This is a genomic window from Janthinobacterium rivuli, assembly GCF_009208735.1.
GTDB lineage: Bacteria > Pseudomonadota > Gammaproteobacteria > Burkholderiales > Burkholderiaceae_D > Janthinobacterium.
The window spans coordinates 228181-313499 of the sequence record NZ_WFLJ01000004.1 but is presented as its reverse complement, the minus strand read 5'-3'; the positions used below and the strand labels follow the sequence as shown (position 1 = coordinate 313499).

Below are 85319 nucleotides of genomic sequence, written 5' to 3'. Positions count from 1 at the left end.
GCGCATGGCCATGCCGGTGCAGGTGGGGCGAGTGGCAGGCTGGGCAGGCCAAGCGCGAATGCGCCACACCCTCCAGCAGCGCGACGGTCGCGTCGTGTGGCGTGTTGCCACGCAGCAGGGCCATGCCTGCCTGCCGCTGGCGCCGGTTCAACTGCGCAAACTGCGCGATAAAGCGGATCCATTCGGCGGGCTGCATGATTTGCTCCCTGTGTGGTGGGTATGCAGAGTCAGACCGCACAGCCATGGGAAGATTCCGGTATGTCCCCTATTTGACGAGGACAGAGCCATAAAAAACGGCCACCAGAGCGATCTGGTGGCCGTTTTTTTATTGCATGCCTAGAGGCAATGGCAAACCGTGATTAACGGTCGCCGTAGCTACGGCGTGCGCCGTCGGTGCTGCGCGGGTTCGAACCCTTGTAGCCGCCGCCGGTGCTCGGTGCGCCGTCTTTGCGCGGTGCGCCCGGCTTGCTGAACGTGCGTTGGCCTGGCTTCGCGCCGCCACGGTTGTCGCCTGGTTTCCAGCCGCCTGGACGGGCGCTCGAACGTGGTGCCGATGCCGTTTTCTTTGGCTCGAAACCTTCGATGACATTGACCGGGATCAATTGCTTGGTGAAGCGTTCGATGCGCTTGACGTTCATGCCTTCAGCGTGGTTCACCAGCGAGATGGCCAGGCCATTGCGGCCAGCGCGGCCGGTGCGGCCGATGCGGTGGACGTAGTCTTCCGGGAACTTCGGCAGATCGTAGTTGAACACGTGGGTGATCGTTGGCACGTCGATACCGCGGGCGGCAACGTCGGTGGCAACCAGCACTTTGACCTGGCCGCGGCGCATGCCGTCGAGGGTGCGGTTACGCGCGCCCTGGTGCATGTCGCCGTGCAAGGCGGCAGCCGAGAAGCCGGCGATGTTCAGACGGTCGGCGATGGTGTCGGCGTCACGCTTGGTAGCGGTAAACACAACAGCCTGGTCCAGCGTTTCGTCGCGCAGCAGGTGGTCCAGCAGGCGATTCTTGTGCGACAGATCGTCGACGAAGTGCACGCGCTGCGTGATGTTTTCATGCTTGTTGCTCGAGCTTGCCACCTGGATGACCAGCGGGTTTTTCGTGATGCGGCGCGCCATGTTGCCGACCACGCCGTCCAGCGTTGCCGAGAACAGCATGGTTTGACGGCCTTCCGGCGTCGCTTCGACGATTTTTTCGATGTCGTCGATGAAACCCATGTCCAGCATGCGGTCGGCTTCGTCCAGCACCAGGATTTCCAGTTGCGAGAAGTCGATCTTGCCCGAGTCCATGTGGTCGATCAGGCGGCCTGGGGTGGCGACCAGAATCTCAGGATTCTTGGCCAGCAATTGCATCTGTTTCGGGTAAGGCATGCCGCCCAGGATCGACACAGCCTTGATGCGGCGGATGCCGGTGCTGTACTTGTCGGTGTTGGTGGTCACTTGCAGGGCCAGTTCGCGCGTTGGCGTCAGCACCAGCATTTTTGGCTGGGCAGCCTTGAAGCGTGGACGCTCGCCGCGGGCGCGCGATGCTTGCATTTCCTGGTTTGGCGTCTTGCCGGCGGCGCTTTGTTCGGCGCTGGCCAGTTTGTGCAGCGACGGCAGCATGAAAGCCGCGGTCTTGCCCGAACCGGTCTGCGACGAGACCAGCAGGTCACGGCCTTCGATCGCGGCGGGAATCGCTTGCGACTGTACCGCGGTTGGCGCGGTGTAGCCCGATTCGGTCAGAGCGGCGATGATGGACGGATGCAGGCCTAAGGATTCAAATGTCATTCTTTTCTTTCGTAAAAATCAGCGTTCTTGCAAAAAGCAGAACGCAAAATAGCAACGCCAACCAAAACGAAATGACTCAACTAGAAAGAAATTTCGGCACAAAAGCTTTGCGCCGGGACGGTGTCAGGTGCGACACACAAGGCGGGAGGGCTTTATAAGCGGCATCCTGTGGATGCGCTAAGGCTTGCGAAGCTGCTAAGTTTGTAGTGCGGTGACTGCGGTGTTGCCATCGCTTCAAGGGAGCATATTGCAGCGCACAACGACACTATACCGTATTTGACGCCGTTTTGCACGGCCTAAATGGGAAGAAACGACAGTCCTACCACGTTTTGCTGATGTTTCCTATGTGAAATCAGTAGCAATACGTAGATGTTGCCCGCTTAATTGAGCATGGCGACGATGTCGGCGGCCAGCGGCGGCGCCTGTCGCGTTTCCCTGGCCAGGTTGATTTGCCGGGCCGCTTGCGCCACGTCGACCAGGCTGCGTTCCAGCTGGTAGGTGCCCTTGGCTTGCAACCACGCCAGCACGTCGGCCAGGTGCCAGATGGTGGCGCTGCCTTCATGTACGGGCGCGGGGAAGCTGTGGCGGTGTTTGTTCATCAGCTTGTGCAGGTTTTGGCGAGAGAGGCTCAGCACTTGCGCCACGTCGGTCAATCCCACAAAGTCGGGGGCGGCTTCGACCAGCACGGCCCCGGGCACGATGGCTTTCACATCAGCCATGGCGCTGAGCAACGCTTCGCTGGCATTGCTGGCCTCGCGCGTGAATTCCAGCGCCAGGCGTCCCGCCTGCCCGATGCCGGCCAGGGCATCGTCGCAACCGCCGCTGCCCAGGCGCTCGGCCAGCGCATCGAGGTCGGTTTCGTCGTCGGGCAGACGGTACTTGAGAGTAAAGATGTAATCCATGATGGCTACCCCTTGGATTTGCGTTGCATGCAGTCGTGCATCAGCTTGTTGAAAGTGCAATTATCGACCACTCGCCAGATCGCCCGCGCATGGTTGCCTGGATTTTTCGGCGTGCTCCAGATGCAGGCGATGCAAAATTCGCCGCAGCGGCAGCCGGCATCGTTGTAGGGGCAATACATCTTGCCCCAGGCATGGCTGCCGCCTACTTCCACGCGCCAACCTTGACTTTCCGCGTGGCGCAGCGCCGCTTCGATGTCTTTCTTCGGGTGCGGGGAGCGTGCCATGCGAGGCCTCCAAGGTAGGATGAAATTCCTTGGTTGTCAAGTGACAACCAAGGAATTTCGGCCGTCACCGCATTACTCTACTTCGGGATTGACGGCCATCACTTGCGAAAAGCCGCCATCGACGTAGGTGATCTCGCCCGTGATGCCCGAGGCCAGGTCGGACAGCAGGAAGGCGGCCGTGTTGCCCACCTCTTCGATGGTGACGTTGCGCCGCAGCGGGGCGTGCTCGGCGACAAAACCCAGGAGTTTGCTGAAGTCCTTGATGCCGGACGCGGCCAGTGTCTTGATGGGGCCGGCGGAAACGCCGTTGGCGCGGATACCGCGCGGACCCAGCGATTCGGCCAGGTAGCGCACGGACGCTTCCAGCGAGGCCTTGGCCAGGCCCATGGTGTTGTAGTAGGGAACGGCGCGCACGGCGCCCAGGTAGGTCAGGGTCAGCACAGAGGCGCCAGGATGCAGCAGGGACAGGGCGGCCTTGGTCATGGCGGGAAAACTGTAGGCGGAAATGTCGTGCGCGATGCGGAAGCTGTCGCGCGACAGGCCGTCGAGGAAGTCGCCGGCGATCGCCTCGCGTGGCGCGAAGCCGATGGCGTGCACCAGGCCGTCCAATTGCTCCCAGTGGCGCGCCAGGTCGCTGAAGACGGCGCTGATCTGTTCATCGCTGGAGACGTCGCAGTCAAACACCAGTTCGCTGCCGAATTCCGCCGCAAATTCCGTGATGCGCTCCTTGAAGCGTTCGCCCACATAGGTGAAGGCGAGGGTGGCGCCTTCGCGGTGGCACGCCTTGGCGATGCCATATGCGATGGAGCGGTTCGACAGCAAGCCTGTGATGAGGATTTTTTTGCCTTGCAAGAAAGCCATGACGACTCCTGTCTGGGTGGATAGGGCGGATGTACAACCGGCCGCGACAGCAAAGCTGTGGCGGCCGGTGGCGTGTCGCTGGATGGAGCGGGCGATCAGTGGCGCGCTTTTGCGCGGCTATTGCCGCCGCCGCGCTGGATCCGTGGTTTGACCAGCGAAATGGGCGCGGCCTGCACCTTGCCGCCCTTGGTGGCGCGGCGCACGGCCTTGGCGACCCGTTCCGGACGGTCCGCTTCCAGCAGCATGGTGGCGCTGTCGGCGATTTCCTGGGTGATGTCCTTGTTCATCGTGGCCGAGGTTTTCGGCACGAGGATGGTGGAGCCGGCGCGCAAACGCGTGCGCTGGGGAATGTTGTTGGCCTGGCGTAGCACGTCGGCCGTGGTGCCGAATTTCGACGCCAGGGTTTCGATGCGCTCGCGCGCATTGGTGATCTTGTGCGTGGTCCAGCTCGATAAGGCATGGCCCCATTGCGCCAAGTTGGTGGTGAACTTGGCGGCGTTTTCCTGTGGCAACAGAATCTTGGTCTTTTCGCCGCCGATGATGACGGGGCGGTTAAATTGCGGATTCAATGCCTTGAATTCATCCATTGACAGTTCGGCCAACTGGGCGGCGACGGTGATGTCGATGTCGCTGGTCTTGTCGATGGCCGTGAAATACGGCTGGTTGTCGACCACGGGCAGGGTCAGGCCGAACTGGGCCGGGTTGGCGATGATGTTTTTCACCGCTTGCAGTTTCGGCACGTAGTTGCGCGTTTCGGCCGGCATCAGGTCGGCCAGGCTTTCGAAGTCGGTCGGCTTGCCCAGCGCCTGGTTCTTCTTGATGGCGCGCTGCACCGAGCCTTCGCCCCAGTTGTAGGCGGCCAGGGCCAGTTGCCAGTCGCCAAACATGTCATACAGGCGCTGCAGGTAGGTCAGGGCCGCATCGGTCGAGGCCAGCACGCCGCGGCGCTCGTCCTTGAACATGTTTTGCTTGAGGTTGAAGTCGCGCCCGGTGGCGGGCACGAATTGCCACATGCCGGCCGCATTGGCGCTGGAGAACGCTTGCGGGTTGAAGGCCGACTCGATGAACGGCAGCAAGGCCAGTTCCGTCGGCATGCCGCGCTTTTCCAGTTCCTGCACCACGTGGAAGATGTAGCGCGAGGCGCGCGCCGTCGTGCGGGCGATGTAGTCAGGGCGGGTGGCGTACCAGTTGACGTGATTGGCCACCAGCTGGTTGTTGATGTCGGGAATCGCATAACCGCTGCGGATGCGGCCCCAGACGTCGGCTTCGCGCAGCGGATCGGAGTTCTCGCTGAGGTTTTTCAGCAGACGGTCGGTCTTTTGCAGGCGGTTGTCGAGGGTGGGGAGTTTCGCCGTGACCTGGGCGGTCATCGGGATCAGGGCGGGTGCGGCGGCGGCGACTGGCGCGTTATCGCTCTCAACACCGGCTTCGTACGCCTGGCTGAGGGCGGGCGCAAGCGCCAGGGCCAACGCCGCCAGGACGGTAGATTTAAAGGAGTTTTCGTGCATAGTGTTCCATTGTTGTCGTCGGAGAAACATCGGACAGACCCATGATCAAGCTGCGAGTGTACGTATATCCACATGCAGGAGTCAAGAATTATGTCAGCATGATGACAGGAAATAAGCGGCAATAAGAGGGAAACGGCAGGGTTTCCATGCATAAATGCTGTCATTGTTGCAAATTTAATTTGCCCAATGCGTGATTCGGCCGCTGTTATAGCATACATGTCGAGGAGGCTGGCGCAAGGCTGGCAGCCGTCCAGTATGAGACTGCGCAAAGAGTGCGTACAATTTGGCTTTGGCCGGCCATTCGGCTGCCGGTCGCCTTATTGATAGAGAGTCATGCATATGAACACCCCGCCACGTCACGACGACGACAACGCCGTCATCATCGCCAATACCGTTGCCTGGCTGGAAAAGGCCGTGATCGGCCTGAACCTGTGCCCGTTCGCCAAGGCCGTGCACGTCAAGAAGCAGATCCGCTATGTGGTGTGCGAATCGAGCAATCCCGAAGATCTGCTGGCGATGCTGATGGACGAGCTGCAAACCCTGGCCGACACGGATCCCGAGCAGATCGACACGACCCTGCTGATCCACCCGTACACCTTGAACGATTTCCTCGACTACAACGAGTTCCTCGACGTGGCCGACGCGGCCGTGGAAGACATGCACCTGGCGGGCGAATTGCAGGTGGCCAGTTTCCATCCGAACTACCAGTTCGCCGAGACGTTCGAGGACGACATCAGCAACTACACCAACCGCTCGCCGTACCCGACCTTGCACCTGCTGCGCGAAGACAGCATCGAGCGCGCCGTCGAGGCGTTCCCGGAAGCGTCGGAAATTTTCGACAAGAATATCGCCACCCTGGAAGCGCTGGGCACCGAAGGCTGGGCAAAGCTCGGCTTGCCGAAGGTATCCTGATGGCGGACAAGGCATTGCCGCCGCGTCCCGATACGCCCTGCGTGGCCGTGTGCTCGACGACCTTCGATGAAATCTGCCGCGGCTGCGGTCGCAGCGTCGTGGAAGTGGCGCACTGGGTGTCGATGACGGATGAAGAAAAAGAGGTGGTGTGGGTGCGCATTCTGGCGCAGGGGTATCCGCGCAGGAATACATGACGTGTTTGTGTTGCCGAACCCAGCGGCAAATGCTGGGGTCAGACCCGACGGGGGAATGCTTCCCAATGGGAAGCATTCCGATTCCGAAGGAACTGACCCCGGTACTGTTGACGCTAACGATTAGTAACTACCAATAAAATCTTTTTTGCCCACTTCAATGCCATTGTGGCGCAGGATGTCGTACGCCGTCGTCGCGTGGAAGAAGAAGTGCGGCAGCGCGTAGTGGAACAGGTAGGTCTGGCCCGTGAAATGCTTGGTCTTTTCGCCGCTGCCGGTGGTGATGGCGCGCGTTTCGCTGCCGTCGATGTCCGCTTGCGGCAGGCTTTCCAGGAAGGCGATGGTTTTCACGATGCGCGCCTTCAGCTCAGCAAAGCTCTGTTCGCTGTCTTCATACGGTGGCACGGCCACGCCAGCCAGGCGCGCGCCGCAGCCCTTGGCGAAGTCGGTGGCGATCTGGATCTGGCGCACGAACGGCAGCATGTCCGGGAACAGGCGGAACTGCAGCAGGGCGTTCGGGTCGATTTTCTTGTCTTGCGCGTGCGTTTCCGCCTTGTCCAGGATGGCGGCCAGGCTGCCCAGGATCTGTTTGAAGACGGGGATCGAAGCGGAGTAGATGGAGAAGGTCATGGTGGTTCCTCTAGGTAAAGTGGCGCGATGATAGCAAGCTGCGCGTTTTTCTGCTGGCGCCGGCCGGGCGCGCCGGCCTGCGTGTGGTTTTTCAGCCCTGTTTATATGGCATGACGTCGGCGCTGGCGCGTGTTTATTGGTGACTTTTCCCGCTTTTTCCATGCATAATTGCTCCTGAAAAAGTTTCTTCCCGCCTCATCACCCGAATTCCCCTGTAAAGTTCCATGATCGCCCGCCTGATCCCTGTCGCCCTGTTGCCGCATGTTTAATTCACCTTATCAGCGCCTGCGCGCCAGCCTGCGTGTGCTGTTTGGCTCGTCGATCTATGGCGCCCTGCTGCTGGTGGTGTTTGGCGGCCTGGTCGTGCCCGCCCTCTTCGGCAGCTATGTGCTGGTCGGCGTGCATGAGCGCCAGTCCGCGCGCACCAGTCTGAACGAGGCCTTGCAGCGCAATGCCGACATCCTGGCGCTGGGCATGCAGGAATCGCTGTGGAACATGAATGCGGAATCGGCCCATTCGCTGGTCGAGTCGGTGATGCGCGACCGCGCCGTGCTGCTGGTGAAGGTGCTGGGGCAGGGCGACTCGGAATTCATCCGCCTGCAGGCGCCGCAGCGGCCCGTGGGCAATCTGTACCGCGCCGAGCGCGACATCCTCGTGCGCGGCGAACGCATCGGCCACATCGTCGTCGAGATGGACGACGCGCGCAGCCAGCAGGAGCTGCGCGAAAAGCAGATCTCCTATATTTTCGTGCTGGGCGCGCAGCTGGCCGTGTCGATGGCGCTGATCGTGCTGTTCCTGAACCGCCGCCTGCTCAAGCCCCTGCGCCGCCTGACGCGCTTTTCCGACCGCCTGTCGCACGGCGATTTCGACACGCCCCTGGCCTCGCACAGCAATGACGAGCTGGGGCGCCTGACGGCCCAGCTCGAGCAAATGCGCGCCGCCATCGGCCAGCTGTTCGAGGACGTGGGCCAGCGCGAAGAGCGTTTCCGCACCATCGTCACGCAGGTGCCGGGCGCCGTCTTTCGCTACCGGCCCGACGGTCCCATCGATTTCGTCAGCGATGCCATCGAAGACATCGCCGGTTATTCGGCGCGCCAGTTCATGCGCGGCACCACGCATGCCTGGGTCGACCTGATCTGCCCGGAAGACCGCCGCGAGCACCGCCGTGCCGTCAAACAGGCCGTGCTCGAGGTGCAGCCGTATGCGCTCGAATACCGCATTATCGACGCTTTCGGCATCGAGCGCTGGGTGGCCGAGAATGGCCAGCCGCAGGCGGGCGAGCAGGGCGTCATCTGGGTCGACGGCATCATCGCCGACATCAGCCAGCGCAAGCACCATGAAATGCGCATCGAGGCGCTGCTGACGGAGCAGAGCGCGATCCTCGATAATGTGATGTTCGGCGTGATGTTCGTGCGCCACCGGCGCATCATTTCCGTCAATCGCCGCTGTGAGGAACTGTTCGGCTACGACCATGCCGAGATGACGGGCAGTTCCACCGCCATCGTGTTCATGACTTCATATGACTTCGAAGAGGCGGGCGAGCGCCAGTATCCGGCGCTGGCCATGGGCGGCGATTTCAGCGAGGAGCGCCAGTACAAGCGCCGCGACGGCAGCCTGTTCTGGGCGCTGGTGAGCGGCTGCGCGCTCGATCCGCTGCGCCCCAACGAAGGCAGCATCTGGGTGTATGCCGATATCACGGCGCGCAAGGAAGCCGAGGAAAAGCTGCGCCTGTCGGCCACCGTGCTCGAACACATCGCCGACGGCGTGATGGTGGTCGATGCCAGCGGCATCATCGTCGCCGTCAACCCCGCCTTCACGCAGATCACCGGTTATGCCGAGGCGGAGGCGGTGGGCCGCCATTCCTCGCTGACACGCTCGGCGCGCCACGACGCGGCGTTCTACGAGGCCATGTGGAATGAATTGAAGGCCGGTGGTTTCTGGCGCGGCGAAATCTGGCATCAGCGCAAGAACGGCGAGGTCTACCTGGAATGGCTGACCATCAGCGCCGTGCGCGACACGCACGCCGCCACCACGCATTACGTGGGCGTGTTCAGCGACATCACCCTGGTCAGGGAGTCGCAGGAAAAGCTCGACCACATGGCCCACCACGATCCGCTGACGGCGCTGCCGAACCGCCTGCTGTTCCACGACCGCCTGCAGCACGCGCTGCTGCGCGCCGCGCGCGAGCAGGAGCAACTGGCCGTGCTGTTCATCGACCTGGACCGCTTCAAGAACGTCAACGACACCCTGGGCCACCATGTGGGCGACGAACTGCTGCAAAAGGTGGCCGGCCAGCTGGCGTCCCGCCTGCGCGAAGGCGACACCCTGGCGCGTCTGGGCGGCGACGAGTTCATCGTCCTGCTCGAGCGCGTCGACGGCGAATATGGCGCCACGCAGGTGGCGGAAAAGCTGATGACCATGTTCGACCAGCCGTTCACGGTGGCCGACCACGAACTGTTCGTCACCTGCAGTGTGGGCATCAGCCTGTATCCGGACGATGCGCTGGACTTGAACATGTTGATCCGCAATGCCGACGTGGCCATGTACCAGGCCAAGGCGCGCGGGCGCAACGGCTACCGCTTCTATGCGCCGTCGATGACGGGCGAGGGCGTCGAGCGGCTGCGCCTGGAGACCTTCCTGCGCCGCTCGCTGGAAAAGAACGAGATGTTCCTCAATTACCAGCCGCAGGTGGAAATCGACACGGGCCGCCTGGTCGGCGTCGAGGCGCTGGTGCGCTGGAACCACCCGGAACTGGGCCTGGTGCCGCCGGCCCGCTTCATCCCGCTGGCCGAGGACAGCGGTTTCATCAACCAGTTGGGCAAATGGGTGCTCGACGAAGCGTGCCGCCAGATGATGCGCTGGCAGGCGCAGGGCTTGCACGTGCCGAAGATGGCCGTCAACCTGTCGGTGAAGCAGTTCGAACGGGGCAGCATCGCCGGCATGGTGGCCGCCATCCTGAAGGAGACGGGGCTGGCGCCGCAGCGCCTGCAACTGGAAGTGACGGAGTCGGTGATCATGAACACGGGCGACGCGCTCGGCTTCATCAACGACCTGCACGCCATCGGCGTGGGCCTGGCCATCGACGATTTCGGCACCGGTTATTCCTCGCTCGCGTATCTGAAACAGCTGCCCGTGCAGACCCTGAAGATCGACCGCTCCTTCATCAAGGACATCTCGACGGACGTCAACGACGAAGCGATTGCAATCGCCATCATCCAGCTGGGCAAGAGCATGCAATTGTCCGTGATCGCCGAAGGCGTGGAGACGGAAGAGCAGGCTGCCTTCCTGCTGCGCCATGGCTGCAAGCTGGCGCAAGGTTATTTATATAGCCGTCCGGTGCCGGCGCAGGATATGCTGGAGCGCTGGATAGCTCATTCACCACTATAAAGGACAGCCCATGGCCGCACAATCTTCCCCGTCGCGCCGCCGTTTCCTGCTCGGCGGCCTGGGTCTCGGCGTGGCCGGCGTGGGCGCCCTGGTGCTGGGCTGGGGCGTGCTGCCGCCGCGCCAGCGCCTGCACGGCAGCGCGCCGCTGCCGCTGCAGGATGGCGCCGTGGCCTTGAACGGCTGGCTGGCGATTCAAACCGACGGCACGGTGCTGCTGGCCATGCCGCGCAGCGAGATGGGACAGGGCGTGCACACGGCCTTGCCGATGCTGGTGGCCGAGGAACTCGACGTGCCACTGTCCAGCGTCAAACTGATCCAGGCACCCATGGACAAGATCTTCGGCAATGTCGCCATGCTCAAGGACAGCCTGCCGTTCCATCCGGACGACCAGGGGCGCCTGAAGGCGCTGGCCCAATGGACGGTGGCCAAGGCGGCGCGCGAACTGGGCGTGATCGTCACGGGCGGCTCGTCCAGCGTGAAGGATGGCTGGGGCCCCATGCGCGAAGCCGGCGCGTCCGCGCGCGCCATGCTGGTGGGGGCCGCCGCCGCGCAATGGCAGGTGCCGGCCGCGCAGTGCCGCACGCAGGATGGCGCGGTGCTGCATGCGGACGGCCGGCGCGCCAGCTACGCCAGCCTGGCACAGCGCGCCGCCGGCATCGACCCGGGCACGCCCGTGCTGAAACTGCCCCAGGATTTCAAACTGATCGGACAGCCGGCGCCGCGCCGCGACACGCCGTCCAAAGTAAACGGCAGCGCGCGCTTCGGCATCGATGCGCGCCCGCCCGGCATGCTGTATGCGGCCCTGCATCTGCCGCCGCGCCTGGGCGATACCCTGGCCGCGTTCGACGCGGCGCCCGTGCTGGCCATGCCCGGCGTCAAAAAGGTGCTGGACCTGACGCCGCACCTGGCGCAGCGCAGCGTCTCGTGCGCGGCCGTGGTGGCCGACACCTGGTGGCGCGCCAAACAGGCGGCGGCCGTCTTGCCGACGCAGTGGAAGGCGGGCCCGCAGGCGAACTTGTCCAGCGCCGGCGTGTATGCGGAGTTTGCCCGCCTGCTGGATACCGAAGCGGGCCATGCGTACCACGCCAGCGGCGAGGTGGAGGGCAAGGTCGCGCAGGGTTTGCGGCAGGTCAGCGCCGAGTACCGCGCGCCGTTCCTCGCCCACGCCGCCATGGAACCCGTCAACTGCACCGCGCAAGTCAAGGACGGCAAGGTGATGCTGTGGGTCTCGACGCAGGCGCCCGGCATCGCCGTCGACGTGGCGGCGAAAGTGGCCGGCGTCGACGCCAGGGACGTGGCGATCGAAGTGTTGCTGCTCGGTGGCGGTTTCGGCCGCCGCCTGGAAGTGGACATGGTGGCGCAAGCCGTCGCCATCGCGCTGCAGTGCGGCGGCGCGCCCGTGCAGCTGGTGTGGACGCGCGAGCAGGATACGGCCCACGATATGTACCGTCCCGCCGCGCTGGCCCGCTTTACGGCCCGTCTCGACGAGCACGGGCGCATCGCTTCCTGGGACAATAAATCCGTCAGCGGGTCCATCACGCACCAGTTTTTGCAGCGCAATTTCGGCTTGCCCGGCGCGGGGCCGGACAAGACCACGGCCGAAGGCGAATTCGACATGCCGTATGAAATCGCCAACCAGCGCATCGCCCACGTGATCGCCGACAGCCCCGTTCCGATCGGCTATTGGCGCTCGGTGGGGCATTCGCATAATGCATTCTTCAAGGAAAGCTTTATCGACGAACTGGCGCATGCGGCGGGGCAGGACGGCATCGCCTTCCGCCGCGCCATGCTGGTCAAACATCCGCGCCATCTGGCCGTGCTCGATGCGGCAGTGGCCAAGGCGGGCACGCCGCCGCCCGGCCATGCGCATGGCGTGGCCTTGCATCAGTCGTTCGGCAGCATCGTCGCGCAAGTGGCGCAGGTATCGGTGGAAAACGGCGAGATCCGCGTGCAGCGCGTCGTCTGCGCCATCGATTGCGGCATTGCCGTCAATCCGAACATCATCGCCCAACAGATGGAGTCGGCCGTGCTGTTCGGCCTGTCGGCGGCGCTGGGCGGCGAAATCACCTTCAAGGAGGGGAAAGTCGAGCAGGCCAATTTCCACGACTATCCGGTGCTGCGCATGGGGCAAACGCCCGAGGTGGAAACCATCATCATCGCCAGCGCCGAGCATCCGGAAGGCGTGGGAGAGCCCGGTACGCCGCCGATCGCGCCGGCCGTGGCCAACGCCGTGTTCAGTTTGACGGGGAAACGGCTGCGCAGCCTGCCGCTGCGCCTGGCCTGATATTTATTACGCCAGGGTGGCGGCGAGGAGGGTGCGCAGATTGCAGTCGCGCTGCCAGTCGCGCCGCTCCTGCGTGCTGCTGGCCAGCGCCGCCAGTTCCGCGGCGCTGAGCGCTTGCTGCGCCTGCACCATGCGGTGCGCCAGGCCGCCGTCGGGCAGCACGGTGCCGAAGAAGGCCACGTTGTCCTCGTGCTGGATCAGCAGGGTGGGGAAGTTGTCGATATCGAGGTCGCCCACCACGTCGGCCTGGTCTTCGATGTCGATCCAGACGAAATTGGTGTCCGGGTGGCGCGCGGCCAGTTCCTCGAACGTGGCGCGGTAGCTGCCGCAGGTGCCGCACCACAGCGCGCACAGGCAAGCCACCGTCCAGCGCGGGCCGGCCAGGGCGGTTGCGACGTCGGCGCGGTTATCGGTCGTGAGGGTCAGGCTGTGCATGGTCGTATCTGATGAGTGGGCGGATGGGCGCCGGGCGCCCGCAGCGCGTATTCTACCGCGCCCGGCGACGCCAGTCGCGGGAATGCATGGGCTTGTTTAGCCGTGTTTTTTGATGCAATCCACCTTTCTGGTGGATAATGCTGATAATTGCGCGCTGATTACGCTGGTCCATGCTGTTTCCTGGCCCCGCAGCCTGACTCCTCCAGTCTGTTTTCATGCCCTGCCCGGTGTCAGCGCTCCCGCCTTTATTTATTTTTATTATGGAATTAGCCAGCTTATGTTGAGTTACCGCCACGCTTTTCACGCGGGTAATCACGCCGATGTGTTGAAGCATTATGTGCAGATTCAGTTGTTGCAATATCTGAATCAAAAAGATACCGCCTATAGTTATATCGATACCCACTCCGGCGCGGGTGTGTATGCGCTCGACGGCGGTTACGCCTCGAAAAACGCCGAGTACGAAACGGGCATCGCGCCCCTGTGGGACCGCACGGACTTGCCGGCCTCGCTGGCCGAGTACATGAAGCTGATCAAGGAAATGAATCCGAGCGGCAAGATGCGCTACTACCCGGGTTCGCCTTACTGCGCCGACAAGGTCAGCCGCGAGCAAGACCGTCTGCGCCTGTTCGAGCTGCATCCGGCCGATGCCAAGATTCTGGCTGACAACTTCCGCAAGGTCGAGGCGCATGCGCTGGCCCAGGGCGAGCGTCCTACCGTGCGCGGCAAGCGCGTCATCATCACCAAGGCCGACGGCTTCCAGAGCCTGAAGGCCCTGCTGCCGCCGCCATCGCGCCGCGCGCTGGTGCTGATCGACCCGCCGTATGAAGACAAGATGGATTACCGCAAGGTCAAGGACACCCTGGCCGATGCGCTCGTGCGCTTCCCGTCGGGCATCTACGCCGTCTGGTACCCGGTGCTGCAGCGCATGGAGTCGCGCCAGTTCGCCGACAAGCTGAAGCAACTGCCCAGCTCGGACTGGCTGCACGTGACCCTGACGGTGAACACCCCGTCACCGGATGGTTTCGGCTTGCACAGCAGCGGCATGTTCATCCTGAACCCGCCGTACACGCTGGAGCCGATGTTGCGCGAAGTCATGCCGTACCTGGTCAAGGTATTGGGCCGCGACGACGGCGCCAAGTTCGTGCTGGAAACAGGCAAGGGCGGACAGAAGAATACGGGCACCAGAAGAGTCTGAGGACACCTGACCAAACCTACTGCGCGTCGGTATAGGCGGCCTGCGATGCTCACCGGCTCGGCGCCCCCGTACTTAGTACGGTTGCGCTTCTTAGCCACCTCTCCCTTCCGCTCGCTACGGTTTTGTCAGGTGTCGTAACTATCGTAGTTGAACAAAGTAAACGCCACGGCAAATATGTCCGTGGCGTTTGTCGTTTACTGTCCCAATAACAGGAACACGGTCGGTTTCTTGTGGAAGTCCGGCGCCTTGCCGGCGGCCAATTGTTTCTTCCACTGTCCGCCATTCCATGTTTGCACGCTTTCCGTGTCCAGGCTCAGGTCCGTTGCGACGCAGATCAGGGTCGATGGTGCGCATTGCGCGACGAGGGCGTCGAGCATGGCGGCGTTGCGGTAGGGCGTTTCGATGAACAGTTGGGTCTGCTTTTCCGTGCGTGAGCGCACTTCCAGTTCCTTGATGCGCTTGGCGCGCAAGGCCGCATCCGTGGGCAGGTAGCCGTTGAAGGCGAAGCTCTGGCCGTTCAAGCCGCTCGCCATCACGGCCAGCAGGATCGACGAGGGGCCCACCAGCGGGCGGACCTTGATGCCGTGCTGATGCGCCAGGCGCACCAGGTCGGCGCCGGGATCGGCCACGGCGGGCACGCCCGCTTCCGAGACGAGTCCCGCATCGCGGCCCGCCAGCAGGGGCACCAGCAAGCCGGCCAGCGCTTGCGCCGGGGTATTCACGTTGAGTTCGGAAATCGTGATTTCCTGCAGCGGCTTGGCCAGCGGATGCTGGTTGCCGATCAGCTTCAGGAAGGCGCGCGCCGTCTTGGCATTTTCCGCGACGAAGTAATCGAGCTGCGAGGTGATGTGCCGTACTTGCTCGGGAATGATGTGGGCCAGCGGGTCGGCTGCGCCATCGGACAGGCCGAGGTGGTTGGGGATCAGGTACAGGGTGCCGGTCATATTCTTCTTGTCGGTGATTAAAGTGTAAAAAACGTGATGCTCGCCTTGCGCAGCATGCCGGTCAGGGCGATCAGCGGCAAGCCGGTGAGGGCGGTGGGGTCAACGCTGTCGATGCGTTCGAGCAGGGCGATGCCCAGGCCCTCGTTCTTGGCGCTGCCGGCGCAATCATACGGTTGCTCGATGCGCAGGTAGGCGTCCAGTTCCGCATCGGGCAAGTCGCGCACGGTGACGAGGGTCTGGACATCTTCCACTTGCGCCACGGCGGGCGACTGGCGCCCGTCGAGCAGGCACAGGGCCGTATGAAACACGGTCTGGCGCCCGCGCATGGTTTGCAGTTGCAGCAGGGCGTTGGCGTGATTGCCAGGCTTGCCGATCTGTGCGCCATCGAGGATGGCGACCTGGTCGGAGCCGATGACGAGGCTGCCGGGATGGCGGTCGAGCACGGCTTGCGCCTTCGCTTGCGCCAGGCGCAGGGCCGTGGCGCTGGGACTTTCGCCGGGCAGGGGGCTTTCGTCGAGATCGGGCACGGCCACCTCGAAGGGCAGGCGCAGGCGTTCCAGGAGTTCTTTGCGGTAAGTCGAACTCGATGCAAGAATCAAGCGCGATGGGGCGGAAGTTGGTATCATTCGGTAGTCGATGGCGGCCGGCATGGCCGCGCTAGTCGGTGTCAGCGGAATTTCACGGAAATTCCAGGGCGCGAAGCCCATAACTGAGGCTCCATGCGGCATGACGGTGTTGATGAAGTTGTCATGTTTATGGCAATGATTGCGTCAAAAAAGATGCTTAGGCTTTGACTCGGTGCTAAAAACCCTGTTATTATCGCAGGTTTTCCGGGGAAATTTTCTACCAATGAATGCTTTTGTGATCGACGCCTTTGATTTTTGTCGTATCAGCGGGAGCCGCGAGGGTGTAACTCCTGTCGCTGAAATGACCCGGTTGACCAAGGATTGTGCAGATAGTTCCGGCGAGATCGCCTGGAAGATCGTCGGCGGCACCAGCAAGCTGGGCTACCCGCAACTGACCTTGTCGGTCAACGGCACCGTTCAGCTGGTTTGCCAGCGCTGCCTGACTCCGTATGCTTACGCAATTGATTCGACGACCACTCTGATGCTGGGCAAGGATGACGAGCACGCGGACGAGATCGAAGAAATCATCAACGATGAAACGATCGACGTGATCGTCGGCAGTCGCAGCATGGATGCCGCGGCCCTGATCGAAGATGAAGCCTTGCTGGCCCTGCCGCAGGTACCCAAACACGACGTCTGCCCCGATACGGCGCAGCTCGATGCTCTCAAGACTGAAAAGAAGTCGCCGTTCGCGGCACTGAAGGACTTGAAGCCAGAATAAGGTAGTGTAAGAAAGGAAGCTTTAAAAAGCCGTAGCGAGCGGCCCAATATCGTCTTGAGTAGCGCAAGCGTACGGAAGTACGCTGAGCAACGCCGAGGCGATAGTGGGACGCGCAGTAGGTTTTTTATGCTTCCTGTAAAGAACGTGTCAAACGCGTGTAGTAATCGAGTATGGCAAGTGTAGTGAAATGTAATTGTAATAAACGATGTCGGTCCGGGCTATTTTCGGGTAGTCTTTGCCGCTGGGATACTCGATTCGCATGTATTTGCCAATCGATTGTGCTAAAATTTTAGAACTTATGTATTAGGAGTCATCATGGCAGTTCAACAGAACAAGAAAACCCCTTCCAAGCGCGGCATGCACCGTTCGCACGACTTCCTGGTCGCGCCGCAATTGAGCGTCGAGCCAGTTACCGGCGAAACACACATGCGTCACCATATCAGCCCTAACGGCTTCTATCGTGGCCGTAAAGTGTTGAAGACCAAAAACGACGAGTAATCGACGTTTTTGTTGGGTAAGATGAAAGCGGTGTTGCGTGGTTATTCGGCGTGGCGCCGCTTCTTCTTTTTTATCGGCTGCAATTCATCTTGCGCACCCGTCATTTTGAATCAAGCTTTTGCTCAGGCGGTGCATGACATGCTGCGCCCTGCATATGCTCCAGTCCGATTCACATCTTGCCGCACGCCCGCAGCGGTATTGAATCAACACAAATGACAATCAAAATTTCTATCGACTGCATGGGCGGAGATCACGGTCCCTCAGTCACTATCCCCGCAGCAATTTCCTTTGTAAAACATGAGCCTGAAGCCGAACTGATCCTTGTTGGATTGGAAGACGTGATTCGTGCCGAACTGAAAAAACATAAAGCCGACACGCATCCGCGCCTGTCGGTATTGCATGCCTCCGAACAAGTTACCATGGACGATCCCCTGGAAGTGGCCCTGCGCCGCAAGAAGGATTCCTCCATGCGCGTGGCCATTGAACAGGTCAAGAACGGCGTGGCGCAAGCCTCCGTTTCCGCCGGCAATACGGCAGCCCTGATGGCCGTGTCGCGCTATGTATTGAAAACCATGTCCGGCGTCGACCGCCCGGCCATCTGCAGTATCTTGCCGAATCAAAAGAACGGCCCCACCTACATGCTGGACCTGGGCGCCAACGTCGATTGCGAACCGCATCACTTGCACCAGTTCGCCATCATGGGTTCCGTGCTCGTGTCCGCCATGGAAGGCATCGCGCGCCCCACGATCGGCTTGCTGAACGTGGGCACGGAAGATATCAAGGGCAATGAAGTGGTGAAGCTCACCTCGAAACTGCTGCAGGCCGACCACGAGCGTGGCGCGCTGAACTTCTACGGCAACGTGGAAGGCAACGATATCTTCAAGGGCACCACCGATATCGTCGTCTGCGACGGCTTCGTCGGCAACGTGACCCTGAAAGCCATCGAAGGCCTGGCGCGCTTCATGAAAGACGTGCTCACTTCCGAATTCAAGCGCAATCCGATTACCATGCTGGGCGCGCTGATCGCCCGCGGGGCCCTGAAAGCCATCGGCAACCGCTTGAATCCTTCGCGTTACAACGGCGCCAGCCTGCTGGGCTTGCGTGGTCTCGTCTTCAAGAGCCATGGCAGCGCCGATGCCTATTCCTTCGAATGGGCCTTGCGCCGCGCCTTTGATGCGGCAAAAAATGACGTGCAAGCACAGCTGGCCAGCCTGATCGCCGAGCTGATGCCGCGCACGCCAGTACCGGACGAACCTACATCAACAAGCTCTACCATTTAGTGGACGGGTATTTGCATGACTGTTTTTAGCAAAACTTACAGCAAAATTATCGGTACCGGCAGCTACCTGCCGGAGAAGCGCGTCACCAACCAGGATCTGACTGAACAGCTCGCCGCCAAGGGCATCGAGACGTCGGATGAATGGATCGTCTCGCGCAGCGGCATCTCGGCGCGCCATTACGCGGCGCCGACGCAGAACTCCTCGGACCTGGGCGTGGAAGCGGCCAAGAAGGCTCTGGAAATGGCTGGCCTGAACGGCAACGACCTGGACCTGATCATCGTCGCCAGCTCGACCCCCGATTTCTTCGGCAGCTTTCCCAGCACCGCCTGCATCGTGCAAAACAAGCTGGGCATCACGAACAACTGCGCCGCCGTCGACGTGCAAGCCGTCTGCAGCGGCTTCGTGTATGCGGTCGCCACGGCCGACAGTTTTATTCAGTCGGGCATGCACAAGAACGTGCTGGTGATCGGCGCCGAAGTGTTTTCGCGCATCCTCAATTTCGACGACCGCGGCACTTGCGTGCTGTTCGGCGATGGCGCCGGCGCCATCGTCATGACGGCGTCGAAAGAGCCGGGCATTCTGGCCACCAAGCTGCATGCGGACGGCCGCCACTCGAACATCCTCAGCGTGCCGGGCAGCCTGGCTGGCGGCGCGCTCGATGGCAGCGCCTTCCTGTACATGGATGGCCCGGCCGTGTTCAAGCTGGCCGTATCCGTACTGGAAAAAGTCGCGCACGAAGCCCTGGAGCACGCCAACATGACTTCGGACCAGATCGACTGGCTGATCCCGCACCAGGCGAACATCCGCATCATGAACAGCACGGCCAAGAAACTCGGCTTGCCTTTGGCAAAGATGGTCGTCACCGTCGACCAGCATGGCAACACCTCGGCCGCCTCGATCCCGCTGGCGCTCGACATCGCCGTGCGCGACGGCCGCGTCAAGAAGGGCGACAACGTCATGATGGAAGGCGTGGGCGGCGGCTTTACCTGGGGCGCCGTGCTGGCGCGCATGTAATCCCGCAACACTATTAAAAAAACGGAGTCGACATGACACAATTTGCATTTGTTTTCCCAGGCCAAGGCTCGCAAGCGATTGCGATGCTCGACGGTTTCGCCGGCAACCCCGTGGTTGCGCAGACCGTCGCCGAAGCGTCGGACGCCCTGCAATTCGACCTGGGCAAGCTGATCGCCGAAGGTCCGAAGGAAGAACTGGATCTCACCACCAACACGCAACCGGTGATGCTGACGGCGGCCGTGGCCTTCTACCGCGCCTGGCTGGCGGCCGGCGGCCCCGTGCCAACGGTCGTGGCCGGTCACAGCCTCGGTGAATATTCGGCGCTGGTTGCCGCCGGCGTCATTGCGTTCAAGGATGCCGTGCCGCTCGTGCGTTTCCGCGCGCAAGCCATGCAGGAAGCCGTGCCCGTGGGGCAGGGCACGATGGCTGTCGTGCTGGGTCTGTCGGACGACGACGTGCGCGCCGTTTGTGCGGAAGCGGCGGCGGAAAACCCGGCCCTGGTGGTCGAGCCCGTCAATTTCAATGCACCGGCGCAAGTGGTCATCGCCGGCCATACGGCTGCGGTCGAGCGCGCCTGCGAACTGGCCAAGGCCAAGGGCGCCAAGCGCGCCATGAAGCTGCCCGTCTCGGCGCCATTCCACTCGTCGCTGCTGAAGCCGGCCTCGGACCGCTTGCGCGAGTACATGGCCGGCTTGACGTTCGCCGCGCCGCAGATCGCGCTGATCAACAACGTCGACGTGGCCATCGTCAACGACGTGGCCGGCATCAAGGATGCGCTGGTGCGCCAGGCGGCCAGCCCCGTGCGCTGGGTGGAAACCATGCAAAAGGTGGCGGCGGACGGCATCACGCAAGTGATCGAATGCGGTCCGGGCAAGGTCCTGATGGGCCTGGCCAAGCGCATCGACCCGGTGCTGGTGGGCGACGCCATCGTCGACCAGGCTTCGCTGGAACGCATTTTGACGCAGCTCAAATAAACATCAGATCGCGGCAGCCTGCCTGCCGCGCTTGCTTTTAAGGATACTCATGAATTTAGCAAATCAAGTCGTGCTGGTCACGGGCGCCTCGCGCGGCATCGGCCGCGCCATCGCCACCGAACTGGGCAAACAGGGCGCCACCGTGGTCGGCACCGCCACCTCGGAAAGCGGCGCGCAAGCGATCACCGATTACCTGGCCGCCGAAGGCGTAACGGGCAAGGGCCTGGTCCTGAACGTCACCGATGCGGCGCGCTGCGCGGCCGTCGTCGAGGAAGTGCAGAAAACCTACGGCAGCCTGTCGATTCTGGTCAACAATGCGGGCATCACGCAAGACCAGCTGGCCATGCGCATGAAGGATGAAGAGTGGGACAGCGTGATTTCCACCAATCTGTCGGCCGTCGGCCGCCTGTCGCGCGCCGTGTTGCGCGGCATGATGAAAGCCAAGGCAGGGCGTATCATTAACATCACGTCGGTGGTGGCCTCGTCGGGCAATCCCGGGCAAATGAATTACGCGGCGGCCAAGGCCGGCGTGGAAGGCATGAGCCGCGCCCTGGCGCGCGAAATCGGCAGCCGCAACATTACCGTGAACTGCATCGCCCCCGGCTTCATCGATACCGATATGACCAAGGCCCTGAGCGAAGAGCAGCACGCGGCCCTGTTGACGCAAATTCCCCTGTCCCGCCTGGGCAAACCGGAAGACGTGGCAGCCGCGGTGGCCTTTTTGGCCTCGCCGCAAGCGGCGTATATCACGGGCACAACCCTGCACGTGAACGGCGGAATGTACATGAATTGATGTGAAAGGTAGACAGGGCGGGCGGTTGTGGCATGATTCAACGGCCGTTTTTGTCTATAATCGCATCTTTTAGCAGCAGCTTCGGTTGAATTAGCAGCAGACACCGAAATTAGTATTCGGACGCGCAAACCTGATAAAATGCGCGCACTTTCCGTAACACACACTTTGGAGCCATAACATGTCGGATATCGAACAACGCGTTAAGAAAATCGTCGCTGAGCAACTGGGCGTTGCAGAAGCAGACATCAAAATCGAATCCTCCTTCGTCGACGATCTCGGCGCCGATTCCCTGGACACCGTGGAACTGGTCATGGCCCTGGAAGACGAATTCGAAATGGAAATCCCTGACGAACAAGCTGAAAAAATCACCACCGTGCAACAGGCGATCGACTACGCCACCGCACACGTCAAGGCCTAAGCCTGTCTGACCGACTTCAGGAGAATCGCTTGAGCCGTTCTAAAAACCGTCGTGTTGTTGTCACCGGCCTGGGCTGCGTTTCACCTGTCGGCAATACTATTGCCGAGGCGTGGGGCGCAATCATTGAAGGTAAATCCGGCATTGCCACGATTACCAAGTTCGATGCACTGCCATTCACCACGCATTTTGCGGGTGAAGTCAAAGGTTTCAATATCGAAGAGTACATCTCCGGTAAGGAAGCCCGCCACATGGATACCTTTATCCATTACGGCATGGCTGCGGGCATCCAGGCGATGCAGGACTCCGGCCTGGAAGTGACCGAAGAAAACGCCGAGCGCATCGGCGTGATCATCGGTTCCGGTATCGGCGGCTTGCCGCTGATCGAGGAAACCAAGTCCGAGTACGAAAAGCGCGGTCCGCGCCGTATCTCGCCATTTTTCGTGCCTGCCTCGATCATTAACATGATCTCTGGCAACCTTTCGATCAAATATGGTCTGAAGGGCCCGAACCTGGCGATCGTTACAGCGTGTACCACCGGTTTGCACAGCATCGGTGCCGCAGCGCGCATGATCGAGTACGGCGACGCCGACGTCATGATCGCCGGCGGTGCGGAATCGACCGTGTCGCCACTGGGCCTGGGCGGTTTCGCTTCGGCACGTGCCTTGTCGACCCGCAACGACGATCCGGCAACGGCATCGCGTCCGTGGGATACCGACCGCGACGGCTTCGTGCTGGGTGAAGGCGCCGGCGTCATGGTGCTGGAAGAGTACGAGCACGCGGTGGCCCGTGGCGCCAAGATCTATGCCGAAGTGCATGGTTTCGGGATGAGCGCAGATGCTTATCACATGACCTCGCCGCTGGAAGATGGTAGCGGCGGCAGCAAATCGGTGATCGCGGCCCTCGACAACGCAGGCTTGAACGCGGATCAGATTCAATACCTGAACGCGCACGGCACGTCGACGCCGCAAGGCGACGTGGCGGAAGTGATGGGCATCAAGCGCACCTTCGGCGCGCACGCCAAGAACCTGGTCGTCAACTCGACCAAGTCGATGACGGGCCATTTGCTGGGCGGCGCGGGCGGTCTGGAAGCGGTGTTTACGGTCCTGGCATTGCACCATCAGGTGTCGCCACCGACCATCAACATCTTCAACCAGGATCCGGCGTGCGATCTCGATTTCTGTGCCAACACGGCGCGTGACATGAAGATCGATTATGCAGTGAAGAATTCGTTCGGCTTCGGCGGAACGAATGGCACGCTGATTTTCGGTAAAGCGAAATAAGCAGGAACTTTCAAGCGCTCGCTACGGTCAAACCGTAGTGAGCGCTGATTCGGCGCCAACGTTCGTTGGCGCCTGAATTTGCCCGGCATGGTGCCGGCGCGCCTTTTTTTTCCCATGAAGTATGTCGATCGCGGTAGCGGCTGTCATTCGCACGCCTGTCTGTTTGCGCCTGTTGCAAGCGCTGCTGGGGCTGGGCGCGCTGCTGGCCGCCTGGCCCTTGAGCGGCGCGTGGCGCTTGGCGGCCTTGCCTGGGCCCGGTCAGCTGGTGGGCGGCTATGCGCTGGGCGGGAGCGGTGCGCTGCTGAGTGCGGCTGGCGGCGTGTTTTTGCTGGCTTTGCTGCGCCGGCGCAGAAAGCCGCAGGCGCTTGATATTTCGCCGGTTGGGCAGTTGCGGCTGGCGGTATATCTGGAGCATGGCGCGGCGCCGGCGACTGGTGCCGGCGCGGTGGCGGCATCGGGATTGCGCCTGTTGCCAGGCTCGACCTTGTGGCCGTCGCTGCTGGTGCTGTGCCTGGCCGATGCCGCCGGACGGCGTACGCAGGTGCTGGTGCAGCGCGGCGATCGCTGCACCGCCTTCCGCCCGCTGGCCGTGGCTTGCCGGGCTATCGCGGCACGGAACAGGGAAGAATAAAAGTCGGGCGAACACTGAACTTCTTGCAGCGGGCCAACTCTATATCCATACAGGCGCCCACGCTGCATGCCACCAGGGACATTGGGCGTGAGGACAGAGCGCGAGTATGATCAGTTACTGGTCGAGCGGGTGCAGGCTGGCGACAAACGGGCATTCGATGTGCTGGTATCGAAATATCAGCGCCGCTTGATGCGCCTCGTGTCGCGCCTTATACATGACCCGGCGGAGGCCGAAGATGTGGTGCAGGAAACCTTTATCAAGGCATACCGGGCGCTGCGGCATTTTCGCGGCGAAGCCGCCTTTTATACGTGGTTGTATCGCATCGGCATCAATACGGCCAAGAATTATCTCGTCACGCAAGGGCGGCGCGCAGCCACGTCCAGCGATGCCGACGCCGAGCAGGCGGAGTCCTTCGACGATGGCAATAAATTGCGCGACTACAATACACCCGAATCGGTGCTGGCCAGCAAACAGATCGCCGCCACCGTCAATGCGGCCATGGATGTGCTGCCCATCGAGTTGCGCACGGCCATCGTGCTGCGCGAGATCGAGGGCCTGAGCTATGAAGAAATTTCGGAGATCATGGCGTGCCCCATCGGCACCGTGCGCAGCCGGATTTTTCGCGCGCGCGAAGTGATTGCGGAGAAATTGAAACCGTTGTTGGACATGCCGATTGACAAGCGCTGGTAATCTGGAGAATATGAGGTTGGCATGGCTGCGCTCGGTTTTCGCACCGATCTTCTTGAAATGGCAGGACCCATCATGGATACGCACACACGATTGCACGAGATTATTTCCGCGCTGGCCGATGGCGAGCTGGCGGCAAGCGAGCTCGAACTGGCTTTCGCCACCCTCAATACGCCATCGGGACGGCAAGCCTGGGATGCCTATCGGCATATCGGCGAGGTGCTGCGCTCGGAGCAGCATGGCCATGCGTTGAGCGCCCAGTTCGACGCGCGCCTGGCCAGCCGCCTGGCCGCCGAGGCAGCGCCCGAAGCGGCGCCTGCCCATGCGGAGCCGCTGCCGCCGCTGTCCGCCGCCATCGTGCCGCCGGGCGCGGCCGAACCGCTGGAGGCGGGTCCGGCGGCGCCGCGCTAGCGCTGGCACGGCGCCAGCTTATGCCAGGCTTAACTTCCTCGTTGCCCTCTTGACACCGGACTTCGGTACGATTGACACTGTGAACTGGCAATATCTTGCTTTTGCGATATATTGTTGCTGCCATGCGCGCTGCCAGGTGAGTTTGCCCCTGAGATGCCGTCATGACGGCCAATCATGCACGTAGGCAATCGCCTGATCCCCGTTTTGATCCGTTTACATACTCGAAAAGATCCTTTCCATGAAAAAAAACATGTGTGCCGCCAGCAAGTCGTTTTCAGTGAAGACGCTTTCCGCCTTATTGTTCGGTACGGCTGGCGTTTTCCTTGCTCCCACCATGCTGGGCCTGGCGCCACAGGCGCAGGCCGCCGTGCCGGCCGTAAAACTGCCTGATTTCTCGGACCTGGTCGACGCCGTCGGCCCGGCCGTGGTGAATATCCGCACCACCGAGCGCCTGAAAATGAATGTGCCCGGCGCCGGTGGCCAGGATGAGCAGGAAATGCAGGAATTCCTGCGCCGCTTCTTTGGCGGCGCCATGCCCGCGCCGCGCCAGCAGGCCCCACGCGGCGGCCGCCGGGCCGTGCCGCAGGAGCAGGAAGTGCAGCGCGGCGTCGGCTCCGGCTTCATCATTTCGGCCGATGGCTACGTGCTGAGCAATGCTCACGTGGTCGATGGCGCCGACGAGGTGTACGTGACCCTGACGGACAAGCGCGAATTCAAGGCCAAGGTGATCGGCGCCGATGCGCGCACCGACGTGGCCCTGCTGAAAATCGAAGGCGGCAACTTGCCGCGCCTGACCATCGGCGACTCGAACAAGATACGCGTGGGCGAATGGGTGATCGCCATCGGTTCGCCGTTCAACCTGGAAAACACGGTGACGGCCGGCATCATTTCCGCCAAGTCACGCGACACGGGCGACTACCTGCCCCTGATCCAGAGCGACGTGGCCGTCAATCCCGGCAACTCGGGCGGTCCCCTGATCAATATGCGCGGCGAGGTGATCGGCATCAATTCGCAGATCGCCACCCTGTCCGGCGCCTACAACGGCATCTCGTTTGCCGTGCCCATCGATGAAGCCATGCGCGTGGGCGAGCAGCTGAAAAAGACGGGCAAGGTGGTGCGCGGACGCATCGGCGTGCAGATCGGCGAAGTGAGCAAGGACGTGGCGGAATCGCTGGGCTTGCCGAATGCCAAGGGCGCGCAAGTATCGCTGGTGGAGCCGGGTGGGCCGGCTGACAAGGCGGGCATCAAGCCGGGCGACATCATCCTGAAGTTCAACGGCGCCCCGATCGAGCGTTCGTCCGACCTGCCGCGCCTGGTGGGCGGCGCCGCCGTCAATGGCAAGTCCACGGTCACCGTCTGGCGCAAGGGTGCGCAGCAGGACATTCCCGTCACCGTCGTCGAGCTGGAAAGCGAGAAAACGGCGAAGAAGGGCGCCAAGGAGCCGGAAGCGCAAGCCGTCAATGCACTGGGCCTGAAAGTGAGCGACGTGCCGGCCGCGAAGAAACAGGAATTGAAGATCGACGCGGGCGTGCTGGTCGACGATGCCGATGGCGTGGCGGCCCTGGCTGGCCTGCAGCCTGGCGACGTGATCTTGCAGTTGAACAACGTTGCCGTGAAAGATGCCAAGCAGTTCAACGCCCTGGTGGCCAAGCTCGATCCGAAAAAGTCGTCGGCCGTGCTGGTGCGCCGTGGCGACGTGGCGCAATTCGTTTCGCTGCGTCCATCGGCGAAGTAACCATGTGATCATCCCGCATTCCGGCCGCGGCCGGGATGCGGTATCCTGCCCGTCATGCATTTCACTCTCTATTCCCGCAGTTATTGCCACCTTTGCCAGGACATGCTCGACGCCTTGCTCCTGCTGCAGCCGCCTGGGAAACCATTTACGGTGGAAGTGATCGACATCGATGCGTCGCCCGATGCCTCGTTGCTGGCGCGTTTCGATGAGCTGGTGCCCGTGCTGTTTGCGGACCTGGCGCAGCCGGAGCTGTGTCACTATTTCCTCGACGAAGCGGCCGTGCGGCACTGCCTGGCGTAGCTTAAATGACAATATTAACACTGCATTGCACCATTCTGGTGCCAAAAACAGCTGAAAATGTCGGCTTGCCCCGGTGCCGGCCTCATAAGACGGGCTTTCCGCTCTGAAATCCGGTAAAATGGGGAGGTCGAAAAAGCTACTGTCCGAGGCAGCAGCTTCTGTCGCTTCAAAAGCGCTCGCCTGGGCATGCAGATGTCCTGCTCGGAGCGCTTTTTTCATCATGAGTGGGGCGCCGGGTTTGGCCCGAGCATGATCCCCATGATTCCTGTTAAAGCAGTGTCGTCAACTTCGCACTTATATTAGTTAATGAACAACATACGCAACTTCTCCATCATCGCCCATATTGACCACGGTAAATCGACCCTGGCTGACCGCATCATTCAATTGTGCGGCGGCTTGTCCGACCGCGAGATGGAGGCGCAGGTGCTCGATTCGATGGATCTGGAGCGCGAGCGCGGCATTACCATCAAGGCGCAAACGGCGGCCCTGCACTACAAGGCGCGCGATGGCCAGATCTACAACCTGAACCTGATCGATACGCCGGGCCACGTCGACTTCAGCTATGAAGTGTCGCGCTCGCTGTCGGCGTGCGAAGGCGCGCTGCTGGTCGTTGACGCGTCGCAAGGCGTGGAAGCGCAAACGGTGGCCAACTGCTACACGGCGCTGGACCTGGGCGTGGAAGTGGTGCCCGTCCTGAACAAGATCGACTTGCCGAACGCGGATCCGCCGAGCGCGATCGCCGAGATCGAAGACGTGATCGGCATCGACGCGGCCGACGCCGTGCACTGCTCGGCCAAGACGGGCTTCGGCGTGCTGGACGTGCTCGAGCAGCTGATCGTCAAGGTGCCGCCACCGAAGGGCGACCCCGATGCGCCGCTGCAGGCGCTGATCGTCGATTCCTGGTACGACGCCTATGTGGGCGTGGTCATGCTGGTGCGCGTGGTCAACGGCACCCTGAAACCGAAAGACAAGATCCGCCTGATGGCCACCGATTCGGTGCAGCTGGTGGAAGACATCGGCGTGTTCTCGCCACGCTCGCAATCCTTGCCGCAATTGTCGGCAGGCCAGGTGGGCTTCATCATCGCCGGCATCAAGGAATTGAAAGCGGCGAAAGTGGGCGACACCGTCACCCTGGCCAACCGTCCTGCCGCCGCGCCATTGCCTGGTTTCAAGGAAGTGCAGCCGCAAGTGTTCGCCGGCCTGTTCCCTGTCGAGGCGAACCAGTACGACGCACTGCGCGACTCGCTGGAAAAACTGAAATTGAACGACGCGGCCCTGATGTACGAGCCGGAAGTGTCGCAGGCGCTGGGCTTCGGCTTCCGCTGCGGCTTCCTGGGCCTGCTGCACATGGAAATCGTGCAGGAACGCCTCGAGCGCGAATTCGACATGGACCTGATCACCACGGCGCCTACCGTGGTGTACGAAGTGATCCAGCGCGACGGCACCATGATCAACGTCGACAATCCGTCGAAGATGCCCGATCCCTCGCGCATCGAGGAAGTGCGCGAGCCTATCGTCACGGTCAATCTGTACATGCCGCAGGAATACGTCGGTTCCGTGATCACCCTGTGTATCGGCAAGCGCGGCATCCAGATGGACATGAGCTACCACGGCCGCCAGGTCAAGCTCGTGTATGAAATGCCGATGGCCGAGATCGTGCTGGACTTCTTCGACCGCCTGAAATCGACGTCGCGCGGCTATGCCTCGATGGATTACGAGTTCAAGGAATACCGCGCGGCCGACGTGGTCAAGGTCGACATGCTGATCAACAGCGAAAAAGTCGATGCGCTGGCCATCATCGTCCACCGTTCGAACAGCCAGTACCGTGGCCGCCAGGTGGCCGCCAAGATGCGCGAACTGATCCCGCGCCAGATGTTCGACGTGGCCATCCAGGCGACCATTGGCGCGAACATCATTTCGCGCGAGAACGTGAAAGCCTTGCGCAAGAACGTGCTGGCCAAGTGCTATGGCGGCGACATCAGCCGCAAGAAGAAATTGCTGGAAAAACAAAAAGCGGGTAAGAAACGCATGAAGCAAGTGGGTTCCGTGGAGATCCCGCAAGAAGCATTCCTGGCAATTTTACAAGTGGATGGTTAATACATGAACCTGCAAGTAATTTTAGGAAATTTCGCTTTAATCCTGTTCGTGCTGATGGTGTTGACGGGCCTGGTCTGGTGCCTGGATGTGTTTTATCTGTCCAAGCAGCGCCGCAAGGCGGCCGACCGTGCCCTGTTTGAATTCGATGCGCGCCAGTCCAAGCTGGCCGCCGAGGGCATCAAGTCCGATGCGGGCGGCAGCCGCGCCACCATCGAGGCGGCGCTGTTGCGCCAGCCGACCTGGGTCGAGTATTCGGGCAGCTTCTTCCCCGTCATCGCCCTCGTGTTCTGCCTGCGCTCCTTCCTGTACGAACCGTTCAAGATTCCGTCGAGCTCAATGGTGCCCACCTTGCTGGTGGGCGACCTGATCCTGGTCAACAAGTTTACGTATGGTATTCGTTTGCCGATCGTCAACAAGCGCATCATTGAAGTCAACGATCCGCAGCGCGGCGACGTGATGGTGTTCAAGTACCCGAAAGATATGTCGCAAGACTATATCAAGCGCGTGATCGGCGTGCCCGGTGATAAAATCACCTATGAAAACAAGCGCTTGACGGTCAACGGCAAGGAAGTGCAGTACACCCCGCTGGACGACTACCTGGACGATGAAAGCACGGTGTACCACAAGCAGCTGGAAGAAAACCTGACGGGCGTGAGCCACCGCATCCTCAACGACGAGCCCGCTCCAACGTTGAACCTGCGCGAAGTGAAGGATTTCCCGCACAAGGATGCGTGCAACTACAACGAAGACGGTTTCACGTGCGTGGTACCACAAGGCAATTACTTCATGATGGGCGATAACCGCGACAATAGCGCGGACAGCCGTTACTGGGGCTTCGTGCCGAACGAGAACATCGTCGGCAAGGCCTTCCTGGTGTGGATGAACTTCAGCAATCCGAAACGCGTGGGCGGCATACACTAAGCCGCCCGTATGGCTGCCGCGCCGATTCCCCGCGCGGCGGCCAGCCAAATTACTCAGATGATACAGAAACAACAATGAATCTTCAGCTATTGCAAACCCGTTTAGGCTATACGTTCCAGGATGCTGGCCTGTTGCAGCAAGCCTTGACGCACCGTAGCCACAGCAGTTTGCATAACGAGCGGCTGGAATTCCTCGGCGACTCCATTCTCAACTGCGTGGTCGCCTCCATCCTGTACGAACGCTTCAAGTCCATCGACGAGGGCGACCTGTCGCGCCTGCGCGCCAATCTGGTCAAGCAGCAGTCGCTGTATGAAATCGCGCAAAAGCTGGAGTTGTCGCAATTCCTGCGCCTGGGTGAAGGCGAACTGAAGTCGGGCGGTTTCCGCCGTCCATCGATCCTCGCCGACACCCTGGAAGCCTTGCTGGGCGCCATTTTCCTCGACACGGGCTTCGATGCCGCCAGCACGGTGATCCGCGCCTTCTACATCCCCATCCTCGATTCGGTCGATCCGCAAACCCTGGGCAAGGATGCCAAGACCCTGCTGCAGGAGTTTTTGCAAAGCAAGAAAATTTCGCTGCCACAGTACAACGTGGTGGCCACCCACGGCGCCGCCCACAGCCAGGAATTCGAGATCGAATGCCTGGTGCCGAAATTGAACATCCAGGTTTACGGCCGTGGCGGAAGCCGCCGCGCCGGTGAGCAAGCGGCCGCCAAACTGGCGCTGGACGTGGCCGAGCAGGCGCTGTTGAAGTCGCCTGCCGCCAGCCGCAAGCCGAAACCGCGCGCCGCCCAGCTCAAGCTGGCCGGCATTGCCACCATCCAGAGCGACGACGCGCAAGCCCCGGCTGCCCCGGCGATCGCCGCTCACACTAAACAGAATCGACACTAGCATGACCACCACCAAAATGCCCGACAACTTCCGCTGTGGCTATATCGCCATCGTGGGCCGCCCCAACGTGGGCAAATCGACCCTGATGAACGTGCTGATCGGCGCGAAGGTCAGCATCACTTCGCGCAAGGCGCAAACGACGCGCCACCGCATCACTGGCATCCAGACGGTGCCGGACGCGCAGTTCATCTACGTCGACACGCCAGGCTTCCAGACGCGCCACTCGAACGCGCTGAACAAGACGCTCAACAAGACCGTGACGAACACCCTGATTTCCTCGGACGTGATTTTGTACGTGATCGAGGCGGGCACCTTCGGCCCGGCCGACCAGCAAGTGATGGACCTGCTGCCGAAGGAAGTGCCGTGCATCCTCGTCATCAATAAGTCGGACCGCGTGAAGGACAAGGCCGTGCTGCTGCCGTTCGCGCAAAAGATCGCCGCCATGCGCGATTTCGCCGCCATCGTGCCCGTCTCGGCCAAGCTGCATTTCCAGCTGGAAGGTTTGCAGAACGAGATCAAACGCTTCCTGCCGGAAAACCAGCCCATCTTTGGCCCGGACGACATCACGGACCGCAGCGAGAAATTCCTCGCCTCGGAAATCGTGCGTGAAAAACTGTTCCGCTTTGTCGGCGACGAACTGCCATACACGAGCACCGTGCTGATCGAGAAATTCGAGCAGGAAGGCGATTTGCGCCGCGTGTTCGCCGCCATCCTGGTCGAGCGCGATACGCATAAATCCATGATCATCGGCAACAAGGGCGCGCGCCTGAAGGAAGTCTCCACCCAGGCCCGCCTGGATATGGAAAAGCTGTTCGGCGGTCCCGTGTACCTGGAAATCTGGGTCAAGGTCAAGTCGGGCTGGGCCGACAACGAGGCGGGCTTGCGCGCCTACGGCTACGAGTAATCCGCAAACCGGGGGCGACGCTACACGCATGAGCACCACCACGCCAGCGCAGCACGAGCCTGCGCCAGCTTCATCTGCTGTCTCCGCATCGGTCACTGCACCGATCCCCGCGCCGGTGGCCATCGCGCCGCCGGCCGCACCTTCCGCAGCGCCGCCAAGGCGCAGCCGTCCGCCCGGGCGCGACGGCCGCATCACGGGCCAGCCAGCCTTCGTGCTGCACAGCTATCCGCATAAAGAAACCAGCCTCATCGTCGACGTGTTTACGCGCGAGTATGGCCGCATCGCGCTCGTCGCCAAGGGCGCCAAGCGGCCCCATTCGCAGTTGCGCGGCGTGCTGCAGACGTTTCAACCGCTGCAAGCGGGCTGGACGGGGAAATCCGAACTGCGCATCCTCACCGGCGCGGAATGGGTGGGCGGCATGTTGCCGCTGGAAAAGACCGCCTTGCTGTGCGGCTTCTATCTGAACGAATTGCTGGTCAAATTGCTCGCGCGCGACGACCCGCATCCCGTCCTGTTCGACCACTACGTTGCCACCTTGAATCAACTGGCGCACAATGAGCCGCCGCCCATCGTGCTGCGCAAGTTCGAGCGCGCCCTGCTCAAGGAAACGGGCGTGGCGGCCGACCTGACGCGCTGCACGGGCACGCGCCAGGCCGTCGAGGCGGGGCAGGTGTACGTGGTCGACCCGGAGCGGGGGCCGCGCCCGGCGCGCGCGGCCGACGCCTGGCCGAAGATCACGGGCAAGACCCTGCTCGACATGGAGCGCGAAGATTATTGTGACGTGGCCACGCAGGCGCAAAGCAAGCTGCTGATGCGCTTTTTGCTGGCCCATCAACTGGGTGGCGCCACCTTGAATACGCGCCAGATACTGATCGATTTAATGCAGCTGTAGCGGCGGTTTGCCGCGCGACAGCACTTTACGGATACCATCACTATGAGCTTTTTGCAGCCTTCCGGCCCCGTCATCGACCTGGGCGTCAATATCGACCACGTGGCCACCCTGCGCAATGCGCGCGGCACCGCGTATCCGGACCCGGTCCGCGCGGCCCTGCTGGCCGAGCAGGCGGGCGCCGACGCCATCACCCTGCATCTGCGCGAAGACCGCCGCCACATCAAGGATGCGGACGTGATCGCCATCGCACCGCAGCTGCTCACGCGCATGAACCTGGAAGCGGCCGTGACGGCCGAGATGATCGACTTCGCCTGCCGCATCAAGCCTGCCGACGTCTGCCTGGTGCCGGAAAAACGCACGGAAGTGACGACCGAGGGTGGCCTGGACGTGGTGCGCTACTTCAAGGAAGTGCAGGCGGCGGTCAAGCAATTGCAAGGCGAGGGCATCCGCGTGAGCCTGTTCATCGATGCCGACGAGCAGCAGATCGCCGCCGCCGCCGAGCTCGGTGCGCCCGTGATCGAGCTGCACACGGGCCGCTATGCTGACACGGACGGCGCCGAGCAGCTGGCCGAGCTGGAGCGCATCAAGGCGGGCGTGCTGTTCGGCGTGGGACGCGGCTTGAAAGTCAATGCGGGCCACGGTTTGCATTACACCAATGTGCAGGCGATCGCCGCCATTCCCGATATCGCTGAACTGAACATCGGCCACGCCATCGTCGCGCACGCCGTCTTTGTCGGCTGGGAAAACGCCGTGCGCGAAATGAAGGCCATCATGGTGGCCACGCGCCTGGGCCACAGGGCCTGACCAGGGAGCGCGGCATGATCTATGGCATCGGCACCGACATCTGCAAGATTCCCCGCATCGAGGCGGCCCTGGCGCGCCATGGCGAGCGTTTCGCGAAAAAGATACTGGGGCCGCAGGAGCTGGAAAAATTCCGCGCCCGCAGCGCCAAGAACGCCGTGCGCGGCGTGCGCTTCCTGGCCACGCGCTTCGCGGCCAAGGAGGCGTTTTCCAAGGCCATCGGCCTGGGCTTGCGCATGCCGATGACCTGGCCCGCCGCGCAAATGCTGAACCATCCCAGCGGCAAGCCGATGATCGTCTGCAGCGGCGTGCTGGCGGAGTTCATGGAGAAAAACCGCCTGAGCGCGCAAGTGACCATCAGCGATGAAGAAGACTATGCGGTCGCGTTCGTGATCGTGGAACAAGCAGGGTAACTATAAGTGCGCCATACGTGCGCAATGAGCCAGCAATGACCGAAGCAAGCCCAGAACCATCCTTGGCGGAAACGCCGCCCGACCCGCGCGCGCAGGTGCTGGCCACCGTCGCCAAGCTGCCGAACCTGCCCGGCGTGTACCGCTATTTCGACGCCGCCGACAAGGTGCTATACGTCGGCAAGGCGCGCGACTTGAAAAAGCGCGTCTCCAGCTATTTCCAGAAGAACCTGGCCAGCCCCCGCATCGCCATGATGGTCGAGCGCATCGCGCGCCTGGAAACGACGGTCACGCACAGCGAGGCGGAAGCCCTGATCCTGGAGAATAACCTGATCAAGGCGCTGCAGCCGCGCTACAACATCCTGTTCCGCGACGACAAGTCGTATCCGTATCTGAAGATCACGAATGGCGACGCGCCGCGCATGGTGTATTACCGGGGCGCGGTGGACAAGAAAAACCAGTATTTCGGGCCGTTTCCCAGTTCCTGGGCCGTCAAGGAATCGATGCAGATCCTGCAAAAGGTGTTTCTGATCCGCACCTGCGAAGATAGCGTGTATGCCAACCGCACGCGGCCGTGCCTGCTGCACCAGATCGGTCGCTGCAGCGCGCCCTGCGTGGACCTGATCAGCAAGGAAGACTACAAGAACGACGTGGAAAACGCGGCGCGCTTCCTGCGTGGGCGCCAGAGCGAAGTGCTGGCCGACCTGGAAAAGAAGATGCACGCGTTTGCGGCCGAGCTGAAATTTGAGCAAGCCGTGGTGGTACGCAACCAGATCGCTTCGCTGTCGCGCGTGCTGCACCAGCAAAGCATGGAAACGACGGGCGACGCCGACGTCGACATCCTCGCCGTGCTGGTGCAGGGCGGGCGCGCCTGCGTCAACCTGGCCATGGTGCGCGGCGGACGCCATCTGGGCGACCGCGCCTACTTCCCCAGCCAGCTCAGCGATGCGGCGGCGATTGCCGAGGAGCCGATCGAGGTGGAAGTGCTGGCCGCCTTCCTGGCGCAGCACTACACGGAAAAATTCATCCCTGGCACCCTGATCCTGAATATCGAATTCGACCAGCCGGCCCTGATGGTGGCCTTGATGGAGCAGTGCGGCCACCGTATCAACCTGATCTTTCAGCCGCAGGGCCAGCGCCGCCAGTGGCTGGAAATGGCGCAGAAGGGCGCCGAGATTTCGCTGGCGCGCCTGTTGTCCGAGCAGGGTTCGCAGCAGTCGCGCACGCGCGCGCTGGCCGAGGCGCTGCGTCTGGAAACGGAAGACCTCGACAGTCTGCGCGTCGAGTGCTTCGACATCAGCCACACGCAGGGCGAGGCGACGCAGGCTTCGTGTGTCGTGTTCCACCATCACGCCATGCAGAATGGCGAATACCGGCGCTACAACATCAACGACATCACGCCCGGCGACGATTACGCGGCCATGCGCCAGGTGCTGATGCGTCGCTATGAAAAGGTGGCGAATGGCGACGGCGTCATGCCCGACGTGGTGCTGATCGACGGCGGCAAGGGCCAGATCGAAATGGCGCGCCAGGTGTTCGCCGAGCTGGGGCTCGATATCAGCCTGATAGTCGGCGTGGCCAAGGGGGAAGGGCGCAGGGTGGGCCTGGAAACCCTGCTGTTCGTCGATGGCCGTCCGGCGCAGGAATTGGGCAAGGAATCGGCGGCGCTGATGCTGATCGCGCAAATCCGCGACGAGGCGCACCGCTTCGCCATCACGGGCATGCGCGCCAAGCGGGCCAAGACGCGCCAGACCTCGCGCCTGGAGGAGATAGAAGGCATCGGCGCCAAGCGCCGCCAGAAGCTGCTGTCCCGCTTTGGCGGCTTGCGCGGCGTGGTCGACGCCAGCGTCGAAGACCTGATGTCGGTGGAGGGGATTTCCACGCAACTGGCGGAAGAAATTTACAAGCAGCTGCATTAGAACGCCCCACCAAACCTACTGCGCGTCGCGACTTGCGGCCTGCGATGCTCACTGTGCTCAAGCACAGTTGCGCTTCTCGGTCGCAATTCGCTGCCGCTCGCTACGGTTTTGTGAGGGTTCTATGACGGCCTGGTCCGGTGCCGCGGCAACCGGACTAGGCTAACACCCCGGGGCCATGTAGACTAGTGGCGCTTTCTTCACGCTTTCTCATATTCAATTTACCCGTCGGCCGATTGCACCCTTATGCCTTTTAATATTCCCATCCTTCTGACCTGGCTGCGCGTGGCCCTGATACCGCTCGTCGTCGGCGTGTTTTACCTGCCGCCGTCGATGCTGCTGCATGGCGACCAGAACCTGGTCGCCACCCTGGTCTTCATTGTTGCGGCCGTGACCGACTGGTTTGACGGTTTCCTCGCGCGACGCTGGAACCAGACTTCGGCCTTCGGTGCCTTCCTCGACCCGGTCGCCGACAAGCTGATGGTGGCGGGCGCCTTGCTGGTGCTGGTGCAGCTGGACCGCGTTAATGCCGTGCTGGCCTTCATCATCATCGGCCGCGAAATCACGATTTCCGCACTGCGCGAATGGATGGCGCAGATCGGTGCATCGAAATCGGTGGCCGTCAGCTCGATCGGCAAGATCAAGACGGCCGCGCAAATGACGGCCATTCCCTTGCTGCTGTACCACGAAGTGATCTTTGGCGCGATCGATACCCATGTGTGGGGCGAGAAGCTGCTGTGGATCGCCTGCGTGCTGACGGTGTGGTCGATGTTCTATTACTTGCGCCTGGCGTGGCCTCTCATCAAGGAAAAGGCGGGAAATTTGCACTAAGAATAAGCAGGCGGCTGCTTTGTGCGGAATATTTTGCAAAAGACCAGATATTGCCCGTTGACAGCCCCTGTAATCCCTCTATAATGCTGGCCTGTTGTTGATGACGCGGGAGTAGCTCAGTTGGTAGAGCGCAACCTTGCCAAGGTTGAGGTCGAGAGTTCGAGACTCTTCTCCCGCTCCAGTTTTCTGGATTGTGTCATAGGTAAAAACAGCGAATGTAGCAAAAAGTAGTACTGGCGATGTAGTAGAGCTTCTGATACAATGTTGTCCACTGCGGGAGTAGCTCAGTTGGTAGAGCGCAACCTTGCCAAGGTTGAGGTCGAGAGTTCGAGACTCTTCTCCCGCTCCAGTGAAGACTGGATCAGCAGTAAAGCAGCACTGGTAAACGGTAGTAAAAAGCAGTAAAATAGCGGTTCGTATGCGGGAGTAGCTCAGTTGGTAGAGCGCAACCTTGCCAAGGTTGAGGTCGAGAGTTCGAGACTCTTCTCCCGCTCCAGCGAAAGCTGAAGCAGTACAGCACGATGGCAGTAGCAGAAAATAGAAGCTCCAATGCGGGAGTAGCTCAGTTGGTAGAGCGCAACCTTGCCAAGGTTGAGGTCGAGAGTTCGAGACTCTTCTCCCGCTCCAGAATTCTAAAGGGAAGCTAAGCTGGCTTCCTTTTTTTATCCGCCGCAAAGCAATTGGCGCGGCGCGTTTAAGTGGTAAACAAGCTCCAATGCGGGAGTAGCTCAGTTGGTAGAGCGCAACCTTGCCAAGGTTGAGGTCGAGAGTTCGAGACTCTTCTCCCGCTCCAGTTTTCAAGGTGGGCCGCAAGGCGCATCGAAGCAGTTCCTCTGGCGAGGTAGCAAAGAGGTTATGCAGCGGCCTGCAAAGCCGTTTAGACGGGTTCGATTCCCGTCCTCGCCTCCAGATGAAAAAAATAGCCCACCTTCGAGTGGGCTATTTTTTTTGTCTGCGCTTTCGCCAGACTTTTGCCGGCGGCGCATCTTGTATAATGCCGGCAAGCTCAGCCGCGCCGCCTGGCGCCTTGATGAAATTTCCCCTTTCCGCCATACCGATGTCGTCACCGACGCCTTTCCTGTGCCATTCGACCTTGGCGCCGCTTTTCTGTGACACCCGCTGGCATGGCTGCGCCTGATGATTGCCCGTCAGGCCGGCATTTTCCTGTTCCGACTTTGGATTTGACTCAATGATCAACACAACTTTTCGGGAAGAGTGGTTCTCGAATGCGCAAAAAAATATCCTGGCGGGTTTGACCACCTCGTTTGCCCTGGTGCCCGAGTGCATCGCCTTTGCCCTGGTGGCGCAATTGAATCCCTTGATGGGCCTGTATGGCGCTTGCATCATTTGCGCGCTGACGGCCATCTTTGGCGGGCGTCCCGGCATGATTTCCGGCGCGGCCGGCTCCATGGCCGTCGTCATCGTGGCGCTGGTGGCGCAACATGGCGTGCAATACCTGCTGGCCACCGTGGTGCTTGGGGGTGTCTTGATGGCCTTGTTCGGTATCTTGCGCCTGGGTAAGCTGATTCGCATGGTGCCCTACCCGGTGATGCTGGGTTTTGTGAATGGCCTGGCCATCGTCATCGCCATGGCCCAGTTGGAACACTTTCGCCAGGCCACGCCGCAAGGCGAAATCTGGCTGCAAGGCATGCCCTTGTATGTGATGGTGGGACTGGTGCTGCTCACCATGGCCATCGTCTACGTGCTGCCGCGCCTGACAAAAGCCGTGCCGCCGGCGCTGGTGGCCATCCTGGGGGTGGGCGTGCTCAGCCATGTCTTGCACTTGCCGACGCGCACCCTGGGCGACCTCGCGCATATCGCCGGCGGCCTGCCGGTCCTGCATTGGCCCACCGTGCCGCTGGACATGGCCACCTTGCACATCATCTTCCCGTACGCGGCGCTGATGGCCATGGTGGGACTGCTGGAAACCTTGCTTACCTTTAATCTCACCGATGAGATCACGGAAACGCGGGGCCATCCGAACCGCGAATGCATCGCGCTCGGCGCATCGAACATCGTTTCGGGCGTGTTTGGCGGTATGGGCGGCTGCGCCATGATCGGGCAGACGATGATCAATTTGAGTTCCGGCGGCAGTTCGCGCCTGTCGGGCGTGACGGCTGGCGTGATGATCTTGCTGTTCATCCTGTTCCTGTCGCCGCTGATCGAGCGCATCCCGCTGGCCGCGCTGGTGGGCGTGATGTTCGTCGTGGCGCAGCAGACGTTCGCCTGGGGTTCCTTGCGCGTGCTGGGCAAGGTGCCGCTGCAGGATGCGCTGGTGATCGTCGCCGTGACGGTGATCACGGTGTTCACGGACCTGGCGATGGCCGTGCTGTGCGGCATCGTCATCGCCGCCTTGAATTTTGCCTGGCAGCATGCGCGCGAGATGCGTGCCGACATCGATGACAGCAGCCCCGGCATGCGCGTCTACCTGCCGCACGGCACCTTGTTTTTTGCTTCCACCACGCACTTCCAGGAACTGTTCCAGTCAGCGTCGGACCCGGCCCGCGTCATCCTCGACTGCCGCCACCTGCACATGGCCGATCACTCGGCCATCGCCGCCATCGAATCCCTGTATGAACGCTATGACAAGGCCGGCAAGCATCTGCAGGTGACGCAGTTGTCCGCCCGCAATGAAGCCTTGCTGCAGCGGGCCGGGGTGGACGTGAGCGTGGCGTAAAATACGGGATTGCTGAATGTCTGTGGAGTGTGAATGCTGTCGAAGGAACAAGAACAATTATTGCAGCAAAGCCAAGCGGCTTTTGATGCCTACTATGACGCGCTGGGCGCCTCGCTGGTGAATTTTGTCGAGCGACTGGGCATCCAGCCGGCGCACGAAGTGTTGACGAACGCGGCCGAATACCTGCCGTACATCGACGCGGCCATGCGCACCATCGTCATCCGCGACGAGAGCTGGCAATGGGTGAAAACCATGCTCGGCTACTTTATCGGCGAATATTTCGTGCAGGGCCATGCGGGCTGCTGGTATGTGGAAACGCGGGCGGAATCGCCGCATTTCTGCCGCATCATGGTGGGCGGCTTCGAGCATGGTATGCCCGCGGACGCCGCCATTGATCCGGAAGCGCTGGCGCTGGAATTTCTGGGGCAATCCGCGCCGCGCGAGCTGGCGGCACTCATCACCCAGGCGCAAGCCCGCGCGGCGTGATGCCGCACGGCTTGCAGAAGCGGATTTAAAACTCTTCCCACTCGCCTTCGGCCGGGCTTGCTGCCTTGCTGCTGGCGCGCGTCGCGGGCAGGCGCAGGGCAGGGGCCGAAGCCTTGCGAGCCGGTGCGGCTGCGGTTGCCGGCGCTGCCGGCGCGCTGCGCTGCGCCGCCTTGGTGCTGAAACGGTCGGTGGCCGCCGCATTGGCGTCCAGGCGGAAGACGCTGACCACCTGCGCCAGTTCGCTCGCCTGTTCCTGCATCGCTTCGGCCGCCGCCGACGCTTCTTCCACCAGGGCCGCATTTTGCTGGGTCACCTGGTCCATTTCGGAAATGGCCTGGTTGACTTGCTCGATGCCCGCGCTCTGCTCTTCGCTGGCGTTGCTGATCTCGCTCATAATGGAGGTGACGAAGCCGATGCTTTGCACGATTTCTTCCATCGTCTTGCCGGCCTTGTCGACCAGGTCCGTGCCCACGTCGACCTTTTGCACGGAGTCGTCGATCAAGCCCTTGATCTCTTTCGCCGCCGCCGCCGAGCGCTGCGCCAGGTTGCGCACCTCTGTTGCCACCACGGCGAAGCCGCGGCCCTGTTCGCCGGCGCGCGCCGCTTCCACGGCCGCGTTCAGGGCCAGGATGTTGGTCTGGAAGGCGATGCCGTCGATGACGGAAATGATGTCGACGATTTTCTTCGACGAGGTATTGATCTCGCCCATGGTGGCCACCACTTCGGCCACCACGGCGCCGCCGCGGCTGGCGATGCCGGCCGCGTCGCCGGCCAGCTTGTTCGCCTGGCGCGCGTTGTCCGCGTTTTGCTTCACGGTCGAGGTCAGTTCTTCCATCGACGAAGCGGTCTCTTCCAGCGAACTGGCTTGCTGTTCCGTGCGCGACGACAGATCCTGATTGCCGGCGGCGATTTCCGCGGAGGCCGTGGCGATGGTGTCGGTGCCGCTGCGCACCTGGCCGACGATGCCGACGAGACTATCGTTCATGGTTTTCAGGGCATGCATCAGCTGGCCCGTTTCATCGCGGCCCTGGGCCGTGATGGTGCTGGTGAGGTCGCCCGCTGCGACGGTTTCCGCCACTTTCACGGCGTCGCGGATGGGGCCGGTGATCGAGCGCGTGATCCACCACGCGAAACCGATGCCCATCAGCACGGCCAGCACGCCCATGGTGATCAGGAAGATGCGGGTGCCGCTGTAGGCTTCGATGATGCTGGCGCCGACGCCGTCGGCCGCCTTGATCTGCATGCCGGCAAAGCGCTTCACTTCGGCCAGGTAAGCCACGGTGATTGGCGCGACTTCCTTGTCGAACACGATCTTGGCGCCCGCCACGTCGCCGTCGGCCTTCATCTTGAAGGCGCGTGCGCGCGTCGTCACGTAGTCGGTGCGCACCTTGCGCACGACCTTGAATTGTTCGATCACGGCCGGGTTGAGCAAGGACGCGATGATGTCGTCCTGCAGCTTGCTGGAGCGCTCCGCATCGACCTTCAAGTCTTCCTCGATCTTGGCGCGCACGACCGGATCGCTGATCTCGAACGAGGCGACGCCGCGCACGCTGTTCAGTTCAATGATCTTCGACCATTCGGCCACCATGCGCTGGTTCTTGATGCTGGTATTGATGAGACGGTAAGTCAGGTCGCTGGCCGTTTGCATGCGCACGAGGGCGGTGATGGTCAAGGCGGCAAGCAACAGTAATACGACAGCAAAGCCGACGCCAAGGCGGCTGCCGATGTTCAGGTTTTTCATGTATTTCCTAACAGTTTAATAGTCATGATCGCCGCCGCCAGCAGGGGCGGACAGGCGCCGCAAGGCGCAGGGGATCGGGGTCTTCGGGTGCCGCGTGATGGCTGTGCGGCGCGCCACGCTGAGCGTGGCGATGGAGGTGAAGCAAGGGGCATGTCGGTCAGGCTGACCGCTACCCAGCAAGCCGCAAGTATAGCATTGACGCAGGGAAATAGTTTCTCAAAGCAATTTTAATTGTTTTTTGATATCAATTTCCTGTTGTGTTTTTACGTCAAGTACCTAGTCCATAAGTACTATCACTTACATTTCGCCTTACTTTTTGCCGCGTCGGCTGATAAAATACTAATGATAATCATTCGTATTAAACCATCGACCAGGGAATTGTATGCAGCAACAGCGCAAGCCGGGATGTAAACCGATCACCATCGCCGTACTGGGCGCCTTGACCTTGGGCGCCACGCCATTGGCGGCCTGGGCGCAGGAAACATTGCCCGCCGTCACCGTGACGGCGGCCAAGGACCAGGACGGCTATGTCGCCGCCACCTCCGCCAGCGGCACCAAGACGGAAATGGCCCTGCGCGACGTGCCGCAGACGATCAACGTGGTGCCGGCCGCCGTCATCCGCGACCAGAACGCCATGTCGATCCAGGACATCATGAAGAACATCCCCGGCGTGGGCCTGTCCACGGGCGACGGCCAGCGCGACCAGGTGTTCATCCGCGGCTTCACGGCCATCGGCGACCAGTTCGTCGACGGCTTCCGCGATGACGCGCTGTACTTCCGCGACCTGTCGAACGTGGAGCGCCTGGAAGTGATCAAGGGACCGGCCGCCGTGCTGTACGGCCGCGGCTCCTCGGGCGGCCTGGTGAACCGCATCACCAAGAAGCCGGGCATGGACATCACGGACGTGGCCGTGAGCCTGACGAACACAGCAGGGCGTCGCGGTGAAGTCGACGTGGGCCGTGTCGGCGAGACGGTGGACTGGCGCGTCACGGGCGCGCGCGAACTGTCGGACAGCTACCGTGACCAGCAATTCATCAACCGCACGGCGCTGGCGCCATCCGTGGCCATCCGCCTCTCCGGCGCCACCAAGCTGCTGCTGCAGGGCGACTACCTGGAAGACCGCCGCCTGACGGACTTCGGCATCCCGTCCTACCACGGCCGTCCCGTCGCCGTCGATGCGGGCACGTATTACGGTGCCGCCAATGCCCGCGATGCCGACTTCAGCCAGTCGCGCGTGGTGTCCACGGCCGCCACCCTGACGCACAAGTTCAGCGATACCTTGTCGCTGCGCAATGCCTTCCGTTACTACGACTATCACCTGGACCGCAACAACACGAATATTTCCGGCAACGTCAACGAAGTCAAGGGCACGATGAGCCTGGGTCACGCCAAGCTCAACCGCGACGAAAGCGGCTGGTTCAACCAGACGGAACTGACGCAAAAGCTGGTCACGGGCACCATGCGCCACGAAGTGCTGTACGGCGCCGAGTTCGGCAAGCAAAACAAGGATGCGTCGAGCTGGGCCTCGACCGTGGTGGCGACGAATGTGTCGATCTTCCAACCCGTCCTGCCGCAGGTCAACCGCGGCAAGCTGGGCGCGCGCAGTGATACCTTCGGTACCTACGACACGGCCGCCGCCTACGTGCAGGACGCCATCAGCTTCAGCGACGAGTGGAAGGCGCTGGCCGGCTTGCGCTACGACCGCTACAAGCAGCAGTCGCGCCTGGCCAATGCGCTTGGCGTGACGACGGCGGACCTGTCGCGTACGGATTCGGCCTACAGCCCCCGCGCCGGCCTCGTCTGGCAACCGGGCGCGACGCAATCGTACTACGCATCGTGGAGCCGCTCGTTCCAGCCCAGCGGCGAGAACTTCGCCCTGGCCGCGAATAATGCCGACCTGGCGCCGGAAACCACGCGCAACACGGAAGTGGGCGCCAAGTACGACCTGTGGGGCGGCCGCGCCAACGCCACCGTGTCGCTGTTCCGCCTGGAGCGCGACAATATCAAGACCAGCGACCCGATCACGAACCGCATCGTGCCCGTCGGCACGCAGCGCACGGATGGCCTGGAACTGACCTTCAACGCGGACTTGCACGATGGCTGGAAGATGATGGCCGGCTATGCTTACCTGGATGCCACCATCACCGATTCCATCGCCGTCGACAAGAGCGTGAATGCGCCGGGCACGACGACGGCCAGTGCCGTCGCCATCAAGGGCAAGCGCGCCACACTGACGGCGCGCAACACGGCCAACCTGTGGCTGACGAAAGACCTGGGCCATGGCTTCACGGTGGGCGGCGGCGCGAACGCCGTCGGCAGCCGCTTCGCCAATCCGGGCAACACGGTGGTGCTGCCAGGCTACGTGACGGCCGATGCCATGGCGGCGTACCGCACGGGCCGCTATGAAGTGCAGCTGAACGTCAACAATATCGGCGACACGCGCTACATCGTCTCGGGCCACGGTTCCAGCCCGAACCTGAGCTTGCCCGGTGCGCCGCGCAACGTGGCGCTGACCTTGCGCTACAGCCTGTAATTTGGCCTGGCAGTTCGGCCGCATCCCCAAAAACCCGCTCGCGAGCGGGTTTTTTTTTCGTGGGTGGGTAGCGATGTGCAAGCGTGCCGGGCAGGCTGGCATTGTTTAGAGGGAATATTCGGTATCGTCAAATTAATGTTGACTAAAGGCAATTTTTTCCAGCGGACTAAGCCTTGTCGGAGTTTGAGGGGTAAAATACTGTCATACGGCACAGGCATGGTGCTTATATCTTGGTGATATGACACGACCACGACGCCGTATGACTTTTTATTTACTCACATCATAGAGGCCTGAATATGGTTCAGATGTCCAGGCGCCAGTTCCTTCGGGTAACTGGCGCGACCATTGCTGGTTCCAGCCTCGCCCTGCTCGGTTTCGCACCGGGCCAGGCGATGGCGGAAGTGCGGCAATACAAGCTGTCTCGCACGACCGAGACACGCAATACCTGTCCCTACTGTTCGGTAGGATGCGGCGTCCTGCTGTATGGACTGGGCGATGGCGCGAAAAACGCCGTCTCCAGCATCATCCACGTGGAAGGCGATGCCGATCACCCGGTGAACCGCGGCACCTTGTGCCCGAAAGGCGCCAGCCTGGTCGACTTCATCCACAGCCCGAACCGCCTGAAAGTGCCCGAATACCGCGCACCGGGCGGCACGGAATGGCAACCGATCTCCTGGGATGTGGCGCTCGACAAGATCGCGCGCCTGATGAAGGATGACCGCGATGCCAACCTGATCGAAAAGAATGCCGACGGCAAGACCGTCAACCGCTGGCTCTCCACCGGCATGCTTGCCGCGTCCGCCGGCAGTAACGAGGTCGGGTATCTGACCCACAAGACAGTGCGCAGCATGGGGATGCTGACCTTTGATAATCAGGCGCGTGTATGACACGGACCGACGGTGGCAGGTCTTGCCCCGACGTTTGGCCGTGGCGCGATGACGAATCATTGGGTCGATATCAAGAATGCCGATGTGATCCTGGTCATGGGCGGCAATGCAGCAGAAGCACACCCTTGCGGATTCAAATGGGTAACGGAAGCGAAGGCGCATAACAAGGCCAAGCTGATCGTTGTCGATCCGCGCTTTACCCGTACCGCATCCGTGGCAGATTACTACTGCGCCACGCGTACCGGCACGGACATCGTCTTCCTCGGCGCGATCATCAATTATCTGCTGACGAACGACAAGATCCAGCATGAGTACGTGCGCAACTACACGGACATGCCCTTCATCGTGCGCGAAGACTATGCGTTCGAGGACGGTCTGTTTTCGGGTTTCGACAAGGAAAAAGGCAAGTACACCAACAAGGCCACCTGGGATTACGAGATCGGCGAAGATGGCTATGCCAAGGTCGACCCGACGCTGGAACACCCGCGCTGCGTCTACCAGATGATGAAGAAGCACTACGCGCGCTACACGACCGAGATGGTCGAACGTACGTGCGGCGTGTCGGCCGACAAGTTCCACAAGGTGGCGGAAGCCCTGGCTTCGACCGCCGTGCCGGGCCGCGCCGGTACCATCCTGTACGCGCTGGGCTGGACGCACCACTCGACGGGCGCGCAGACCATCCGCACGGGCGCCATGGTGCAGCTGTTGCTGGGCAATATGGGCATCGCCGGCGGCGGCATGAACGCCTTGCGCGGCCACTCGAACATCCAGGGTCTGACCGACCTGGGCCTGATGTCGAACCTGTTGCCGGGTTATATGACCTTGCCGAACGAGGCCGAGCAGGATTTCGACGGCTATATCGCCGCGCGCGCCACCAAGCCGCTGCGGCCTAACCAGCTCAGCTACTGGAGCAATTACCGCAAATTCCACGTCAGCTTCATGAAGACATGGTGGGGCGACTTTGCCACGGCGGAAAATAACTACGCCTTCGACTACCTGCCGAAACTCGACAAGCCGTATGACTTGATGCAAGCCATCGAGAACATGCACCAAGGCAAGATGACGGGCTATATCTGCCAGGGCTTCAATGTGCTGGCGTCCGCGCCGAACAAGCAAAAGGTCACGGAAGCGCTGTCGAAGCTGAAGTTCCTCGTCATCATGGATCCGCTGGCCGTGGAAACGGGCGAATTCTGGAAGGCGCACGGGCAGTACCACGAAGTCGATCCCACCAAGATCATGACGGAAGTGTTCCGCCTGCCGACCAGCTGCTTCGCCGAAGAGCGCGGTTCGCTGGTGAGTTCCTCGCGCGTCTTGCAGTGGCACTGGCAGGCGGCCGAACCGCCGGGCCAGGCGCGCAGCGACCTGGAGATCATGTCGGGCCTGTTCTTGCGCATGCGCGACATGTACAAGAAAGAGGGCGGCAAGTTCCCCGATCCTATCGTCAACCTGACGTGGAATTATGCGCAGCCGCATAACCCGCAGCCGGAAGAAATCGCCCGCGAATTCAACGGCAAGGCGCTGGCCGACTTGTACGATCCGAAGGATCCGACCAAGCTGCTGGTCAAAAAGGGCGAGCAGCTGGCCTCGTTCGCGCAATTGCGCGACGACGGCACGACCACCAGCGGTTGCTGGATCTTCGCCGGCAGCTGGACGCAGGCGGGCAACCAGATGGGACGGCGCGACAATAGCGACCCGACCGGCATCGGCCAGACCCTGGGCTGGGCCTGGGCATGGCCGGCGAACCGCCGCGTGCTGTACAACCGCGCCTCGTGCGACCTGAAGGGCAAGGCTTTCGATCCGACCCGTAAACTGATCGAGTGGAATGGCACGAACTGGAGCGGGGCCGACATTCCCGACTTCAAGGTCGACGAACCGCCGGAAAACGGCATGGGGCCGTTCATCATGCTGGGCGAGGGTGTGGCGCGCTTCTTTGCGCGCGGCGCCATGGCCGAGGGGCCGTTCCCCGAGCATTACGAGCCGTTCGAAAATCCGCTGGGCTACAACCCCATGCATCCGAAAAACCCGCAAGCGACCAGCAATCCGGCCGCGCGCGTGTTCGCCGATGACCGGAAAATGTTCGGCACGCATGAGGAATATCCGCATGTGGCCACCAGCTACCGCCTGACCGAGCATTTCCATTACTGGACCAAGCATGCGCGCCTGAACGCCATCATCCAGCCGCAGCAATTCGTCGAAATCGGCGAAGAGCTGGCCAAGAGCATCGGCGTCGTCGCCGGTGGCGAAGTGCGCGTCAGTTCCAAGCGGGGCCACATCATCGCCAAGGCCGTCGTCACCAAGCGCATCAAGGCCTTGACGATCGAGGGCAAGCAGGTGCATACCGTGGGCCTGCCGCTGCACTGGGGCTTTACGGGCGTGGCCAAGCCGGGGTATCTGATCAATACCCTGACGCCGGGCGTGGGGGATGCGAATTCGCAAACGCCGGAATTCAAGTCCTTCCTCGTGAAGGTGGAAAAAGCATGATGGGAGCTCAATAATGGCACTGCAATCCTTAGATATCCGGCGCCTGTCCGCCACCACGGTCACGCCGCCGCAGGCGCGCAGCCCGGTGACGGGCACCGTGGCCAAGCTGATCGACGTGTCGAAATGCATCGGCTGCAAGGCTTGCCAGACGGCGTGCATGGAATGGAACGACTTGCGCGATGAAGTCGGCGAAAACCATGGCACCTATGACAATCCGACGGACCTGACGCCGCAATCGTGGACGGTGATGCGTTTTGCCGAACACGAAAACAACGACGGCAACCTCGAGTGGCTGATCCGCAAGGACGGCTGCATGCACTGCGAGGACCCGGGCTGTTTGAAAGCCTGTCCGGCGCCGGGCGCCATCGTGCAATACACGAACGGCATCGTCGATTTCCACCAGGAAAACTGCATCGGCTGCGGCTACTGCGTGGCCGGCTGTCCTTTCGACGTGCCCCGCATTTCGAAAAAGGACGACCGCGCCTACAAGTGCACGCTCTGTTCGGACCGTGTCGCCGTAGGCCAGGAACCGGCCTGCGTGAAAACCTGCCCGACGGGCGCCATCGTTTTCGGCACCAAGGAAGACATGAAGGTGCATGCGGAAGAACGCATCGTCGACCTGAAGTCGCGCGGTTTCGAGAATGCGGGCCTGTACGATCCGCTGGGCGTGGGCGGCACGCACGTGATGTACGTGCTGCACCATGCCGACAAGCCGAAGCTGTATTCGAACTTGCCGGAACGCCCGCGCATCAGCCCGATGGTGGGCTTCTGGAAGGGCTGGTCCAAGCCGCTGGCGGTGGCCGGCATGGCTGCCACGGCGCTGGCAGGCTTCTTCCACTACACGCGTGTCGGTCCGAACGAAGTGAGCAAGGACGAAGAGCACGAAGCGCTGGAAGAGGCCAAGCGCATCCGGGAGGAACAGCATGAAGCATAGTGAACTTCACGATGGCAAGCTGCGCGACAAGGATGGCAATCCGCTGATCCAGCGCTACGAGCCGAACGAGCGCACGAATCACTGGGTGACCGCCATCACCTTCGTCATGCTGGCGCTGTCCGGGCTGGCCATGTTCCATCCGTCGATGGCGTGGCTGGCGAACCTGTTCGGCGGCGGGCAATGGACGCGCATTTTGCATCCATTCGCCGGCCTGGTGATGTTCGTCTCGTTCGCGATCCTCGTGGTGCGCTTCTGGCACCACAACAAGTTCGAGGACGGCGACAAGCAGTGGCTGAAACAGATGGACGACGTGCTCAACAACCGCGAAGAAAAGCTGCCGAAGATCGGCAAATACAATGCCGGCCAGAAGATCCTGTTCTTCGTGCTGCTCGCCTGCATGGTCGGGTTGCTGCTGTCGGGCATCGTGATCTGGCGCGCGTATTTCGCGTTCTATTTCCCGATCGACGTGGTGCGCTTTGCCGCCTTGCTGCATGCCGGTTGTGCGTTCGGCATCATCTGCGCCATCATCGTGCACATCTATGCGGCGATCTGGGTCAAGGGCTCGATCGGCGCCATGGTGCGCGGCACCGTCACCTATGGATGGGCGCGCAAGCACCATCCGAAGTGGTTTGAATCGGTGATGCGCAACACGGAAAAGTAAGTGCAGGAGGGTACGCTTTAACCCGAGTGCAAAGCTGGGGTCAGACCCGTCGGGTCTGACCCCGGTTTTCCTTATCGTTTAGAATACTTTGACAGCATGGCCACACCCGCTGGCCGTGCTGTGCTTTTTTTGATGGGAAAACTCCATTGGTACAACGCATACTTCAGCCAGGCGAAATCGAAGGCCTGGACCATAACGCGATTCCGCGCCTGCTGCTGCCACAGCCCGCCAGCCTGTTTACGGCGCGCGCCTTGCGCTTGCGCGAACTGGCGCAGGGCAAGATCAAGGGCATCCCCGTCGATGCGGGCATGCAGGGTTACCTGGTGCTGATGGCCGCGCTGGCCGACGCGCAGGCCGCCGTGGTGGGAAAACTGGCGCCCGGCGCCGTGCCCGCCGCCGACCCCGACGCGCTGCGGCGCGCCATCCAGCACCGCATGCCGGTGCTGCCCGTCAGCGGCGCCCGCCCGCCCGTCTGGCGCGACATCTTCGCCAGCCTGCTCGATGAACTGGCCGCCACGGCGGCAAGCCAGCCGGCCCTGTCCGGCGGCCTGACGCAGGTGCTGGCCCAGTTGCGCGCGCTCGACGCGGCAGCGCTGGACGCCTGCGCCGATGCCGTGCTCGATGAAAACGGCGACAACCTCAATCCCATGCATGCGCCGTTCGTCGCGGCCGCGCTGCAAATTTTATGGTCGGTGTCGGCCAGCGAACTGCGCGCCGCGCGCGTGCCGGACCTGGAAACGGGCACCCTGTGCCCCGTCTGCGGTTCGCACCCCGTCGCCAGCGTGATCCGCATCGGCGGCGGCTCGCAGGGCTATCGCTACCTGCACTGCGGCATTTGCGAAAGCGAATGGCATATGGTGCGCGTGAAGTGCTCGACCTGCGAACAGAATGGCAAGATCGCCTACCAGGGCCTGGACGCGGCCGACGCGGCGCCGTTCGACCCCGTCGCGGCGAAGGACGACAAATCGCCGAACAAGGCGAATGATCCGAAGAAGGTGGCGCGCGCGGAAACCTGCGACGATTGCCATACCTACCGCAAGGTCTTCAACCAGGAACACGATTACAACGTCGAGCCGCTGGCCGACGACCTGGCCAGCCTGATGCTCGACCTGCTGGTGGGCGAGGCGGGCTACCAGCGCGCCAGCGGCAATCCGTTGCTGTGGCTGGGCAAGGGCGACAGCAGCGAGGGCCAGCCAGCATGACGACGGGGCAAACCGTGCGCCTGCCATCGGTGGACCGCATCTTGGGCGACGCGGCTTGCCTGGACCTGATCGCGCACCATGGCCGCGTGCAGACGCTGGCTTGCGCGCGCGCCGTGCTGGCCGAACTGCGCACGGCCATGCTGGCGGGCGCCGTGTGCGAAGTGGGCGCATCGCTTGCCGCCATCGTCGCGCAGATGGCTGAACGGCTGCAAGCGCAATCGCGCTCGCGGCTGCGCGCCGTCTTCAACCTGACGGGCACCGTGCTGCACACGAACCTGGGCCGCGCGCTGCTGCCCGACGACGCCGTGCAAGCCGTCGTCGAAGCGCTGCAGTGGCCGATGAATCTGGAATTCGACCTGGAGACGGGCAAGCGCGGCGACCGCGACGACCTGGTCGAGGAACTGCTGCGCGAGCTGACGGGGGCCGAAGCTGCCACCATCGTCAACAACAATGCGGCCGCCGTGCTGCTGATGTTGAATACCCTGGCGCAGGGCAAGGAGGTGGTGGTGTCGCGCGGGGAACTGGTGGAAATCGGCGGCGCCTTCCGCATCCCGGACGTCATGACGCGCGCCGGCGCCGTGCTGCGCGAAGTGGGCAGCACCAACCGCACGCACCTGGCCGACTACGCCAACGGGGTGAATGCAGACACGGCCCTCCTGATGAAGGTCCATTGCAGCAATTACGCCATCACCGGTTTCACGAAAAGCGTGGAGCTCGACGAACTCGTGCCGCTGGCGGCGCAACGCGGCGTGCCGACGGCCGTGGACCTGGGCAGCGGCACCCTGGTCGACCTGGCCCAGTATGGCTTGCCGCATGAGACGACGGTGCGCGAAACCATAGCAGCGGGCGCCGACCTGGTGACCTTCAGCGGCGATAAATTGCTGGGCGGGCCGCAGTGCGGCGTCATCGTCGGGCGCGCCGATTTGATCGCGAAGATCAAGCGCAACCCCTTGAAACGTGCACTGCGCGTGGGCAAACTGACCTTGGCCGCCTTGGCGCCCGTGCTGCAGCTGTATCGCGCGCCGGACTTGCTGGCCGAACGCCTGACCACCTTGCGCCTGTTGACGCGTCCCGCCGCCGCCATGCGCGCGCAGGCGGACACCCTGCTGCCGCTGCTGCAAGGGGCGCTTGGCAGCGCCTATGTGGTCACCGCCGAAGCGATGAAAAGCCAGATCGGCAGCGGCGCCTTGCCCGTCGACCAGCTGCCCAGCTTTGGCCTGGCCATCCGCAGCGCTTCCGGCTCGCGCGTGAGCAACCCCCTGGGCACGCTGGAACAGCGCCTGCGCGCCTTGCCGTGCCCCGTGATCGGGCGCATCGGACAAGATACCCTGTGGCTCGATTTGCGCTGCCTGGAAGCGGCGTACGAGACGGCCTTCATCGCGCAGCTCGGCGAGTTGTCCGCATGATCGTCGGCACAGCAGGCCATATCGACCATGGCAAGACGACCCTGACGCGCGCGCTGACGGGCGTGCACACGGACCGCCTGAAGGAAGAGCAGGCGCGCGGCATCTCGATTGAACTCGGCTATGCCTATCTGCCACTGGCGGACGGCACGGTGCTGGGCGTGATCGACGTGCCGGGCCACGAAAAATTCATCCGTACCATGGCTTCCGGCGTGACGGGCATCGACTTTGCCCTGCTGGTGGTGGCGGCTGACGACGGCATCATGCCGCAGACGCACGAGCACCTGGCCATCTTGCAGCTGCTGGGCGTGACGCGCGGCGCCGTGGCGCTGACCAAGATCGACCGCGCCGACGGCGCCCGCGTGGCGCAGGTGGAAGCGGACATCGAGGCGCTGCTGGCCGGCACGGCGCTGGCGGGCAGCCCGATCTTTCCCACGGCCGCCAATCGCGACGGCGATGCCGGCGTGGCGGCCTTGCTGGCGCACCTGACGCAGGTGGCGCGCAGCCTGCCGCAACGCGACGAGCGGCGTCTGTTCCGCCTCGGCGTGGACCGCGTGTTCACCTTGTCGGGGCAGGGCACCATCGTCACCGGCACGGCATTGGCGGGCCGCGCGCAGGTGGGCGACATGCTGCAGCTGGCGCCCGGCGACGCGCAGGCGCGCGTGCGCAGCATCCATGCCCAGAACCGCGCGGCCGAAACGGGCATGGCGGGCCAGCGCCTGGCGCTGAACCTGGCCGGCATCGACCGCGAGCGCATCGAGCGGGGCAACTGGATCGTCGCGCCGGCACTGGCGCAGTGCTCCGAGCGCCTCGACGTGGAATTGACCCTGCTGCCCGACGCCGGCGTGCAGCTGAAAGCCTGGTCGCCGCTGCACGTGCACCTGGGCGCGGCGCACCAGCTGGCGCGCGCCGTCATGCTCGATGGCGAGACCCTGTCGCCGGGGCAGACGGGCAGGGTGCAGCTGGTGTTCGACGCACCCATGCACGGCGTGCCGGGCGACCGCTTCGTCGTGCGCAATGCGCAAGCGACGCAGACGGTGGGCGGCGGCATGGTGCTCGACCCGTTCGGCCCCGCGCGCAAGCGCCGCAGCCTGGCCAGGCTGGCGTGGCTCGACGCGCTGGCCGCGTTTGTCGCGCACGGCGACTATGCGGCCCTGCTGGCGCAAAGCCCGCTGGGCTTGCGTGTATCGCTGCTGGTGCGCCTGTCCCTGCTGCCGCCGGACGCCCTGGCGCTGCCGCCCGACACGCGGCGCATCGCTCTGCGCGGCGGCGACGCCTTGCTGCTGGCGCCGGCGGCGCTGGCGGTACTGGAAGAAAGAGTGCTGGCCGCACTGGCAGCCTTCCACGCGCGCGCGCCCGACGAGGCGGGACCGGAACTGTGGCGCCTGAAGCGCATCGTCGACGCGGAGATGGAAGACGCCTTGTGGAGCCACCTGGTCGAAGGCTTGCTGGCGCAGGGCGGCATCCTGGCGCGCGGCGCCAGCCTGCACTTGCCGACGCACAGCGTGGAATTGACGCCGCAAGAGCAGGCGCTGGCCGAGCCCTTGCTGGCGGCCTTGCTGCAGGGGCGTGCCGATCCGCCTTGGACGCGCGACCTGGCGCGCGACTTCGGCCTGGCCGAGGACGACACGCGCCGGCTGTTGCGCAAACTGGCCAAGGCAGGGCAGATCAGCCAGGTCGTGCACGACCTGTTCTATCACCAGGCGGCGCTGGCCGAATTGGCGCAACTGGTGCGCACCCTGGCCGAAAAGGCGGAGCTGGATGATGGCCTGGCGTCCGGTGCCGGCGCCGTCGGTGCGGCCACCTTCCGCGACGCCAGCGGCCTGGGCCGCAAGCGGGCGATCCAGGTCTTGGAATTCTTTGACCGCGTCGGTTATACTCGCCGTGTTGGCAATGGGCATCTATTGCGCCCGCAAGCGCTGTGGTCGTACACAGCGGCCTTGCCCAACAGTTAGCTCAGGCACCGCGGAAAGCACACTCATCCGGTGATGTGGCCGGGCTTCAAACCCGGTGGAGGGCGTCAGACGTTCTCCCGTAGGTTCGACTCCTACTGTTTTCCGCCACTTGTTTTTCTCGCCATCTCCCCCTCGCATGATGATCCCGGCGTTGGCCCTAAGCCACGTTACGGAAAAATAATGGCTTAAATGACAACCTTTGGCCATGGCCGCCGGGGGGGCGATGATACCATCCTGCTGGTGGCAGGGACTGCCCTGTGGTGGAAGAAAGCAAGCATGAAACAAGCAAGCATGGCAGGGCTGCTGGCAGTGGCGCTGCTGATGCCGGCGCGGGCCGCGGCGGTGGACGTGCGTATCGTCGGTGAGCATTTGCCGCCGTCGAGCATGATGGAAGGCAATGTCGTCGTGGGACGTGAAACGCTCAAGGTGCGCGAGATCATGGCGCGCGCCGCTCTTTCCTACAGCATCGAGCTGCTGCCGTGGAAGCGCGCGTACGCGCAAGCGCTGCGCGAGCGTGATACCTGCCTCTTTTCCACCAGCCGCACGCAGGAGCGCGAAGCGCAATTTCGCTGGATCGGTCCCCTCAACGAAGCGGAATGGGTGCTGTACGGCCTGGCCGAGCGGGGCCTGTCGCTGCGCACGCTGGCCGATGCGCGCGGCCTGGCGATCGGCACGGTGCTGGGCGACGCGCGCGACGATTATCTGCGCCAGCAAGGTTTGAGCGTGGCGCCCGTGACGCAGGAGTGGCTCAATCCGCAAAAGCTGCTGCTGGGGCGCATCGACCTGTGGGCCGTCGGCATGGCCGTGGGCAGCAAGCCGTTTGCGGGCAAGGCGTGGGAGCACAAGGTGGTGCCGCTGCTGACGTTCAACCGCGTGCAGACTTACCTCGCCTGCAACCGGCACATTCCCGAGGCGCAGCTGGCGGCCATGCAGCGCGCGGCGGCGGCCATGCGCCGCGACGGCAGCATGGCGCGCGAACAGCTGCGCTAGGGCCCGCTTCCGCTTTCCAGCCACTGGCGCACGCAGTTGCGTCCCTCGCGCTTGGCCTGGTACAGAGCCTGGTCCGCATGGCTGTAGGCCGTCTCGAAGGCCGTGCCGGCGCGGTTCCAGCTCAGGCCCACGCTGACGGTGATGGCACGCGTGATGGGCGCCGCATGACGCTGGCGGCCGACCGTTTCGCAGATGCGCTGCGCCACTTGCGCCGCGTCGTCGCGCGAGGAGGTGGGCCAGACGACGGAAAACTCTTCGCCGCCGACCCGGCCGATGGCTGTCTCCTGTCCCAACAGTGTCTTCAGACAGTCCACCACGGCCTGGATCACGCCGTCGCCGGCCGGGTGGCCGAAGTCGTCGTTGACCTGCTTGAACAGGTCGATATCGAGCACGATCAGCGCCATGTCGCCCTGCGCCAGGCAGCGCGAGGCGTGGTCGATCACGGCACCGCGGTTCAGGGCGCCCGTCAGCGGGTCGTGCGTGGCGCGGTATTCGAGCTGGCCGGCCAGCGTCTGCAACTGGCGGTTCAGCAGATGCATGTCGCGCTCGGCGCGGTCGCTGCGGCCGATCAGGCGCCGCGTCTCGCGCATCAGCCGTTCGTAGTGGAGGATCAGTTCACCGAGCACGCGCCGCTGCGCCTCGCCGCTGGCGTGAGTATCGGCGTGCATGCGGCGCGCGGCGGCCAGCGCCGCCGCTTCCACGGTGAACAGGTCCGGTTCCAGGCCGGACTCGGAGAGGGCGGCGCGCATGCCCTAGTTGCCCTGCACGGGATGGTCGTGGAAATCGAGCGCCGTAAAGTCCTGCTGCAACTCCTGGCCGAATTCCAGGATGGTGTCGTCGTCCTCGTCGTGATACCAGTTCAGGCGCACCTGGTTGCCGTCGATGGCCGCCTGGTTCAGGGTGTCGAACAGGGTAAACAGCATCTTCGTGCTGGAGCTGTTGAAGTAGGCCAGCGAGACGTTGACGGTGATGGCGCTCTCGCGGCAGCCTTCCAGGTAGGCGCGCACGGCGGCGATCAGCGGGCCATAGAAGGCGGCCGCATTTTCCGGATACGACTCGCCCTTGATCGACAGGGTGTGCTGCTCGAAACGGAAGTCGATTTCGGGCGAACTCGGGGTCGCGGCGATGAACAGTGGTGACGGTAATTGCATATGCTTTCCTGAGTCGGCTCTTTCAAATGATGGCTTTGATGCAGAAGATGGTGTGGCCAGGCTCCTGTGGATCCTGGACGAATTCGAATTCCAGCGGCTCGCTGGCGTCGCGCGCCATGGTAAGAAAGCCCAGGCCCGCGCCCTTGCTGTCGGCCGGCGCTTCCTCGCGCAGGGCCTTCTTGTAGGCGAGGCGGATTTCTTCCATCGTCATGGTGTGCAGCGGCTCCAGGCGGGCGCGGATCTGCGCCACGTTGTCCGTCGAGACGGGATTGGCGCACAGCAGAAAAAAGCTGTCGCCGCGCGTGCCGATGCAAAATGAGCCGCGCCGCATCTGCTGGTCCAGCTGCGCATCGGGCGTCAGGCTGTCGGCGGAATAATGCATGATGTTTTGCGACATCTCGATGAACGAGGAAAAGATGCGCCGCCGCGTGGGCCCGGCCGCGCCGGCCGTGTCGAGGCGCGCCTTGATGGTTTCGGAAATGGCGTTCACCACGTGCTGCGAGAAATAGCCCACGTAAAAAAAGATGATGTTGCGCTTGCGGGCCACATCCCAAAACTCGTTGAATTCTTCGTACAGCACGTCCGTGCTCCTGGCTAGCCGGTGACCCGGTTTCTTGTTGATAAGGTGGCTCGATGGCGCTAAAACTACAGGCGGAAACAGAAAAAGGTCAGGTCGTCGCGGCGCGGCTGCTTGCCTTGCCAGGCGGCGCTGTCCTGCAGCAGCGCCGCCGCCACCTCGCCGGCCGGGGCGTCGCGCCGCGCCAGCAGCTGCTCGCGCATGCGCCGCTTGCCGTAGGCGATGTCGCGCGCGCCGCCGATCTGGTCGAGCAAGCCGTCGGTGGTGAGGAACAGCAGGCTGCCGGCGGGTATGGCCAGCGTCTCGTTGTGCCAGCAGTAGGCGGCCGGTGTGTCGACATAGCCCACGCCCATGCGCGCGCCGTCGATGGCGCGCACGCTGTCCTCGCCCGGCGCGACCACGTGCAGCGCCAGTTTCGCGCCCGCGAAACGCAGGCTGGCGCTGGCCGTGTCGTAGCACAGGAAGGCGCAATCCATGCCGTCGTTCGAGCCGGCGTGGCCGGTGGCCGCGCCGTTGCCGGCGCCGTCCTGGCCCAGCAAGGTCTTGATGGCGCGGCTGACGGCGCCGATCAGGGCGGCCGGGTCGTGCGGCCCCAGCGCGCGCAGGGCCTGGCTCAGGGCCGACGAGGCGATCAGGGTCATGAAGGCGCCCGGCACGCCATGGCCGGTGCAGTCGGCGATGGCGGCGAACCAGCCGCCCGCATGGCGCTCAAAGAAGTAGAAGTCGCCGCCGACCACGTCGCGCGGCTGCCATTCCAGGTGCGCGTCGGGCAGGGTGGCGCGCAGCTCCGCATCGGAGGTGCGCAGCAGGGCGCGCTGGATCACGCTGGCGTAATCGATGCTGTGCATGATCTGGCGGTTCTTTTCCGCCTGCATGGTGGCCACCACGTTCATCAGCTGCAAGCCGAAGCCCACGCCGGCCAGCGCGCCATCCTCGGTGATGATGAAGCCGTCGGCCAGCGCCTTCTCGCCCGCTTCCACGGCGCGGAAGGTGAGGTCTTCGATGCTCATGGCGCCGTCGACGATCAGCGGTTCCTTGTCCATGAAGGCGATGCAGCTCTTCTTGCCGTACACCTCGTGATAAAAGGGCTTGGACATCTGCGACATGAAGATGTTGCGGCTGATCAAACCGATGGGCTTCTGCTGCTCCGTGACGGGCAGGCTCATCATGTCGCGTCGTTCCGTGAACAGTTCCAGCACGGCGAAGTTGCTGGCATCGGCCTGCACGGATTCCGTGGGAATGCACAGATCAGACGCCACGGACGTGCGATAACGGGGAAGATGCAATCGAGAAGCGTTGAACTCCACAGCGGCTACCTTTACATGACGATCGGACCCTTGTTGTCGCGAGAGCAAGGCGACTGACAAACAGGCAATATCATCATGGTAGCCGGTGAATATGACGGCTTGATTACCGGCTTGTCAAAACCGTATGCAAGATGGCTGCATGGCAAGCCGTTGCCGGGCTTACAGGCGCCGCGCCAGCGCCTGCGCCTGTTCCAGCCAGCGCGTCCGCTGCGCTTCGGTGGAATGGATCATGGGGCCAAAGCTGGCCACCTTGACGGGCTTGACGCCGCAAAATTCCAGCGTCGTCTTGCGCAGCTGGTGAATGCCCGGCATGCGGTAGACCCAGCGGAAATACCAGGGCGGCGTGTCCATCGCCACCAGGAGCTGCGCCGTGCGGCCCTTCAGCAGCTGCGCGGGGAAAGCCTTGCCTGGGCGATACTTGAAGGCAAAGCCGGGCAGGAAGACGCGGTCGATGAAACCTTTCAGCAGGGCCGGCGCGCCACCCCACCAGATGGGGTAGGCGAACACCAGGTGCTCGGCCCAGGTGATGGCTTCCTGCGCCGCCAGCAAGTCCGCTTCCAGCGGCTGTATCTGGCGGTAGCCTTCATGCAGGTTCTGGTCGAAGTCCAGCTGGCCCAGGCGCAGCTCGCGCACGGTGTGGCCTTCGCTGCGGGCGGTGGCGGCGTAGGCCTCGGCCAAGGCGGCGCAGAAACTGTCGCTGGACGGGTGGCCGAGGATGATCAAGACGCGTTTGGGTGCTATTGTGGGCATGATGCAGGCTTTCCAGTAAAGAACAGCCTGCATGCTAAAGCCTGCCCCTAGTGGCAGAGTCAAGCGGCCGCTTGAAGCTGCTGGCGCGCCAGGCAGTCGTGGATTTCCGTGTCGATGTCGGCCAGTTGCGCGTCGAGCTGGCGCAGGCGGGCGATATCCTGCCGCACCTGCGCGCGCTTGGTGGTGATGTGTTGCGACAGGGCTGCCCAGTCGGTCTCGTCGCCGGCCAGGATGGGCAGCAGTTCGGCCAGCCGGAAGCCCAGCGCCTGCGCCTGGCGTATGAGGTTGACTTGCGCCAGGTCTTGCTGCGTGTAGACGCGGTAGGCGCCCGAACGGCGCACGTCGCCCAGCAAGCCCAGCGCTTCATAGTGGCGCAAGGCCTTGGGCGAGGTGCCCGCCAGGCGGGCGATTTCTCCGATGTACATGGGTGATCCTTTCTCAAGCGTGAGCGAATCTTACCGCAAGGCAGCGGCGCCTTGGCGGCCCAGGCAGCTTCAGGCCCGGCGCGGCGGGATTTTCTTCGCCGTGCACTCGGCGCAGGTGCCGTACAGCGACAGCGCGTGTTCGTGCAGCACGAAGCCGCGCTCGGCGGCGATCTCGTTCTGGCGCAATTCAATGCCTTCGTCGACGAATTCATCGACCTTGCCGCAACCCGTGCAGACCAGGTGATCGTGGTGCTGGCCTTCGTTCAGTTCGAACACGGCGTGGCCCGATTCGAAATGCCGGCGAAACAGAATGCCCGCTTCGGCAAACTGCATCAGCACGCGGTAGATGGTGGCCAGGCCCACGTCGATCTTTTCGGCCAGCAAGAGTTTGTAGACATCGTCCGCACTCAGGTGCTTGATGCCGCCTTCTTGAAACAGCTGCAGAATCCGCAAGCGGGGGATGGTCACTTTCAAGCCCGATTCACGCAGTTCCCTCAATATATCCATGTCTCCCATTCCTTTTTGTAATCGCCGAGCGAGGTCCTTCATTATATCGCAAATGATAATCATTACCATTCTCATGTGCGAACGAAACGTAGTATGCCGCGCGGGCCGGCGGCAATCCAGTGACATCGGCGCAAGTGGCGATTGCGCGGCGCGCAATTTGTCCCAGCATTGCGCGGCCGGCTGGCCGCCGGAATGGGGGCATGCAAGCGCTCACGCTGCAATGCCGCATTTTCTTGACCTGGGCAAAGGAAAAAATCCCTCTAGTGATGCCATCTAGCACTATTTGATGTGGATCAAAGTTTTTGTTGCACTGCACTCTTAGACTTCGCAGCGTTACTTAACGACAAAAAGAGGGAACTAGAATGAAGAAGTCCGCAACTGCAGCAGCAATCGTCCTGGCCGCCATCGGCGCATTCGCCGGCAATGCAATGGCGCAGGAAAGCCCATGGCTGGTGCGCGCGCGCGCCGTGCACATCGATCCTGCCAACAAATCCACGCCGGTCTTGGGCGTCGGCGCATCGGACACGATCCACGTCAGCAGCAAGACGATTCCTGAAATCGATATTTCGTATTTCTTCACGCCGAACATCGCTGCCGAGCTGATCCTGACGTATCCGCAAAAGCATGACGTCACCTTGGGTGGCCAAAATATCGGTACGTTCAAGCATTTGCCGCCGACCTTGTCGCTGCAATACCACTTCATGCCTGAAAAACAGTTCAGCCCATACGTCGGTGCAGGCGTGAACTATACGAACATTTCGAGCGTGAAACTGCTGAATGGCGCTGGCCGCCTGGAGCATGACAGCTGGGGCTTCTCGCTGCAAGCCGGCGTCGACTACAAGCTGGACAAAAACTGGTCGCTGAACTTTGACATCAAAAAAGTACAGATTCGCAGCGACGTCTTCGTCGGCGCCGCCAAGGCCAGCGAAGTCAAGATCGACCCTGTCCTGATCGGTGTAGGCGTCGGCTACCGCTTCTAAATAGCGATGGCGCCCGCGTGGCGCAGACAATAAAAAAGGACGGCCGGGTTTTCACCTGGCCGTCCTTTTTGCATTGCCTGCGCCGCTTTATTTTTTCAGCGTCTTTTCCAGCGCCAGCTGGTAGTCCGTCTTTTCATAGCCGGCCAGGTATTTGTTCGTCGCGTCGAGGAAGGCGCGCGAGCGGTAGGCCGCTTCCAGGTCCTTGACCCATGGCTTGGCCTTGTCGGCCGTGCGGATGGCGACCAGGTTGATGTAGCTGTCCGAGATCTTTTCCACGGCGAGGGCCGAGGTCAGTTTCATGCCGGCGGCCAGGGCGAAGTTGCCGTTCACGAAAGCGTAGTCGGCGTCCGCCAGCGAGCGTGGCAGCTGCGCCGCTTCCAGCGGCACCAGTTTCAGCTTCTTCGGGTTGTCCAGCACGTCGCGCTCGGATGCGCGCAGCGGATCGACGTTCGGTTTGAGCTTGATCCAGCCCATCTTGGCCAGCATCACCAGCGCGCGCGCCTGGTTGGTCGGGTCGTTCGGCATGGTGATGGTGGCGCCGTTTTTCACGTCGGCCAGGGTTTTCTGCTTGCCGCCGTACAGGCCGATCGGCATGGTCGGCACGGTGATCAGGGAACTCAGTGGCAGCTTGTTATCGGTGGCGAACTTGGTCAGGTAGACGATGTGCTGGAACACGTTGGCATCCAGCGAACCTTCGGCCAGCGCGTAGTTCGGCTGCACGTAGTCGTTGAATTCGACGATCTTGACCTTGTAGCCCTGTTTTTCCAGGATGGGCTTGATGCCCAGCTTCAGCTGGTCCGAGTACGGGCCGGAGCTGGTGCCGATGACGAGTTCTTTCGGGTCCTTGGCGTGGGCGGCGGTGGCGAAGGCCAGGCTGGTGGCGGCCAGGAGCAGGGTGCGGCGAAGGTGGTTCATGTAGGTCCTTGTTTCTGAATAGGGATTAACGTTTGTCGAGGCGCTTGGCGATGCGCGTGCCGGCGAACTGGATGGTTTGCACCAGCACGATCAGGATGGCCACGGTGGCGACCATGATGTCCGTCTCGAAGCGGTAGTAGCCGTAGCGGATGGCCAGGTCGCCGATGCCGCCGCCGCCCACCACGCCGGCCACGGCCGAATACGACAGGAAGCTGATCGACAGCACGGTCAGCGCCAGCACCAGTCCGGAACGCGCTTCGACCAGCAGCACGCGGAAGATGATCTGCATTTCCGACGCGCCCATGGCGTGCGCCGCCTCGATCACGCCGCGCGGCACTTCGCGCAGGTTCTGTTCCACCAGGCGCGCCAGGTAGGGAATGGCGGCGAACGACAGCGGCACGCTGGCCGCCAGCGGGCCGATCGAGGTGCCGGCGATGATGCGCGTAAACGGCGTCAGGGCGACCAGCAGGATGATGAAGGGGAAGCTGCGCACGGTGTTCACCAGCCAGCCGAGGATCGTCGACAGCGGCCGGTTTTCCAGCGACTGGCCTTCCGAGACAAGGAACAGCAGGATGCCCAGCGGGCCGCCGATGAGGATGGCGGCGGTGAGACCGATGCCCAGCATGGTCATGGTCTGGCCCAGCGCCACCCAGATTTCCGGCAGCAGCTTGATGACGTTATTGATCGATTCTTCAAACATGTGTTGCATCCTTCCATGCGGTGGCTTCAAACGCCTCGGTGCCGTAATACGCCAGCTCGCGTCCCAGCGCCGTCTTGCGCGGGGTGGCCGTGTCGCTCAAATCGAATTGTTCGGCGATGGCGCCGTTTTCCACGACGGCCACGCGGTTGCAGATGGCGCCCAGCACCGACAGCTCGTGGCTGACGATGACGATGGTCACCCCCAGGCGCGCGTTGATGTCGCGCAGGGTGTCGAGCAGGGCACGCGTCGTTTCCGCGTCCAGCGCGGACGTCGGCTCGTCGCACAGCAGCACGTCGGGGTGGCTGGCCAGGGCGCGGGCAATCGCCACGCGCTGCTTCTGCCCGCCGGACAATTGCGCCGGATAGCTGTGCAGCTTGTCGGACAGGCCCACCAGCGCCAGGCATTCCTCGACGCGGGCGGCGATCTGCTCGCCCTTGGTCGTGCCATGGATTTTCAGGGGGAAGGCGACGTTGTCGAAGACGCTGGCGTTTTGCAGCAGGTTGAACTGCTGAAAAATCATGCCGATATTCTGGCGCGCGTCGCGCAGCTCGCTCTTGCCCAGGCGGGTCAGTTCGCGCCCGGCCACGGTAATGGTGCCGCTGTCGGGACGCTCGAGCAGGTTAATCAGGCGCAGCAAGGTCGATTTGCCGGCGCCGCTCTTGCCGATCAGGCCGAAAATATCACCGGGATAGACTTCCAGCGTGACCGATTTGACCGCGTGGAATTGTTCGCCCTTGGGCAGCGCGAAGGTCTTGTTCGCGCCATCGATGCGAATCACCGGCGTACGGTGTGGTGTGGTCATGCAGTGTTTCCTTTTTTATTGGACCGTGACAGGCTTGCTTGCAGGGGCCAAATCGCCCAGCCTGCTACGTCGGTTGCGTAGTATACCTCCGATCGTGTTATTACTCCTACGACAGAATCTTGCTTTGAATATGCAAATAATGTCTATGTGCCCGTTTGCAAGTGGAAAAAGCGGGAAAGCGGCGTTCTTGCCGAATTTAATCGCGCGCACTGGCGTGGCGGAGCCGTATCTTGGTGAAAAGTTCGACGCGCCCTGCGCAGGCGTCGCGGTGTTTTTATGTGCAGTTCGGCTGACTTGCCGTTTTTTCGACGCGGGGAGGGCGGTTTACAGCCTGCCTTTGTCCTCTTCGCGGGCAGATTCTGCTCCGCTGGCGGCAGGACCTTCGGGACGCCGCAACAGGTAGACGAGGACGGCGATTTCCATGGCGCCCACCATGGCGATGACCCACCACGGCGGATGGCCCAGGCACATGGCGACAAAGCCGATGGCCATGCCCAGGCAAGCCATGGCCTTGCCGCGCCGCGAGACGGCGCGGTGTTCGCGCCACTGGCGCAGCGGCGGACCGAAGCGGGGATGCTGCAGCAGCCAGTGCTCGAGGCGCGGCGAGGCGCGGCTGAAGCAGGCCAGGGCGAGGATGAGGAAAATCGTCGTCGGCATGACGGGCAGCATGGCGCCGATGATCCCCAGCAGCACCATCAGGGCGCCGGCGGCGGTCCAGGCCCAGCGGCGCAGGCGCACGCCATGCGCCTCGCGCAATGGCGCCGGGGCGGGCGTCTCCCGCATCAGGCGAAGGCTCCGGCGCTCACGCTCTGGCTGCGGGGCGGGCAATAGATGGGGTGCGGGTTCAAGGTGTTCGTATCGTGGCGGGTGGCCGTCATGTTTTTCTGCTCGGTGTTCAGCTCTATTATGGAGGAATCAGGGCGGCGGCGCATGCGCGCCAGGACCGCGATGATCGCAGCCTATAGAATAATAACAAGAATCATTCTCATTTGCCGAACTGTATAACGCTGGATATTTTTGACAAGGCAGACAATAATCGGCAACAGAAGACGCTGTCGCGGACATTATCGTCTGTATTATCGATTTTATCGATGCTAACTAGGTATATTTTCCGTTTTACATCGATCTTCATGCCATGCATAATCTGTTGCAACTGAAGCCAGACAATCAGCCGCAGGCGCTATTCGCCCGCAGCTGCTTGCGGTTTTGACATCCTCCACTTTTTGTTAGGAACCAACAATGAAAAAACTGCTCGCTTTTATCGCCGCCGCCGGCTTCTCGCTGTCCGCCGTTGCCGCTCCTGAAGTCTATGTCATCGATGGCAGCCACACCTTCCCCCGTTTCGAGTACAGCCACATGGGCTTCTCGACGCAGCAAAGCCGTTTCAACAACACCACCGGCAAGATCACCCTGGACCGCGCCGCCAAGACGGGCGCCGTCGAAGTGCTGATCGACACCAAGTCCGTCGATACCGGTTCGACCCTGTTCAACTCGCACATCCAGGGTGAAGATTTCCTCGACACGGCCAAGTATCCGGTCGCCACCTACAAATCGACCAAGTTCAATTTCGACGGCGACAAGCTCGCTTCCGTGGATGGCAACCTGACCCTGAAAGGCGTGACCAAGCCAGTGACCCTGACCGTCACCTCGTTCACCTGCGCACCGCACCCGATGCTGAAGAAAGACGCTTGCGGCGCGAACGCTACGGCCAAGATCAAGCGCACGGAATTCAACGCCGGCAAATATGCGCCGGCCGTCAGCGATGATGTGACCCTGACGTTTGCCATCGAAGCTATTAAACAGTAATTGTTGGCTGCATGATGCAAAATGGCGGCGGACTTCGGTCCGCCGCCATTTTTTTTACCTGCCCCCGGTTATCACGCCAGGTGATGCACCTCCTGCTGCCCGTACACGGGGGTGTTCAACCCCTCCATGCGCGCCTTCAGTTGCAGCGACAGGTATTGCGAATAGTGGCGCGACTGGTGCAGGTTCCCGCCGTGGAACCACAGCGCTTGCTGCTGCGTGGGCTTCCACATATTGCGCTGTTCGCCCTCCCACGGGCCCGGGTCCTTCGTCGTGGCGGAGCCCAGGCCCCACACCTTGCCCACCTTGTTGGCCACTTCCGGCGAGATCAGGTCGGCCGCCCAGCCATTCATGGAGCCGTAGCCGGTGGCGTACACCACCAGGTCGGCCGGCAGTTCCGTGCCGTCGGACAGCACGATGGAGCGGGCTTTCAATTCCTGCACGCCGACGCCGCTTTTCAGCTTGATCTTGCCCTCGGCGACCAGCTCGGAGGCGCCCACGTCGATGTAGTAGCCGGAGCCGCGGCGCAGGTATTTCATGAACAGGCCGGAATCGTCGTCGCCGAAATCGAGCATGAAGCCCCGTTCTTCCAGGCGCGCATAAAAGTCCGCGTCGCGCTCGCGGATGGCCTGGAAGACGGGCTTCTGGAAGTCGGCCAGGATTTTATAGGGAATCGAGGCGAACGTCAGGTCGGCCTTGGCCGTCGTCATGCCGGCGGCCAGCGCCCGTTCCGAATACAGGTCGCCCAGCGCCAGGTCCATCAGGGAATCGGACTTGACGATGTGCGTCGACGAGCGCTGCACCATGGTCACGTCCACGCCCGCTTCCCACAGGGCGGCGCAGATGTCGTGCGCGGAATTGTTGGCGCCCACCACCACGACTTTCTTGCCCACGTACGCGTCCGGTCCCGGATGCTGCGACGAGTGCTGCTGTTCGCCCTGGAACACGTCCATGCCCTTGAACTTCGGCATGTTCGCCTTGCCCGACATGCCCGTGGCCAGCACCAGCTGCTTCGGCTTCAGGGTGACGGGCTGGCCGTCGCGCAGCACCTGCACCGTCCACTCGCCGGCGGCTTCGTCGAAGCTGGCCGATTCGCATGACGTCGAACCCCAGTAGTTCAACTCCATCACCTTGGTGTACATTTCCAGCCAGTCGCCGACCTTGTCCTTGGGCGTGAAGACGGGCCAGTTGTCCGGGAAGGGGATGTAGGGCATGTGGTCGTACCAGACGGGGTCGTGCAGGCACAAGGACTTGTAGCGCTTGCGCCAGCTGTCGCCGGGGCGCGCGTTTTTCTCGATGATGATGGTGGGGACGTTCAACTGGCGCAGCCGCGCGCCCAGCGCGATGCCGCCCTGGCCGCCGCCGATGATGACGCAATAGGGCTGGCGCGCGTAGCCCAGTTCCCTGGCCTCCTGCTCGCGGTGCTCCAGCCAGCTGCTGCGATTCGTGCGCGCGCCGTGTTCCGCGCCCATGGGGCGCCGGCCGCCCTTGGCTTCTTCAAAACCCTTCAATTCGCTCATGGTCGTAAGCAGGGTCCAGATCTTGCCGTCGCGGATGCGGATGAAGCCCACGCCGCGCGCCACGTTCGTTTCCACCGTGATCCAGCTTTGCAGCACGCCGCCGGCTTGCACCGCATGTTCGCCGTCGGCGATGCGGATGGACACCGGTTGCACGGCGCCCAGCTGGGCGGCCAGCATGGCGGCGATCTGCTCGCGGCCTTCCAGGGTTTTCAGGTTCCAGGTAAACAGCACCAGGTCGCGCCAGTAGCCGTCTGGTTCGAACAGCTGTGCGGCGCCCGTGCCGTCGCTGGCGCGAAGACTGCCTTCGAGCTGTTCCAGGATGCCGGCCACGGCCAGGTCGTGCGGGTTGATATCGGTTTGCATCGTGTCTCCTCCAAGTCTGCTGACTTTATGATGGGATGCGGCTGTGTTGCCGCTGACGATGTTGTAACACTGGCGTTCCGGCCCCGCATCCCGCAGCGCAGCATGGCGGAATGTGAGACGGAAATCTCAGCTGTCAAAAGGACTACTGCCGGTGCGGCGGCACGATGTGCAGCTGCTTGAGGCGCCGGTACAGGGTGGCGCGCGAGATGCCCAGCATGGCCGCCGCCTGCAGCGGGCGCCATTTGGCGCTGTTCATGGCATGGACGATGCGCGTGCGCTCGGCCTGTTCCTGCGGCGTGCAGGCCGCCACGCCATCCGTCACGTTGGCCGTGTCCTTGACGCGCGTGCGCGTGCGCGCGCCGGCCTGGCGCAGCGGCGCGCGCACGCGGGCGTGCAGCCAGGTGCTGCCGCCTGCCAGGCGCAGGGATAGCAGATTGTGTCCGGCCCGCGCATCGAACAGCCGTTCGGCGCGCACTTCCAGCACCTCGTCGACGGGACGCGGCAGGCTATCGAGACCGCCGATGACGTCGCGCGCGCAGCCGTTGGCGGCGACGACGTCGCCATGTTCGTCGATGGCGAGCAGCATCTCCGGCTGCACTTCCACGAAGTGGCGGTTGCGGTGCGCCAGCAGGATGCAGCAATGGCCGTAGGACTTGAGAAAGAAGCCGTCTTCGATCAGGGTCGCGCCTTGCCGCACCAGCTGCCTGACCAGGCGCTGGCTGTCGCGCGCGTCGGGCGAATTCAGGGCCGATGCATCGAGCACGCCGATCAAGTCGCCGTGCGGCGAAAAGATCGGCGCGGCGCTGCAGGTCAGGCTCGTGAACGCGGCGCGAAAATGGTCGGTCTTGTGCACGGTGATGGCTTCCTGGTCGAGCAGCACGGAGGCGATGCCGCACGTGCCTTCCTCCTCTTCCGACCAGCACGAACCGGGATACAGGCCCGCCTTCTTGAAATCCTTGCGCTGGTCCGTGTCGACCACGTAGTCGATCGTCACGCCGCGCGCGTTGGCGAGGATGACGCAGTAGCCCGCTTCGCGCACCATGGCGTGCAGGCGCGGCAGGCACTGGCCCGTGGAGCGCAGAAAATTTTCCTCGGACTGCTGGATGGCGCGCAGTTCGGCGCCCGTCAGGATGCGTGGCCCCGTGGTGGAGGCGGGGTCGAGCCGGTAGTCGTCCAGCGAGCGCCGGTACGACGAAGCCAGCCTGGCCATATCGGCTCCCGGATGGACGATACGGCCGGCGATCAGGTCGCGCACGCGGTCGATATGGCTGGTCTGGCGGACGTAGGGCATGGCGCTCTCCAGTGTCTCGGTATTTTTTATGGTATGCCCGTTTTTAGCACGAAGCGCAGGCATATGCATGCCGCATTGCAGCATGGGACTGCCGTGAGACGTTCGTCTCACCACAGCCGCGCCGCACAATAGGATGCTTTACAACAATAAAAAAGAGCATCTCTGATAACATCGGCTCAAATTGACGGTCGGTAATCGCAAGGGATATCCATGACAATGCAAGCGATGTTCCTGGCACGCAGAACGATGGTGCTGGCCTTGCTGGGAGTGAGCGCCTCCTGCGGCGCCGCCGGCCAGCTCGATCCCGAGGGCCAGAGCAGCATGGAAAAAGAGGTGGCCCGGCGCGCCGCCGTCGAACCGGCCGTAGTCGCCAGCTGGCAAGTGACGCGTTCCGTGGAAGCGGGCGTGCAGGTGGCCGGCGAAAGCAAGCTGTTCTGGAAGCTGTCGAACACCCCGGCGCGCCAGCCCGACTTCGATTTCAACCCCTATTGGTACGAGTTCTATGTCAAGCCGGCCCTCGGCTTCAAGCGCAACCTGAGCGACGGCAGGCAGCTGTATGCGCGCGTCTCCGCCGTGGGCTCGGGCACCTTGCGCCACGATCCGTTCGGCGCGGGCGACACGGGCCGCATCTCGATCGAGGAATTCGTCGCCGGCATCCGCATGCCGCTCGGCGGCACGCGCGCCATGCTCGACCTGTCGGCCGGCGCGCAGAATTTCACGCTGGGTACCGGCATGCTGGTCGCCAATGGCGGCTCGAACGGCTTTGACCGTGGCGCGCTGAAACTGGGGCCGCGCAAGGCCTTCCAGAATTCCGTGGTGGCGAAAGTCAGCCAGGATGCGTTCAGCGCCCAGGCGTTTTACCTGGACCCGAATGAAAACCCCGACAACGATTCGGGCACGCGGTTGGTGGGCGTGGACGTCAGCTACGCGCCCGCGAACGACCGCAAGGCCGGCATCGCGTATGGCAAGGTACCCCGTTCGCATGCCGCGTATCCGCAGGCGGCGCCTGGCGGCATCGGCGCGCCGCTGGCCGTGCCGGACGGCCGCAAGGATTTGCAGTTCGTGTATGGCTACGCGCGCGTTCCCGTACTGCCCGCCGTGCTGTCGAAAGGCTGGTTCGGCGTCGACGCGGCGCGCGAATGGAATACGCGCGAGCCGATGCGGGCCTGGGGCTGGCGCACGGAAGGGGGCTTTTCCCTGCCCGACGTGGCATGGTCGCCGAAGTTCACGCTTGGCTACCAGAGTTTTTCCGGCGACGATCCGCACACGGCGCGCAACGAGCGCTTCGACCCGCTGTTCTTCGAAGGCACGCCGGGCGCCTGGGCGTCGGGCAGCAAGGCAACCTGGGTCTTCGTCAATGCCAACGTGAATGCGCTGCAAGCCACCATCGAGCTGCACCCGACGCCGAAAGTCACCGTGACCGCCTACCTGGCCCAGGTGCGCGCCAACCGGATGGGCAGCCCGCTGCAGTTCGGTCAGGCCACGCGCCTCGACGTGCCGGGCGATGCGCCCGTGGTGATCGCCGGCGTGCTGCGCCCGATGCTGGCGAACGATGTCTTCATCAAGTATGTGCGCGTGGTGAACCCGAATACCTATCTGACCCTGGGTTTCAGCGGTTCGTTCGCGCAGTCGGGCGTCAACCAGCTGGTGAACGGGCAGGCCAGGACGTGGACGGGCTGGCTGGCCAACGTCGTATGGGTCTATTGAATATTCTGACTATCAAGGAGAGCATCGCATGAACGATTTCCCCAGCATCAAACGTCTGGCCCTGGCCGCAGCCTGCCTGGCGCTGGCCGCCGGCGCCCATGCCGCAGAGCCGACGGCGCCGTTATCGGCCGCCGCCAGCGACCCGGCCGCATTGAAATGGATGGTCGGCGCGCCGCCGCCGCCCGATAAAATCATCCGCTTCGACGATGGCAGCTATTTCACTTTCCCGCAGTTGCGCTGGAGCGTGTCGCACTTCCGCCAGTTGATGCCGACGGTGAATGTGTCGCGCGGCCTGGGGGCGCCGCAGCCCCTGCAGCGCGCGCTGCGCAAGGATATCGACAGCCTGCGCTTCACGCCGCTGGGCAGCAAGGACAGCATGACATGGGAACAGTCGCTGGGCGCCAACTACACGGATGGCATCGTGGTGCTGCACCGCGGCCGCATCGTGTACGAACGTTATTTCGGCGTGCTGAAGGACAGCGGCCAGCATGGCGCCATGTCGGTGACGAAGTCCGTGATGGGCACCCTGGGTGCGGCGCTGGTGGCCGAAGGCAAGCTCGATCCGGACAAGCTGGTGGCCGACTACATCCCGGAACTGGCCAAGTCGGCGTTTGGCGACGCCACCGTGCGCCAGGTGCTCGACATGACCACGGGGCTGAAATTCAGCGAAGACTACGCCGACCCGAAGGCGGAAGTGTGGCAGCACGCGGCGGCCGGCAATCCGCTGCCCAAGCCCAAGGACTACACGGGGCCGCGCAGCTATTTCGAGTACCTGCAGACGGTGCAGCACCAGGGCAGGCATGGCGAGGCGTTCGGCTACCGCACGGTCAATGCCGACGTGCTGGGCTGGCTCATCGCCCGCGTCACGGGACAGAACGTCAACGAGTATCTGTCCGAGCACGTCTGGCGCAAGCTGGGCGCCGAGCAGGATGCGTACATGTCGGACGATTCGACGGGCACGCCGTTTGCCGGCGGCGGCTTGAGCGCGGGCTTGCGCGACCTGGCCCGCTTCGGCGAGATGCTGCGCAACGACGGCCGCTACAACGGCCAGCAGATCATTCCGAAGGCGGCGGTCGCGGACATCCGCCGCGGCGGCGACAAGCAGCTGTTCGCCAAGGGCGGCTACGACCTGCTGAAAGGCTGGAGCTACCGCGACATGTGGTGGGTCACGCATAACGACCATGGCGCCTACATGGCGCGCGGCGTATACGGCCAGCGCATCTATGTCGATCCGAAGGCGGAAATGGTGATCGTGCGTTTCGCCTCGACGCCGACGGCGGCCAATGCGGCGAACGACCCGACCACCACGCCGGCCTTCGAAGCGCTGGGCAAGCTGCTGCTGGCCAAGCCGAAGTAGGGTGCCAGGCTGACCCTTGCCAGCCGTGCGGCGAAACGGACACAACTGCAATATACTGTCCTTTCGTCATCACTTGTTGCCTAGGTGATAATTAATTCGCCGCACGCAAGGAGTACGTCCAGTGGAAACCAGCCAGCCAGACCAACCGCGCCCGCCGCTCTGGCGGCGCCTGCTGTGGCCGGTCGCCCAGCTGGGCGCGGCCTTCAAGCTGACGGGCACGCATCTGCTGCACCACGTGATCGGCGCCAGCCTGATCGCCTCGCTGATGCTGGTGCTGGAAGGTTTTCACGTGCTCGAATGGCTCGATGCGGCCATGCTGCGCGCCAGCGCGGAACAGGGGCAGCTGCTGAACCGGGACAAGGACCCGGGCGCCGCCTACCGGCCCGGCATCATCGAAATCGACCAGCCAGCGTTCGAACAGGTTTTCGACGAGCGCGAACCGCTGGAACGCACGCGCCTGGAACAATTGATCGCCAGCGCCGCCGCGCGCGGCAGCAAGGTGCTGGCCATCGACCTGGACCTGGCGCCGGCCGTGTACGAGCAGCACAAGGCGGGCGAGCGGCCGCTGGACAGCCTGCTCGACCGGCTGGCCGCCGATGGCCGGCAACTGGTGCTGATCCTGCCCGAACAATCGGACCGGAATGCGAACCTGCCGTGGATACGCGCGCGCTGCGCGGCCGGCATTCATTTCGCCAGCCCGCAGATCCGCGAGCGCATGGGCGCCGTCACGCGCATCGAGCTGAAAAGCCCCGTGCTGGCGGCCGTGGCCTTCGAGCTGGCGCATGGCGCCGACGAGCAGGAGCAGAAGCAGCCCATGCCGGCCGTCCTGTCCGAGCAAAAGCAAGGGCTGGCGCTGGCCGGCCGCGTGTGCCAGCTGGCGCGGCGCACGGGCAGTGAAAAGGAATTGGCGCGCTGGGCGTTCGAGCCCGTCATCCACGGCGACGCCAAGGCAGCGGCCGAACAGAACGCCGTCACGGCGCCATTTCACCCGGCCGCCGTGGCGCCCCCATTCCTGAACCCCACGCGCACGCGCGTCAAACTGATCGATGGCCAGGCCGGCGTGGATGCCGAGGCGCTGCGCAAGAACGTCGTGTATATCGGCAGCACGTATGACGTGCGCGACCGCTATACGACGGCCGAAGGCGAGCAGGCCAGCCTGCACCTGCATGCGGCCGCCCACACGTCGCTGGGCATCGGCACGGCCGACGTCAACAAATATGCGGTGTTCGTGGCCGACATCGTCATCGGCGTGCTGCTGGGCTGCCTGTTCGGCGGCCTGTGGACCCTGTATGGCCGCGCCGAGCTGGCCATCGACAAGCGCATGGAAGACCACGATTTCAGCCGCCTGCACCGCATGGGCACCCTGGCCGAATTCTATGGCATCCGCCTGATGCTGGTGCTGGTGTGGGCCTCGCCGTTTGCCATCGGCGCGCTGGCCATCTACGCCTCGCGCGGCTTGCTCGAGCAGGGCTGGTGGGTCAATCCCGGCCCCCTGATCGCCGGCATGTTCCTGCACGCGATGTCGCTGCGCGACGAAGCCCACCATCCGCACGAGGAAGTGGCTGGCCTGTCCGTCTGGGCCCAGCTGCGCCGCACGCATCCCGGCATCGTGCTGGTGCAGGCGCCGCTGGCGGTGCTGTTGTTGATCATCGCCGTGATCTAGCGCAAACCGTGGCGTAGCAGCAGCGCTAAACTGGGCGTCTTCCGCCGCAAAGCCATCGCCGCAAAGCCATCGCCGCAAAGCCATATTTATACGGAGACGCAAGTGGAATGGGTGAAATTGGCCGATGGCTTGCCACGGTATCGTGGCGCGCGTAGCGAGGGGTAATCCGCCTTTTAGCCCAAAGGCAGAATCTGGGGTCGGACCCTCAGGGTCCGACCCCGGCATTTGCGCCGTTGGGTTTGTAAAAAAGATCAGCCGATCAGCTTCAACCCCGGCGGCAGCGCCTCGCCCAGCATGCGTTTCGTGTTCGCTTCGTCCAGTTGCGTCACTTCGCTGACCATCGCCTGCCACAGGGGCGGGGCGCCCACGGCTTTCAGGCGCGCGAGGATGGTGGCGCGCAGCTCGTCGGCGATGTCGCGCGAGCGGTCGCCCGTCATGCGCGCCAGGTGGGCGGCGGCAAACGCCGCCGGTTCGATTTTTTTCCAGTCCAGCGCCAGCAGCACCTGCAGCCAGTCGGCCACGGTGGCGCTGTCGACCACTTCGTGCGCGCTGCCGTGGAAGGGCTGGCGCGCGCCGACCCTGGCCAGCGCCCACAGGGTGGGCGTGTCGGCCGCTTCGCCCTTCTTGGCGGCCTTGTCCAGGCGTTTGATCAGCCAGGCGCCCACTTCGGCCTTGTAGGCGCCGGGGATGCGCTCGAGCGAGGCGCCCAGGCGCAGCATGTCGTCGTCGCTGCCATTGACGAGGGTGACGGGGCGGCTGCCGCGCTGGGCCGCATCGGCTTGCAGGTTGAAGGCGAAGTCGTCCAGCAGGCGCAGTTGCTGCTCCGTGCTCAAACCGCCGGCCACCCGGCGCCACAGGGTCCACCATTCCGCGCACACCTGGCTATCCTTGTGATGCTGGACGCCCGTGTCGAACATCGCCCACAGCTGCTCGATGCGCCATGGGTCGAGCGCGTCGCCATAGCCGGGACGCAAACAGTAGCCGGCCAGGTTCAGCCAGACCCGCTCATGCTCGGCGGAGCGGCGCCGGCCACGCGCGCGCAGCAGGAGGGCGTCGAACAGCTGGCGCAGCAGCGGCGTATCCCAGCTTTCGCGCCCGCCCAGTCCCCGTTCCAGGTGCTGGCGCAGCTGGCGCACTTCTTTCACTTCCACCTTTTGCGCCTTGCCGCCGAAGATGCGCTCGATCTTCTCGATGGCTTCCTTCACGCGCGGCGAGATGGCTTGAGCCTCGCCATCGTCTTGCTCTTCCTTGCCGGCGCGCAGCTGGAATTCCAGCAGCCAGCGCTGACTTGCATCGGCTTCGGCCACGCAATGCACTTCCAGCGTCCCCACTTCCGTCATGACGGTGGCCAGCTGCACGGTGATTTCGCGCTTGTCATTGCCGTCGCTGGCGTGCAGCACGCTGGCCAGCGGCGGCAGGCGCAGATACTCGCCGGCGTCCAGGTCGACGATCTCGCCCAGTCGCGGCGGCGCGTCCGCCTCAAAGAGGGACGTGGCAAGGTGGAAGCGCACGGGCCGGCCCAGGCGCAGCGCGAACAGGCGCTCCGTGAGACGGATTTCCTCGCCGCTGGCGCTGCCACGGGGCAGGATGCAAACGGCGCGCTTGTCCTTGCCCGCCTCGCCCAGCACGAGAAAATAGCTGCGCGGCGAACCGCCGCCGATGCGCGGCGCCTGGCCGCGCCGGGCCAGCGCGTAGGCGACGGCGCCACGCGCCACGGCCACGTCGGGATTGTCGTTATGCAGGATGGTCAGCGGCTGGCCCCGCCAGTGCGCCAGGGTGTCGGCCAGGCGGCGCGCCAGCGCATCGGCGCGAAACACGCCGCCATTGAGCAAGAGGGTGTCGGGCAGTTCACCGGCATGCTGCTGCAGGAAGCTGGCCAGGTGCCGCGTGATGGCCGCGTCCTGCGCGTACGGCAGGCCGAATTCGACGATGCCGGCGCGTCCTTTTTTCGCCGTGTCGCCCAGTTCCACCCTCGGGAAGAAGCCGTCGACCACCATGGCCGCCACTTCCTCGCGCGTGACGTCGACGGAGCGGCTGGCGCCGATCAGGCGCGAGCCCGCACCCAGCAGGGTGACGGTCGCGCTCTCCGGCGCGTCGATCGACAGCAGCAGCTCCTTGGCGGCGCGGCAGCGTTCCATCAGCTGCGACAGGCGCGCGGCCGACAGTTTCATGCCGCCTTCCTGGCCGGCGGCCATGCGCGTTTCCACCAGGTGGGCCAGCGCCAGGTCCATATTGTCGCCGCCGAGGATCAAATGGTTGCCCACGCTGCTGCGCGTGAGCTGCGGTTCGCCATCGTCGTCGAAGGCCACGTCGATCAGGCTGAAATCCGTGGTGCCGCCGCCCACGTCGCACACTAAAATGCGGCGCGTGTTGGCCAGGTCATGGCGCAGGGTGGCGCGCCGGCGCTGCAGGAAATCGTAGAAGGCCGCCTGCGGTTCTTCCACCAGGCGCAAGGTGGGCAAGCCCGCCATGCGGGCCGCTTGCAGGGTGAGTGCGCGCGCACCCTCGTCGAACGAGGCGGGGATGGTCAGCACCAGTTCCTGCTCTTCCAGTGGAGAATCCGGGAAGCGGTGATTCCACGCGGCGCGTACATAGGCCAGGTAGCTTGCGCTGGCCGCCACGGGCGATACCTTGGCCACGTCGGCGTCCGCGCCCCACGGCAGGATGGGCGCCTGGCGGTCCACGTTCGCATGCGACAGCCAGCTCTTCGCGCTGGCCACTAAGCGGCCCGGTACCTGGGCGCCCAGCTGGCGCGCCAGCGCGCCCAGAACGGCATGCTCGACGCCGGCCACGTCCTGCTGCGGCCACGGCAGCGTCAAGTCGCCCGCCGCCAGTGCGCCGGCGGCGGGGTGGTAGCGCAAGGAAGGCAGCAGGGGGCGTGCGCCCACTTCGCCGGGAGCGACCAGCTGCTCGATGGCGAACAGGTTTATTCCTGCCTGCATATCGGCTGCATTGGCCGCATTCGCATAGGCGACCACCGTGTTGGTGGTGCCCAGGTCGATGCCGACCAGGAAGGCCGGCTTGCCCGCAGCGCTGCGCATGCTTATGGCTGCGGCGTGCCGCGCACGTCGAATTCCACCTTCCAGCGCTCGGCGCCGTCAGGGGAAACGGCCAGCAGTTCCAGCGTACCCGCTTCCGTCACACGCGCATGCAGCTTCACCTGCACCACGTCGCCGGCCGACCGGCCTTCGGCGGACAGGGTCGCCTGGATTTCGCTCAGCTCCTGCAGTTCGTCGGGGCCCCAGAAATCGAGCAAGTCGCCGATCTGGTCGTTGCGGCGCGTGGACGAGGCGAAGAAGCGGAAGTGCACGGGTTCACCGACGACCAGGCCAAATTGCTGGCCCGGCAATTCCAGCTCGCTGCCTTCTTCCATGCCGAACGGGGCCACGCACAGGGCCTGGATCGGCGGTTCCATGCCGGGGATGGCCGGCATGGCCGATTCGATGGCGACATAAAAGGAACTGGCCGTGCCGCCGCGAATGCGCACGCCATGGCCGCGCCGCACATAGCTGTAGTAGGCGGCGCCGCGCGCGACGGCCAGGTCCAGATCGGCCCCGGCCAGCATGCGCGCAGGTTCCGCGCCTTCCATGTACAGCCAGTCGTTGACGGTGGCCATGATGCGCTGGACCAGCAGGTCGGACTTGAAGACGCCGCCGTTGAACAGCACGGCCGTCGGGTGCAGGAAGCTGGCGCCGTCCGCCTGGCGGCCCGCGAAGCCTTCCAGCTCGGCGGTCGCCGCCACTTGCCGGCCCAGGAACGCGGCCAGGTGGCGCGTGATGGCCGCGTCCTGCGCATACGGCAAGCCCAGTTGCGTCAGGCCGGCGCGCGTGCGCACGGCGGGGCGGCTCGACGCTTCCACCTGCGGGAAGAAGCCGTCGAGGATGAAGGTGGATACCTCCGCGCGCGTCAGTTCCGTGCGGATGGAGCCGCCGATCAGTTTCGAGCCGCGGCTCGGCACGACGATCGGAGCCACATCGAGGCCGCTGTCGGCCAGCAGGCTTTCCTTGGCGCCGCGGCAGCCATAGGTCAGCGCGCGCATTTGCCAGGCGTCGAGCTGGGTGCCGTTGGCGGCCAGCTTGCGGGCCACCAGGTGGGCCAGCGCCAGGTCCATATTGTCGCCGCCGAGCAGGATGTGTTCACCGACGGCGACGCGGTGCGGTTCCAGCACGCCGTCGCGTTCGAGCACGGCGATCAGCGAAAAGTCGCTGGTGCCGCCGCCCACGTCGACCACCAGAATGATGTCGCCCGGCTTGACTTCCTTGCGCCAGCGGCCTTCGCTGGTCTGGATCCAGCTGTACAGGGCCGCCTGCGGCTCTTCCAGCAGGGTCAGCGAGGTGTAGCCGGCCGCCTGCGCCGCTTCCATCGTCAGCTCGCGCGCGGCCGGGTCGAACGAGGCGGGAATCGTGACGGTGATTTCCTGCTCGGCGAACGGCGCTTGCGGGTGGGCGTTGTCCCAGGCCTGGCGCAAGTGCGTCAGGTAGCGCGTGGCGGCCGTGATCGGCGAGATGCGCGCCACTTCGGCCGGCGCATCGTTCGGCAGGATCGCCGCGCGGCGGTCCACGCCCGGGTGGCACAGCCAGCTTTTCGCGCTCGAGACCAGACGGATCGGCGTGGTGGCGCCGCGGCTGCGGGCCATTTCGCCGACGACGAATGGCGCTTCCGCTTCTTCGGTCACCCAGGGCAGGGCCAGGTCGCCCGCCGCCACTTCATCGGCGTGCGGCAGGTAGACGAACGAGGGCAGCAGCGCAAGGTCTTCGACCGTGCCCGGCGCCGACAGCTGCGGCACTTTCAGCACGCCGTGGCTCGATTGCTCGCCATCGCTCTCGACCAGGTTCACATACGACAGGGCGCTGTGGGTGGTGCCCAGGTCGATGCCGATGGCGTAGCGCGCGGTGGTGTTGGTTTGATCGTTCACAGTTCCACCTCGGCCGGTGCCAGGATGGCGGCGTCGTGCTGCCCGCTCAGTTTCGGCAGGCGCACGCTGGAGGCGCGCCAGCCGCGGTGGCTGAGGGTGCCCGTGAACGGCGCGGAACCGACGACGTTGCCCGTCAGGCGCACTTGTGCAGAATCAAAACCTTCCTGCAGCACGATGCGGCTGCCCTCGGCTTCCTGGCGCACGGCCTCGATGGTGAAGTATTCGCGCATGACCTTGGCGCAGCCTTCATGCACGACGCGGGCGGCCGCGCCGATGTCGGCATCGGCATGGCTGCCCAGGTTTTCCTGGGTAAAGTCGATCAATCGCGCTTCGCGTTGCAGCAGGGCCAGCAATTGCAGGGCTGCGTCCGGCGTCGCTTCTTTCAAGATCACGGGCGCGGCGGCCGGCGTCGGCACGGGAGCCGGCGCAGGAGCAGGCGCCACGGGAGCGATGGGCGCAGCCTCGGGCAAGGACAGTTTTTCCACGCGGGCCGCATAGGCGGCGTCCGACAGGGTGCTGAAGAAGGCGCCGAAAGCCAGCGGGACTCGGCGCCAGAACGATGGGTGGGACGATGGTGTGCTCATAGGAACTCGTTTCTCTGATCTGTAGGGGAGGCGTCGGCGGCGGGGGCCGCTTCGCAAGGTAGTGCCATGTGCAGGGCCAATCAGGCCTGCTGCGTTTGCCCGCATGATACCAGCTACCGGGCCGCCGCCAAAGCCGCCGGCCCCCGCGCAGCGAGCCTGATGCGTGGATTTTCTTTGTTCCTGCGCAAGGAAACGCTCGATTTCGTGCCGCTTCGACTAAAATCGCGCATTATCTTTTCGCATTGCCTTTATGCCATGTCCATCGACTTTTCCCCCTATCTAGCCAGCAGCCCGTATATCGACAGCGACCATCCGGCCGTGCGCGCCAAGGCGGCCGAACTGGCGGCAGGCGCCGTGGGGGATGCCGCCATCGCGGCCCGCTGCTTTGCCTTCGTGCGCGACGAGGTGGCCCACAGCTGGGATTACCGGCGCAATCCCGTCACTTGCCGCGCGTCCGACGTCTTGCAGCATGCCACGGGATACTGTTATGCGAAGAGCCATCTGCTGGCCGCGCTGCTGCGCGCCAACGGCATTCCGGCCGGTCTGTGCTACCAGCGCCTGGCCGTCGGCGAAGTGGGGCCGCCGTTTTGCCTGCATGGCTTGAACGCCGTGTATCTGCAGGACTTTGGCTGGTACCGCATCGATGCGCGCGGCAACAAACCCGGCGTCGCGGCCGCCTTCACGCCGCCGCAGGAGCAGCTGGCCTTTCCCGTGCTGGCGCCCGAGGAGCGTGACTTGCCGGAAATCTGGCCGGCGCCGTTGCCGCAGGTGATCGCGTCCTTGACGGGCCACGCGACCGTGCAGGACGTGGCGGCGCATCTGCCCGATGTCGAGATGCTTGCGCTTGGCAAATAATCCAGAGAAAGAAACCATGAAAAAAATCCATATTGGCCTGATTGGCCTGTTGCTGCTGGCCGGCTGCGGCAGCAAGGGCGAGAGTGGCGGGCAGTCGAGCGCCGCGCGTCTCGAAGGCAAGGAAAAGGGCAGCGAGTTCCTTGCCTATGAACATAACGTCAGCGTCGATACGCGCGAGGCGCAAGTGCGGCCCCTGTATGAAAAAGTGGTCGCCGCCTGCAAGGCCGATACGGAAAACGGCTGCCTGCTGCTCGATTCCAGCATCGACAGCGGCCGCTACGTGCATGCGCGCATCAGCATGCGCGCCAAACCGGCCGGCATCAAGAAGCTCGTCGCGCTGGTCGCGGTCGAAGGCGATGTCACCAGCCAGGGCACCAAGGTGGAAGACCTGGGCCGTCCCGTGCTCGACAGCAAGAAACGCCTGGAGATGCTCAGGCAATATCAGGCCCAGCTGCAAGACCTGGAAAAGCGCTCGGGCACGAACGTCGAGGCGCTGATCAAGGTGAGCAAGGAACTGGCCTCCGTGCAAGTGGAGCTGGAGCAGGCGACGGCGGCCAATGCGCTGTTGATGCAGCGCATCGATACGGACTTGCTGAACGTGGCCATCAGCGCCGAAGGCAAGCAATCGTTCTTGCGGCCCGTCAAGCGCGCGCTGGGCAATTTCACGGAAAACCTGTCGGAAGGCGTGGCCAACGCCATCACGGCCATGGCCTACCTCCTGCCGTGGCTGATCGCGTTCGTGCTGCTGTTCCCGCTGGGACGCAAGGGCTGGCGCCGTTTGCGAGGTGCACCGCGCAAGATGTAAAGCCTGCCGCGCACCGTTTTACGGCAATTTGAAACCTGGCTGCACAGTCCTTGTGCGGCCAGGTTTTTTTTCGTGCGGCGCTGGCGTGCACGCACCATGGCGGACGACGGCTGGCGCTGGCATGCATTCTGCTTTAACAACATCGTAGACCAGCTCGACCCCCACGAACCCATCACAGGAGTCCCCATGTCACGACGCATCATCCTGAAAGCGGCCGCCGCCGGCGCACTGGCCCTGGCCACGTCCATCACCATGCAGGCGGCCTGGGCCGCCGATACTATCAAGGTGGGCATCTTGCACTCCCTGTCGGGCACCATGGCCATTTCCGAAACGTCGCTCAAGGATGTGGCGCTGATGACGATTGCCGAGATCAATGCCAAGGGCGGCGTGCTGGGCAAGAAGCTGGAAGCCGTCGTCGTCGATCCCGCATCGAACTGGCCTTTGTTTGCGGAAAAAGCGCGCCAGCTGGTGGCGCAGGACAAGGTTGCCGTCGTGTTCGGCTGCTGGACGTCCGTGTCGCGCAAGTCGGTTTTACCCGTCTTCAAGGAACTTAACAGCCTGCTGTTTTACCCGGTGCAATACGAGGGCGAGGAGCTGGAAAAGAATGTGTTTTATACGGGCGCCGCGCCGAACCAGCAGGCGATTCCCGCCGTCGAATACCTGATGAGCAAGGATGGCGGCGGCGCCAAGCGTTTCGTGCTGCTGGGCACGGATTACGTGTATCCGCGCACCACCAACAAGATTTTGCGCGCCTTCCTGAAAAGCAAGGGAGTCAAGGATAGCGATATCAGCGAGGTCTACACGCCGTTCGGCCACGCCGATTATCAAACCATCGTCGCCAACATCAAGAAGTTTTCCACGGGCGGCAAGACGGCCGTCATTTCCACCATCAACGGCGACTCGAATGTGCCGTTCTACAAGGAACTGGGCAATGCGGGCTTGAAAGCCACGGACGTGCCCGTCGTCGCGTTTTCCGTGGGCGAGGAAGAGCTGCGCGGCATCGATACCAAGCCCCTGCTGGGGCACTTGGCGGCGTGGAATTATTTTGAATCCGTCAAGAATCCCGTCAACGCGACCTTCATCAAGCAGTGGAAAGCGTATGCCGTGGCGCAAAAGCTGCCGAACGCGGGGTCGGTCGTGACGAACGACCCGATGGAGGCGACCTATGTCGGCATCCACATGTGGGCGCAAGCCGTGGAAAAGGCGAAATCGACGGACACGGACAAGGTGATCGCCGCCATGTCCGGCCAGAGCGTCAAGGCGCCATCGGGCTTCACCCTGACCATGGACGCGACGAATCACCACCTGCACAAGCCTGTGATGATCGGCGAAATCAAAGCCGACGGGCAATTCAATGTTGTGTGGAAAACCAAGGAAGCAATACGCGCCCAGCCGTGGAGCCCGTTTATCAAGGGTAATGAGGGCAAGCAGAAGTTGTAGGAGCTATCGCCCACCAGCAAATGCTGGGGTCGGACCCTGAGGGTCCGACCCCAGTCCTCGCCTTTGGGGTAAGCATAGATCCCTGAGCAGTCATTCTTTGGAACGCAAATGCAGCTCCTCTTCAAACTGCTGGTCCTCGCCTGCCTGTGCCTGTCGTCCATGGCGCAGGCCGCCATCCCTCCCGACCTGCTCAAGCCGCTATCCGGCGACGACCCTGACGCCCGCGTCGCCGCCGTCGCGCAGATCGCCGCGCTGGCCACGCCCGAGGCCGCCCGCGTGTTGCAAGCCTTGCAGGACGACGCCTTGTATGCCGCGCCCGACGGCAAGGTGTATATCGTCGATGGCGAGCAGGCATATGACCCGGTGCTAGACCGGAGCGTGCCGCTGCCCGATGGCATCGATGGCGTGATGGTCAACAACCGCTTGCGCGCGGCCGTGGCGGGCGCCTTGTCGGGTTTGCAGCTGCTGGCGCCCGAGCGCGGCGTCCGGCTGGCCGCCGCGCAAGCCTTGCAGAAGGCCGTCGATCCCGTGCAGCTGCCCCTGATCCGCACCGCCTTGGCGCGGGAAAGCGATGCTGAAATTACGCGGATATTGCAGGTGCTGATCGCCAGCGCCAACCTGCATGCACCCGATGCCGCCACGCGCAAGGCCGCCGTGCAGGCGCTGGCCGGCAGCAGCGATGCGCGCTTGCTGCCGGTGCTGCAAGCGATGCTGGAGAAGGATGGCGAGCCGGACGAGGGTGTGCAGCTGGCCGCCATCGAGACCATGCGCCAGATCAAGGGCAGAGTGTCACGCATGGAGTTCGCCGGCAATGTGTTTTACGGCATTTCGCTGGGCAGCGTGCTGCTGCTGGCGGCCCTGGGCCTGGCCATCACGTTTGGCTTGATGGGCATCATCAACATGGCGCACGGGGAATTGCTGATGATAGGCGCTTACACGACCTATCTGTGCCAGCTGTTTTTCCGCAGCTATCTGCCTGGCCTGCAGGATGCCTACCTGCTGGCCGCCTTGCCGGCCGCCTTTCTCGTCGCGGGACTGGTGGGCGTGGCGCTCGAGCGCACGGTGATCCGCTGGCTGTATGGCCGGCCGCTGGAAACCCTGCTGGCCACCTGGGGCATCAGCCTGATCCTCATGCAGGCCGTGCGCACCATCTTCGGCGCGCAAAACGTGGAAGTGGCCAATCCCGCCTGGATGTCGGGCGGCGTGACGGTCTTGGGCGGTCTCGTGCTGCCGTACAACCGGCTGGCCATCATCGCCTTTGCCATCGTCGTGGTGGTGGCCGTGTGGTTGATCCTCAACAAGACGCGCCTGGGCCTGTTCGTGCGGGCCGTGACGCAAAACCGCCGCATGGCCGATTGCGTGGGCGTGGCCACGGGCAAGGTCGACATGCTGACCTTCGGCCTCGGGTCCGGCATCGCGGGCCTGGGCGGCGTGGCCCTGTCGCAGCTGGGCAACGTGGGGCCGGACCTGGGCCAAAGCTACATCGTCGATTCCTTCATGGTGGTGGTGCTCGGTGGCGTGGGCCAGCTGGCCGGCACCGTGATCGCCGCGCTGGGCCTGGGCGAAGTCAATAAATTCCTCGAACCGGTGGCGGGCGCCGTACTGGCGAAGATCGCCATTCTCGTGTTCATCATCATTTTCATCCAGCGCCGGCCGCAGGGCCTGTTTGCCATGAAGGGACGCAGCGTCGAATGACTACCTCCTATCCATCCCGGCAGGGCCTGTTCACGCGGCCCGTGTGGCTCGCGATTGCCGCATGCACGCTGCTGGCGGCGCTGTTGCCGATTTTTAACCTGGCGTTTGCCGAAGGGCATGTGCTGCACGTGTCGGCCTACACGGTGGCGCTGGTGGGCAAGTTCATGTGCTATGCGCTGGCCGCGCTGGCGCTGGACCTCGTCTGGGGCTACACGGGCATCCTTTCCCTGGGCCATGGCGTGTTCTTTGCCCTGGGCGCGTATGCGCACGGCATGTATCTGATGCGCGCCATCGGCGACCAGGGCCAGTACCGCAGCAGCTTGCCCGATTTCATGGTCTTTCTCGACTGGAAAACCTACCCGTGGTACTGGGCGTTCACGGAGCACTTCTGGTATTGCATGGCCCTCGTCGTGCTGGTGCCGGGCGTGCTGGCCTTCGTGTTCGGTTATTTCGCGTTTCGTTCGCGCATCAAGGGCGTGTATTTTTCCATCATCACGCAAGCGATGACGTATGCCTTCATGCTCTTGTTCTTCCGCAATGACACCGGCTTTGGCGGCAACAACGGTTTCACGGACTTCAAGACGATATTGGGCCACAGCATCACGGCCCCCGCCACCCGGGCCGTGCTGTTCCTGCTGACGCTCACCTTCCTGCTGGCAGCGCTGGTAGGTGCGCGCGCCATCGTCCGCTCGAAACTGGGTCGGGTGCTGCAGGGCGTGCGCGACAGCGAGGCGCGCTTGATGTTCCTCGGTTACAACCCGCTGGGGTTCAAGCTGTTCGTGTGGACCTTGTCGGCCGTGCTGTGCGGCATCGCGGGCGCCCTGTACGTGCCGCAAGTGGGTATCATCAACCCGTCCGAAATGTCGCCGGCCAATTCCATCGAGATGGTCGTGTGGGTGGCGGTCGGTGGGCGCGGCACCTTGCTCGGCCCGATTCTGGGCGCCTTCACCGTCAACGGCTTGAAGAGCTGGTTCACGGCCGCCTTGCCGGAACTGTGGCTGTTCGCGCTGGGCCTGCTGTTCATTGGCGTCACCCTGTTCATGCAGCAAGGCATGCTGGGCGTGTTGAACAAGTTCAAACGCAAGAAGACGGCCGTCGTGGCAGAGGAGGCAGCATGAGCATCCGCATGTTGCCCGGCATGGCCGGCACCGAGGCTGGTCCCACGTATGCGCGCGTGAAAGGCGAGGGTGTCGACACGACGCACGGCGCCATCTTGTATCTGGAAGACATCAGCGTGTCCTTCGACGGCTTCAAGGCCATCAACAAGCTGAGCCTCGATATTTCCGTGGGCGAACTGCGCTGCATCATCGGCCCGAATGGGGCGGGCAAGACGACGATGATGGATGTGATCACGGGCAAGACGCGGCCCACGTCCGGCACGGCCTGGTTCGGCCAGACCATGAATCTGGCGACGATGACGGAAGCGCAGATCGCCCACGCGGGAATCGGCCGCAAGTTCCAGCGCCCCACCGTGTTCGAGCAGCACACGGTGTTCGATAACCTGGAACTGGCGATGAAGATGGACAAGCGCGTGGCGCCCACCCTGTTTGCCCGCTTGAGCTCGGAGCAGGCAGGCAGGATCGAAGCGATCTTGCGCTTGATCCGCCTCGATGGCCATGAGGAGCGGCCGGCCGGCTTGCTGTCGCACGGGCAAAAGCAGTGGCTGGAAATCGGCATGCTCCTGATGCAGGAGCCGCAGCTGATCTTATTGGATGAACCGGTGGCCGGCATGTCGGATGCGGAAACGGCGCGCACGGCGGAATTGCTCAATGAATTGCGCGGCAAGCATTCGATCATGGTGGTCGAGCATGACATGGGTTTCGTCACGGAAATCGCCCAGCAAGGCATCGTCACCGTGCTGCATGAGGGCGCCGTGCTGGCGCAGGGCCGCATGGACGAGGTGCAGGCCGACGAGCGCGTCATCGAAGTCTATTTGGGAAGGTAACCATGCTCGAAGTGCAACAGTTAAATCAATACTATGGCTCCTCGCATACCTTGCGCGGCATCAACCTGTCGGCGCGCAAGGGCGAGTGCCTGGCCTTGCTGGGCAGGAATGGCGTGGGCAAGACGACCTTGCTCAAATGCCTGATGGGCGTGCTGCCCGTGGCGCAGGGCAAGGTGCTGTTCCATGGGCGCGACATCACCAGGCTGGCGCCGCATGCGCGGGCACAGCTGGGCATCGCCTACGTGCCGCAGGGGCGCGACATCTTCGCGCGCCTGACGGTCGAGGAAAACTTGCTGATGGGCATGGCGGTGAAGCGGGGCAGGCAAGCTGCGCGCATCGATCCCCACGTGTATGAACTGTTTCCAGTGCTCAAGGAGATGCTGCAGCGGCGCGGCGGCGATTTGTCTGGCGGGCAACAGCAGCAACTGGCCATCGCCCGCGCCCTGCTGGCCGAGCCGCAATTGATCATCTTCGACGAGCCGACGGAAGGCATCCAGCCGTCCGTCATCAAGGATATCGGCAGGGTCATTTCCTTGCTGAAACAGCGCGGCGACATGGCCATCGTGTTGTGCGAACAGTATTTTGATTTCGCCCGCGAACTCGCCGACGACTTCATCGTGCTGTCGCGGGGGCAGGTGGTGGCCAGCGGCAAGGCGGAACAGATGGATGGCGAGGAGGTGAAGCGGCACCTGGCCGTGTAAGGTCAGACGAGCTGTAACCAGCCCAGCACGGCGCCGGCCGCCAGCAGCCACAACAAATGGATCTTCGTGCGCCAGATGATGAGGCCAGCCACGATGGACAGGCTCCACAGGGGCCAGTCCGTGCGGAGGTCATGGTTGGCGCCGCCCAAAATCATGCCGGTGGAAATCAGGAGGGCGACGACGATGGGCGCCATGCCCTGCTTGAAGGCGCGCACGGGGCGCAGGTCGCGGTTGCGGTGGCCCCACTGGGCCGCCACGTAGGTGAGGGTGGTGCTGGGCAGC

At 63.2% G+C, this 85319-nt stretch carries 77 protein-coding genes, 7 tRNA genes and 1 pseudogene (1 of these 85 running past the window's edge); 56 read left to right on the top strand and 29 right to left on the bottom strand.

What is annotated here, in order from left to right; genetic code table 11:
* The 6 genes and pseudogenes from GCN78_RS07570 to GCN78_RS07545 form a co-directional block, all read right to left on the bottom strand.
* Positions 1 to 196, bottom strand: a pseudogene (locus tag GCN78_RS07570) (IS1595 family transposase); the annotation flags it as partial.
* Between the two features lie 163 nt (positions 197 to 359).
* A complete protein-coding gene (locus tag GCN78_RS07565) occupies positions 360 to 1766 on the bottom strand; it encodes a DEAD/DEAH box helicase (protein WP_077406752.1) in 1407 nt (468 codons plus the stop codon).
* A gap of 380 nt (positions 1767 to 2146) precedes the next feature.
* The gene (locus GCN78_RS07560; RefSeq protein WP_152251135.1) at positions 2147 to 2668 is read right to left on the bottom strand and encodes a helix-turn-helix transcriptional regulator; all 522 of its coding nucleotides are present in this window, start codon (positions 2666 to 2668) and stop codon (positions 2147 to 2149) included.
* A 5-nt stretch (positions 2669 to 2673) separates the two neighbouring features.
* Positions 2674 to 2952 carry a hypothetical protein gene (locus GCN78_RS07555; protein WP_152251134.1) on the bottom strand — a complete coding sequence of 93 codons (279 nt, stop codon included), beginning with the start codon at positions 2950 to 2952 and terminating at the stop codon, positions 2674 to 2676.
* 72 nt (positions 2953 to 3024) lie between these two features.
* On the bottom strand, positions 3025 to 3813 hold the full coding sequence (gene fabI, locus GCN78_RS07550; protein ID WP_152251133.1) for an enoyl-ACP reductase FabI: 789 nt from the start codon (positions 3811 to 3813) through the stop codon (positions 3025 to 3027).
* 95 nt (positions 3814 to 3908) lie between these two features.
* Complete coding sequence (locus tag GCN78_RS07545) at positions 3909 to 5321, bottom strand: transglycosylase SLT domain-containing protein (protein ID WP_152251132.1); 1413 nt, start codon at positions 5319 to 5321, stop codon at positions 3909 to 3911.
* 333 nt (positions 5322 to 5654) lie between these two features.
* On the opposite strand from GCN78_RS07545, the gene GCN78_RS07540 reads away from it, so the two are divergent.
* Entirely contained in the window at positions 5655 to 6233 is a 579-nt protein-coding gene (locus tag GCN78_RS07540; protein ID WP_413465201.1) for a DUF1415 domain-containing protein, read from the top strand.
* A complete protein-coding gene (locus tag GCN78_RS07535; protein ID WP_152251131.1) occupies positions 6233 to 6427 on the top strand; it encodes a DUF1289 domain-containing protein in 195 nt (64 codons plus the stop codon). Before GCN78_RS07540 ends, GCN78_RS07535 begins: the two co-directional genes overlap by 1 nt.
* Positions 6428 to 6547: 120 nt before the next feature.
* Here the strand turns inward: GCN78_RS07535 and GCN78_RS07530 are convergent, their stop codons facing one another.
* Positions 6548 to 7054: a DUF1993 domain-containing protein gene (locus GCN78_RS07530; protein ID WP_034779265.1), complete on the bottom strand. Its 507-nt coding sequence runs from the start codon at positions 7052 to 7054 to the stop codon at positions 6548 to 6550.
* A 261-nt stretch (positions 7055 to 7315) separates the two neighbouring features.
* Here GCN78_RS07530 and GCN78_RS07525 point away from each other — a divergent pair, with 261 nt between their 5' ends.
* Together GCN78_RS07525 and GCN78_RS07520 are read left to right on the top strand one after the other, a co-directional pair.
* Positions 7316 to 10441: an EAL domain-containing protein gene (locus GCN78_RS07525; RefSeq protein ID WP_152251130.1), complete on the top strand. Its 3126-nt coding sequence runs from the start codon at positions 7316 to 7318 to the stop codon at positions 10439 to 10441.
* A gap of 10 nt (positions 10442 to 10451) precedes the next feature.
* Positions 10452 to 12725, top strand: a complete 2274-nt coding sequence (locus GCN78_RS07520; protein ID WP_193316646.1) for a xanthine dehydrogenase family protein molybdopterin-binding subunit — start codon at positions 10452 to 10454, stop codon at positions 12723 to 12725.
* Between the two features lie 6 nt (positions 12726 to 12731).
* Here the strand turns inward: GCN78_RS07520 and GCN78_RS07515 are convergent, their stop codons facing one another.
* The gene (locus GCN78_RS07515) at positions 12732 to 13160 is read right to left on the bottom strand and encodes a thioredoxin family protein (protein WP_152251129.1); all 429 of its coding nucleotides are present in this window, start codon (positions 13158 to 13160) and stop codon (positions 12732 to 12734) included.
* 277 nt (positions 13161 to 13437) lie between these two features.
* Here GCN78_RS07515 and GCN78_RS07510 point away from each other — a divergent pair, with 277 nt between their 5' ends.
* On the top strand, positions 13438 to 14355 hold the full coding sequence (locus GCN78_RS07510; RefSeq protein ID WP_102294934.1) for a 23S rRNA (adenine(2030)-N(6))-methyltransferase RlmJ: 918 nt from the start codon (positions 13438 to 13440) through the stop codon (positions 14353 to 14355).
* 194 nt (positions 14356 to 14549) lie between these two features.
* Here the strand turns inward: GCN78_RS07510 and GCN78_RS07505 are convergent, their stop codons facing one another.
* A complete protein-coding gene (locus tag GCN78_RS07505) occupies positions 14550 to 15299 on the bottom strand; it encodes an SAM-dependent methyltransferase (RefSeq protein WP_152251128.1) in 750 nt (249 codons plus the stop codon).
* Between the two features lie 17 nt (positions 15300 to 15316).
* Positions 15317 to 15925 (bottom strand): Maf-like protein, encoded by a 609-nt coding sequence (locus tag GCN78_RS07500; protein WP_152251158.1) that lies wholly within the window; start codon positions 15923 to 15925, stop codon positions 15317 to 15319.
* Positions 15926 to 16148: 223 nt separating this feature from the next.
* Between GCN78_RS07500 and GCN78_RS07495 the strand changes: the two genes are divergently transcribed.
* From GCN78_RS07495 to GCN78_RS07360, 28 genes are all read left to right on the top strand, one after another.
* Complete coding sequence (locus tag GCN78_RS07495) at positions 16149 to 16646, top strand: YceD family protein (protein ID WP_152251127.1); 498 nt, start codon at positions 16149 to 16151, stop codon at positions 16644 to 16646.
* A 315-nt stretch (positions 16647 to 16961) separates the two neighbouring features.
* Positions 16962 to 17144 (top strand): 50S ribosomal protein L32, encoded by a 183-nt coding sequence (rpmF, locus tag GCN78_RS07490; RefSeq protein WP_034749653.1) that lies wholly within the window; start codon positions 16962 to 16964, stop codon positions 17142 to 17144.
* A gap of 212 nt (positions 17145 to 17356) precedes the next feature.
* Positions 17357 to 18424 carry a phosphate acyltransferase PlsX gene (gene plsX / locus GCN78_RS07485; RefSeq protein ID WP_152251126.1) on the top strand — a complete coding sequence of 356 codons (1068 nt, stop codon included), beginning with the start codon at positions 17357 to 17359 and terminating at the stop codon, positions 18422 to 18424.
* A gap of 15 nt (positions 18425 to 18439) precedes the next feature.
* Entirely contained in the window at positions 18440 to 19438 is a 999-nt protein-coding gene (locus GCN78_RS07480) for a beta-ketoacyl-ACP synthase III (RefSeq protein ID WP_152251125.1), read from the top strand.
* Between the two features lie 32 nt (positions 19439 to 19470).
* Positions 19471 to 20412: an ACP S-malonyltransferase gene (fabD, locus tag GCN78_RS07475; protein ID WP_152251124.1), complete on the top strand. Its 942-nt coding sequence runs from the start codon at positions 19471 to 19473 to the stop codon at positions 20410 to 20412.
* A gap of 49 nt (positions 20413 to 20461) precedes the next feature.
* The gene (gene fabG, locus GCN78_RS07470) at positions 20462 to 21205 is read left to right on the top strand and encodes a 3-oxoacyl-ACP reductase FabG (protein WP_152251123.1); all 744 of its coding nucleotides are present in this window, start codon (positions 20462 to 20464) and stop codon (positions 21203 to 21205) included.
* 178 nt (positions 21206 to 21383) lie between these two features.
* On the top strand, positions 21384 to 21623 hold the full coding sequence (acpP, locus tag GCN78_RS07465) for an acyl carrier protein (protein ID WP_008449912.1): 240 nt from the start codon (positions 21384 to 21386) through the stop codon (positions 21621 to 21623).
* A gap of 29 nt (positions 21624 to 21652) precedes the next feature.
* Entirely contained in the window at positions 21653 to 22903 is a 1251-nt protein-coding gene (gene fabF / locus GCN78_RS07460; protein WP_152251122.1) for a beta-ketoacyl-ACP synthase II, read from the top strand.
* Positions 22904 to 23066: 163 nt separating this feature from the next.
* A complete protein-coding gene (locus GCN78_RS07455; RefSeq protein WP_152251121.1) occupies positions 23067 to 23534 on the top strand; it encodes a hypothetical protein in 468 nt (155 codons plus the stop codon).
* 66 nt (positions 23535 to 23600) lie between these two features.
* Positions 23601 to 24224 carry an RNA polymerase sigma factor RpoE gene (gene rpoE, locus GCN78_RS07450; protein WP_193316645.1) on the top strand — a complete coding sequence of 208 codons (624 nt, stop codon included), beginning with the start codon at positions 23601 to 23603 and terminating at the stop codon, positions 24222 to 24224.
* Positions 24225 to 24296: 72 nt separating this feature from the next.
* Positions 24297 to 24632 (top strand): sigma-E factor negative regulatory protein, encoded by a 336-nt coding sequence (locus GCN78_RS07445; protein ID WP_152251119.1) that lies wholly within the window; start codon positions 24297 to 24299, stop codon positions 24630 to 24632.
* 238 nt (positions 24633 to 24870) lie between these two features.
* Positions 24871 to 26367: a DegQ family serine endoprotease gene (locus tag GCN78_RS07440; protein ID WP_152251118.1), complete on the top strand. Its 1497-nt coding sequence runs from the start codon at positions 24871 to 24873 to the stop codon at positions 26365 to 26367.
* Positions 26368 to 26421: 54 nt separating this feature from the next.
* Positions 26422 to 26667, top strand: a complete 246-nt coding sequence (locus GCN78_RS07435; RefSeq protein ID WP_152251117.1) for a glutaredoxin family protein — start codon at positions 26422 to 26424, stop codon at positions 26665 to 26667.
* A gap of 306 nt (positions 26668 to 26973) precedes the next feature.
* Entirely contained in the window at positions 26974 to 28764 is a 1791-nt protein-coding gene (lepA, locus tag GCN78_RS07430) for a translation elongation factor 4 (RefSeq protein ID WP_152251116.1), read from the top strand.
* Positions 28765 to 28767: 3 nt separating this feature from the next.
* Positions 28768 to 29685, top strand: coding sequence for a signal peptidase I (lepB, locus tag GCN78_RS07425; RefSeq protein WP_152251115.1), 918 nt, complete (start codon positions 28768 to 28770; stop codon positions 29683 to 29685).
* A gap of 74 nt (positions 29686 to 29759) precedes the next feature.
* Positions 29760 to 30575, top strand: a complete 816-nt coding sequence (gene rnc, locus GCN78_RS07420) for a ribonuclease III (RefSeq protein WP_034749615.1) — start codon at positions 29760 to 29762, stop codon at positions 30573 to 30575.
* Position 30576: 1 nt separating this feature from the next.
* Complete coding sequence (gene era, locus GCN78_RS07415) at positions 30577 to 31479, top strand: GTPase Era (RefSeq protein WP_152251114.1); 903 nt, start codon at positions 30577 to 30579, stop codon at positions 31477 to 31479.
* Between the two features lie 28 nt (positions 31480 to 31507).
* A complete protein-coding gene (gene recO / locus GCN78_RS07410) occupies positions 31508 to 32371 on the top strand; it encodes a DNA repair protein RecO (RefSeq protein ID WP_152251113.1) in 864 nt (287 codons plus the stop codon).
* A 42-nt stretch (positions 32372 to 32413) separates the two neighbouring features.
* Positions 32414 to 33175, top strand: a complete 762-nt coding sequence (gene pdxJ, locus GCN78_RS07405; RefSeq protein ID WP_152251112.1) for a pyridoxine 5'-phosphate synthase — start codon at positions 32414 to 32416, stop codon at positions 33173 to 33175.
* 14 nt (positions 33176 to 33189) lie between these two features.
* A complete protein-coding gene (gene acpS / locus GCN78_RS07400; RefSeq protein WP_152251111.1) occupies positions 33190 to 33585 on the top strand; it encodes a holo-ACP synthase in 396 nt (131 codons plus the stop codon).
* Between the two features lie 35 nt (positions 33586 to 33620).
* Positions 33621 to 35501, top strand: a complete 1881-nt coding sequence (gene uvrC, locus GCN78_RS07395; protein WP_152251110.1) for an excinuclease ABC subunit UvrC — start codon at positions 33621 to 33623, stop codon at positions 35499 to 35501.
* Positions 35502 to 35744: 243 nt separating this feature from the next.
* A complete protein-coding gene (gene pgsA / locus GCN78_RS07390; protein ID WP_034749601.1) occupies positions 35745 to 36329 on the top strand; it encodes a CDP-diacylglycerol--glycerol-3-phosphate 3-phosphatidyltransferase in 585 nt (194 codons plus the stop codon).
* Positions 36330 to 36434: 105 nt separating this feature from the next.
* A tRNA-Gly gene (locus tag GCN78_RS07385) sits at positions 36435 to 36510 on the top strand.
* 92 nt (positions 36511 to 36602) lie between these two features.
* Positions 36603 to 36678: transfer RNA gene (locus tag GCN78_RS07380), tRNA-Gly, on the top strand.
* A 71-nt stretch (positions 36679 to 36749) separates the two neighbouring features.
* Positions 36750 to 36825 (top strand) — tRNA-Gly (locus GCN78_RS07375).
* 55 nt (positions 36826 to 36880) lie between these two features.
* A tRNA-Gly gene (locus tag GCN78_RS07370) sits at positions 36881 to 36956 on the top strand.
* Positions 36957 to 37046: 90 nt separating this feature from the next.
* Positions 37047 to 37122 (top strand) — tRNA-Gly (locus tag GCN78_RS07365).
* 42 nt (positions 37123 to 37164) lie between these two features.
* Positions 37165 to 37238: transfer RNA gene (locus GCN78_RS07360), tRNA-Cys, on the top strand.
* 30 nt (positions 37239 to 37268) lie between these two features.
* Here the strand turns inward: GCN78_RS07360 and GCN78_RS07355 are convergent.
* A complete protein-coding gene (locus GCN78_RS07355) occupies positions 37269 to 37529 on the bottom strand; it encodes a hypothetical protein (protein ID WP_152251109.1) in 261 nt (86 codons plus the stop codon).
* Here GCN78_RS07355 and GCN78_RS07350 point away from each other — a divergent pair.
* Positions 37519 to 39006, top strand: coding sequence for a SulP family inorganic anion transporter (locus tag GCN78_RS07350; RefSeq protein ID WP_152251108.1), 1488 nt, complete (start codon positions 37519 to 37521; stop codon positions 39004 to 39006). The two genes, GCN78_RS07355 and GCN78_RS07350, sit on opposite strands and share 11 nt — an antisense overlap.
* 33 nt (positions 39007 to 39039) lie before the next feature.
* A complete protein-coding gene (locus tag GCN78_RS07345; RefSeq protein ID WP_152251107.1) occupies positions 39040 to 39492 on the top strand; it encodes a hypothetical protein in 453 nt (150 codons plus the stop codon).
* 25 nt (positions 39493 to 39517) lie between these two features.
* Here the strand turns inward: GCN78_RS07345 and GCN78_RS07340 are convergent, their stop codons facing one another.
* Positions 39518 to 41233, bottom strand: a complete 1716-nt coding sequence (locus tag GCN78_RS07340) for a methyl-accepting chemotaxis protein (RefSeq protein ID WP_152251106.1) — start codon at positions 41231 to 41233, stop codon at positions 39518 to 39520.
* 382 nt (positions 41234 to 41615) lie between these two features.
* Here GCN78_RS07340 and GCN78_RS07335 point away from each other — a divergent pair, with 382 nt between their 5' ends.
* From GCN78_RS07335 to GCN78_RS07295, 9 genes are all read left to right on the top strand, one after another.
* Positions 41616 to 43766, top strand: a complete 2151-nt coding sequence (locus tag GCN78_RS07335; RefSeq protein WP_152251105.1) for a TonB-dependent receptor — start codon at positions 41616 to 41618, stop codon at positions 43764 to 43766.
* Positions 43767 to 44062: 296 nt separating this feature from the next.
* Complete coding sequence (gene fdnG, locus GCN78_RS07330) at positions 44063 to 47134, top strand: formate dehydrogenase-N subunit alpha (RefSeq protein WP_152251104.1); 3072 nt, start codon at positions 44063 to 44065, stop codon at positions 47132 to 47134.
* Positions 47135 to 47147: 13 nt separating this feature from the next.
* Positions 47148 to 48068 carry a formate dehydrogenase subunit beta gene (gene fdxH, locus GCN78_RS07325; protein WP_070290616.1) on the top strand — a complete coding sequence of 307 codons (921 nt, stop codon included), beginning with the start codon at positions 47148 to 47150 and terminating at the stop codon, positions 48066 to 48068.
* A complete protein-coding gene (locus GCN78_RS07320; protein ID WP_152251103.1) occupies positions 48058 to 48729 on the top strand; it encodes a formate dehydrogenase subunit gamma in 672 nt (223 codons plus the stop codon). The genes fdxH and GCN78_RS07320 overlap by 11 nt, the downstream gene beginning before the upstream one ends.
* Before the next feature lie 146 nt (positions 48730 to 48875).
* Positions 48876 to 49931 (top strand): formate dehydrogenase accessory protein FdhE, encoded by a 1056-nt coding sequence (fdhE, locus tag GCN78_RS07315; RefSeq protein WP_152251102.1) that lies wholly within the window; start codon positions 48876 to 48878, stop codon positions 49929 to 49931.
* Entirely contained in the window at positions 49928 to 51337 is a 1410-nt protein-coding gene (gene selA / locus GCN78_RS07310; protein WP_152251101.1) for an L-seryl-tRNA(Sec) selenium transferase, read from the top strand. The genes fdhE and selA overlap by 4 nt, the downstream gene beginning before the upstream one ends.
* A complete protein-coding gene (gene selB / locus GCN78_RS07305; RefSeq protein ID WP_152251100.1) occupies positions 51334 to 53289 on the top strand; it encodes a selenocysteine-specific translation elongation factor in 1956 nt (651 codons plus the stop codon). Before selA ends, selB begins: the two co-directional genes overlap by 4 nt.
* 12 nt (positions 53290 to 53301) lie before the next feature.
* Positions 53302 to 53397: transfer RNA gene (locus tag GCN78_RS07300), tRNA-Sec, on the top strand.
* Between the two features lie 168 nt (positions 53398 to 53565).
* A complete protein-coding gene (locus tag GCN78_RS07295; protein ID WP_226939517.1) occupies positions 53566 to 54279 on the top strand; it encodes a substrate-binding periplasmic protein in 714 nt (237 codons plus the stop codon).
* Here GCN78_RS07295 and GCN78_RS07290 read toward each other — a convergent pair.
* The 7 genes from GCN78_RS07290 to fur form a co-directional block, all read right to left on the bottom strand.
* Complete coding sequence (locus GCN78_RS07290; RefSeq protein WP_152251099.1) at positions 54276 to 55028, bottom strand: GGDEF domain-containing protein; 753 nt, start codon at positions 55026 to 55028, stop codon at positions 54276 to 54278. The two genes, GCN78_RS07295 and GCN78_RS07290, sit on opposite strands and share 4 nt — an antisense overlap.
* A gap of 3 nt (positions 55029 to 55031) precedes the next feature.
* Positions 55032 to 55430 (bottom strand): DUF1987 domain-containing protein, encoded by a 399-nt coding sequence (locus tag GCN78_RS07285; RefSeq protein ID WP_152251098.1) that lies wholly within the window; start codon positions 55428 to 55430, stop codon positions 55032 to 55034.
* Between the two features lie 22 nt (positions 55431 to 55452).
* Positions 55453 to 56010: a SiaB family protein kinase gene (locus GCN78_RS07280; protein ID WP_034756676.1), complete on the bottom strand. Its 558-nt coding sequence runs from the start codon at positions 56008 to 56010 to the stop codon at positions 55453 to 55455.
* Between the two features lie 65 nt (positions 56011 to 56075).
* Entirely contained in the window at positions 56076 to 57233 is a 1158-nt protein-coding gene (locus GCN78_RS07275; RefSeq protein ID WP_226939520.1) for a SpoIIE family protein phosphatase, read from the bottom strand.
* A 240-nt stretch (positions 57234 to 57473) separates the two neighbouring features.
* A complete protein-coding gene (locus GCN78_RS07270; protein WP_193316643.1) occupies positions 57474 to 58064 on the bottom strand; it encodes an NAD(P)H-dependent oxidoreductase in 591 nt (196 codons plus the stop codon).
* A 59-nt stretch (positions 58065 to 58123) separates the two neighbouring features.
* The gene (locus tag GCN78_RS07265; protein ID WP_152251096.1) at positions 58124 to 58489 is read right to left on the bottom strand and encodes a MerR family transcriptional regulator; all 366 of its coding nucleotides are present in this window, start codon (positions 58487 to 58489) and stop codon (positions 58124 to 58126) included.
* Between the two features lie 69 nt (positions 58490 to 58558).
* Positions 58559 to 58996 carry a ferric iron uptake transcriptional regulator gene (fur, locus tag GCN78_RS07260; RefSeq protein ID WP_076566678.1) on the bottom strand — a complete coding sequence of 146 codons (438 nt, stop codon included), beginning with the start codon at positions 58994 to 58996 and terminating at the stop codon, positions 58559 to 58561.
* Between the two features lie 362 nt (positions 58997 to 59358).
* Here fur and GCN78_RS07255 point away from each other — a divergent pair, with 362 nt between their 5' ends.
* A complete protein-coding gene (locus GCN78_RS07255) occupies positions 59359 to 59976 on the top strand; it encodes an OmpW/AlkL family protein (RefSeq protein WP_152251095.1) in 618 nt (205 codons plus the stop codon).
* Positions 59977 to 60063: 87 nt separating this feature from the next.
* On the opposite strand, the gene GCN78_RS07250 is transcribed toward GCN78_RS07255, so the two are convergent.
* The 4 genes from GCN78_RS07250 to GCN78_RS07235 all read right to left on the bottom strand — a co-directional run bounded on the left by GCN78_RS07250 (position 60064) and on the right by GCN78_RS07235 (position 63176).
* Positions 60064 to 60891 (bottom strand): MetQ/NlpA family ABC transporter substrate-binding protein, encoded by an 828-nt coding sequence (locus GCN78_RS07250; RefSeq protein ID WP_152251094.1) that lies wholly within the window; start codon positions 60889 to 60891, stop codon positions 60064 to 60066.
* Between the two features lie 25 nt (positions 60892 to 60916).
* Positions 60917 to 61591, bottom strand: a complete 675-nt coding sequence (locus GCN78_RS07245; RefSeq protein ID WP_152251093.1) for a methionine ABC transporter permease — start codon at positions 61589 to 61591, stop codon at positions 60917 to 60919.
* The gene (locus GCN78_RS07240; protein ID WP_070222288.1) at positions 61584 to 62393 is read right to left on the bottom strand and encodes a methionine ABC transporter ATP-binding protein; all 810 of its coding nucleotides are present in this window, start codon (positions 62391 to 62393) and stop codon (positions 61584 to 61586) included. The genes GCN78_RS07245 and GCN78_RS07240 overlap by 8 nt, the downstream gene beginning before the upstream one ends.
* 324 nt (positions 62394 to 62717) lie before the next feature.
* Positions 62718 to 63176 carry a YbaN family protein gene (locus GCN78_RS07235; RefSeq protein ID WP_152251092.1) on the bottom strand — a complete coding sequence of 153 codons (459 nt, stop codon included), beginning with the start codon at positions 63174 to 63176 and terminating at the stop codon, positions 62718 to 62720.
* Positions 63177 to 63632: 456 nt separating this feature from the next.
* Here GCN78_RS07235 and GCN78_RS07230 point away from each other — a divergent pair, with 456 nt between their 5' ends.
* Entirely contained in the window at positions 63633 to 64199 is a 567-nt protein-coding gene (locus tag GCN78_RS07230; protein ID WP_152251091.1) for a YceI family protein, read from the top strand.
* A 71-nt stretch (positions 64200 to 64270) separates the two neighbouring features.
* Here GCN78_RS07230 and GCN78_RS07225 read toward each other — a convergent pair whose 3' ends face one another.
* Positions 64271 to 66079, bottom strand: a complete 1809-nt coding sequence (locus tag GCN78_RS07225) for an NAD(P)/FAD-dependent oxidoreductase (RefSeq protein ID WP_152251090.1) — start codon at positions 66077 to 66079, stop codon at positions 64271 to 64273.
* 142 nt (positions 66080 to 66221) lie between these two features.
* Complete coding sequence (locus tag GCN78_RS07220) at positions 66222 to 67370, bottom strand: sigma-54-dependent Fis family transcriptional regulator (protein WP_152251089.1); 1149 nt, start codon at positions 67368 to 67370, stop codon at positions 66222 to 66224.
* A gap of 210 nt (positions 67371 to 67580) precedes the next feature.
* On the opposite strand from GCN78_RS07220, the gene GCN78_RS07215 reads away from it, so the two are divergent.
* The 3 genes from GCN78_RS07215 (at position 67581) to GCN78_RS07205 (ending at position 72097) form a co-directional block, all read left to right on the top strand.
* Complete coding sequence (locus tag GCN78_RS07215) at positions 67581 to 69077, top strand: alginate export family protein (protein WP_152251088.1); 1497 nt, start codon at positions 67581 to 67583, stop codon at positions 69075 to 69077.
* A gap of 28 nt (positions 69078 to 69105) precedes the next feature.
* The gene (locus GCN78_RS07210) at positions 69106 to 70434 is read left to right on the top strand and encodes a serine hydrolase domain-containing protein (RefSeq protein ID WP_152251087.1); all 1329 of its coding nucleotides are present in this window, start codon (positions 69106 to 69108) and stop codon (positions 70432 to 70434) included.
* 121 nt (positions 70435 to 70555) lie between these two features.
* Complete coding sequence (locus tag GCN78_RS07205) at positions 70556 to 72097, top strand: CHASE2 domain-containing protein (protein WP_152251086.1); 1542 nt, start codon at positions 70556 to 70558, stop codon at positions 72095 to 72097.
* A gap of 251 nt (positions 72098 to 72348) precedes the next feature.
* On the opposite strand, the gene GCN78_RS07200 is transcribed toward GCN78_RS07205, so the two are convergent.
* From GCN78_RS07200 to GCN78_RS07190, 3 genes are read right to left on the bottom strand one after another with little or no spacing between them, the layout of a single operon-like run.
* Entirely contained in the window at positions 72349 to 75138 is a 2790-nt protein-coding gene (locus tag GCN78_RS07200; RefSeq protein ID WP_152251085.1) for an Hsp70 family protein, read from the bottom strand.
* Positions 75139 to 75140: 2 nt separating this feature from the next.
* The gene (locus GCN78_RS07195) at positions 75141 to 77012 is read right to left on the bottom strand and encodes an Hsp70 family protein (RefSeq protein WP_152251084.1); all 1872 of its coding nucleotides are present in this window, start codon (positions 77010 to 77012) and stop codon (positions 75141 to 75143) included.
* A complete protein-coding gene (locus GCN78_RS07190; protein ID WP_152251083.1) occupies positions 77009 to 77596 on the bottom strand; it encodes a DUF2760 domain-containing protein in 588 nt (195 codons plus the stop codon). Before GCN78_RS07190 ends, GCN78_RS07195 begins: the two co-directional genes overlap by 4 nt.
* A 255-nt stretch (positions 77597 to 77851) precedes the next feature.
* On the opposite strand from GCN78_RS07190, the gene GCN78_RS07185 reads away from it, so the two are divergent.
* The 7 genes from GCN78_RS07185 to urtE all read left to right on the top strand — a co-directional run bounded on the left by GCN78_RS07185 (position 77852) and on the right by urtE (position 85037).
* Complete coding sequence (locus GCN78_RS07185) at positions 77852 to 78451, top strand: transglutaminase-like domain-containing protein (RefSeq protein ID WP_152251082.1); 600 nt, start codon at positions 77852 to 77854, stop codon at positions 78449 to 78451.
* Positions 78452 to 78467: 16 nt separating this feature from the next.
* Positions 78468 to 79256: a DUF4349 domain-containing protein gene (locus GCN78_RS07180; protein WP_152251081.1), complete on the top strand. Its 789-nt coding sequence runs from the start codon at positions 78468 to 78470 to the stop codon at positions 79254 to 79256.
* A 186-nt stretch (positions 79257 to 79442) separates the two neighbouring features.
* Complete coding sequence (gene urtA, locus GCN78_RS07175; RefSeq protein ID WP_152251080.1) at positions 79443 to 80696, top strand: urea ABC transporter substrate-binding protein; 1254 nt, start codon at positions 79443 to 79445, stop codon at positions 80694 to 80696.
* Positions 80697 to 80804: 108 nt separating this feature from the next.
* Entirely contained in the window at positions 80805 to 82391 is a 1587-nt protein-coding gene (gene urtB, locus GCN78_RS07170; RefSeq protein ID WP_152251079.1) for an urea ABC transporter permease subunit UrtB, read from the top strand.
* On the top strand, positions 82388 to 83509 hold the full coding sequence (gene urtC / locus GCN78_RS07165) for an urea ABC transporter permease subunit UrtC (RefSeq protein ID WP_152251078.1): 1122 nt from the start codon (positions 82388 to 82390) through the stop codon (positions 83507 to 83509). The genes urtB and urtC overlap by 4 nt, the downstream gene beginning before the upstream one ends.
* Complete coding sequence (gene urtD / locus GCN78_RS07160; protein ID WP_152251077.1) at positions 83506 to 84336, top strand: urea ABC transporter ATP-binding protein UrtD; 831 nt, start codon at positions 83506 to 83508, stop codon at positions 84334 to 84336. The genes urtC and urtD overlap by 4 nt, the downstream gene beginning before the upstream one ends.
* A 2-nt stretch (positions 84337 to 84338) precedes the next feature.
* The gene (gene urtE / locus GCN78_RS07155; RefSeq protein WP_152251076.1) at positions 84339 to 85037 is read left to right on the top strand and encodes an urea ABC transporter ATP-binding subunit UrtE; all 699 of its coding nucleotides are present in this window, start codon (positions 84339 to 84341) and stop codon (positions 85035 to 85037) included.
* A gap of 2 nt (positions 85038 to 85039) precedes the next feature.
* On the opposite strand, the gene GCN78_RS07150 is transcribed toward urtE, so the two are convergent.
* Positions 85040 to 85319: the end of a chromate transporter gene (locus tag GCN78_RS07150; protein ID WP_152251075.1), read on the bottom strand. 305 nt of this gene lie beyond the right edge of the window; only the last 280 of its 585 coding nucleotides appear in the window; its start codon lies off the right edge, out of view; the stop codon is at positions 85040 to 85042.

What these genes read in the sequence shown, in the direction of transcription:
- urtD (WP_152251077.1), top strand. Translation starts at nt 83,506, where the DNA reads ATGAGCATCCGCATGTTGCCCGGCATGGCCGGCACCGAGGCTGGTCCC.
- rnc (WP_034749615.1), top strand. Translation starts at nt 29,760, where the DNA reads ATGAATCTTCAGCTATTGCAAACCCGTTTAGGCTATACGTTCCAGGAT.
- selB (WP_152251100.1), top strand. Translation starts at nt 51,334, where the DNA reads ATGATCGTCGGCACAGCAGGCCATATCGACCATGGCAAGACGACCCTG.
- GCN78_RS07255 (WP_152251095.1), top strand. Translation starts at nt 59,359, where the DNA reads ATGAAGAAGTCCGCAACTGCAGCAGCAATCGTCCTGGCCGCCATCGGC.
- urtB (WP_152251079.1), top strand. Translation starts at nt 80,805, where the DNA reads ATGCAGCTCCTCTTCAAACTGCTGGTCCTCGCCTGCCTGTGCCTGTCG.
- GCN78_RS07555 (WP_152251134.1), bottom strand. Translation starts at nt 2,952, where the DNA reads ATGGCACGCTCCCCGCACCCGAAGAAAGACATCGAAGCGGCGCTGCGC.
- GCN78_RS07350 (WP_152251108.1), top strand. Translation starts at nt 37,519, where the DNA reads ATGATCAACACAACTTTTCGGGAAGAGTGGTTCTCGAATGCGCAAAAA.
- urtE (WP_152251076.1), top strand. Translation starts at nt 84,339, where the DNA reads ATGCTCGAAGTGCAACAGTTAAATCAATACTATGGCTCCTCGCATACC.
- fabD (WP_152251124.1), top strand. Translation starts at nt 19,471, where the DNA reads ATGACACAATTTGCATTTGTTTTCCCAGGCCAAGGCTCGCAAGCGATT.
- rpmF (WP_034749653.1), top strand. Translation starts at nt 16,962, where the DNA reads ATGGCAGTTCAACAGAACAAGAAAACCCCTTCCAAGCGCGGCATGCAC.
- fabG (WP_152251123.1), top strand. Translation starts at nt 20,462, where the DNA reads ATGAATTTAGCAAATCAAGTCGTGCTGGTCACGGGCGCCTCGCGCGGC.
- GCN78_RS07245 (WP_152251093.1), bottom strand. Translation starts at nt 61,591, where the DNA reads ATGTTTGAAGAATCGATCAATAACGTCATCAAGCTGCTGCCGGAAATC.
- GCN78_RS07440 (WP_152251118.1), top strand. Translation starts at nt 24,871, where the DNA reads ATGAAAAAAAACATGTGTGCCGCCAGCAAGTCGTTTTCAGTGAAGACG.
- acpS (WP_152251111.1), top strand. Translation starts at nt 33,190, where the DNA reads ATGATCTATGGCATCGGCACCGACATCTGCAAGATTCCCCGCATCGAG.
- GCN78_RS07240 (WP_070222288.1), bottom strand. Translation starts at nt 62,393, where the DNA reads ATGACCACACCACACCGTACGCCGGTGATTCGCATCGATGGCGCGAAC.
- GCN78_RS07200 (WP_152251085.1), bottom strand. Translation starts at nt 75,138, where the DNA reads ATGCGCAGCGCTGCGGGCAAGCCGGCCTTCCTGGTCGGCATCGACCTG.
- GCN78_RS07340 (WP_152251106.1), bottom strand. Translation starts at nt 41,233, where the DNA reads ATGAAAAACCTGAACATCGGCAGCCGCCTTGGCGTCGGCTTTGCTGTC.
- GCN78_RS07250 (WP_152251094.1), bottom strand. Translation starts at nt 60,891, where the DNA reads ATGAACCACCTTCGCCGCACCCTGCTCCTGGCCGCCACCAGCCTGGCC.
- GCN78_RS07270 (WP_193316643.1), bottom strand. Translation starts at nt 58,064, where the DNA reads ATGCCCACAATAGCACCCAAACGCGTCTTGATCATCCTCGGCCACCCG.
- GCN78_RS07290 (WP_152251099.1), bottom strand. Translation starts at nt 55,028, where the DNA reads ATGCGCGCCGCCCTCTCCGAGTCCGGCCTGGAACCGGACCTGTTCACC.
- GCN78_RS07220 (WP_152251089.1), bottom strand. Translation starts at nt 67,370, where the DNA reads ATGCCCTACGTCCGCCAGACCAGCCATATCGACCGCGTGCGCGACCTG.
- GCN78_RS07525 (WP_152251130.1), top strand. Translation starts at nt 7,316, where the DNA reads ATGTTTAATTCACCTTATCAGCGCCTGCGCGCCAGCCTGCGTGTGCTG.
- GCN78_RS07230 (WP_152251091.1), top strand. Translation starts at nt 63,633, where the DNA reads ATGAAAAAACTGCTCGCTTTTATCGCCGCCGCCGGCTTCTCGCTGTCC.
- fdxH (WP_070290616.1), top strand. Translation starts at nt 47,148, where the DNA reads ATGGCACTGCAATCCTTAGATATCCGGCGCCTGTCCGCCACCACGGTC.
- GCN78_RS07565 (WP_077406752.1), bottom strand. Translation starts at nt 1,766, where the DNA reads ATGACATTTGAATCCTTAGGCCTGCATCCGTCCATCATCGCCGCTCTG.
- GCN78_RS07185 (WP_152251082.1), top strand. Translation starts at nt 77,852, where the DNA reads ATGTCCATCGACTTTTCCCCCTATCTAGCCAGCAGCCCGTATATCGAC.
- GCN78_RS07335 (WP_152251105.1), top strand. Translation starts at nt 41,616, where the DNA reads ATGCAGCAACAGCGCAAGCCGGGATGTAAACCGATCACCATCGCCGTA.
- GCN78_RS07515 (WP_152251129.1), bottom strand. Translation starts at nt 13,160, where the DNA reads ATGCACAGCCTGACCCTCACGACCGATAACCGCGCCGACGTCGCAACC.
- selA (WP_152251101.1), top strand. Translation starts at nt 49,928, where the DNA reads ATGACGACGGGGCAAACCGTGCGCCTGCCATCGGTGGACCGCATCTTG.
- GCN78_RS07225 (WP_152251090.1), bottom strand. Translation starts at nt 66,079, where the DNA reads ATGCAAACCGATATCAACCCGCACGACCTGGCCGTGGCCGGCATCCTG.
- GCN78_RS07535 (WP_152251131.1), top strand. Translation starts at nt 6,233, where the DNA reads ATGGCGGACAAGGCATTGCCGCCGCGTCCCGATACGCCCTGCGTGGCC.
- fur (WP_076566678.1), bottom strand. Translation starts at nt 58,996, where the DNA reads ATGGATATATTGAGGGAACTGCGTGAATCGGGCTTGAAAGTGACCATC.
- uvrC (WP_152251110.1), top strand. Translation starts at nt 33,621, where the DNA reads ATGACCGAAGCAAGCCCAGAACCATCCTTGGCGGAAACGCCGCCCGAC.
- GCN78_RS07560 (WP_152251135.1), bottom strand. Translation starts at nt 2,668, where the DNA reads ATGGATTACATCTTTACTCTCAAGTACCGTCTGCCCGACGACGAAACC.
- GCN78_RS07265 (WP_152251096.1), bottom strand. Translation starts at nt 58,489, where the DNA reads ATGTACATCGGAGAAATCGCCCGCCTGGCGGGCACCTCGCCCAAGGCC.
- lepA (WP_152251116.1), top strand. Translation starts at nt 26,974, where the DNA reads ATGAACAACATACGCAACTTCTCCATCATCGCCCATATTGACCACGGT.
- GCN78_RS07345 (WP_152251107.1), top strand. Translation starts at nt 39,040, where the DNA reads ATGCTGTCGAAGGAACAAGAACAATTATTGCAGCAAAGCCAAGCGGCT.
- GCN78_RS07480 (WP_152251125.1), top strand. Translation starts at nt 18,440, where the DNA reads ATGACTGTTTTTAGCAAAACTTACAGCAAAATTATCGGTACCGGCAGC.
- GCN78_RS07295 (WP_226939517.1), top strand. Translation starts at nt 53,566, where the DNA reads ATGAAACAAGCAAGCATGGCAGGGCTGCTGGCAGTGGCGCTGCTGATG.
- GCN78_RS07540 (WP_413465201.1), top strand. Translation starts at nt 5,655, where the DNA reads ATGCATATGAACACCCCGCCACGTCACGACGACGACAACGCCGTCATC.
- GCN78_RS07215 (WP_152251088.1), top strand. Translation starts at nt 67,581, where the DNA reads ATGACAATGCAAGCGATGTTCCTGGCACGCAGAACGATGGTGCTGGCC.
- acpP (WP_008449912.1), top strand. Translation starts at nt 21,384, where the DNA reads ATGTCGGATATCGAACAACGCGTTAAGAAAATCGTCGCTGAGCAACTG.
- era (WP_152251114.1), top strand. Translation starts at nt 30,577, where the DNA reads ATGACCACCACCAAAATGCCCGACAACTTCCGCTGTGGCTATATCGCC.
- fabI (WP_152251133.1), bottom strand. Translation starts at nt 3,813, where the DNA reads ATGGCTTTCTTGCAAGGCAAAAAAATCCTCATCACAGGCTTGCTGTCG.
- recO (WP_152251113.1), top strand. Translation starts at nt 31,508, where the DNA reads ATGAGCACCACCACGCCAGCGCAGCACGAGCCTGCGCCAGCTTCATCT.
- urtA (WP_152251080.1), top strand. Translation starts at nt 79,443, where the DNA reads ATGTCACGACGCATCATCCTGAAAGCGGCCGCCGCCGGCGCACTGGCC.
- rpoE (WP_193316645.1), top strand. Translation starts at nt 23,601, where the DNA reads ATGCCACCAGGGACATTGGGCGTGAGGACAGAGCGCGAGTATGATCAG.
- GCN78_RS07510 (WP_102294934.1), top strand. Translation starts at nt 13,438, where the DNA reads ATGTTGAGTTACCGCCACGCTTTTCACGCGGGTAATCACGCCGATGTG.
- GCN78_RS07545 (WP_152251132.1), bottom strand. Translation starts at nt 5,321, where the DNA reads ATGCACGAAAACTCCTTTAAATCTACCGTCCTGGCGGCGTTGGCCCTG.
- GCN78_RS07495 (WP_152251127.1), top strand. Translation starts at nt 16,149, where the DNA reads ATGAATGCTTTTGTGATCGACGCCTTTGATTTTTGTCGTATCAGCGGG.
- pgsA (WP_034749601.1), top strand. Translation starts at nt 35,745, where the DNA reads ATGCCTTTTAATATTCCCATCCTTCTGACCTGGCTGCGCGTGGCCCTG.
- GCN78_RS07285 (WP_152251098.1), bottom strand. Translation starts at nt 55,430, where the DNA reads ATGCAATTACCGTCACCACTGTTCATCGCCGCGACCCCGAGTTCGCCC.
- GCN78_RS07500 (WP_152251158.1), bottom strand. Translation starts at nt 15,925, where the DNA reads ATGATACCAACTTCCGCCCCATCGCGCTTGATTCTTGCATCGAGTTCG.
- GCN78_RS07505 (WP_152251128.1), bottom strand. Translation starts at nt 15,299, where the DNA reads ATGACCGGCACCCTGTACCTGATCCCCAACCACCTCGGCCTGTCCGAT.
- GCN78_RS07190 (WP_152251083.1), bottom strand. Translation starts at nt 77,596, where the DNA reads ATGAGCACACCATCGTCCCACCCATCGTTCTGGCGCCGAGTCCCGCTG.
- urtC (WP_152251078.1), top strand. Translation starts at nt 82,388, where the DNA reads ATGACTACCTCCTATCCATCCCGGCAGGGCCTGTTCACGCGGCCCGTG.
- GCN78_RS07235 (WP_152251092.1), bottom strand. Translation starts at nt 63,176, where the DNA reads ATGCGGGAGACGCCCGCCCCGGCGCCATTGCGCGAGGCGCATGGCGTG.
- GCN78_RS07435 (WP_152251117.1), top strand. Translation starts at nt 26,422, where the DNA reads ATGCATTTCACTCTCTATTCCCGCAGTTATTGCCACCTTTGCCAGGAC.
- GCN78_RS07520 (WP_193316646.1), top strand. Translation starts at nt 10,452, where the DNA reads ATGGCCGCACAATCTTCCCCGTCGCGCCGCCGTTTCCTGCTCGGCGGC.
- lepB (WP_152251115.1), top strand. Translation starts at nt 28,768, where the DNA reads ATGAACCTGCAAGTAATTTTAGGAAATTTCGCTTTAATCCTGTTCGTG.
- GCN78_RS07180 (WP_152251081.1), top strand. Translation starts at nt 78,468, where the DNA reads ATGAAAAAAATCCATATTGGCCTGATTGGCCTGTTGCTGCTGGCCGGC.
- plsX (WP_152251126.1), top strand. Translation starts at nt 17,357, where the DNA reads ATGACAATCAAAATTTCTATCGACTGCATGGGCGGAGATCACGGTCCC.
- GCN78_RS07445 (WP_152251119.1), top strand. Translation starts at nt 24,297, where the DNA reads ATGGATACGCACACACGATTGCACGAGATTATTTCCGCGCTGGCCGAT.
- pdxJ (WP_152251112.1), top strand. Translation starts at nt 32,414, where the DNA reads ATGAGCTTTTTGCAGCCTTCCGGCCCCGTCATCGACCTGGGCGTCAAT.
- GCN78_RS07530 (WP_034779265.1), bottom strand. Translation starts at nt 7,054, where the DNA reads ATGACCTTCTCCATCTACTCCGCTTCGATCCCCGTCTTCAAACAGATC.
- GCN78_RS07320 (WP_152251103.1), top strand. Translation starts at nt 48,058, where the DNA reads ATGAAGCATAGTGAACTTCACGATGGCAAGCTGCGCGACAAGGATGGC.
- GCN78_RS07210 (WP_152251087.1), top strand. Translation starts at nt 69,106, where the DNA reads ATGAACGATTTCCCCAGCATCAAACGTCTGGCCCTGGCCGCAGCCTGC.